We start from the raw sequence: 115,343 nt of genomic DNA, 5'->3' as shown, positions 1-115,343 counted from the left end.
GTGGCCCCCGCGTCGGCGTGGGCCCGGAAGAGTTCGGGGAAGCGCAGGTCGTAGCAGGTCGCCAGGCCCACCCGGACCCCGTCGACATCGATGGTCACCACGCGCTTACCGGGGGCGACCGCGTCGGACTCCCGGAACCCGAAGGCGTCATACAGATGGATCTTGTCGTAGAACTCCTCGACCCCGGGCCCGGTGGCCAGCAGGGTGTTGGTCACCCGCCCGTCGTCCGCCGGGGTGAACATGCCCGCCACCACGGTCACGCCGGTCTCCCGGGCCACCGCCCGCACCCCCTCCGCCCACGGCCCGTCCAGCGGCTCGGCCACCTGCCCGAGCGCCGCCCCGAACCGCACCATGGCCGCCTCCGGAAGAACTGCCAGCCGGGCCCCCTCGCGTGCCGCACGGCGGACCTGGTCCTGGACGATCGCGAGGTTCTCCTTCGGATCGTTCGTTGCCGTCATCTGGCACAGCGCGATACGCATGCGGATCTCTTCTCTCTCGTGCGGTGTCTTCAGGACCTGGTTCCGGCGCCCGGCCCGTCTCATCCGGCCGGGAGCGTCGGTGACCATCCTGCCTGCCGACCGCCCGGGGCCGGCCGTCAGACAGGTGCACTCCTCCTCATCGTGCGCCGGAACCCGCCCCGGGAGCACGTCCGGGAGCGGGCCACGGCGATTCCGGCCCCCTCCGGACGGCACCACGGGCGCCCTGCTCACGGTCGGTCACCGGTCGAGATCCTGTGTGACGTGGCCCCGGTGCCGGAACCGTTCGGCTGACCTGCTCCGGGTGGGGCGGATTCAGACCGTGCTCAAGTCACCGCCCGTACCGGCGATTTCCTCCGGGCGCAGCAGGGCCGCGAGCCGGTCGGCCGGGAGCAGCCCTTGTTCCAGGACGAGTTCGGCGACGCCGCGTCCGGTGGCGAGCGCCTCCTTGGCGATCGCGGTGGCGGCGGTGTAGCCGATGTGCGGGTTGAGGGCGGTGACCAGGCCGATGGAGTTCTGCACACTGGCCAAGAGCGTCTCGGTGTTGGCGGTGATGCCCGCCACGCAGCGCTCGGCGAGGGTGCGGCAGGCCGCCCCGAGATGGGTGATGCTCTCCGAGAGGGAGTGCAGGATGACCGGCTCGAAGGCATTGAGCTGGAGCTGGCCCGCCTCGGCCGCCATGGTGATGGTGACGTCGTTGCCGATGACCTCGAAGGCGACCTGGTTGACGACCTCGGGGATGACCGGGTTGACCTTGCCGGGCATGATGCTCGAACCGGCCTGTACCGGCGGCAGATTGATCTCCGCGAGCCCGGCGCGCGGGCCGGAGGACAGCAGCCGCAGATCGTTGCAGCTCTTCGAGAGCTTGACGGCGATGCGCTTGAGGACGCCCGACAGATGGACGAACGCCCCGCAGTCCTGGGTGGCCTCGACGAGGTTGGCGGCGGTGACCAGCGGCAGCCCGGTGAGGGCGGCCAGATGGGTGCGGGCCGCCTCGGCGTAGCCCTTGGGGGCGTTGAGGCCGGTGCCGATGGCGGTGGCACCGAGGTTGATCTCGTGGATGAGGAGGACCGCCTCCGCCAGCCGGCTCTGGTCCTCCTCCAGCATCACCGCGTACGCCGAGAACTCCTGGCCCAGGGTCATCGGCACCGCGTCCTGGAGCTGGGTGCGCCCCATCTTGAGGATGTCGCGGAACTCCTCGGCCTTGGCCGCGAACGCCGTACGCAGGACGGCCATCGAATCGAGCAGTTCCCGTACGGCGATGATCGTGGCGACGTTGACGGCCGTCGGGTAGACGTCGTTCGTCGACTGGCTCAGATTGACGTGCTCGTTGGGGTGCAGATGACGGTAGTCGCCCTTGTCATGGCCCAGGATCTCCAGCGCCCGGTTGGCGATCACCTCGTTGGCGTTCATGTTCGTCGAGGTCCCGGCGCCGCCCTGGATGACATCGACGACGAACTGGTCGTGCAGCTGCCCGCCGGACCGGATCTCCCGGCAGGCGGCGGCGATCGCGTCGGCCCGCTCGGTGTCGAGCAGCCCGAGGTCCTGGTTGGCCCGGGCCGCGGCCTCCTTGACGGCGGCGAGCGCGTTGATCAGGTGCGGGTAGGTGGCGATCGGCGTACCGGTGATGGGGAAGTTCTCCACGGCGCGCAGGGTGTGCACGCCCCAGTACGCCTCGGCGGGTATCTCCCGGTCGCCGAGCAGATCGTGTTCGCGGCGGTGGCCGGCGGAAGTCATGGTGCAGCGGGTCCTTTGTGAGGTGGAGCGGAGGGGGAGGAGGCCGGGCGGGTGTGCCCGGCGGGGAGGCGATGGCGCGTCAGATGGATTACGGGGCAAGGGTTTTCGTCGCCCGCAGGGCCCCGACCGGGGTGCCGCCCCCGATGACGGGTGTGGTGGCGAACGGGGCGAGGACGTCGGGATCGACGCCGCAGCGCGCCAGGGCCGCCGCCGTCACCGGCATCCGGGCGCGGTCACCGCCGTCGGCGATCTTCACGCCGACCGCCCGGCCGTCCGGCAGGGCCGCGATCTGCACGCCCTCGAAGCCGTCCTTGGCGAGCAGACCGGGCACCGCCCGCACCAGCCGGGCGACGTCCCGCCGGCTGCCGGACACCATCTCCGGATGCGTGCGCATGGCGTGGGCCACCCGGCCCTCCCCGGTGCCGGGGGCGGCGGTCGCCAGCCGGGCGGCGGCCCGGGTCAGCCCGTGGAGGGAGACGGAGAACAGCGGGGCGCCGCAGCCGTCGACCGTGACCCGGGCGATGCCCTGGCCGGTGAGGTCTTCGACCGCCGCGGCGAGTTCCCGCTGCAACGGGTGGCCGGGATCGAGATAGCTGTCCAGGTCCCAGCCCCGGGTGCGGCAGGTCAGCAGCATGGCGGCGTGCTTGCCCGAGCAGTTCTGCGCGAGCCGGGTGGGCCCCAGTCCGCGCCGGATCCACTCGTCCCGTACGGCGGGGTCGTACGGCAGGTCGGGGACGTTGCGCAGCTCGTCCTCGGTCAGGTCGCCGGCGGTCAGGATGCCCCGGGCCGCGGCCAGATGCTGCTGCTCGCCGGAGTGGCTGGCCGCGACCAGGGCCAGCGACGGATCATCCAGCGGCGGCAGGCCCGCGCGCAGCAGGCCGACCGCCTGGACGGGCTTGAGTGCCGAGCGCGGGTAGAACGCGGCCTCGATGTCGCCCGCCTGGAATGCCACGCTCCCGTCGGCCGCCAGCACTACGACGGAGCCGTGGTGGACGCCCTCGACGATGCCTGCGCGCATCACATCGGCGACGGGGACATGGGCCGGTTCGCGGACCGCGGGCGGGGCGCCCGCGGTGCGGTGCGGCGGCAGGGTGGTGCGCTGACTCATGATCAGTTCTCGGTGCTTTCGGTGCCGTGGGGGTTGTCTGTGGCGTGGGTGTTGTCGGTGCGCTGAGGAGGGAGTGCGGTGTCCGGGTGCTCGCCGCTCGCCTGTGCCGCCGCGGCGTCCTGGAGGGTGCCGACCCGGCCCCGTACCAGGAACCAGCCGCCGACCAGCGCGGCCACGATCAGCGGCAGCGACAGCACGGTGGTGCGGCCGGCTCCGCCGTCGGCCCACATCAGCACCAGGACCAGGGCCAGGAAGGCCAGCGTCACGCACTCGGTCCACGGCGAGCCGGGGAGCCGATAACTGGGGCGGACGAGCAGTCCGGCCCGGGTCTTCCGCCAGAAGAGCAGATGGCAGAGCATGATCATCGCCCAGGTGCTGAGGATGCCGATCGCCGCGAAGTTCAGCACGATCTCGAACGCCTCGCTCGGCACGACGTAGTTGAGGCCCACGCCCAGCACACAGATGCCCGAGGTGAGCAGAATGCCGCCGTACGGGACCTGGCTGCGGCTCATCACGCCGGTGAACCGCGGCGCGGAGCCGGACATCGCCATCGAGCGCAGAATGCGCCCGGTGGAGTAGAGGCCGGAGTTGAGGCTGGACATCGCGGCGGTCAGCACGACGAGGTTCATCACGCCGCCCGCGGCCGGTATCCCGATCTTGGACAGCACGGTGACGAAGGGGCTCTCACCGGCCGAATACGCGCTCCAGGGCAGCAGCATCGCCAGCAGGACCACCGAGCCTACGTAGAAGACGGCCACCCGCCACATGATGGAGTTGATCGCCTTCGGCATGACCTTCTCCGGCTCCGCGGTCTCGCCCGCCGTGACACCGACCAGCTCGACCGACGCATAGGCGAACACCACACCCTGGATGACCAGCAGCATCGCCAGGGTCCCGGTCGGGAAGATGCCGCCGTGGTCGGTGATCAGCGAGGGGCCGGGGGAGTGGCCGGCGACCGGGTGCTGGGTGACGAGCAGGAAGATGCCGATCAGCATGAAGACGACCAGCGCACCGACCTTGACGATCGCGAACCAGAACTCCAGCTCCCCGAAGATCTTCACGGAGATCAGATTCACGGTCAGCACGACCGCGAGCGCGATCAGCGCGATCACCCACTGCGGCACCTCGGAGAACATGCCCCAGTAGTGCGTGTACGTCGCCACCGCCGTGATGTCGGCGATTCCGGTGGTCGCCCAGTTCAGGAAGTACATCCAGCCCGCGACGAACGCGCCCTTCTCGCCGAGGAACTCCCGGGCGTAGGACACGAACGCGCCCGACGACGGCCGGTGCAGCACCAGCTCGCCCAGCGCCCGCACCACGAGGAAGGCGAACAGACCGCAGAGCGCGTACGCCACGGCCAGCGACGGTCCGGCACTGGCGAGCCGGCCGCCCGCGCCGAGGAAGAGCCCGGTGCCGATGGCCCCGCCGATCGCGATCATGTTGATGTGCCGGGAGGTGAGGGACTTCTGATAGCCGGCGTCACCGGCGTCCACATGCCCGCCCTGCTGCTGCCGGGTTCCCTGTTGTTGCTGCCGTTCCGCCTGCCGGAGGGATTGCTCGCTCACGCGTGATCCTCGTCTTCCGTGGAGGGGGCCGTACGGTGCTGCGACCGCACGATGGTGGTCAGCGTCGTCTCGACGCGGGCGAGGTGGTGCGCCATGGCTTCCACCGCGTCGTGTTCGGAGCGGTCGACGAGTGCCTCGACGATCGCGCGGTGTTCCCGGTTCGACTGCTCGCGCCGGCCACCGAGCTCATTGAGGAATGCCGACTGGCGTGCCAGCGCATCGCGGATCTCCTCGATGACCCGGCGGAAGACCGGATTGCCGGCGGCCTGGGCGATGGCGAGATGGAAGAGGCTGTCCATCGCCACCCACGCGGTGGTGTCGGTCTCCTGCTCCATCCGCTCCAGCAGATGGTTCAGCTGATCGAGATCCTCCGTCGTGTGGCGCACCGCCGCGTAGCCGGCCACCGGGATCTCCACATGGCGGCGGACCTCCAGCAGGTCGCTCGCCGCGTAGTCGCCGAAGGTCGGGTCCGCCACGGCGCCGTCGGAGATCACGAAGGTGCCCTTGCCGGTGCGCGAGACCGTCAGCCCCATGGTCTGGAGCGCCCGCAGCGCCTCCCGGAGCACGGGTCTGCTCACTTCCAGCCGCCGGCAGAGCTCGGCCTCGGAGGGGAGCTTGTCCCCGACCGCGTACTCGCCCCGCTCGATGGCACTGCGCAGATAGTTCAGGACCGCTTCCATCGCGCTGATCCGACGGGGCATCTCGCCAGCTGTCTGGCTGTCTGACAGGTTCACCCCGGAATCGTTGATTCCAGTCGGGGGAGCTGTCAAGGGGTGCGACGCAGATCATCCCCGGATCCGGGCCCGGATCCGGGGATTCCCGCGCTTCCCCTCCCGCTTTCGTGTCGCTCCGTGCCGCATCCGCTACTGCGGGTGCGGCCATTCCTCGTCGCGCCGTCCGTCGCCGCGGAAGTCCAGCATGTAGAAGACCTTGTCGTAGCGGCGTCCGCCCATCGCCACGAATTCGGGCAGCCGGCCGTACTCACGGAAGCCGAGCGACCGGTAGAGGGTCAGTGCCCTGGTGTTGTCGGCCCGCGCGTCCAGGGTGAGGACCTCGATCCCCGCAGCCCGCGCATCCTCGACCAAGGCGCTGGTCAGCGACCGGCCGAGGCCCTGGCCATGAGCCTCGGAGGCCACCGCGATCTTCTCCAGATCCGCATGCTGCCGATTGGTCGGACGGGCATAGCGCAGCCAGTACCCCAGCCCGACCAGCCGCGGGCCCGCATACGCCGCCCGTAGCGCCCCGTCGCCGGTGTGGGCGGCGCGTACGACACGGTCGACCAGCTCCGCCACCTCACCCCGTCCGGGCGGGTCGACCCAACCGAGCGGGGCGCCGCCGCTGACCAGGTCCGCCAGGATCCGGTGCGCCGCCTCGGGGAAGTCCGCCGCCCGGTCTGCGTCGGCGGCCAGCTGGCGGCCGTCCAGGATCTCGGGCTGGGACTCGGGGTCCGTTCCGTTGGTTGTCGTTGGTTTCATGATCGGCAGCCTAGGGGGCGGCCGGCGCCCGCTGCCACGAGCGGCGGAGGGAGCAACTCCGGCCGCGGTCAAGGGGTGTGGAGGCCCCGGGGGGCCCGAGCCGGCCGCGCGAGCGCCGGCTGTGCGGCGACGGCGGGACGGCGCGCGCCGGACCGGGGCGGTCAGTGGGTGCCGGTCCAGCGGTAGCGGTGTTCGGGGCGCCCGGTGTCGCCGTATTTCAGGGTGAGGATGATGTGGCCGCTGCGTTCGAGGTGCTTCAGATAGCGCTGGGCCGTGGAGCGGCTGACGCCGGCGCGTTCGGCGACCTCGTGGGCGGACAGCGGGTGTCCGGACGCGCCCAGTACCCGGCGGATCAGGTCGACGGTCGCGGCCGAGTGGCCCTTGGGGAGCTCGGTGTGCGGGGAGTCGGTGGTCCGGAAGGCGCCGAAGATCCGGTCCACCTGTTCCTGGCCGGCCTCGCCGCGGCCACCTATCCCCGCGACGGTCCGGCGGAGTGCCGCATAGCCGTCGAGCTTGGTGCGCAGACCGGAGTAGCCGAACGGCTTGACGAGATATTGCAGCGCCCCGGAGCGCATCGCGTCCTGGACCGTACCGACGTCCCGGGCCGCCGTCACCATGATCACGTCGGTGCGGTGGCCGAGCTGCCGCAGCCGCCGGACCAGGCTCAGGCCCGTCTCGTCGGGCAGATAGTGGTCGAGCAGCACCAGATCGACATGGGTGCGCTCCAGCGTGGCCAGTGCCTGGGCGGCGGTGTGCGCGCGGCCGGTGACCCGGAAGCCGGACACCTGGGACACATACGCGGCGTTGATCTCGGCGACGTGGAAGTCATCGTCCACGACCAGGACATCGATCATCGTGAGGCTCCGCTCCCCAAGGGTCTTCGCTTCCGTGGCTCCATGCGTTCCGGGCGTTCCGGGCGTTCCGGACTCCGGGGCGCGCCCCGCGCCGAGACGTCCTCCGGGGTGAGGGCCTCGGGCAGGACGACGGTGAAGACCGCGCCGCCGCCCGCGCGGGCGGTCACCCTGGCCATCCCGCCATAGCGTTCGGCGAGCCGGCGCACCAGCGCCAGGCCGATGCCCCGGCCCCGGTGGAAGGTCACCGGGCCCGCCGTCGCGCGCTCCCCGGCGACGGACCGCGCGGCCTTGGTGGACCAGCCCTCGGCGAAGATCCGCTCCCGTAGCTCCGGCGGCACCCCCGGCCCGGTGTCCGAGACCCGCAGTACGGCGGTGCTGCGCTCGGCCCGCAGCTCCACCTCGACGAACGGCTCGGCGCAGCGGCGCTCGGCGGCGGCGTCCAGCGCGTTGTCGAGGAGATTGCCCAGCACCGTCACCAGGTCGCGCGGGTCGACCACCGTGTCGGGCAGCAGCGTCGACGGCGACACCCGCAGGGACACCCCGCGTTCGGCCGCGATCGCCGCCTTGCCGACGAGCAGCGCGGACAGCAGCGGATCGGCCACCCGCTCCGCGATCTGCTCCGCGGACGCCCGCTGCGTACTGGCCACTTCGGTGACGAACTCCACCGCCTTCTCGTACCGGCCGAGCTCCAGCAGCCCGCGCACGGTGTGCAACTGATTGGCGTGCTCGTGGTCCTGGGCCCGCAGGGCGTCCAACAGCCCCTGCGTGCTGTCCAGTTCACGTCCCAGCAACTCCAGCTCGGTACGGTCCCGCAGCGTCACCACCGCCCCGCCGTCCTGGGTCGGCATACGGTTGGCGACCAGCACCCGGCCGCCGCTGACGGCCAGCAGATCCGGGCCGGCCACCCGCCCGGCCAGCACCTCCGTCGTACGGCCCGGCGGCAGCACCTCCTCCAGCGCCCGGCCGGCGGCCCGGCAGTCCAGCCCCAGCAGCCGTCCGGCCTCGTCATTGACCAGCCGGATCCGGCCGCGCCGGTCGACGGCGACCACGCCCTCGCGGATGCCGTGCAGCATCGCCTCCCGCTCTTCGAGCAGTGCGGAGATATCGGCGAACGCCACCCCGTGTGTACGGCGGCGCAGCCGGCGGGAGAGCACGATCGCGGCCAGCACCCCGACGGCCAGCGCGGCGCCCGCGTACCGCAGCAGCCCGGGGATGGTGCCGAGCAGCCGCTCCCGGACGCTGTCGTAGGCGATCCCGACCGACACCGCGCCGATGATCCGGCCGCGGCCGTCGCGCAGCGGCACCTTGGCGCGGGCGGAACGCCCCAGCGTGCCGGTGTCGATCTGCCGCACCTGCCGTCCGGCGAGGGTCCGGCTCGGGTCGGTGGAGACATGCCGGCCGATCTCCCCGGGGTGGGTGTGCGACCAGCGCACTCCGCGGGTGTCCATCACCACGATGTACAGCGCGCCGGTCGCGGTACGGATCCGCTCCGCGTCGGCCTGCACCGGACCGTGGGCGTCCGGCGCGGTGGTGACCAGCTCCCGGGCGAGGTTCGGGTCGGCGGCGGTGGTCTGGGCGATGGACAGTGCCCGGCGCATCGCCTGGTCGTCCAGCTCGGCGCCGAGCGGGGCGAGGAAGAGACTGGTGGCGAGCACCATGACCCCGGTGGTCAGGGCCACTTGCGCGGTCAGTACCTGCGCAAAGACCCGTCGGGGCCAGCGGATCCGCATGGAGTCTCCCTTGTCTCCGGCCCTCCGCACCCTTGCGGAACCGAATCTTCCTTTTTCTTGTGGGGTGCCGGCACCGTAAGCCGTGCGTGAGCACCTGTGTACCCCCTGGTAGCCCCTTAGTGGTTCTAGCGTGAGCAAAATGAGCACAACAGGGTTTGCGCGCAGAAAGGCGGCTTGCGCCCACAAGGCTGCCGCTGCGGCCCCTATCGCTCCTAGCCTCGCGGGCCATGAGCAGCCACACGAGCCCCGCGATCGAACTGCGGGGTACGAGCAAGGCATTCCGGACGCCCTCGGGGGCGCTGCACACCGCCGTCCGGGACCTGGATCTGGTCGTCGAGCGCGGTGAGTTCGTCGCGGTCGTCGGGCCCACCGGATGCGGTAAGTCCACCACGCTGACGCTGGTCAGCGGCCTGGAGGAGCCCACGGAAGGCGAGGTGCTGGTCGGCGGTGAGCCGGTCCGCGGCATCGGGGACAAGATCGGGTTCGTCTTCCAGCAGGACGCGGTCTTCCCCTGGCGCACCGTGCTGTCGAACGTGATGGCCGGTCCCCGCTTCCGCGGCGTGCCGAAGGCCGAGGCCCGGCAGCGGGCGCGGGACTGGCTGGCCCGGGTCGGGCTGGCCGCCTTCGAGGACCGCTATCCGCACCAGCTCTCCGGCGGGCAGCGCAAACGGGTCGCTCTCGCCGCGACCTTCGTCAACGACCCCGAACTCCTGCTCATGGACGAGCCGTTCTCCGCGCTCGACGTCCAGACCCGGGCGCTGATGTCGGACGAACTCCTGGAGCTGTGGTCAGGTACCGGCGCCTCCGTCGTCTTCGTCACCCACGACCTGGAGGAGTCCATCGCCCTCGCCGACAAGGTCGTGGTGATGACCGCCGGTCCGGCGACCGTGAAGGAGGTCTTCGAGATCGCTCTGCCGCGCCCCCGGAAGGTCGAATCGGTCCGGCTGGAGCCGCGCTTCCTGGAGATCTACCGGGAGATCTGGTCCTCGCTCGGCGAAGAGGTCCGGATCACTCGCGAGAGGGGTGCCGCAGATGTCGCCTGAGACCGTTTTCCCGGTCAAGTCCCCGGCGGGCTCTGGCCGTTCGGAGCGCTCCCGGACCAGGGAACGGGCCGCGCGCCGGCACAGATTCCTGGTCCACGGCACCCGGGTGCTGCTGCTCGTCGGGCTGCTCGGGCTGTGGGAGTGGCTGTCCCGGGCCGCCGTGATCGATGCGTTCAACTTCTCGATGCCCTCGAAGATCTGGGGCCAGATGAGCCAGTGGGCGCTGCACGGCACCCCGCAGGGCTCGCTGTGGGAGCAGATCTGGTACACGCTCTACGAGGCGCTGCTCGGCTGGGTGATCGGTGTCATCGGCGGTGTGGTGCTGGGGATCGCGCTCGGCCGTATCCGCTTCCTCGCCGATGTGCTCGGCCCGTACATCAAGGTGCTCAATGCCCTCCCGCGGATCGTCCTCGCCCCCATCTTCCTCATCTGGTTCGGCCTCGGACCGGCCTCCAAGGTCGCCTCCGCCGTCGTCCTCGTCTTCTTCCCGGTCTTCTTCAACGCCTTCCAGGGCGCACGGGAGGTCGACCGCGACCTGGTCGCCAACTCCCGGATCCTCGGCGCGAGCAACCGCCAGGTCACCCTGCAAGTGGTGATCCCCTCCGCCACCTCGTGGATCTTCACCAGCCTGCATGTCAGCTTCGGCTTCGCGCTGATCGGCGCGATCGTCGGCGAGTACATCGGCGCGACCAAGGGCCTCGGCCTGCTGGTCGCGGCGTCCCAGGGCACCTTCAACGCGGCCGGAGTGTACGCCGCCATGGTGATCCTCGCGGTGGTCGCGCTGCTCGCCGAAGGGCTGCTGGCCTTCCTCGAACGGCGGCTCTTCCGCTGGAAGCCGGCCGATGCCGCGGGCGGCCGCTGAGCCGATCCCGTGGGCGGCCGCTGAGCCGATCCCACCGACCCGTTCCCACCTCACAAGGACGTGACTCATGCGCACCGCACGGAAGTTCCCCGCCGCTCTGGCCGCCGCCGGCCTCGCCCTGACCACCCTCACCGCCTGCGGTGGCGGCGCGTCCGGGGCAGGAGCCTCGGACGACGCGAACGGCAAGATCAAGATCATGGTGGGCGGCCTCGACAAGGTCATCTATCTGCCCGCGAGACTCACCCAGCAACTCGGCTATTTCGAGGACGAAGGCGTCCACGTCACCCTGCTCACCGAACCGGCCGGGGTGCAGGCCACCACCTCGCTGGTCTCCGGTGACGTGCAGGGCGTCGTCGGCTTCTACGACCACACCCTCGATCTCCAGGTCAAGGGCAAGCAGGTCGAGTCGGTGGTGCAGCTCGCGCACGCCCCCGGCGAGGTCGAGGTCGTCTCGAACAAGGCGGCCGGCGAGCTCACCTCGCCCAAGGACTTCAAGGGCAAGAAGCTGGGCGTCACCGGCCTCGGCTCCTCCACCGACTTCCTGACCAAATACCTCGCGGTGAAGAACGGTGTGCAGACGCACGAGTTCACCCCGGTCGCGGTCGGCGCCGGCCAGACCTTCCTCTCCGCCCTCCAACAGGGCTCGATCCAGGGCGGGATGACGACGGACCCGACGGTCGCGCAGATCCTGGACAAGAACCTCGGCAAGGTCCTCCTCGACATGCGCACCCCCGAGGGCTCGCAGAAGGCGCTCGGCGGTCCGTACCCGTCGTCCAGCCTCTACATGAACACCGACTGGGTGAACAGCCACAAGGAGACCGTGCACAAGCTGGCCAATGCCTTGGTGAAGACCCTCAAGTGGATGTCCACGCACACCCCCGAGCAGATCGCCGCGAAGATGCCCGCCGACTACGCCCAGGGCGGCAAGAAGCTGTACGCCCGGGCGATCAAGGACACTCTGCCGATGTTCACCGAGGACGGGGTGATGCCGGCCGACGGACCCGCGACCGTCGAGCGGGTGCTGAAGGCCTTCAACCCCAACCTCAAGAACGCCACGGTGGATCTGAAGAAGACCTACACCACCGAGTTCGTCAAGAAGGCGGGCTGACCGGGCCGAACGGGCCGGGCCGGCCCGCGGACGCGCGGCGGCTCAGACAAAGTTGATGTCCGCCCGGCTCAACAGCGGATCCTCCACCAGCTGCCACAGCGGTACGGCGAAGTTGCCGAAGCCGTAGCGGCCGCCGAAATGCAGGCCCAGAACCCGGTGGTCGGTGAGGTCGATGACGGGGGAGCCGCTGTTGCCGCCGAGCGTGGAACAGTCGTGCTTGATGACGTTCCGGCCCGGCACCAGCTCCGTGGCGGTGCCGGGCTGAAGCCGTTTGACGTTGTAGATGTCCATGAAGATCCGGCGCATCGACTCCGGCTCGTTGCGCCGGCCGTCGTACGCCGGATAGCCGACGCAGTACACCGGACGGCCGGGCAGATCGGCGGGCGCGTCCGCGGCCACGGCCAGCGGCGCGGGCAGCGCCCCGCCACCGGCCGGCGGCGCGACCCGCAACAGGGCCAGGTCCACGTCCTCATGGATGCCCAGCACCTCGACGACGTCATAGGCGAGGCCGTCTTCCGCCTCCCCGCCGTACTCCTCGCCCATGTCGAGCCGGGCGCTGATGCCCTGCTGAAAGGTCCAGCCTGCGCCGTCGCCCCGGGCGAACTCCGCCGCCACATGACGGTTCGTCAGCACAACATCGGGGCCGACCAGGAACGCCGTACCCAGCCAGTCCAGGCTCAGATGCCCGGACAGCTCCACCCGGCCCACCCGCGCGAGCGACTCCCGGATCGCCGCCCGATGGCCGTCCAGCACCGCCCAGTCACCCTGCTGCGGTGCGAAGTCATGGTTCTGGACGAGGATGGCGGGGCGGCCTTCGAGCAGCACGATGGCTTCCACACCGAAGGACTCGTCGTCGTCGATCTCGTCCGCCCGCCCCTCGGCGAGCTTCTCCAGACCGCTGACGCCCGCCGACAGCACCCGGGCCCGCTCCTGCTGGGCGAACTGCGCGATCTGCCCGGCGGGCAGCTCCTCGGCGGGCAGTTCCTCCAGGGATTCCGGGATTTCCCAGGTCAGCCCCTCCTTCACCCGCGCGGCGACCTCCCGCAGATCCGAGAAGACCTGCTCCGGACCGGCCGCCACCGGTGATCTGCGCCGACTGTGCATCTCGCCTCCTCAGCCGCGCGGGGCGGCCTGTTGCGCCGTCTCGATCTCGGCATGGAGACCGGGGCTGCTGGTCTGCAGATGGCGCATGATGCTGCGCATCTGGGTGCCGACGTTGACGAAGGCCGTCGTCCTGCCCTGGAACTGCACGTTCTCCACCCGCCGCGTCCCCCGGTGGAGCGCCACCACCTGCCAGTCGTCCGTGAAGACCGGCGACCCCGAGGACCCGCCCCGGGTGTCGGTGAAGTAGCGGACATCGGTCTCGTCCGCCTCGTAGACGAGGTTGTTGCGCAGCGCGACCCGCTTCGGCCGGCCACCCGGGTGCTGGATGATGTTGACGGCCACATAGTCGCCGCCGGTGACCCGCAGCGGTTCCGCCGCCAGCCTCAGCACCGGCCGCGCGGGCTCGGCGGCCAGCCGCAGCACCGCGTAGTCCAGCTCCGCGTCCGCGGCGACGAGTGCGCTGACGGTGGCCTCCGCCGTCTCCACGTCCTCGGTGTCGAAGTCGAACCGGGCGAGGGTGTGCTGAGCCTGGAGGCCCAGATCCTCGGCGTCGGCCAGCGGCCGCCCCGCCCCGGTCCCGGCCCTGGCGTTGACCACATGGTGGTTGGTGACGAGCAGATCCGGCGCGATCAGCCACCCCGTACCGGAGTGCGGGAAACCGTTCGGCTGGAACGGAGCGCCCCCTTGGTACGGCGGCACCTTGAGACGGGCCACCGCGCCGCCCGCCCGCTCACCACCGCGGAGGAAGCCGATCGGCACCGTGTCGTCCCGGTGCACGATCTGTTCCTTGATCTCCGCAGTGGGGGAGGGCAGTCCGGCCAGCACATCCGGCTCACCGCCCGCCTGCCGCGCCACATCGTCCAGGGCCTTCTGGAAGACGGTGAGCGGTGCGGCCTCGGTGGTCTCGGCGACGGCGTTGCGCAGCCAGATCTCCAGCGGCACCGAGCCGTCCACCAGCCGCTCCACCCGGTTCATCTCGTTCAGGTCGGAGTGCGCCTGCCGTCCGGGCGCCGGGTGCAGCGGCAGCGTGCTGCGGTAGCGGGGCATGATGCCGTCGAGCAGCAGCGGCCGGACGGTGGGGTCGGCGAGCCCGGTCTCCACCGCGGCGTCCAGCACCCGGCGGATCTCGTCGGGCGAGAGATAGGCGGTCATCGGTCCTCAGGCCCCGCGGGGCCGCTCCCTTCGTCCTGGGGACGGCCCCCGTGCTCCGGCCCGGAGGCCGGATGGCCCGCCGTACGGGCACCGGTGCCCACACCCATGGCCGCGGCCACCCCGGCGACGATCTCCCCGCTCTTGTCGGGGACGGCCAGCAGCCGCCGGGCGAGCGTGTCGAGGGTGCCGCGGTCCCGGGCCAGCCGCAGGATCCCGGCGATACCGGTCGGCGCGCCGCCGGACGGCTGCCGGGACGGTCCCGCGGCCTCGTCGAGAATCCCCATCACCCGGCCCAGCAGCGCCGGTTGCCGACCGGTCGCGCGGCGCATCGCCGCGCCCAGCGCGGCCAGCGTCTCGTCGTCGGACGGAAGGCCCACCACCTCCAGCGCATGGTCGAGCGCGCCGGGCGCCCGGTCGTAGATCTGCGAGGCGACCGCGCGCACCAGCACCGGCCGGTCGGCGAGCACGGCATCGGGCAACTGCCGCAGCCGCTCGGCGAGTTCCCGGTCCGCCTCCGGGTCGGCGCCGTCCGCGCCCGCCGTCAGCCGGGCGCGGGCCAGCAGCGCGCCCATCGCTTCGAGGTCCTGCCCCAGACCGACCGCGACGTCCTCCGCGATCCGCAGCGCACGGCCCGCGCTCGCCAGGTCGCCGGCCTCCTCCGAGAGCCGGGCGGAGAGCAGCAGCAGCTCCAGCCGGCGTTCCCCGCAGCCCGCGTGCTCTGCCGCGTCGATGGCGTCCGCCGTGGCCCGGCGGGCCTCGTCCGGCCGGCCGAGTCGGTTGAGGGCCTCGGCGAGCAGCGCGTGCAGGGGGCTGCACGGTGTCCAGGGCTGCCGTCTGCCGAGCCGGTCGAAGGCCGCCTGGGCGTAGCCCTGCGCGAGCAGATCCTCCACCTCGCGGGCCGCGATCCGTTCCCAGTCCTCCTGGTCGGCGCCCGCCGCGACCTGATCGGGGGTGCCGCCGCCGAGCCGGGCGGTCAGCAGGCCCGCGGCTCTCGGCCCCATGTCCTGCTGCGCCCCGGCCAGGAACCGTTCGACGCCCGGCAGCCACCGCGCCTCCACCGAGCGGGGGTTCTCGTCGAGCCGCAGCCGGTGGTAGATCTCCTCGGCCCGCGCCTCCAGGCCGTCGCGCGCAGCGTAGTGCTCGACCGCGCGCCGTTCGACCTCGCGCATCACGGCGGTACGGTCGCCGCCCGGCAGCCGCAGCATGATGGCGCGGACATCGCTGCGGTAGCGCACGGCGTCCGGGCGGGCCGGCTCGACCAGGTCCAGACGGCTGAGTTCCGCGAAGAGCGCGCGGGCCGCGTCCGGGGTCGCCACCCGCAGCCCGCACGGTGGGGCGAGCACGTCCTTGATGATCTCCGGGGTGATGAATCGGAGCACCAGCCCGGGGTGGGCGAGCCGGCGGACACCCTCGTCGCTGATGTGGCTGAGGATGCGGTCGTAGAGAAGCCCCTGGACCAGCAGTTGGTCGACCCGGCGGAAGACCTGATGACGGCGTTCGGGCAGGCTGCGGATCAGCTCGCAGGTCCGCTCGGCCCCGGCGCCCGCGAGGGTGGCGGCGCGGGCGGCCAGCTTCAGACTGAGCGGATGGCCGCCCACCCGGTCCGCCAGCGCCCGCGCCACCTCCGGGTCCTTGACCCCGCAGGACGTCAGCAGGCCGACGGCCGCCTCCGGATCGAGTTCCCCGAGTTCGACGTCGAGCGAGGCGACGGGCTTCGCCGGATGCTCGACCGGCGCCCGCCCGGAGACGATGAGCCGCATCCGCGGATAGACGCTCTGGAACGAGAGATAGATCGCCACCATCCGGCCCACCACCGGCGATCCGCGGTACTGCGCCTCCTCGAACGAGTCGATGACCAGCGCGAACGGCGGGTCTTCCGGATGCTCCCCGTCCTTCCGCTCCGCCACCGCCCGCTTCAGCACCTCGGCGAGCCGGCGGATCAGATCGGTCTCCCGTCCGGCGGCCAGCGACTGGAACTCCTGCGAGGAGCGGCGCCCCAGCACGGCCCGGGTGGTGGCGAGTTCATGCAGCTGGCTCACCCGCTCCTGCCCCTCCCGCTGGCTGCGGGTGGCCTCCTGGCACTCGTGCGCCAGCGCGTCCAGCTCGGCGCGGTGGGCCGGGAACTGGATGCCGAGCTGCCGGGCCACCTCGGCGATCAGTGTGAGCGGTTCCTGGATGGAGAGGGTGGGCCGCTCGAAGTCGATATAGGCGAACGGCAAGCAGCCGGCCGGGTCGTGGAGGGTGTCGAGCACGAACTTGGCGAGGAGGGTGGTCTTGCCCATCCCGCCGGGGCCGTGCACGACCAGCGGAGGGACCGGGCCCGGGTGCTGCGGAGCACCGTCCGGCCGTGCGCCGGCCGCCGCGGTCCCGCCGGGCGGGACGACATAGTCCCGCAGCTCCGCGAGTTCGCGGGTACGCCCCTGGAACGGCGACCGTACGAGGCGCTTCAGGGGATCGAGCAGTCTGGCCCGCTCCAGGGTCAGCTGGAGCTCCGCGAGATCCGGCAGCCCGGTCGTGCCCGGGACCCGGGAGAGCCACAGCACCGCCTGGAGGGCATCGGCCAGCTCGTCGGTGGTCAGCCGGTCCGTCTCCGGCGGGTGGCCGGAGAGATAGGCCAGCGCGAAGCGTTCCGGACCGGGTTCGCCGGGGAGCTGGTCGAGATGGCACGCCAGGACGTGCCGGGCGGCCGCGGGCCCGGCCAGCCCCCGGAGAGTCCGGTCCCTGACATCGGACTTGAGGGACCACCCGGCCTGGTCCTGCATCCCCAGGGTCGTACAGTCGTCGACCAGCTCCAGGACCGCGCCGCCGGTGGCGGCCTCCTCGCCGGGCAGCCGCAGCTGCTGGGGATCGAAACGGCTCAGCAGACAGACCGCTTCCCGGTAGGCGCGCCGGGCATCGGACACCTCCTGGGGCCGCTCCTCGCCCGGGTGCAGCTCCGCGCGCAACCGGGCGACGAACAACTCCCGTGCCGCGGCAGGGTCCAGCGGGCGACCGTCAGAGGGACTGGTAGACACGGATCGCCCCCTCCGCTGCCGTGCAGAGCTTGCGCATATAGCTCTCGCGGTCCGCCCCGTTCGCCCCGGTGGCCTGGAGCACCTCGTGCACGGCCGCGTCCACGAGCGTGGCGATGGCGGACTCCCGGAGCTGACCCGTACCGAGCAGCTCCGGTGGCGACTCATGGAAGGCCTGGTCGAAGAAGGTGCGCAGATCGTCGGGTTCGGCGATCCGCGCAGTGTCCCAGGCCAGATTTCCCCGCAGGTCGTAGGGGAGTTGACGCATCGAGCGCCCGTATCCGAGGAGCACCAGCCGGGGTGCCTGGTCGCCGCGGACCGCGGCGTGTTCGTAGATGGCCATGCCGAGCTGTCCGATGAAGTCCCACACATCGGAGCTGGGATCGAGCTTGTCGCATTCGTCGAGGACCAGCCAGAGCCGCTCCTCGACGGCGGTGGCCCGGCCGGCCACCCAGTGCGCGGCCTCATCGACCGACGGCAGCGGGTCGTTGAGTTCGGTGGGATTCAGCGGTGCGGCGCCCTCCTGCGGATCGGCGACGAAATCGGCCAGCCGCCGTACGACCTTGGCGGCGGTGGCGGTGTGCGACAGCGTGACCCGCACCGGACGGAATCCGGCGTGCTGGCCGATATGGCGGAGAAAGTTGTAGGTGTACGACCTGCCGCTGCCCGGCTCGCCGTCGACCAGCAGAATGAACTTATGCGGGTCCGCGACGAACCGGCGCAGCGTCTCCCGCAGGTCCTGGCGGTCGATGAAGGCCTCGGCGCCGTTCTTCAGGACGCAGGTACGGAAGTTGTCCCGTGCGGCATGGGCACGGAAGTCCTCCCGCAGCCTGCCCAGGAACTCCTGCGCCTTCACGATGTCCGGAAGCACGGCCAGCCGGTCGATGGTGGTGAGGGCCTCGACGAGCCGCAGCTGCCGCTGGATGTCCGTGCGGGACTGGTGCACGAGGGTGCGGGCGTTGTCCGAGCTGATCTGCGTCAGCCGCAGCCCGCCGATGAATTCCGGCGGGAAGCCGTACTGGGCGAGCTGGGTATGCGGATCGGTGGTGTCGAGGAGATAGTTCCGCGCCCACGTGGTGACCAGGTCCCACTCCGTTTCGGTCAACGGCATACGCACCTACCCGGTACCGTCGAAGATCCGCTGAACCGGTGCCCTGACCTCGTGCTGCGAGAGATATTCGCTGATGCCGTGGTGATTGCCGCTGTCATTCGTGACCAGCAGATCGGTGACCCGTTCCTGCGGGGCGTACTCGGGCCGCAACGTGTGGTCGAGAGCCACCAGATCCCGCAGGTCCGAGGCGTTGTGCCAGGCCGCGACCCCGGCCGGGACCGCCGGCGGCCGGGCCAGATGGTCCTGCACCTCGGTGATCGCCAGCGGCGACCCGACGGTGACCAGCAGCTCCACCTCCCGCCCCAGCTCCATCAGCACCTCGTAGGCGAGGATCGTGCCCAGGCTGTGGCCGACCACCACCAGGGGGCCGCCGTCCACCCCCGCCAGCGTCTCCTTGACCACCTCACGCATGGCCGGCCCCGCCCCGCCGAAGAAATAGGCGTGCACGTCCTTGAAGGCGTGCTTGACCAGTAGCCGGAACACCGCCGTACGGCCGGACCGGCGCAACGGCAGCGCCTCCAGCGGCAGCTCCGCACCGGGCTCCTCGGGCTCGCCGGCCTGTGCCAGCGTGTCCGCGAGATAGGTCATCTTCCGCAGCCAGTCGACCAGCGCGCTCTCATCGGCCCCGGCCCGCCCCTCCAGCGCGATCTCCCCGGCGTCGAGCCGCGCTTCCCCCAGCGTGCGCGCCACGAAGTCCTCCGGCGGCTCCGTCGCGGCCCGGTCCACGGCGGCCGGGGACTCCTCGATCAGTTCCGTACGGCCGTCCAGCGGATCCGGCCGCAAGTCGGGAAGCGGCTCCGGATAGCGCACCGGGGCCCAGTACGCCATCCGCGACGCCTCGGCCATGTCCCGGCCGAACAGCGCCGTGTCCCATTGGGACTTGAGCAGTTCCGCACGGACCTTGTTCCCGTTCCCGTGGACATAGACGACCCTGGGTCGCATCGCTCCGCCTCCCGGCTCAGCCGCGCCGCAGCACGATGTCGTCGTGCGAGGCGAGCCGCTTCCAGCGCTCGGCCGGGGCACGGGTGACGGGCATCAGATCGGCGTCGGACAGCGGCCCCAGGTCCAGCGAGGTCAGCTCGGCGACATCCTTCACCGGCACCTGGTACGTCCGGAACGCGCCCAGCGGCGGCGGCGCGCCCGCCTGCGCCCCGGCCAGCGCCCGCTCGGCGTCCCGGGGCAGATCGGGGCTCTGGTCGAGGACGTACCCCGTCGCCGCCAGCGCGCCGTCCCGGAGGAACGCCGCCACTTTCCAGAAGCGCAGCGGCACTTGAACGCCCCGGTACGGCGGGTCGGAGTCATGCAGTACCGGCCCGGTCAGCACGGCGAGCTTGCGGTCGAAGCCGGCGGCGTGGTCGAGCAGATGGTTCTCCAGCTCCTGCCACAGCTGTTTGGCCTGGTTGAAGACATCCGCCTGCGGGGCCGCATTCGTGTAGTGAAAGGTGTCCTCGTTGGCCTGCTCCGCCTCCGCGGCCGCACCCCACACGGGGTCGAGCCGGCGCACCAGGTGGCCCTTGTCCAGCGAGTTGTCGCGGTAGAGGTCACTGCCCGCCTGGTGAGCCCGGTCCAGCCGTGGATCGAACTGCCAGCTGCTCTCCCGTGGCACATGATCCAGCAGACGCCGACCATCGATACAGACCGCGGTCGCCGCCGCCATCCGCCGGTCCGGCCGCAGCACCACCGTGAAGTGGGTGTACGGCAGCACCACCGTCGCCACCTCGGGGCGGCTGGGCATCGGCAGCGGCACCGGAACCCCGAGGAAGTGCTCGTCATAGCCCGCACGGTCCGCCAGCGGCGGCCGGAAGGCGGTCCCGGCCGCCGCGCCGGCGGCCCGCGGGGAGTCTGATGCGATCATGGAACTAGCGCTTCCCGGTGGTGCGGACCGCCGATCGGTGCCCACCTCGATGCCACTCGAACAGCCGGGCGCAGCGGCGCCGCGCCGGCCGCGGCGGCCGGACGGGGGGAGGCTGACGGGACGCGGCGGACGGGACGCGCTCTGGGGCGCATCCCGTCCGCCGTCGCTAGCTGTGCTGACGCCCTCGGGCGAGCACGCGGCCTCAGTCGGCGGGGTAGATGTCTCCGCTGGCCATACCGCTTTCCTGCTCGCTCTGGGACTTGAGCCTGCGTGCCTTCTCCCGGAGCCGCTTCTGCTCCTCCGGGTCGCCGGCCCGCTCCGCGGCCGCCTGGAGTTCCTGGGCCTTGTCTCGCATCTGCTGGATCCGTGCGCGTGATTCTCCTGATGCGCTCATGATCTGTCCTTGAACGGTGTAGGGAGAGCTGCATTTACCAGCTAATCAGGGTCGAGGGCCCTTGGCACCTCGGTGGTCACGCTCCGTACGGCCGGGTATCCGGGCGTAATTCCCGGAGCGGAACCGGCGCCGCGCAAGCCCTTTCCCGGCGTGCCCGGAACGGAAGCCAGCCTGGCCGGTACGTGACCGCCGACCGCGGCGCGCCCGGGTGTTCCGGCGTGTCTCCACCGGATGGCCTTCCTGAATGGCGAGAGCGGCCGGTAGGGACGTTGGCTGAAGCACAGCACGCTCACAGTCCGCCGAGTGTCAGCGCTTCTGGTGTTTGACGCTCCCCTCGTTCAGTGGAGTCCCTCCATGTCATCCGAACCAGCTCTTTGTGGGGGCGACGCCGAACTGTCCTCGACAGAAACCGGCGAGCACTTTCCGCCCATGACCCCTGAGAAAAACTCGGCCCGCACACTTCTGTGGGAGGCAGTCACCCATCGGCCCTTGGAGGAAGTCGCCGCCCTTGTCGAACGGCTCAAGCGCAGCGGCGACGTTCCCAACCCCGGCGACGAAGCCCTGCGTATGGCGGTCGTTTCCCGGCCGGTGAGCGAGGTCGCCGCGCTCTTCGACATGCTCAGAGCCACCCCGCACACCGCGGAATCGAGCCATGAGGCCCTGCGCGCGGTGGCCGTCGACCGATCCGTGGAGGAGGTCGCCCAGCTGATCGAGCTGTTCGACCGGTCGAAAGACGGCGGCGCCGATGTCCACGGCCTCGTCGAACAGTTCCCGCCCGGCCCCGGTGGCTTCGACGGCTTCGGTGGCCCAGGCGGTCCCGGTGGCCCCGGCGACCCCCTCGAACCGGAGCGCACCGCGTCCATGCACGTCCTCGACCCCGACGTCCGCCCCCTGGGCCGTGACGGGCAGCCGCTGTACGGCGCGCAGAGCGAATCCCCGATGAACCAGCCGCCCAGCCGTCCCCCGTGGGCCCAGCGGTCCGCGAGCCCTGTGCCGCAGGGCGGGCCGCGCTGGGCGCCCGCGGACGAGACGCCCCGCCAGCCGGGCTATGCGATGCCCGGTGTGCTGCGGTCCGTCCTGCGCTGGCCGGCGGCCCTGGCGCTGGCGCTGTGCGGGCTGAGCCATCTGCCCGTGAACTCGACGCATCTCCAGGGCGCCCAGGCGACCGCGGGGCTCTCGATGGCCATCGCCATCGTCTATCTGCTGCTGGCCGGCTGGCTGGCGATGCACGACACCGCCCTGGTCTGGACGGTGAGCGCCGCCGCGGCGATGATCATCATCGCCCTGCACGCCCTGTCCCGCGCCGGGGTCTTCGCCCCACTGGGCAGCGGGCTGGGCGACACCGGCATGTGGCCCGAACTGCTCGCGGTGGGGCTGGCGATCGTCAGCGCCGGGTTCGCGGGCGCGGCACTGCTCTACCGCCCGCGCCGTATGGGCGCGGCCGTCGCGGGCGTGTGACCGCCGGCCGCACACGGCCGCTCAGGGCGCGGGCCGGGACCCTCATATGGTCCCGGCCCGCGCCCTTGTCCGTGTCGCGGCAGCTCACTCCCGGCCCGAGTACCGGTGCAGCACCCAGGCGGGCAGCGCGAACCAGCAGAGCATGAACCAGGCGACGAGTCCGGTGACGATCCAGGGGACGGCGGTGTCGTCCATCGCGATGCGCAGGATCAGCAGCAGTGCGGAGGCGACCGTCGCCAGGAGCAGCACGATCCCGACCAGCGCCAGGCGCGCGGCCCAGAACACCGTCTCCGGCTTCAACCGGTGCCCGGTGACCAGCCGGTGGAAGGTCACCGTCCCGATCAGCGCGCCGGTCGTGGCCGCCCCCAGCAGGACCGTCACCACGTAGATGGTCCGGTCGGTATGGCTGAGGGTGGGGAAGCGCGACGTGAAGGCGACGGTGAGCAGAAACCCGAAGAGGATCTGCACCCCGGTCTGCAGGACCCGCACCTCTTGCAGCAGCTCGTTCCACCGCCGGTCGGCACGCTCCTCCGGCGACTCATGGCGTCCCTCGGACGTCTCCCGCGGGCCCAGTGGAGTCACCCGGACTCCTGCTCCCGCTTGCCGGTACGGAACGCCAGCTCATTGGCCTCGACTTCGATGCGCACCTCGTCCCCGTTCGCCAGGGCGCCGTCGAGCAGCAGCCGCGAGAGCACGTTGTCGACCTCGCGCTGGATGGTGCGCCGCAGTGGCCGGGCCCCGTATTCGGGCTGATGGCCGCGGTGGGTGAGCCAGTCCACGGAGCCGGGGGTGAACTCCACGGCGATGTCCTGGGAGTGCAGCCTGCGGCGGGTCCCGTCGAGCAGCAGCTCGGTGATCTGGCGCAGCTGATCGTCGGTGAGCCGGCGGAAGACGATGATCTCGTCGAGCCGGTTCAGGAACTCCGGGCGGAAGTGCTCGCGCAGGGAACTCAGCGCCCGTTCCCGCGCGCCGTCACCGGCCTCCGCCCCCGAGATGTCCGGACCGAAGCCGAGCACGCCGCGACCGCCGCTGAGCGCATCGGAGCCGAGGTTGCTGGTCATCACGATGACGGTGTTCTTGAAGTCGACCGTGCGGCCCTGGGAGTCGGTCAGATGCCCGTCGTCGAGGACCTGGAGCAGCATGTTGAAGACATCGGGGTGGGCCTTCTCCACCTCGTCGAGCAGCAGCAGCGAATAGGGGTGGTGGCGGACCGCCTCGGTCAGCTGGCCGGCGTCCTCATGGCCGACATATCCCGGGGGCGCGCCCACCAGCCGGCTCACGGTGTGCCGCTCCTGATACTCACTCATGTCCAGCCGCACCATGCGCTCCTCGCTGCCGAACAGCGCCTCGGCGAGCGCCCGGGCCAGTTCGGTCTTGCCCACGCCGGTGGGGCCGAGGAAGAGGAAACTGCCGATCGGGCGGTCCGGGTCGGCGAGTCCGGCCCGCGAGCGCAGGATCGCGTCGGAGACCGCCGTGACCGCGTCGTCCTGCCCGATCACCCGGGTGTGCAGCCGTTCCTCCAGCTTGAGCAGCCGCTCCTTCTCCTCCTGGGTCAGACTGCTCACGGGCACGCCGGTCTGCCGTGACACGATCTCGGCGATGTCCTCCGCGGTGACCTGCACGATGTGGCAGTCGCTCGGCGGCTCGGCCTGACCGGCCTCGATCCGCGCGGTGAGGTCGGCGATCCGGTCCCGCAGCTCGGTGGCCCGTTCGTACTGCTCGGCGGCGACCGCCTGGTCCTTGTCCCTGACCAGCTGCTCCACCTCGCGTTCCAGATCGCGCACATCGGTGGCCTTGGCGCCCGTACGGAGCCGGACCCGGGCGCCGGCCTGGTCGATCAGGTCGATCGCCTTGTCGGGGAGGAAACGGTGGGCGATGTAGCGGTCCGAGAGCTCGACCGCCGCCACCAGCGCCTCCTTCGTGTAGCGCACCTGGTGGTGGGCCTCGTAGCGGTCCTGAAGGCCGCGCAGGATCTCCACCGTGTCGGAGACGCTCGGCTCGGGCACGAGGATGGGCTGGAAGCGACGGGCCAGCGCGGCGTCCTTCTCGATGTGCCGGCGGTACTCCTCCAGCGTGGTGGCGCCGATGACATGCAGCTCCCCGCGCGCCAGGGCGGGCTTGAGCATATTGCTCGCTTCCAGGGAACCGCCGTCCCCGCTGCCGCCGCCGGCCCCGACGACCGTGTGCAGCTCGTCGATGAAGACGATCAGCGAGTCGGGGTGCGCCCGGACCTCCTCGATGATGCCGTTCATCCGCTCCTCGAAGTCACCGCGGTATCGGGTGCCGGCGAGCACCGCCGTCAGGTCCAGGGCGACGACACGACGCCCCGCCAGGGTCTCGGGGACGTCCCCGTCGGCGAGCCGCTGGGCCAGGCCCTCGACGATCGCCGTCTTGCCGACTCCGGCGTCGCCGACCAGCACCGGGTTGTTCTTCCCCCGGCGGGAGAGCACCTCGATGGTCTGCTCGATCTCCTCGCCGCGGCCGATGACCGGGTCGATCCGGCCCGCGCGGGCCAGGTCGGTCAGATCGCGGCTGTATTTGTCGAGCGTCGGGGTGTCGTGCTTCGGTGCGACGCCGTGCTCCGAGCCCGCGTGGGGGGCCCCGTGGCCACCCTGCGGGGCGCCCTGCGGCTCGAAGTGGGCGAGGTTGAGAATGCGCCCCGCCGCCGAGTCCGGATTGGCCGCCAGGGCGTCCAGCACATGCTCCGGGCCGATGTACGAGGCACCGTTGTCCCGTGCCAGCTCATGCGCGCTCAGCAGGGCCCGCTTGACCGCGGGCGTCACGGCGACGCTGGACTGTTTCGGGCCCGAACCGGCGGCGCGGTCGATCTCGGCCGCCAGCGCATCGGGGTCCGCCCCGGCGTGCTGGAGCATGCTGCGGGTCGGTTCGGACGCCAGGGCGGCGCGCAGCAGGTGCTCGGTGCCGAGCTCCGGACTACCGTGCTCGGCGGCGTAGGCGGCTGCGGAGGTCACCAGATCCCGGGCGGGGGCGCTCATCATCCGCGCGATGTCCGCCTGCCGGGGCATGGCCTTGCCCTGCTCACCGCCGGTGGACTGCGCGGAACCGAAGAAGCGCGCGAGGAAGTCACCGAACGGGTCCGGGCCGTAACCCTCCGGACCCATGAATCCATTGCTCATGTGCGTCCGTTCCGCTGTCACGGCGGTACCGCGACATGCTGCCTTGTCGGGTGCCTTGTGCTGTTGCCTCGTGCTTCTCGTCCTGCCGGGTGCCCGGGAGACGCGATGCGACACGTCGTACGCGGCCCCACTGCTTCAGGATCAGGGCCAGCAACTCCATCCGCACCCGGGCGACGCGAGCCGGGCCCGCGCCCGGTGTCATCCGTCCGGCCCGGCGCGCACCACGCCACGGCACGGCGAGCGGCCGCGGCGGCAATGCTCCCCGGGCCCGGCGGCAACGGCGTCACATCTCCTGGTGGAGACGGGTCAGATCGGCGGTCAGTGCGTCGAGCCAGATCACCGAGTCGAGCAGCAGCGCGGCGGAGACCGCGCGGGTCTCCGTGTCGGGGCTGTGGTGCGGGATGGCCGGAGCGACCGCCAACAGGGCGCGGATATCGAGCGGTTGCGGGCCGTCCCGGGGCGTGCTGCCGTCCGTGCAGAGGTGTTGGGCGAGGGACCGGTAGCCGTCCGCCGTCCGGTCGGCCGCCTGCCGCAGCCAGGCACCGACCTCCGGCGAGGTGATCCGGCCGGGGCGGCCGGGCAGCAGCCGCTCACCGCGCCGCGCGTCCTTCCCGGCGACCAGCAGCGCCGGCCAGTCCGGCTGCACCTCGTCCTGCCGCGGCTCGGACTGGTACTGGGCCAGGCTCTCCCGCGCGAGGACGAGAGCCCGGTTGAGGGCGAAGAGTTCGGTGCTGCCGGAGCGTTCAACGACCCGTGTCGTGGTGTGCCCGATGGTGTCGGCGATGGCCGAACACAGCGCTGCCATGCTGCGGCGCACCTCGCCGCTCGCGCCCCGTGGCCAGGCCACCAGCCCGCAGGCCAGCCCGATGAGGCTGCCGACCAGCACATCCACCAGCCGCACCGGCGCCAGCTGCCAGGTGACGGGGGAGACCTGCGCGAACAGCGTGGCGACAACCAGGGTGAAGCCGCCCTGCGCCCAGGCCAGCCCGCGCAACGGCCCCGCGGTGAACGCCACCAGCATGACCACGGGCAGGACGACGGCGTACACCGTGTCCCGGTCGTGCACCAGCGCCAGCATCCCGCCGGCCAGCACCGCGCCGACCAGCGTGCCGGTCAGCGCCTGCCGGACCGCGGACCAGGTCTCCAGGCTGGTGGTACGGGTCAGGGTGAGCGTGGCCAGCAGGACCCAGAAGCCGTGCTGGAGGTCGAGGAGCCCGGCGATGGCCCGCGCCGCGGCCAGCCCGAGCGCGAACCGGCAGGCGTTCTGGAAGATCACCGAGCGGGGCGTGAGGTGCATGGTCAGCCGTTGCCACCACAGCTCGACGGCACCGGCCCGCGCGTAGGCGAAGGTGTGCCCGGCAAGGTTCCGTTCGACGGAACGGTCACCGAGCATCAGCCGGGTGGCCAGGACGAGGACGACGGCACAGTCGGCGGCCTGCACCACCTGCGACCGGCGCCGCAGATAGACCAGCCGGTCATCGGTGCTGAGCCGTTCCAGGGTGTCCACGGCCCGGTGGGCCCGGACCGGGGCCAGCTCCTCCTGGAGGGTCGTGGCGGACGGTCCCTCGCCGGGCCGCAGCCGCCTGGTCCGCTGCCGCAGCGCGCCCGCCGCCTCGCGGGCGGAGACACTGATGCCCTCCAGCAGCGCCACCGTCTCCGGCTGGTACTCCCGCTGCGGCCCGGCCCCGGTGTGCAGGGCGTCCAGCCGTGCCAGCAGGGTGCGGACGGCCTCGGCGGCGTGCGCCATGGCCTTGTGGGCGACGCTGGGGGAGGCGGGCCGGTCGGCGGGCGGCACACCGGAGGGATGCAGCGCCTCCTCGGCCGTGCGCGCCTCGGCGAGCGCCTGTACGGGAGGCGGCCCGCCGTGGTGGTCCGCCAGCCGCGCGGCGGCGTCCGCGGCGTTGGCCAGCAGCCGGCGGAAGGACGGGGTCTCCGGGTCGGGCATCACGAAGCGCTCGCCCAGGGCGAGCAGGACCGCTCCCAGCAGGAAGCCGGACAACCGCTGCCCCAGGGTGTCCGGGGCGTACGGCGGGAAGCACGGCAGGATGTAGAGCAGCTGCATCCCCGGCGCCGCCCCGGCGATCCGCGGGCCGGTGGTGCCCGCGTACGCCACCATGAAGCCGATGACGAGCATGCCGACGACGGCTGCCCAGGTCCGGACGGCGAGCAGGGTGCCCAGCGTGATCAGTACGAGTCCGGCGGGGAGCGCGGTCAGGACGGTCGTGGCACGCTGCCGCCCCGAGCCCGGAATCCGGGCGAGCGCACCGAGCGACACCACGGTGAAGGTGGCGTAGACGGACATCACGTTCAGCCCGAGCCCGTAGCGGCAGACATAGAAGGCGGCACAGGAGGCGACTGTCACCCGGACCGCGTTGCCCACCACCGTGTGGTGCGCCTGCACTCCGTGTCTGCCGTGCTCCAGCAGGTAGCGCACCCTGCGCACCCCGGCGCTGACGGGCCCACTGGCCGAACGCCGCGGCCCGGACCCCGCAGAACCCACCTGCTGCGAACTCACCTCTCCACTATTGGCCAGCGCGTCCCGCTCCGCACCGCGTGACCCCCGCCACCCTCACCCCTCCCGCACCTCTCGCGCCACGGCGCCCGGTACCGCACCGAGCCCACCTCCCCACTGTGTTTCCAACCGGCATACCTCTAGCAGGAATGCCAAGAAGCGGAACGGGAGTTGGCGCTGAGCGGTCGGGCAGCGGACGGGCGCGGACCGTAGGATGCCGCACGTGACGGAGAAGAGGGCGGACGCCGCGGATACCGGCGATGCCGAGCGACCGGCGCTGCCGGCGACCAGTTGGGCGGTACTGGGCCTGCTCTCCTTCGGCGAGGAGCTGTCCGGCTACGACCTGAAGAAATGGTCCGACTGGTCGCTGCGCCTCTTCTACTGGAGCCCCTCCTTCAGCCAGATCTACGGTGAGCTGAAGCGCCTGGAGAAGGTCGGTTACGTCACCTCGCGGATGGTCGCCCAGGAAACCGGCAACCGCGACAAGCGCGTCTACGTGATCACCGACGCCGGAATGGCCGCAGCACGCCACTGGGCCCGCGAGGCACCCGTGGAGCCCCCGGTCCTCAAACACGGCGTGATGCTGCGCATGTGGCTCGGCCACCTCCTGGAGACCGACCGGATGCGCGACGTACTGGGACAACACCGCCAGTACGCGGAAACCATGCGCCAACGCGCCGAGGTGGACGCCGAGGACACCCGTGACGAGGAGCCGTGGACCTACCCCGCCCTCGTCCTGAAGTGGTCGGAACGCTACTACGCCGCCGAACGCGACCTGGCCGACGCGATGCTGGCCGATCTGGAGGAGCGGGAGCGGCGGCGGTTTTAGGCCTGCCCGGCTTCGGGGCGGAGCCGCGACGCCCGGCACGGTGCCACGTCGCGCGGTTCGCCGCCCACCGTGTGCGCGCCGCCGACAGTGCGGCCCGGATCTCTGCCGAACGGCAGATGTGCCCGGCGGCACGGACCACGAATCTGGATTGCACCACCTGATGACTTAATCGGAGGCAATCGTGGTTCCCCGCACTTGGTCACGGAACGTCATGGCAGGCGTCATCCTCGCCGCAGGCATCGGTCTCACCGGATGCGCCAACGTCGAAGAGGCAAAACCCGAGACGAAGACCTTCCCCTTCGACGGCAAGACCCTGAACGTCATGTCACACGACATTTCCACCGACCTCGTGGCCGCGGAGCGCGAGGACGTCAAGGTGACCCGCTGGTTCGACGTGGGCATCGGCGCCGACGAAGAGACCAGCTGGAGCCTGAAGAAGGGGATCCTCGGCCTCCAGGCCGCATGCGGCAAGATCGCCAACTGCGATGTGCGCTTCCGGGTGGAGGTGCCCAAGTCCGTGAAGGTACTGCGCAACGGCCGCGCGACGGATCTCAAGGGTGCGAAGACCAAAGCGGCGGGAGTCATGCGGTCCGCCACTGTCCCGGTCGACACGCCCTAGTGTCGACACGCCCTAGTGGGGTCCGCGTGCGGCGAACTGAGGGCGCGCCATGGCGGCCCACCGTGAGGGCCCTCGGCCACGCCCCCATCTCACCCCGTGAGGACGCGGGCGCGGCAGATGGCCGGGGTGCCCCAGGCGTCGCGCAGGGGGCGGGCCTTGCGTATCCAGAGGGAGAGGCCGAGCTCCTCGGTGTAGCCGATGGCGCCGTGGAGTTGGAGTGCTGTGCGTGCGGCGGCGTACCCGGCCTCGCCTGCCGCGACCTTTGCTGCCGCCACTTCCCGGCCTGCTGACGGGGCGCCGGCCTCCAGTGCCAGGGCCGCCGCATGGACCAGCGGCTGGGCGAATTCCAGCCCGATGAGGGTGTCCGCCAGCCGGTGTTTGACCGCTTGGAACGAGCCGATGGGCGAACCGAATTGGGTGCGCTGCCGGACGTAGGAGACCGTCGCCGCCAGCAGGGCGCGGCCGAGACCGAGGGACTGGGCGGCGGTGAGCAGCCGTGCGACCTCGACGGCGTGTACGGCGGCCGCGGTCACCGCGGGGCTCCGCGCCAGCACCGTGCCATCGAGCGGGCGGGCCAGTCGCCGGGCCGGGTCGAGGGAGGACTGGACCGGGCCGTGGGTGTCCGTACGGGACACCGTGTCGCCCCGTATGAGGAGGACGGCGTCGGCGGCGTCGGCGTCCAGGGCGTACGGTGCCCGGTCAGTGGCGTCGTCGTCCAGGGCGTACGGGGCCGGGTCGGCGGCGTCGGCGTCCCGAACGTACCCGGCCGGGTCGGGGGCTGCCTCCAGGGCGTCCGGGCCCGCCCCGGCGCACAGGCTGAGGACGGCGTCACCCGCGGCGATCCGCGGCAGCCATTCCCCGGCCTGCGCGTCCGCGCCGAGACGTCCCAGGAACGCGGCCGCCGCCACCGTCTCCACCAGCGGTCCCGGGGCGGCGTGCCGCCCCAACTCCTGGAAGGCAAGAGCCAGTTCAACCGGCAGCAGCCCCGACCCGCCGTGCTGCTCCGGAACGGCGAGCCCGAACACCCCCGTCCGCGCGATGCGCGTCCACAGTGCCCGGCCCGGCTGGTGGTCGCCGGCCGCCCAGGCCCGTGCCACGGCCGGGGTGCCGGACGCGCTCAGCATGCCGTCCAGGGCGTGCGCGAACTCCCGCTGCTCGTCGGTCAGGAGGAACCGCATCAACGGCGTCCCTTCGGCAGGCCGAGCAGCCGCTCGGCGATGATGTGGCGCTGGATCTCGTTGGTGCCGGCGTAGATCGGACCGGCGAGTGAGAAGGTGTAGCCCTCGGCCCAACTTCCGTGTGCGGGTGCCTCGTCGGCGTCGTCGGCGAGCATGCCGTACGGGCCGAGCAGGTCCAGGGCGGTCTCGTGCAGGGCGAGGTCCAGCTCGGACCAGAAGACCTTGTTCAGGCTCGACTCGGCGCCGAGGTCGCCCGTCTTCGGCTGGGCGCGATCGGGGGCGGCCCCCTCGTCGGCGGTGAGCCGGGAGGCATGGGCGTAGGTGAAGAGCTGGTAGGCGCGGGCGCCGATCAGGGCGTCGGCCACCCGGTCGCCGAGGGCCGGGGCGGTCCCCTCGGGGGCTTCGTGCCACAGTGCGGCCAGTCGCTCGGCGGCCGCGGTGAAGCGGCCCGGACTGCGCAGCGTCAGACCGCGTTCCTTGCCGGTGGTGCTCATCGCGATCCGCCAGCCCTGGCCCGGCTCGCCGATGACGTCCGCGTCGGGCACGAAGACCTCATCGAGGAAGAGTTCGGCGAAGGCGGGTTTGCCGTCGAGGCGGCCGATGGGGCGTACCGTCACGCCCGGTGCGTCCAGCGGGAACATCAGATAGGTGAGTCCCTGGTGCGGCCGGGCGGTGTCCGGGTCGCTGCGGAACAGCCCGAAGGCGCGGTCGGCGAACGCGGCCCGGGACGACCAGGTCTTCTGTCCGCTCAGCAGCCAGCCGCCGTCGGTCCGTACGGCGGCCGAGCGCAGCGATGCGAGATCCGACCCCGCCTCCGGCTCCGACCAGGCCTGCGCCCAGATGACCTCGCCACGAGCCATGGGGCCCAGCACCCGGGCGCGTTGCTCCTCGGTGCCGTGCTCGAACAGGGTCGGGGCGAGCAGGCTGATGCCGTTCTGGCTGACCCGTCCGGGGGCGCCCGCGCGGTAGTACTCCTCCTCGAAGAGCAGCCACTGCCAGAGCGAGGCGCCCCGGCCGCCGTACTTCTCGGGCCAGGAGACGACCGACCAGCGGTCCGCGGCGAGTTGGTGCTCCCATTCCCGGTGGGCGGCGAACCCTTCCGCGGTTTCCAGGGACGGCAGCGGCGTGGTGGGTACATGGCCGGCGAGCCAGATGCGGGCCTCGGCCCGGAACTCCTCTTCGGCGGCGGTGAATTGGAGGTCCATCAGGCGTCCGCCTCCGGTGGTGGCCAGGGGAGCGGCCCGGCGTGCGGGGGTGTCTTGTCGTGGGCAGCGGGCATCGCCATCGCGCTCCTTCTCTAACAAGTGTTTGGTAGGTTAACGTAGCGCCATGAGCAGCGTCGAGGCCCCACCGCTCGCGAGTGCCCGCCCTGCTCCGCGACCGGATCGCCCGGACCCGGACCGGCCTGGAGACCATCCGCTGGAGGCTCGCGTATGACACCGCCCCCGTACGTGCCCGGCCACCATCTGCTCGACGGCCGGACCGCCGTCATCACCGCGGCCGCCGGAGCCGGTATCGGCGGCGCCACCGCCCGCAGGTTCCTGGAGGAGGGCGCCCGCATCGTCATCGGTGACGCCCATGAGCGCCGGCTGAAGGAGAGCGCCGCGGCGCTGGCCGCGGAGTTCGGCGCGGGGAAAGTGGCCGCCCTGCCCTGCGATGTCACCGACGAAGGCCAGGTCAACGCCCTGCTGGAGCTGGCGGAAGAGCAACATGGGCGGCTCGACATCGTGGTCAACAACGCCGGGCTCGGCGGCACCGCCGACCTCGTCGAGATGACCGATGAGCAGTGGAGCAAGGTGCTCGATGTGACGCTGAACGGCACCTTCCGCTGCACCCGGGCCGCCCTGCGCCGGATGAAGGCCACCGGCAGCGGCGGCGTGATCGTCAACAACGCCTCCGTCGTCGGCTGGCGCGCACAGCGTGGCCAGGCCCACTACGCCGCGGCCAAGGCCGGGGTGATGGCGCTGACCCGGTGTGCCGCCATGGAGGCCGCGGAATTCGGTGTCCGCGTCAACGCGGTCTCGCCCAGCCTCGCCCTGCACCCGCATCTGGTGAAGGTGACCACCCCCGAGCTGCTCGCGGAGCTCACCGAGCGAGAGGCGTTCGGCCGCCATGCCGAACCCTGGGAGGTCGCCAATGTCATCGTCTTCCTGGCCGGCGACTACGCCTCGTACATGACCGGCGAAACGGTGTCCGTCAGCTCGCAGCATGCGTGAGCCACAGTGGGCGGGCCAGGCCCCGGTCCCTGACGAGCCACCGCCGGGTCCCCGGGCCCGGCGCTGCCCGGGCCCGCCGTACGGCCTCCAGGAGTTCGCCGCCCGCGCCCGCCGGCGGCACCGTCTTGCGGAATCCACCGGCACCTCCGCAGAATCTGACCAGGGAGACCACCATGTCCGAGGCCTACATCGTTGACGCGGTCCGCACCCCGGTCGGCAAGAAGGGCGGCGGGCTCTCCGCCGTCCACCCGGCCGATCTGGGCGCCCATGTACTGACGGCGCTGATGGCACGCACCGGCGCCGACCCCGCGGCCGTGGAGGACGTGGTCTTCGGCTGTCTGGACACGGTGGGACCGCAGGCCGGGGACATCGCCCGGACGTGCTGGCTGGCCGCCGGGCTGCCCGAGGAGGTGCCGGGCGTGACGGTGGACCGGCAGTGCGGCTCCTCCCAGCAGGCCGTCCATTTCGCGGCCCAGGGCGTGCTCTCCGGCACCCAGGACCTGGTGGTCGCGGGCGGCGTACAGAACATGTCGCAGATCCCGATCGCCTTCGCCAGCCGCCAGGCCGCCGCCCCGCTGGGACTGACCGACGGCCCGTTCGCCGGCTCGGAGGGCTGGCGGGCCCGCTACGGCGCGGCGCCCGTCAACCAGTTCCACGGCGCCGAACTCATCGCCGCCAAGTGGCAGATCTCCCGCGAGGAGATGGAGGAGTTCGCGCTCCGTTCGCACCGGCGGGCCGTCCGCGCCATCGACGAAGGCCGTTTCGGCCGTGAGGTCGTCGCCTACGGGGACGTCACCACCGACGAGGGGCCCCGGCGCACCACCTCGCTGGAGAAGATGGCCGGGCTGCCGCCGGTCGTCGAGGGCGGCCGGCTGACCGCGGCGGTCTCCTCGCAGGTCTCCGACGGCGCGGCCGCCATGCTGCTGGCCTCCGAGCGGGCGGTGGCCGACCACGGGCTCACCCCGCGCGCCCGTATCCACCATCTGTCGGTGCGTGGCGAGGACCCGATCCGGATGCTGTCCGCACCGATCCCGGCGACGGCGTACGCGCTGAAGAAGGCGGGCATGTCGATCGGCGACATCGATCTGACCGAGATCAATGAGGCGTTCGCGCCCGTGGTGCTGGCCTGGCTGAAGGAGACCGGCGCCGATCCGGAGCGGGTCAATGTCAACGGTGGTGCCATCGCCCTCGGCCATCCGCTCGGCGCGACCGGCGTCCGGCTGATGACGACGCTGCTGCACGAACTGGAGCGCACCGGCGGCCGGTTCGGGCTACAGACCATGTGCGAGGGCGGCGGCCAGGCCAATGTCACGATCATTGAGCGGCTCTGACGGTCCCCGTACGACGACCGCCGCCCCCGTACGACGACCCGCCGCGCCCGTTCGACGACCCGCCCCCCGTACGCGCTGCCCCCGGTGCCGTGGCCCGGCCGGAACCCGCTCCGGCCGGGCCACGGCCGCGGCCCGCTCAGCCCGCCGCGCCCGGCGGCAGCCCGGCCAGGGTCCGGCGCGCCTCGGCCATGATCCGGTCGACGAGCTCCGCGCAGGACGGCAGATCCTCGATCACCCCGGCGACCTGGCCGGACGCCATCACCCCGAGATCGGTGCGTCCCTCGACCATCGACGCCTTGAGCAGCATGGGCGTGTTGGCCGCGAGCAGGACCTGGCTCCAGGAGAGGGCCTTGCCGTGTTTCATCGCCAGGCCGTCGCGGACCATCTGGGCCCAGCTCAGCCCGGACAGCTTCCTGAACGACGCGGCATGGCGCACCGCCCGGAGCAGCGCGGTGCCGCGTCCGGACCGCTCCAGCGTCTCGACCAGCTCGCTGCGCAGCATCCGGTGCGGCAGCCCGTCCACCTTCGTGGTGACGGTGATGTCCTTGGCGGCCGCCGCCAGATAGCGGGCCTGGACGGCCGGCGGCACGGTGCTGTCGGACGTCAGCAGAAAGCGGGTGCCCATCGCGACCCCGGCGGCACCGTAGGCCAGCGCCGCGACCAGACCGCGGCCGTCGAAGAAGCCGCCGGCGGCGATCACCGGGATATCAACGGCGTCCACGACCTGCGGGAGCAGTACGGTCGTGGCGACGTTCCCGGTGTGCCCGCCGCCCTCCCCGCCCTGGACGACGACCGCGTCCGCGCCCCAGGACGCGACCTTCTCGGCATGGCGGCGGGCCCCGACGGACGGGATGACGACGACCCCCGCGTCCTTGAGCCGGGCGATCAGCTCACGGGAGGGGGCCAGGGCGAATGAGGCGACCCGTACGCCCTCCGCCACCACGAGCCGCACCCGCTCCACGGCGTCCCCCGCGTCCGCCCGCAGATTGACCCCGAAGGGCGCGTCCGTACGGGACTTGACCTCGCGGACCGCCGCCCGCAGCTGCTCGACGGTCATGGTGGCCGAGGCGAGGATGCCCAGGGCGCCCGCGTTGGCCGCGGCCGAGACCAGCCGGGGTCCGGCCACCCATCCCATGCCGGTCTGCACCAGGGGATGGCGCACCCCGACGAGCCTGGTCAGCGGCGTCTCGATGCCGGTGGTGGCCGTCATGCCGGCGGCACCTCGCGGTCGCGCAGCCCGTCCGGGTCGAGGACCGTACGGATCAGGCGCAGTTCGGTGGCGGTGGGCTCCCGGGTGTACGGCAGCTCGTCGGGCCGGGCGAGCGGGAACCCGGTGGCCGCCTCGACCTCCTCGGCCGTCACCCCGGGATGGACGGAGGCGAGCCGCATGGCACGGTCCAGGGTCTCGAAGTCGAGGACCGCGAGGTCGGAGACCACGCGCGGAATGCGGTGGTAGCGGGTCGCGGACGGGCCGGCGGCGGCCGCGCTGTCGTAACCGACCCCGCTGATCATGTCGACCTTCTCGACGAAGACCCGCCGGGAATGCTTCGGCACCCAGTAACTCACCGGATTGTTGAGGGTGTTGACGGGCGCGCCGCGTACCCCGAGGAGCTGGCGGGCGGGCTGCTGCCAGTCGCCGATGCAGGAGATGTTCTGGTTGCCGAAGCGGTCGAGCTGGCTCGCGCCCATCATCACGTGGCGTCTGCCGCCGGTGACCATGGTCAGATGCCGGCGGTACGGCAGCCAGCCCTCGGGCGTCCCGTCGAGGCCCACGAGCGTCGCCTCGCCGTCGGTGAGCAGCAGATCGGGCGCGAAGGTGTGCTTGGCGAGCCGGGCACCGATCGACGGGATCAGGCCCATCGGGCTGGCAAGCACCTCGCCGTTGTCGCGCCAGGCGTCGGCGCAGGCGATCACGCAGTACTCGGCGCGGGTCGTCGTGGTGATGGTCCGGCTCACGTCTGCTCCTCGTGCCAGGTCTCGACCGCGGACTGATAGCTCTTCTCGTCCCCGCGCAGGAACCGCTCGGCGAACTCCGGCCAGGGCGTGGTCGCATACAGCTTCTGGAAGGGCTCGTCCCGGCCGTAGTCGGGCACGCAGGAGGTGAAGTGCGCGCCGTAGGGGGCCTCGACGACCCCGGTGACCGTGTGCCGGTTCACCAGCAGGGTCTGCGGGGCCGCGGCGGCGAAGTCGTCCACCAGCCGCTCGCAGGAGAGATACGCGCGGTCCGCGGCCTCGCAGAACAGATCGTCGAAGTACGGGTCGGGGCCGAGGTACTGGCCGTTGCCGAGGCGGTCGGCGCGGTTCAGATGGACCAGTGCGGCGTCCATGCGCAGGGCCGGCACGGCGACCAGGGTTTCGCCGTCCTCGTACGGTGAAGTGATCGTCCGCAGGCCGGGGTTGACGCGCATTACATCCGAACCGAGACCGGCCCGTACGGGCAGGAACGGCAGCCGGTTGGCGGCCGCGTGCAGGCCCCACATGAACATCGCCTCGTCGATCTCCATCAGCTCGAACGCCCCGCGCTGCCGGGCCGCGCGGAAGTGCGGTTCGAGGGGGATCGAGTCCAGCGTCGCGAACGCCGCGACCAGTTTGCGGATCCGGCCCGCGGCGGCGAGCAGGCCGACATCGGGACCGCCGTACGAGATCACGGTGAGATCGGTGATGTCGGAGCGGAGCAGCGCCCGCACCAGCGCCATCGGCTTACGGCGCGACCCCCAGCCGCCGATACCGAGGGTCATCCCGCTGTGCAGCCGGGCGACGACGTCCTCGGGCGTCATGGTCTTGTCGGTCATCGCTCAGCCCTCCGTGTCCGGTGCGCCGTGCGGCGTACCGAAGGTGTCGCGGACGCGGTCGGCGACCCCGCCGAGGTTCGCCTCGAAGGTGAAGCCCTGCTCGAAGCGGTAACTGCGCCGCACGTCGACGGGGTCGATGCCGTTCAGGGCGGCCTTGGCGAGACGGAGGAGACTGCCGTCCTTCTGCGCGATCTCCTGCGCCAAGTCCCGTGCGGCGTCCAGTAGTTGGGCGCGCGGGACGACCTTCCAGACCGACCCGTGCGCATGCAGTTCGGCGGCGGTGGCGGTGCGCGAGGTGTAGTAGAGCGCGCGCATCAGATGCTGGGGGACCAGGCGCGCCAGATGGGTGGCCGCGCCGAGCGCCCCGCGGTCCAGCTCCGGCAGCCCGAAGGTGGCGTCCTCGCTCGCCACGATCGCGTCCGCGTTGCCGACCAGGCCGATGCCGCCACCCAGACAGAAGCCGTGCACCGCCGCGACCACGGGCACCTCGCAGCCGTATACCGCCGAAAAGGCTTCGGCGCAGCCGTGGTTGGCACCGATCAGGATGCCGTGGCCGCCGGCCGCGGTGTCCCGCTGCATCTCCTTGATGTCGACGCCCGCGTTGAAGCCGCGGCCCGTGGCCGTCAGGACGACACAGCGGATGCCGGGGTCGTGGCCGGCCGCGCGCACCGCGTCGGCGAGGTCGTACCAGCCCTGTACGGGAAGGGCGTTGACCGGAGGGAAGTCGACGGTGATGACGGCGACGCCCTTGTCCGGTGTGGAGGTGGAGACACCCATGAGGCGATCAGCTACCTTTCCACCAAGCGTTTGTTAGGTAGCGAAGCTAGCAGCGGATCGCGCGCTGCGGGAGGGGTGCCGAATGAGCCTGACCCTCGATCTGAGTGGACGGGTGGCCGTCGTCACCGGCGGCACCCGGGGCGTCGGCGCAGGCATCGCCCGGGCGTTCCTTCAGGCCGGCGCGGAGGTCGTGGTCTGCGCCCGCCGGCCACCGGACACCCCCGTCACCGCGGCCGGCCGCACCGCGCACTTCCGCCCTCTCGACCTGCGCGACCCGGCCGCCGTACGGGCCTTCTTCCTGCAGGTCGCGGCGGCGCACGGCGGGCTGGACTGCCTGGTCAACAACGCCGGGGGCACGCCGTACCGGCTGCTCGCGCAGACCGCCGCCGAACGGCACACCCGGGTTGTCGAACTGAACCTCCTCGCGCCGCTGACCGCCTCGCTCGCCGCGTACGAGGTGCTGCGTGACCGGCCGGGCGGCGGTTCGGTCATCATGATCGGCAGTGTCAGCGGCACCCGTCCCTCGCCCGGCACCGCCGCCTACGGCGCGGCCAAGGCCGGCCTGGACCACCTGGCCCGCTCCATGGCCGTCGAATGGGCCCCCGGGGTCCGGGTCAACACCCTCGTCCTCGGCATGGTGCGCACCGAACTCGCCGCGCTGCACTACGGAGACGAGGCCGGCATCGCCGCCGTCGGCGCCACCGTCCCGCTCGGCCGGCTCGCCGAACCCGCCGAGATCGGCGACGCCTGCGTCTTCCTCGCCTCCGACCGTGCCGCGTATCTGACCGGCGCCAGCCTGCTCGTCCACGGTGGCGGTGAGCGCCCCGCCTTCCTCGACGCCGCCACCGTCAACCACCCCACCTTGCCCGAAGTCCCCGAGGAGATCCGCCATGACGGAACAGGAGACCTGAGATGACCGGTAACGGAATCTGCACGGGACGCGTCGCCGTCGTCACCGGAGCGGGCCGCGGCCTGGGCCGCGCCCATGCCCTGGCCCTCGCCGCAGAAGGAGCGGAGGTCGTGGTGAACGACCTCGGGGTGGCTCCCGACGGAGCCGGCGCCTCGGCCGGACCGGCCCAGCAGGTCGCCGACGAGATCCGCGCACACGGCGGCCGGGCCGTCGCCCACACCGGCGACATCACCACCACCGACGGCGCCGCCTCGCTCGTCACCACCGCCCTGGACACCTTCGGCCGCCTCGACGCCCTCGTCAACAACGCCGGGTTCCTGCGCGACCGGATGCTCGTCAACCTCGACGAGGACGACTGGGACGCCGTCATCCGGGTCCATCTCAAGGGCCATTACCTGCCGTTGCGGCACGCCGCCGCGCACTGGCGCGCCGAGACCAAGGCCGGCCGGACGCCCGACGCCCGGATCATCAACACCGGTTCGGGCGCCGGGCTCCTCGGCAGCGTCGGCCAGGGCAACTACTCCGCCGCGAAGGCCGGCATCATCGGCCTCACCCTCGTCGCCGCCGCCGAGATGGCCCGCTACGGCGTACAGATCAACGCCATCGCACCGGCCGCCCGTACCCGGATGACCGAGCGGACCTTCGCCACGACGATGGCGGCGCCCGCCGACGGGGAGTTCGACGCGATGGCCCCGGAGAACGTCTCCCCGCTGGTGGTCTGGCTGGCGTCCGCCGGCAGCGCCGGGGTCACCGGCCGGGTCTTCGAGGCCGAGGCGGGCCGGATCACCGTGATGGAGGGCTGGCGCCCCGGCCCCACCGCGGACAAGGGCAGCCGCTGGACCCCAGCCGAGGCGGGCGAGACCGCCCGAAAGCTGCTGGCCGATGCCGAGACCCCGCAGTCGGTGTATGGCGCACGGTGACGACCAGGCTGGTCGCGAACTGCCTCAGGAGCAGGGGCCCGCCGAACCCGCTGCCACGCCCGCCGCCCCTCCGCCCTGCCCTGACCACCCGTCAGGCGGACTCCTCCGCTCCCACGGCCCGCGCCCGCAGTCGTGGCCGGCAGATGGCGAAGAGTCCGAAGGCGCCGAGGAAGGCCAGTACGGACGTGCCGCGCAGGACGGCCTCGATGGCGGGGCCGTCGGCGGCCGCGGTCGTGGGGGAGCCGCTGACGGCCTCCAGCACCGTCGCCGCGATCGTCACGCTCACCGCACCGAACAGCACCAGCGACGTCAGCACCAGGCCCGATGCCGCGCCGGTCCGCTCCGCGGGGACATGCGCCTGGGTCGCCACATTCGTCAGCGCCCAGCCCAGTCCGATGCCCACCCCGCAGATCACGAAGACCACCGCGTACCAGCCCAAGGGCCGCACCCAGGTCAGCGCCAGCAACCCGGCGCCGCTGGTGACCATGCCGCAGGCCATCAGGGTCTCGGCATGCCAGCGCAGCGCCAGGTGCCCGGCCCGGTAACTCGCCGCTCCGACGCCGCAGGAGAGGGCCAGGAAGATCACCCCTGCCTGGGTCGGCGTCAGCCCCCGTGCCTGCTGTAGATAGAGCGCCGAGAGCACCGCGATCAGGCAAGAGACCACATTCGACAGCGAGCCCGCGAGGGTGATCACATCGAACTTCACATTGCGGAACAGCGACAGCTCGATCAGCGGCTCCGGCGCCCGCCGCTCCACTGCCACGAACAGCGCGAGGAGGGCGACCCCCAGCGCGAAGGTGGCCAGTGTGGGTGCGGAGGCCCACCCCCAGCCCGGTCCCTGGTCGACGGCGAGCATCAGACACGCCAGACCGAGGGCAACGGTCGCCGCGCCGGGCAGGTCGAGACGGCGGGTCGCCTGCTCGTCGCGGCTCTCGGGGACGAAGCGCAGCACCAGCAGCGTGGCGGCCAGGCACACCGGCACATTCAGCAGGAACACCGCACGCCAGCTGACGTGTTCGGCGAAGACACCCCCCACGAACGGCCCGAGCGCGGTGCCGATGGAATGAACGCGAGCACCGTACCGACCGCGGGCCCCTGCTGCGCGTCCCGGAAGTAACTGGTCACCACCGCCACGGACACCGGGAAGATCAGCGCCGCACCGGTCCCCTGAAACGGCCTCCTCGACCTTGGTCGCCACACGCACTCCTCTGCGTTCCGCGGAAAGTGCCGAGCGGTCATGCGTCTGCGTCTGCGTCTGCTGCGTCTGCTGCGTCTGCGTTTTCGGCTGGGGCTGCGGCTGCCTGTGCGGCTGCGTCGTGGCTGGTCGCGGAGTTCCCCGCGCCCCTCCGGGAGCACCGCCCGCCGGGCCGTGCAGCGGTTCAGCTCCAAGGATAGAAGTGGGCGTCCGGGGCCGCACGGCGGCGGAGTGGTGGGTCGTCCGGCTCGACGGCGCCTGGTTCCGGCCTCCGGGGTCAGTCCGCTGACGGCGTCAGGCCCGCGGCCTCGGCGGCCTCGGCGAGCAGCTCGATGAGCATGTCGGAGGTGAGCCGGCCGGTGAACGTATTGCGCTGGCTGGGGTGGTAGCTCCCGAGCACCTGGAGTTCCCGCCGCTGTCCGGTGGCGGGCAGGGTCAGCCGCACCCCGTGGCCGAACGCGGGGCGGGGCCGGGGGAGCGGCCACCCCGTTTCGCCGAGTACGGGCAGCAGCGCCTGCCAGCCGACGGCGCCCAGGGCCACCACCGCGCGCAGGCTCGGGCCGAGGAGTTGCAGCTCCGCCGACAGCCATGGCCGGCAGGTACGGCGCTCGGCGGGCGTCGGCCGGTTCTCCGGCGGAGCGCAGTGCACCGGTGCGGTGACCCGTACCCCGTACAGCTCCAGTCCGTCGTCGCGGTCCGTCGCGGTGGGCCGGGAGGCGAGGCCGACCGCGTGGAGCGCGGCGAACAGGAAGTCGCCGGAGGCGTCCCCGGTGAACATCCGGCCGGTGCGATTGCCGCCGTGCGCGGCCGGCGCGAGCCCGACGATGGCCAGCGCCGCGTCCGCCGGCCCGAACCCCGGGACGGGGCGGGCCCAGTACTCCTGGCCCCGGAACGCCGCGCGCGGCTGTGCGGCGGTCTCCTCGCGCCAGGCCACCAGCCGTGGGCAGGCCCGGCAGCGGACCAGCTCCGTGTCCAGCTCGGCGAGCGAGCCGCAGCGCCCCGCGTGATAGGCGGGAAAGCCGCTCTCGTCGGTACCCGGAGGTGATCCCTCCGCCCCGGTGTCCTCCATCCCTCCACGCTAGAGGACCCGAGACCCGCATTCGGTGTCTCTGCGCCACGACTGCCCCGGCGGCACGGCGTCACCGGTCCATGGCGCTTCGGCGGAGGCGCGCTGCCAGAGAACTCCGCCGGATCGTAGAACGTGAAAGGGGAGCCCTCATGACCGGCCGCGGAAAGTGCGCTGTCCCCGGCCCCGTCAGGGCGCGTTACGGAGGTGGGTGGATGGCTGCCATCAGGCACTTGTCGCAACGTGACATTGTACGCTGGCAGTTCGCGGCAACTCGGCGGAGCACGAGAGGGGCAGGATGGGGGAACTCAAGCACCGCAGCCTGATCACCGCTCAGGAGCGGCTCCGTGATCAGGTCGCCCATCAGCTGCGCGCGGCCCTTGTCGCGGGGGAACTCCGCCCGGGATCGGTCTACTCGGCCCCGGGTCTCGCTGCGGACTTCGGGGTCTCCGCCACCCCGGTGCGCGAGGCGATGCTCGATCTGGCCCGGGAGGGGCTGGTCGAACCGGTCCGCAACAAGGGCTTCCGGATCACCGAGGTGAGCGAGCGCGACCTCGACCAGTACACCGAGATCCGGGCACTGATCGAGGTGCCGGTCGTCGGTCTGGTCACCCGCACCGCCGGCCGCGCACAGCTGGAGGCCCTCCGCCCGGCCGCGCTGGAGATCGTTGCGGCGGCCCGTGCGCATGACCTCATCGGCTATCTGGAGGCCGACCGCCGCTTCCATCTCGAACTGCTCGGCCTCGGCGGCAATGAGCGCCTCGTCGAGACCGTCGGTGATCTGCGCAAACGCTCCCGCCTCTACGGCCTCACCCGGCTCGACGAGCGCGATCAGCTGCTGCCCTCCGCCGAGGAGCACGGGGAGCTGCTCGATGTGATGCTGACGGGCGATGCCGCGGCCGCCGAGTCGTGTATGGCCCGCCACCTCGGTCATGTCCGCTCACTGTGGGCCGGGGACGGGGACGGGGACGAGCTGCTGGTGCTGCGGCCTCACCTGCCAGGCGCGCGGCGGGCCTGAGGTCCGGCCGGCTCAGGCGCATCAGCCTCAGACCCCTCAGCCTCAGACCCTCTGCCTCAGGCCCCGCCCGCGAGGAGTCCGGCCATCCACTCCTCTACGCCGTCGGCGCTGCGCGGCAGCGCCGAGGACATCAGCCGTGCCCCGTCCGCCGTGATCACCAGATCGTCCTCGATACGGATGCCCATACCGCGCAGTTCGCGTGGCAGGGTCTCGTCGTCGGGCTGGAGATAGAGCCCCGGTTCGACCGTGAGCACCTGGCCCTCCGTCAGCACACCGTCCAGATATTGCTCTGCGCGGGCCCGGCCGCAGTCGTGCACATCGAGCCCGAGCATATGTCCCGAACTGCACAGCGTGTAACGCCGATACAGACCGTTGTCGGGGGCGAGTGCCTCCGCCGCCGGGACGGGTAGCACACCCCAGTCGGCCAGGCCCTCGGCCAGGACGGTCGTACAGGCCCGGTGGAAGTCGCGGAAGCTCGCCCCCGGTTTGAGGGCGGCGATGCCCGCGTCCTGCGCGGCGAGCACCAGCTCGTAGACCCGGCGCTGGACCGGGGAGAAGCGCCCGGACAGTGGCAGGGTACGGGTGAGGTCGGCGGTGTAGAGCGAGTCGGTCTCCACGCCCGCGTCGAGCAGCAGCAACTGGTCCGGGTCGAGTGGACCGTCGTTGCGGATCCAGTGGAGCACACAGGCGTGGGCGCCGGCGGCGGCGATGGTCTCGTACCCGGTGCCGTTCCCTTCGGCGCGGGCGCGCAGCTGGAAGACCCCCTCGATCCAGCGTTCGCCGCGCGGGTGGCGCAGCGCGGCGGGGAGGGCCCGTACGACATCCTCGAAGCCGGTGACGGTGTGATCGACGGCCTGCTGGAGCTGCCCGACTTCCCAGGCGTCCTTCACCAGCCGCAACTCGCTGAGCGCACAGGCAAGTTCAGGATCACGGGAGGCGTCCCGGTCGGCCGTGTGGCGTATCAGGTCGTCCAGGTGGGCGCAGCGGATGCCGGTGAGCCGGGCGGCTTCGGCGAGATCGGGGCGGCGGCCCACCCAGAACTCGCCGTATTTGCGGTCCCGGTAGAACTCCCCGCCGCGGTCCCGGGGTGAGCGCGGCCGTATGTACAGCACCGCCTCGCCGTCCGGCTCCAGTACCAGCACATGTCCAGGCTGGTCCTCGCCGGTCAGTCCGGTCAGCCAGGCGTAGGCGCTGTGCGGCCGGAAGCGGTGATCGCAGTCGTGGGAGCGCACCGTCAACTCGCCTGCGGGGACAAGCAGTCGCTCGCCGGGGAAGCGGGCGGCGAGCCGGGACCGGCGGCCGGCGAAGAGCGCGAAGCCGGGAACGCGGGAGTCGGCGGGGAGCGGGGTGGCGGCCCACTGGCCGGTCATGAAGTCGGCGAGGGCGTCCGGGACCGGCAAGTCATGGCTCCCGGTGTGGAGTTGGGCGGTACGCGTGGTCATGTCGACGCCTCCGGGAAAGGTGGGTTCTGAAGCCTTGTCAGTGCAATTTCACATTACTATGTTATAGGTCACACCTCGTGGAGTGAAGGCCAACACCCCACCCCCCACACAACCCCCCACCCCCTCTCGGAGGTTCAGGTGTCACATTCGCCCACACCGCGCAGGATCCTGCTGGCCGCGACACTCGTCACGGCCCTCGCCCTGCCGGTCGTCCAGTCGGCCCAGGCCGCGCCCCAAGCGCCGGCCACCCCCGCACAGCGGCTCGGACAGCGGGCCGCCGCGCCCACCCCCAACCCCTTCGACCAGGTCCAACGCCGCGCCAGGACACCGAAGTTCACCCCGCAGCCGGCGCCGGCACCCCGCTCACTCACCGAGCGCGGCCGGATACCGGGCCCGCAGACCAGACCCACCGCCGTACCACCCGGCTCCAGACCCGCCGTCGCCCCCTGCACCCTCGACGGCATCACGGGGCTGAGTCCCGAACAGTTCGCGGACTTCCTCGCCGACCCGGCCGTCACCGCCGACGACTGTCTGCGCAAGCTCGTGTGGACGTGGGACGCCCGGCTCATCCCCGTCATGTCCGACGCCCATGTCCAGGCCGTGGCCCGTCGCATCACCGGGCTGGCCGCCGCCCACGACGGCAAGAACTCCAGCCATCTGTACGAGATGTTCACCTATCTGCACGCGGTGGCCTACCAGGACTTCTCGCACGGCGAGATCGACACCACCGACGGCCCGACCGTCGACGCCATCCGCCGCGCGGTCGACGCCTTCGCCGGCGCGGCCCGTACCTTCGACGTCACCCGGGCCAACGCCGACACCCTGCGCGAGGCCCTGAACGCCGCCAGCGCCCCCGGGCTGCGGCAGCATCAACTCGGCCTGATCCGCAAGGTCCTGGCGACCATGGACCCGTCCCACACCGCCACCCACAAGGACCCCGCGTGGGGGAACGCCGCGCTCGCCGCGCTCTCCGTCAACTACCTGGGCGTCTACCCCGGCAACAAGGACACCGCGTTCCAGGCCGCGGTCACCGCCGACCCCGGCTACCGCGCCGTCTTCAAGGGCTTCGTCGGGTACACCCACCTCAAGGGCACCCCCAACGCCTGGGTCGTCCGCGACGCCCTCAGTGAGTACGGTCGCTTCGGTGAGATCGCCTCGCTCAAGCAGGGCATCATCACCGACCTCGGCGCGCTGCTCCCGACCACCGTGCAGAACTACGGGGAGGGCAGCGAGCCCTGGGCCAAGATCGCCAGTTGGCTCAACTACTTCGAGGCCTGTGCCCCGTACGGGGTGTGCAAGGCGGACATCGAAAAGCGGATCTTCCCGCGCACGTACTCCTACGACAACGGCGCCATCAAGGTCCGCACCGCCCTCGACCGCGCCACCGTCGACCAGCTCTACTATGCGTCCAAGCAGGTCAGGGCGCAGTTCCACCGGGTGGTCGGCACCACCGAACCGCTCGCCGGCGACCCCAACACCACCCTGACCATCGTGCTGTACGCCTCGCGCGCCGACTACGAGATCTACCACCCGCTGCTCACCGGCATGGGCACCAACAACGGCGGCGTCTACATCGAGCGCGGCGCCACCTTCTACACCTACCAGCGCCGCGTCCCCCAGGACTCCAGCCTCACCCTCGAAGAGCTCTTCCGGCACGAGTACGTGCACTACCTCAACGGCCGCTTCGCCGTCCCCGGCTTCTTCGGTGAAGGCCCCTGGTACCAGGGCGACCGCACCACCGCGATGGACGAGGGCAGCGCCGAATTCTTCGACGGCTCGACCCGTGACGACGGGATCGCCGTACGCCGGTCCCTGGTCAAGGGCATCATCGCGGACACGGCGGGCGGCGGACCGCGGATGAGCATCAACCAGCTGCTCCACGCGACCTACGACGGTGACGGCTTCCGCTTCTACAACTACGCCGGGACGTTCTTCGAGTTCCTGTGGCGCGACTACCCGGGGAAGCTCCAGGAGATGTACCGGTATCTGCGCGCCGACGACCCGTCCGCGTTCGACTCCTGGCGCAACCGCATGGGGTCCGACCAGGGGCTCCAGCAGCAGTACGACGCCTTCCTCAACGCCCAGATCGCCATCGTCGACGACCTCTTCGTACCGAAGACGAGCTTCGTCCCCAACGGCTCGCTGAAACTGTCCCGCCCCGCCGACGTCCAGAGCGCCATCACGGCCGCCACCGCCAGCCGTCCCACCTGCAAGGACAGCGGCGACCCGGCGTACGGCCGGTTCATCTGCACCGGCCGGATCACCGCCAACCTCAGCAACTCCGGCAGCCCCGACCAGGTCTTCAAGGACATGGCCGAAACGGTCGACTACTTCATCCTCGACCGCGCCGAGCCCGCGGCGAACAACTTCGCCGATATGAACTGCTCCTTCGGCCCCACCGAGATCTGGTCCTCGGGCAAGGCCGGCACCGCGGACTTCAGCTGTGAGGGGCCGCTGCGGAGGTGATGGACTCGCCGCCTCCGGTGGTCCACGGCCCGTCGTCCGCCCGGCGGGCCGTGTCCGGAGCGGCACCGAGGATGTCGAAGCTGCCGGTGAGACCGACGGCGTCCAGCGTGCGCAGGAAGCGGGGGTCGGTGATCACCAGGGAGAGCCGGCCCGCGGTACGCCTCGCCGTGCAGACCCCGGGCCGGCACCCCGACATCCAGCTCGGCGGTGTGCGGCGAGAGGGTCTGGAGCACATGGAACAGGTGCAGCCGCAGGATCCGGCCCGACTCTCCGGGGACCTCCAACTTGGCCTGCCGCCACAGGTTCTCCCAGGCGCGGCGGTGGGCGGCGCGCAGCTGCCGGAAGTGCGGGGCGAGGGCCACCGCGTCCACGGCCGTGTGCCGCGGGCTCTCGATCGCCGGGTCGCGGGAGGTGTACAGCGCGACCGTTTTGTCGACGACCGCGGGGGAGTCGGGGGCGAGCGGCAGTACCAGGGTGTGGGACGCCCGCAGGGCGGTCAGCTGCGGCCGGGCCACCCCGTTGTGGCCGCCCGGGACCCGGGTCCGTGCGGCCAGCGCGAGACGGATGTCCGAGTCGAGGGTGCGGCAGCTCAGCCACACCGTGTCCGGCTGCTCGGCGCCGGTCTCCCAGCCCGTCAGATGCTGGTCCGCCAGACCGCGGTAGCGCGCGACGCCGGCGTTGCGGACCGCCCCGTCGATCCCGGACTCCACCTCCACCGCGCCCGTCCACCCGTCGCACGCGAAACAGGTGCGCAGCGCGGCCAGATGCGGCTCGCCCATGTGCACCAGGCGGCACTGCTCCACGGTCAGCCGCCGTCCGGCCTCGTCCTCGTAGACCGACCAGCGGGTCAGGGTGCCGTGCCGCAGGTCCAGCGTCTGCCGGTGCTCCGTCAGATACGGGTGGTCGGGGGAGAGCCAGGGGCCGGGGGCCGCTTCGGCGGGGCAGATCCGGTAGCGCAGCGGGAGCCAGTTGGGGAGGTTGACCATGTCCTCGTTCTCGACGGAGCGGCCCGCCACGGTGGACAGGAGCCGGTTGTAGCAGCCGGCGGCGTAGGTGCCCGGATAGTGCACGGGCCCGGCGGGCACCTCGGACGCCGCGCCGCGGGTGGCGAAGTAGCCGTTGCCGAGGGTGCACAGGGTTTCCCGCAGCCGCTCCGTATCCGGGTCGTACCCCTCGTACGACCAGGTCCAGGCGTGGGTCATCCGCCCGCTCCTGCCGTCAGCAGCTCGCCGGGGTCGGCCACGACGACATCGGCGCCGCGGCGGCGCAGGGCGGTGGCGCTGTACGGGCCGGCCGTCCGGTCCACGCCCACCACCAGGCCGAATCCGCCGCGGCGGCCGGCCTCGACCCCGGCCAGCGCGTCCTCCACGACGGCGGTGTCCGCGGGCGGGATCCCGAGCCGCCGGGCCGCTTCCACGAAGAGCGCCGGGTCCGGTTTCCCCGGCAGGTGCAGCCGGTTCGCCTCGTTGCCGTCCACCACTGCCTCGAAGAGCGGGCGTACCCCGGCCGCGGACAGCAGCTCGGTCGCATGGCGTGAGGCCGAGACGGCGGCACACGGCACGCCCTGGCGCCGCAGCTCCTCCAGCAGGCGCACGGTGCCGGGGAAGGGGGCGACGGGGTCGTTCCGCAGACGTGCGCTGAAGAGCTCTTCCTTGCGGGCCGCGACGGCGCCGACGGTGTCCGTGCCCGGTGCGTCGTCCGGGGCGCCGGGCGGCAGGTCAAGGCCCCGGGAGCGCAGGAAGGCGGCCGCGCCGTCCTGCCGGGACCGGCCGTCGACATGGCGCAGATAGTCGTCCACCGGGTCGAAGGGGCGCTGCCCGCCCACGGCCGCGAGGCAGGCGTCGAAGGCGTCTTTCCAGGCCGCGGCGTGTACCGCGGCGGAGTCGGTGATGACCCCGTCGGTGTCGAAGATGACGGCCCGCAGGGAGTGCAGGCACGCTGCCAGGGACGGCGCGCCGGTCATGGTGACGGTTCCGTTCGTCGGTGTCCCTTCCATGGCACCACGGCTGCCGTCCCCGGGCGCGCCGCACGGACCACCGCCCCGGCGGCAGCCCGCCGTGTCACGTCGCCCGCTGCCCCCAGCGGGGATCCTCCGCCGCCCACTCCCGCTCCCACTGGGCGTAGCGGTGGCGGTTCAGCAGGGCGCGGCCGGTGCGCTGGGCGCCGAGGAGCAGCAGGCCGGCCGAGGTGCCGGCCACGGTGCCGACGGCGATGCTCTCGCCGGTCGCCTGCCTGGGGGTGACCGGGTCGCGCACCAGCGCCCCGTGGCGGTCGAGCCAGGCGGTGGTGCGGTCACCGGCCCGCAGGTCCGGCGACACCGTCGTGACGCCCGTCCGGGCGGCGCCGTCGGCGGCCGTCCAGCGCACCGTCGCGTGCACCCGCGCGCCGACGCCACCGGAGACATCCACCCCGATCCGGGCCGGCGGGTTCTCGGTCAGTACGGCCGATACGCTCTGCCGGCCCTGCCGTTCCTGGCCGGTACCGTCGTCCACCGCATGCGCGGCGGCCAGCCCGGCGGCCGGTGCGCCCAGGGCGATCAGCACGGCGGTCACCAGCACCAGCCAGGCTTCCGCGACATCCGAACGCCGCCGGAGCGGGCTGTCCCGCCACGGCCGGAGGAACTCGCTGCGAGCCATCACGCACCCCCTGCGCCTGTGGACCCGACCGTCGCACGCGGCGCGAAGCCGGCAGGAGGGGCCGAACGGCCCTCGCGGGGGGCCGGTCGGGGTCGGCCCGGCGGGGGCGGCGGCCCCGTTCGGCCCTGGTGTGCGCACCGTGCCCGGGACGACGATGAGAAGCACCGCCGCACCGCACGAGGAGAGCGTGGAGGACGCCATGGGCGACGTACGCGAGTTCTCACCGCAGCGGCCGATCCGGGTCTTCCTGCTCGACGACCATGAAGTGGTGCGCCGTGGTGTGCGGGACCTGCTCGACGCGGAACCCGATATCGAGGTGGTCGGCGACGCCGGCACCGCCGAGCGGGCGCTGGCCCGCGGTCCGGCGCTCGGCCCGGATGTCGCCGTGCTCGATGTGCGGCTGCCGGACGGTGACGGGATCAGCGTCTGCCGGGAGTTGCGGTCGCGGCTGCCCGGACTCGGGTGTCTGATGCTGACTTCGTTCGACGACGACGAGGCGCTGCTGGACGCGATCATGGCGGGCGCGGCGGGCTACGTCCTCAAGGAGATCAAGGGTTCGGATCTGGTCGCCGCTGTCCGGACGGTCGCCGCCGGACGCTCGATGCTGGACCCGGCGACCACCGCGCGGCTGATGCACAGCCTGCGCGGCGTGGACACCGGCGAGGCGCCCGCGGCGGACGCGCTGTCCGGGCTGTCGCCGCGGGAGCGGGAGATCCTCGGGCTGATCGGAGCAGGGCTGACGAACCGTCAGATCGGGCAGCGGCTCTACCTCTCCGAGAAGACGGTCAAGAACCACATCTCGCGGCTGCTGGCCAAGCTCGGTGTGGAACGCCGTATCCAGGCGGCCGTCCTCGCCGCCCAGGGACCGCCGCCGGCCGCCGGGGACTCGGGACCGTACCGGCTCTGACCCCGGGAACGGCTCAGGCCGACGGGAGCGGCGCCTGCCACAGCAGGAGGGTGCCACCCTGCGACGGTGCCGCCAGCGTCAGCTCGCCGCCCACGCTCTCCGCCCGCTTGGCGAGGTTGCTCAGCCCGCTGCGCCGGCCGTCACGCGGCAGGCCCACCCCGTTGTCCGTGACGCTCAGGCTCAGCGCACCGCCGCCGACGGCCAGCGAGACCTCGACCGTGGTGGCGTGCGCATGCCGCGCGGCATTGCTCAGCGCCTCGCCCAGCACCGCCACCACATGCTCCGCGAGCTCGGCCGGCACATCGGTGTCGATGAGGCCCTGCATCCGGAGCGACGGGGTGAACCCCAGGGCGCGGGCAGCCTGTTCGACCACCGTGACGGTGCGGGCCCGCAGCCCGTGGCCGGCCCGGCCCGGCGTATGGGCGCGCAGCCCGAAGATGGTGGACCTGATGATTTTGATCGTCTCGTCCAGATCGTCCACCGCGCGCAGCAGCCGCTCGCTCGCCTCCGGATGGTCCACGAAACGGACCGCGCTCTGGAGCGTCATGCCCGTCGCGAACAGCCGCTGGATCGCCAGATCGTGCAGATCACGGGCGATCCGGTCGCGGTCCTGAAGGAGGGTGAGCTGCTCGGCGGACCGGCGCTGGTCGGCCAGTTCCATGGCGAGGGCCGCCTGCCCCGCGAAGGTCAGCAGCGGGCCGGTCTCCAGCTCGGTGAACGGGGGCCGCTCCAGCACTCGCGATACCAGCAGCACGCCACGCGGCCGGCCACCGGTGATCATCGGCACGGCGACCGCGGGGCCCAGCCCCATCCAGCGCGGCGGCCCCGCGGTGATCCGCGGATCCTGCTCGACATGGGTGCTGATCATCGGCTCCCGAAGGTCGAGTGCCGCTCCCATGAACGACCCCTGCCGGGGGAGGACCAGTCCGCGGTGCGCCTCGGCGTCGACCCCGGAGGCCAGGGCGACATGCAGCGCCCTGCCGTCCTGTTCGGGGAACGCGATCACACCGAGATCCGCGGTGAGAATCTCCCGGGCCTTGTCCACGATCAGCCCCAGGGCCGCCATCTCGTCCGTCCCCGGCAGCAGCAGCCTGGCGACGATCTCACCGTTGGCCTGCTGCCACCGCTGCCGGTAGCGGGCCTCCTCGTACAGCCGCGCGTTCTCGATGGCGACCCCCGCCGCCACCGCCAGCGTCGAGAGCACCGTCTCGTCCTCGGCGTCGAACCCGCCGCCGCCCCGCTTCTCGGTCAGATAGAGATTCCCGAACACCTCGTCGCCGACCCGGATGGGCACCCCGAGGAAGGAGTGCATGGGCGGGTGGTGCGGCGGAAAGCCGTACGACGACGGGTGCTCGGACAGCTCCGGGAGCCGCAGCGGGCGGGGATGACGGATCAGCTCACCCAGGATGCCGTGTCCCGCGGGCAGCCGGCCGATCGCCTGCTGCTCGGCGTCGGTGACCCCGACCGGCAGGAACTGGGTGAGCCGGGTGCCCTCCGACACCACGCCCAGCGCCCCGTACTCGGCGTCCACGACCACCACCGCCGCTTCCACGATGCGGCGCAGCACCTGCGGCAGCTCCAGCCCCCGGCCCACCGACAGCACGGCTTCCAGCAGCAGATTCGCCGGGTCACCGGGACCCTGCCGCAGGGCGTCGAGGCGCTGTTGCAGCTCGTCCGGCAGCGCATCGAGCCGGCGCCGGGCGGTGTCGCGCCGGCCGCTTCCGTGGTCGCCCACCATGGCCTCCGCTGGATGGCCCCGCACGCGGGCGGGGGCCGTACCTCCACGGTAGCCGCGGTGTCCCCGCGGGGCCTGGCGCGGCGGTGCGGGCCCGCCGCCGCGCCAACTCAGGACCGGGCGGCCCACCGCCCGGTGTCCGTCCGGACCTGCACGCCCCCCGGACCCGGTGCGACGGTGGCAGTAGGGACATGTCCGCGCCGATGCGAGGAAGGACGTGGGGGCGATGGAGCATCCGCTGGTCGTGGGGACCGATGGATCGGATTCCGCCTTCCGGGCGCTCGACTGGGCGGCGGACGAAGCGGCGCGCCACGGCCTTCCGCTGCGGGTCGTCTACGCCTCCCGATGGGAGCGCTTCGAGGGCGAGGTACCGCCGGACGGCGGGGCACGGCCCAGCGAGCAGGTCCTCGCCGAGTCCGTCGTCGCCTCCGCCGTGGACGTCGCCCGCCGCCGGCAGCCGGACGTCCAGGTCTCGGGCGAGGTGCTCGCCACCGACGCGGTCACCGCCCTGCTGAACGAGGGGCTCCATGCCACGGCGCTGATCCTGGGGTCCCGGGGGCGCGGCGAGATCGCCGGGCTGCTGATGGGCTCGGTCAGCCTGGCGGTGTCGGCCCGCGCCCGGTGCCCGGTCATCGTGGTGCGCGGTGACGTGGCCGGACTGGCGGGCACCCACGGCCGCATCCTCCTCGGCGTCGCCGACCCGGCCGGGGAGACGGCGGCCGTCCGCTTCGCCTTCCACGAGGCAGCGGCCCGCCAGTGCACGCTGGAGGCGGTATGCGCCTGGCCCCTCCCGGTACGCGACGCCACCGAGGCCCCGCTGCTCGCCGCGGACGCCCGGCGCTACCACGAGAAGCAGGCCTCCGCGCTGCTGGACGAGGCGCTGGACGAGGTGGCCAGGGCGAATCCGGCGGTGCGGGTGCGGCGGGTCACGGTCGAGGGGCCGGCCCACAAGGTCCTGGTGCACCGCACGGCCGCCGCGGATCTGCTGGTGACCGGCGCACAGCACCGCCAGGGCCACTTCGGCCTCCAGCTCGGGCGGGTGGCGCACACCGCGCTGTGCCACGCCACCTGCCCCGTGGCCGTGGTGCCGCAGCAGGTCTGAAACGGGGCCGCGGCCGCGCCGTCACTGCTCCAGCCCGGCCGCGTGATCGGGAACGTAGGTCTGAAGGTCCCGGGGCGGGCGCTGATAGCCGGTGGCGGACGGCCGCGGCGGGAGTTCCAGCGAGGGCGGGGCGATGTCGCGATAGGGGACCGTCGACAGCAGATGGGCGATCATGTTCAGCCGGGCCCGGCGTTTGTCATCGCTCTCGACGACGAACCACGGTGACTCCGCGATATCCGTGTGGACGAACATGTCGTCCTTCGCCCGCGAGTACTCCTCCCAGCGGGTCAGCGACTCAAGGTCCATGGGGGAGAGCTTCCAGCGCCGCGTCGGGTCCTTCATCCGGCGCCGGAACCGCTGCTCCTGCACCTCGTCACTCACCGAGAACCAGTATTTGCGCAGCAGGATCCCGTCCTCCACCAGCATCCGCTCGAAGACCGGGCACTGCCGCAGAAACCGCTGGTGCTCGGCCGGCGTGCAGAAGCCCATGACCCGCTCGACCCCGGCCCGGTTGTACCAACTGCGGTCGAACAGCACCATCTCGCCCGCCGCGGGAAGGTGCTCCGTATAGCGCTGGAAGTACCACTGGGTGCGCTCGCGCTCGGTGGGCCGGGGCAGTGCCACGATCCGCGCCACCCGGGGGTTGAGGTACTCGGTGACGCGTTTGATCGTGCTTCCCTTGCCGGCCGCGTCGCGCCCCTCGAAGACCACCACCAGCCGGGCGCCCTCGGCGCGTACCCACTCCTGGAGCTTGACCAGCTCCGTCTGGAGCCGGTACAGCTCCGGCTCGTACAGCGACCGCGGCAGCTTCCCGGTGCCGTTGCCGCCCTGTTTCTGCGCCATAGGACGACGGTACGGAGAAAAGCCCCGGCGGGCCTCCCGGCCTCAGGAGTGCGAGCCGAACGGGGCCAGGACCTCGCGCTCGATCCGCCGCCGGACCCGGTCGGTCAGGGCGGAAAGCCGCTTCGACACCCGCGGCCGCACCGCGTGCGGCGACCGGATGTACCGGGCCGTCGCGGGCAGCTCCGCGACATCCGCCACGACCCGCCGCCGGGCATCGGCGAGCCGGCCGCGCGGGGTGCTGCGCACGCCCCCGCTCATCAGCGTCTCCAGCAGCGGCGTACTGCCCGCCGGGAGCGGCTCGTCGGCCAGGCCGATCACATCGTGGCACCCGGGCCGGCGGAAGACCTGCTTACGCCCCGGGGCGGTCATCTTCGCCGACGACAGCTTCATCACGGGCCGGCCGTCGTAGGCGACGAGCTTGTACGCCGAGTCCAGGGAGGGCGCGTCGGCGCTCACCCCGACGCGGGTACCCACGGCGTAGACGTCGATCGGCGCGCCCGCCCGCGCCAGGTCGTGCACGGCGCACTCGTCCAGTCCGCCGCTGGCGACGATCCGCACCTGCGGCAGCCCCGCGTTGTCCAGGATCGCGCGGGCCCGTACGGCCAGTTCCGCCAGGTCACCGCTGTCCAGCCGGATGGCCGAACCGTCCCCGCGGCCCAGCCCGTTGAGCACCCGGGCCGCGGCCGCGACACCCGACTCGGTGTCGTAGGTGTCCACCAGCAAGGTCACCGGCCCGGGGTGGCAGAGCGCGAACGCGGTGAACGCCGCCTCCTCGTCCTCGAACGCCTCGATGTACGAGTGCGCCATCGTGCCGACGGCCGGCAGATCCTCGGCATGCGCGGCCGCCACATTGCTGGTGCCCGCGAAACCGGTCATGGCGCCGAGCCGGGCCACCTGGAGGGCGGCCGCGGTGCCGTGGGTGCGCCGCAGCGAGAAGTCCACGACGGAGCGGCCCCGCGCGGCGAGCACACAGCGGATGCACTTGGAGGCGATGGCCGTCTGATGGGTGAGGTGGTTGAGCACGAAGGACTCCACCAGCTGCGCCTGCGGCAGCGGCGCGGTGATCTCCAGCAGTGGCTCACCCGCCAGCACCACCCGCCCCTCCGGCACCGCCCGGACCTCGCCGGTGAACCGCATGCCCAGGAGCGGGGCCAGGTCGCGCGCGGGCCGCTGCAACGCCTCGGCGAACACCTCGACATCGTCGTGTCCGACCGTGAAACCGGACAGGAAATCGAGGACGGTTTCGGCTCCGGCGGCGATCAGGAAGCCCCGTTGCGGCGGCAGCTCCCGCACAAAGCAGCTGAAGGTCGCCGGTTGCGTCATGCCCTCGTGGAGATACGAGAGGGCCATGGTGACTTCGTACAGATCGGTGGTCGTCGCATCCGACATGGCCGACTCCTTCCACGGACGGCGAGGCCGCCGGCCGGCGCCGCCGCCCGCACCGGGCTCACGCCATGGCGTCCGTCCAGCCGTAGGCGACCCGATGCTCCCGCCGGGGCGGTGCGGCACCGACACCTTCGAGGTCGCTGTCGGCCACCCGCAGCAGCTGCCCGGCCAGATCCCGCACCGCACGCCCGGCCGCGATCTCGTCGCCGATCTCCGGTACATCCCGGTCCTCGGGGCTGCACCGTGCCGTGCCGTGCCCGGTGAGGGTGGTGGTTCCGGTACGCAGCTCCACGCGTGCCTTGGTCGTCCCGTCCTCCTCGACGAGGTACAGACGGACGGGCCACTCGACTGTCTTTGCCATGGCTTGCCTCCGCTTCCTTGCCGGGGGCCGCCGCAGGACACGACCCGGACGAACGACCGGGGCCGCGATCCGCCGGGCCGTCGGCGGCAGAACCCGCTGGATGAGCCCTTACCGTCATCATCCGCCTTCTGCCGTGGCACGTCCTGGCACGGTCGCCGCTGGGCCGTCACCGACCGTGGCGCGTGATGCCGTGCGGTCATTCATGGGGCACCACGGCCACCGGACACGGAGCGTGGTGGACGACCGCCTGCACGACATGGCCGATCTTGGGCCCCGGCAACCGGTGCCGGTCCCGGTGGCGGCGGCCGACGACGAGCAGCCCCGCGTCCGCGGCACTGTGCAGCAGCGCCGGCGCCGGACTCTCCAGCACCACCCGGTCGTCCACCCGCACGTCCGGGAACTTCTCGCGCCAGGTCTCCAGGGCTTCGGCCAGATCCTCCCGGGCGTCCTGCTCCGCCTGCTCGGCGGCGATCGGCTCCACACCGCCCCCGCGGTTGTAGGCGTACGAGGGAAGGTGCCTGCCATGGATGGCACGCAGGGTGACGCCCCGCCGGGCCGCGCTGGCGAAGGCGAAGGCGAGCAGCGCCTCACACGGCTCGTGGAGGCTCAGCGCCACCATCACCTCGCCGGCGCCCTCGTTCGCCGTGGAGTCCTGCCGGGCGCGTACCAGGACGGTGGGGGAGACGGCGTGCGCCACCAGTTGCAGACCGAGCTCACCGAGCACATAGCGGGACACCGGGCCCAGATCCCGTGAGCCGAGGACCAGCAGATCCGACTGTTCCGCGGCTTCGTGCAGGGCGTCCAGCGGGTCCTTGGCCACCAGCACCTCGTCCACCGGCAGGTCAGGGAAGCGCGCGCGGGCCGTCGTGGCGGCCTCGTCCATCACCCGGTGGGTCCAGTAGTTCTGGTCCTGTCCGGCCTCGGGGTGGGACGCGGGCTCCGGCGCGAGCAGCACCCAGGCGTGCAGCAGCCGCAGCCGCGCGTGACGCAGCTGCGCTTCCTCGGCCGCCCACCGGATCGCGGACAAGGACTCGGGCGTACCGTCCACACCGGCGGTGATGACATCCTTCATGGCTCGCTCCCGTTCCTCGCGCGCTCGGCGCGTTCGCGCCCACATCTCAAGGGTGCTCGGCCTGGTCCGCCGCGGCATGAGCCACTCGGCCCCCATCGCGCCGCCAGAGGTCCGGGTGGCCGCTGCCCGGCGCGCTCCGTTCCGTACCGCGGCCCGAACGCCCGCCGTCGCGGCCCGCGTCAGACCCGCCCGTGCGCCCGTTGAGCCCGCCGCGACAGCGAGTCGATGACCACGGCGATCAGCAGCACACCACCCGTGATCATGAACTGCACGGCCGTCTGGATGCCCATGAGGGCCACGCCGGAGGCGATCGACTGGATCACCAGCACGCCGAGCAGGGCCGACCAGGTCCGGCCCCGTCCGCCGAACAGACTGGTGCCGCCGATGACCGCCGCGGCGATGACGTCCATCAGCAGCAGGCCCGCCCCCGAGGTCTGGCTGGCCGAGGTGACGCGCGAGGCCAGGAAGAGACCGCCGACCGCCGCCATCGTGCCGGACATCATGAAGACCGAGATGCGGACCAGGTCCACGTTGAGGCCGGTGCGGCGGGACGCCTCGACGCTGCCGCCGAGCGCGAAGATCATGCGTCCGTAGCGCGTGCGGCGCAGCACACAGTCGAGGCCGACCAGCACCACAAGGAAGATCAACAGGGCCAGGGGGAGCCCCAGGAACTGGTTGAGGACGAACGCCGAGGCCATCGCGATCGCCGCCAGCACGCCGGTGCGCAGCAGGATCTCGCTCAGCGGCCGGGCGGGCACACCGGCGGCCCGGCGCCGCCACGCGTCATGGTACGAAGCGAGGAAGTACCCGGCGGTGCCCAGCGCCGCCAGGCCGTACGCGGCGGCCACATTGTGGAAGTAGTAGCCGGTCAGCATCGCGAGCAGGCCCTTGTCGTCGATGTTGATCGTGCCGTTGGCGCCCAGGATGTAGAGCATCAGGCCGTTCCAGCCCAGCAGGCCCGCGAGGGTGACCACGAACGCCGGGACCCCGACCTTGGCGAGGAAGAAGCCCTGCACGGCTCCGATCGCCGCGCCGCCGAGCACCGCGATCAGCAGCGCGAGCCCCTCCGGCACCCCGTGGCTCACGTTCAGCACCGCGAACGCGGCCGCCGCCAGACCGCTCACCGAGCCGACCGAGAGATCGATCTCGCCCAGCAGCAGCACGAAGACGACGCCCACCGAGATCATGCCGGTGCCGACGATGTCCACGCTCAGATTGGACAGGTTGCGCGGCGAGAGGAAGTTCTCGTTGAGGCTCTCGAAGATGATCCACACCACGATCAGGCCGAGGGCGACCGGGACCGAGCCGAGCTCACCGCTGTGGAATCTGCGCTTGAGGATCTCCAGGGGATTCTGTGCGCCGAACTCGGGCGTGAGCCGGCGGCGGTCGGCAGCGGTGACCGCTCCGCCGCCCGCCTTGTGCTTCCGGAGCGCCCAGGTCCGGCTCATGGCTCCGCGTCCCACTCCGGTGCCTTGCGGCGGGTCACGGCATTGTCCGTGGCGCCGGTGATCGAGGAGATGATCTGCTCGTGGGAGGTGGTCGTGACATCGAAGAACCCGTTGTTCCGGCCGAGCCGCAGCACCGCGATCCAGTCCGCGACGGCCTTGATGTCCCCCATGTTGTGGCTGATCAGGAGCACCCCGAGCCCGCGCTCACGCAGCTGGTCGACGAGGTCGAGGACCTGGGCGGTCTGTTCGATGCCCAGGGACGCGGTGGGCTCGTCGAGGAGGACGAGCCGGGGTTCGCCGAGGAGCGAGCGGGAGATCGCGACGGTCTGGCGCTGGCCGCCGGAGAGCGAGGCGACCGGGAGGCGGACGTCGGGCATCCGGATGGCCAGCATGTCCAGCAGGTCGAGGGTGAGGCGCTCCATCTCCACCTCGTCGAGGACACCGGCCCGGTGGATCTCGCGGCCGAGGAAGAGATTGCCGACCACGTCGAGGTTGTCGCACAGTGCGAGGTCCTGATAGACGGTGGCGATGCCCAGGTCCTGGGCGTCGTGTGGGCGGGTGATCGGGGCGGGCCGGCCGTCCCACTCGATCTCGCCGCCGTCGGCGGGGTCGACCCCGGCGATCACCTTGATCAGGGTGGACTTGCCGGCGCCGTTGTCGCCCACGAGAGCGACGACCTGACCGGCGCGGATCTCCAGATCGACATCGGCCAGGGCCTGGACGGCGCCGTACCGCTTGAAGATGCCGTGCAGTGCCAGCAGGGGCGGTGCCGGCTTCGGCCGCCGGAGGGTTGCGCCGGACTCCATGAATGCCTGCCTTACCTGAGGAGTCCCGCCTTCTTGCAGGCGGACTCGAACTTGGGGGTGCAGATCTGATCGATCGTGTACATACCGTCCTTGACCACGGTGTTCTTGATGTTGTGCACGTTCACGGAGATCGGGGTGAGCAGCACGGCCGGGATGCCGCGGTGGGTGGGGCTGTTGACCGTGTGCGTCGTGATGCCGTTGAGCTTCTCGCCGCGTCCCAGCGCGACGGCCATGGCGGCGGCGGTGCCGGCCTCGGGCGCGAAGGGCTTGTAGACGGTCATGATCTGGTCGCCCTTGACGAGGCGCTGGATGGCGGCGAGTTCGGCATCCTGGCCGGTGATGGGCGGCAGCGGAGAGACCTTGGCGGCCTGAAGGGCGGCGATGATGCCGGCGGCCAGCCCGTCATTGGCGGAGTAGACCCCGTCGATGCGGTCCGCGCCGAGGGCCGAAATGGCGGCGGCCATATTGCGGTTCGCGTTCTCCGGCCGCCAGTCGCCGGTCTCGTACGCCTTCCCGATCTTCACCTTGCCCTTGAGCGCGGCGAGCGCACCCTGCTTGAACCAGGCGGAGTTGGGGTCCGTCGCCGCGCCGTTCATCATGACGATCTGGGCGTCGCGCGCCTTGGGACCGAGCGCCTTGAGCAGCGCCTCCCCCTGAAGCCTGCCGACCGTCTTGCCGTTGAAGGAGACATACGCGGACACCGGCCCCTCGACGAGGCGGTCATAGGCGACCACCGGAATACCGGCCCGCCGCGCGCTCTCGACCGACGAACGGAGCGACTTGGAGTCGACGGCGTCCAGGATCAGCACCTGCACCCGCTTGGTGATCATCGCGTCCACCTGCTGCTGCTGAGTGGCCACATCGTGCTGCGCGCTGACGGTCTCCACCGTGCACTTGGGGCACAGCCGATGGATCTTCCGCTCGATCAGCGGCTTGTCGAAGTGGTAGAGGCGCGAGGTGTTGTCCGGGAGCAGCACCCCGATCTTCGGGGCACCGCCGGAGACGGACCCGTGCGGCTCCCGTGCCCCGCCGGCCTCTCCGCAGGCGACCGGCCCGGCCACCAGACACACCCCGACCAGGACGGCAGCGGCACCCCGCAGGCGAGCTCGCACCTCAGCGCACCTCCTCACCGTTCGGCCGGCCGTCCGCGGCGGCCGGGGCCGCCGCGCCGAGCCGCTCGCCCGGCTCCACGGCGATCTCGCTCCACACCTGCTTGCCGCCGCTCAGCGGCACCGAGCCCCAGGACGCCGACATCGCCTCGACGAGCAGCAGCCCGCGGCCACCGGTCGACTCCCAGTCCACGCTCGTCGGCTTCACGGGGGCCCGCGGCGAAGCATCGTTCACCCCGATCCGCAGCCGGTCCGCGGCCAGCGTCAGATCCAGCCGCACCTCGCCCTGGGTGTGTGCGATGGCATTGGTGACCAGCTCGGACACCACCAGCAGGGCCACATCCTGCTCCGCCGTCACACCCCAGGACCGCAGGGTGCGCCCGGTGAAGCGCCGGGCGTGCATGACGGCGTCCGGGAGCCGCCACACCGTCCAGCGGACCCGGGTCGGGCGCACCCGCATCCCGTCGTAGCGCAGCACCAGCAGGGCCACATCGTCGTCACGCCGCTTCGCGCCCCCCAGCAGCGCATCGGCGAGCTGCCCGGCATCGGCCGGATCGGCCGCGGCCAGCGCCGCACACACCCGGCGGATGCCGTCCTCCAGCGGGAGGGTGGCCGACTCGGCCAGGCCGTCGGTGAGCAGGGCGAGCACGGTGCCGGGGGCCAGGCCCACCTCGGTCAGCGGGAACTCCCCGTCCTCGGCCACCCCCAGCGGAGGGCCGCCCTCGACCGGCACCTCCTCGGTGCTGCCGTCGGGCAGCCGCAGCAGCGGCGGCAGATGCCCGGCCCGGACGAACCAGGCGATGCCCTCCTCCATGTCCAGGTCCACATAGCAGCAGGTGGCGAACAGATCGGTCTCCATACCCAGGAGCAGCCGGTTGGCATGGGCGATCACCACATCGGGCGGGTGGCCCTCCACCGCGTAGGCCCTGATGGCCGTGCGCATCTGCCCCATGATCGTGGCGGCGCCGGCGCTGTGCCCCTCCACATCGCCGATGACGAGCGCGACATGGCCGTCGGAGAGCGGAATGACGTCGTACCAGTCGCCGCCCACTTCGAGGCCCATCGTGGCGGGCAGATAGCGGGCGACGGCCACCCCGCCGGGCAGCGACGGCAGCTTGCGGGGCAGCAGACTGCGCTGGAGCATCGTGGCGAGCTCGTGCCCGGCGTCCAGCGCATGGGCACGCACCAGGGCCTGTCCCACCAGGCCCGCGGTCGCGGTCAGCAAGGACCGCTCCTCCGGCCCGAAGTGGTGCTCCGCGTCCCAGCCGATCAGGCACACCCCGACGATCCGGCCCTCGGCCGGCAGCGGCAGCACGGCGAGCCCACCGGGCCCGATGCCCGCAAGGTCGGCTTCGAGGGCCGCCCCCGGCGGCCACAGGGCGACATGCCCGGTGCGCAGCACGCTCTCCAGCGTGGGCATCGAGTGGCAGGCCGCATCGGGCCACTCGGACCGCCATTCGGACCGCCACGCGTCGGGCCAGGCCGCGGGCTCCGGCGGGTCGAGCACGGACACCACGAACCGGTCGGCCTCCAGCTCGGCCACCGCCACCCGGTCGGCCGCCAGCGGCGCCCGCAGCGCGGCGACCACCACCCGGCTGACGTCCCGGATCGTCGTGGCACCGGCCAGCGCGGCCGACAGCCGCTGCACGATGGAGACCTCGTCGGCGGTGGGCCGCAGATACGAGGCGTCGGCGACCACGCCCAGCATCCGCTCCGGGGTGCCGTCGGCGTCGACCAGCACCCGGCAGCGCAGGCTCAGCCAGTGCAGCTCGCCGTTGGGCCGCCGGATACGGATCGACAGCTGGTGGCCGGCCGCGGGCAGCCCGCCCGGCTCCACGATCGACATCAGCGCCGGCACATCGTCCGGCACGGTGCGCTCCAGCAGCGTCTCCACCCGCCGGTCGAACTCCTCCGGGCCGATGCCGAACAGCTCCAGCACCTGGGCGTCCGCGTCCATCCGCCCGGTGCGCAGCACCAGCGTGAAGGCGCCGCCCCGCAGGGTGTCCAGCCCGGGACCCAGCAGCGACCGCCGCTCCGTCTGCGCCATGGCTCGGGCCGCGACGGCCTCCAGCCCCGCGGCCACCTGGTCGGCGTGCAGCTCCAGGAGCTGGCGGCGGTCCGCGTCGAAGGCGTCGGTGGCCTTGTCCATCACCACCAGGCACCCCAGCCGCCGGACGGTTCCGCCCAGAGGCAGCACGCACAACGAGACATCCGCCGGGGGCTTCCCGGTACCGTCCCAGGCGTCCGCACCGGGGCTGTCCGCGGCCCCGCTGAGGTCGTACTCCGCGAGCTCCGCCGGGCCCAGCCACAACGGGTCGCCGCTGCGGAAGGCCGCGGCCACCGGAGAGTTGCCGGACAGCGGATAGCGCGTCGGCAACCCATAGGGGACGCCGGAGCCTCCGACCATCTCGGCCAGCTGAAGAACGCCGTCCCCTTCGGCCGGCACATAGACGGCGGTCAGCTCAGCCCCGGTAGACCCAAGGACTCGTGCGGTCACTGCCTGCACCGCCTCCGTACGCCGGAAGCCGTCGTCATAAGCCACGGTCGCCGTATCCGCCCTCGGGGGCCAGGGCGTCCGCCCCGCCACCGCCTCATCGGATATGTCGTGAATTACCGTCTTCCCTCCATGGTGCGGCACGCAGGGAGCCGGGAGCTAGTCGGCGCGGCGGTCACGGTGTGTGATCGGGGAAGTCCTCCGCCAGCAGCACGGCGAGATCGAGGAACGCGTCCTGCGTACGGGACCGCAGCCGGGCGAGATCGATGTCCCGCTGGCTGTCGAGGCGGTAGTCGAAGGGGATGAAGACCATCCCGCCCGGATGGCCGCGGAACTGTTCGGCGAAGTCGTCACGCCGGGCCGGCCGGTCAGGGCCGGGAAGGCCGGTGACCGCGAGGACGGCACGCTCCGCCAGCTCCGGGTAGCCGCGCCGCGCGAGACGGGTCAGCAGCGCCTGGGTCTGCCCCATGCCGCGCTCGGTCATCCGGGCCACCACGACCAGACGGTGCGTCATCGAAAGGGCGGTGTCGGTGACGCTCTCCGTCCGCAGATGCGCCCAGTCCGCGAGGACGACGGAGAAGTGCCGGCTCAGCAGCTCCATCAGCCGGCGGTACTCCTCCTCGTACACCGGAACCGGTGTGGTCCGGCCCAGGCCGTGGGTGAGCGCACGCAGCCCTGACGGGCCGTCCACAGTGTGGCGCAGCACCGCCTCGTAGGTGTCGACCGCGGGCAGCGTACGGAGCAGATTGTGGCGCAGACCGGCGGTGCCGCCGCGGTTCAGCCGGGCGGCCAGCTCACCGACCGCGTGGCCGGCGTCGAGCGCGATCACCCGCCCGCCGCGCGCCGCGGCCAGCAGCGAGCCCAGGGCGACCGTGACGGTGCTCCGGCCGACCTCGCCGTCGACGCCGAGGACGGTCGTCCGGTAGCTGAACCGCAGGCGGGCCCGGATCAGTTCCAGCTTCCGCTGCTGCTCCGGCCCCATCCGCCGCCGCCCCAGCCGGGGCGCCGGAGCACTGCCCCGCGACGGCCCGGCCGCCGCCGCGTCGGGCGCCGCGGTGCCGTCGTCGAGCGGGATCTGCGGCCCCGGACGGAACGAGTAGCGCGCGGCGCTCCGGGCGCCGTCCGTGCCACCGGGCTCGCCACCGCCCGTCCGCAGCTCCGTCACCATCGGCACGTAACGGGCGAACGCCTCGGCGACCTCACCGGCGGTCGGACGGCGGCCCGGGTCCTCGGAGAGACACGCCTTGACGATCTCGCGCAACGGCCGCCAGGTGTCGCCCTGCCACAGCGCCATGTCCCCGCTCTCCGCGGACACCGGGACATGGTGCTTGTCCCCGAGCCGGCGCAGGACCTGGCCCAGGGACTCGACGTTGTCCGCCATCGTGGGGACGGCCTCCGCCCCGCGGGCCCGGAACTCCCCGTCGATGCCGCACCGGCCGAGCCCGGTCAGCATCAGGGAGCGACCGACGACATGCACGCTCTGTGGTGTCAGTTCTGGCAGCACCAGCCCCTTGAGGTGGCAGAGGTTGACGGCGCTCGCCAGATGCCATCCGTAGGCGATGGACAGCAGGGTGTCGCGGCGCAGCTGGGAGCCGGTCGCGGCCCGCAGCAGGCTGCTGAGCTGCGGCGGCGGCCCGCCCTGGTCCTGCCCGGACGGCCGGTAGAGCTGCATGGCCAGCCACGGCGGCTCATCGCGCGGGCCGGTCGCCAGCAGCAGCGGCGCATACTGGCCGGCCATCCGCCCCAGCGCCTCCGCCTCGGTGGCGAGCATCGCCGCCGCCTCGTCCGGCGCGCCCGGCCTGATCACCCGGACCGCGGCCTCTTTGCCGTGCCGATCACGGCCCAGGTACACGAGCGAACGCGCGCCGGGCTGCCGGCCGTGCAGGGTGTACGGGCCCAGCCGGCGCGGATCGCGCGAGGTGAGGGGGCGCCAGCCGTCCGGGCCCGCGGGCTCCGTGTCGTCGTCCGGCGGCGCCACCTGCACGGAGGCGCCGAGCCGGGCCATCAGCCGCCGCTCCACGGAGGAGAAGGCGCGCGAGCCGGCCGGGAGGTGGTCCATCCCGTCCGGATGCGCGAGCCAGGCGGGGAAGTCGGGGGAGCGCCCGGCCAGTTGCTCCAGGCGGCGTCCGATGTGCCTGCCGGTGCGCAGGAGTTCGGGGGTGGACACCGCGTCCAGGAGCGCCGACTTGGCGGCCTCGGGGAAGTCGAAGATCCGGTGCTGGTCCCGCAGCGGGCCGGCAACCGGCGCCTCGACGGGGTGCATCAGCCCGCCCAGGAACACCTCGGCCAGATGGGCGGTGTCCGCGGACCACGGCACCGCGGACTGCACCAGCCGCATCACCGGCACGGAAGCGGGCGCCACCGCCGCGATATGCGCGGCGAGCCGGTACGCCTCGGGCGAGGCCGCCGCGCGGAAGTGCCGCACGGAGTCCGTGCCGTCGCCGGACGGGACGACGGAGCGCCCGGCCGGTGCGTGCAGCAGCGGGAGCTGGACCGTGCCGCCGGTCGAGGCGAGCAGCCGGGACCAGGCCGAGACGGGACCCGCTGAGGTCTCCAGCACCGGCACCGGCAGCCCGTGGAACGGCGCGAGGTCAGCGGGCAGAACGGGATCGCTGACGCTCCACGAGGCCCCGGCGGCGCCGCGCCGGCGCGTCGTCACCCGCCAGCGGCCGGCCTGGATGCCGGAGCCGCCCCACAGCCGCGGCGGCAGCGCGTGCAGCACCGCCACCGGCCCGTTCGCCGCCCAGCGCCCCAGCACCCGGTGCATCCGGCCGTCCCGCCAGGCGGCCCCCATCCCATCGCTCAGCAGCAGGATCAAGGTCTGGCCGGACGGGTCGGCCAGCACCGCCGGCGGCAGCGAGGTGGTGTCCGGGTCGAACGGGCGGCCGCGCAGCAGCGGGGCATCGGGCCCGCGGGTGTCCAGCCCGTGCACATGGACCATGCGGAACGCCCCGACCCGCTGCATCATCGTCCGCCACTCGACGGCGAGCCGCCGCCACAGCAGCATCGACATCCCGTCGTCCACCACGAGCGCGAGATCGAGCCAGCGTTCGTGCCCGGGCCGCAGCACGACATCGGGCAGCCCGCTCTCGGCCAGCGCGGCCGCCGTCGCCGCCTCGTCGAACTCCTGGATACGGGTGGTGGCCCGGCGCTGGCGCAGCGGGCGCAGGGCGCGGCCGATCCCCAGCTCGCCGAGGAGCGCCTTGTTCTCCGGGACCCGCAGCGGGATCGCCGCACTCGTCTTCGGCGGCAGCGGGAACTCCCGCCGGGGCGGCCGCGGCACCGTGCCGGTCTCCGGCGCGGCGTGCAGATCGCCGCCGAGGTCGTCCAGCGGCAGGACGTCCGGGGGTTCCGCTTCCGCCAGGGCACTGTCGTCCGGCGGGGGCGGCGGTGGTGGCTCCGGGCACGGCTCGCCGGCCGCCGACCGGTGCCCGGGGCCCAACGCCCGTGCGAGAGGCGCCGATTGCGGGCCGGTCGGCAGCCGTCCGGCCAGCCAGAGCGCGTCGAGCAGGGAGTGCCGGTCCAGCTCGACACCGGCCCCCGCGAAGACCGCGAGCACCTCCCGGAGCCGGTCCGTTCCTCCTGTCATCGCTCAGACGGTCCCGCCGAGTTGGTGGAGCACGGCGTCCAGCAGCCCGTCGGCGTCCAGATCGACGCCGCCGGCGCGCAGGAAGACGGCGTTGAGCAGCTGGTCGGTGGCGAGTTCGCCCGGGCCGCGGCGCTGGAGGAACGACCGGAGCAGATCCTCGACGCCGTCCAGCGAGCCGTCGCCGAGGTGGGCCGCCACGATGGCGCGCAGCCGCTCCTCGTCGGGAGTGGGCAGATCCAGCCGGATGCAGCGGCGCAGGAACGCCGGCGGGAAGTCCCGCTCCCCGTTGCTCGTGATCACCACGACCGGGAATTCGGTGCAGAGCACCTTGCCCCGCTCCACCGTGACCGGGTCCTGGGAGTCGGCCGCCAGCACCTGGATCACCGACTGCGCCTCGGGCAGCCTGGCCAGCTCCGGGATCTCGAAGACGCCCTCCTCGAACACGGTCAGCAGATCGTTGGGCAGATCGACGTCCCCCTTGTCGAGCTCGTCGACGAGCAGCACCCGCGGCCGCGGGCCCGGCACCAGCGCCGTCCCCAGCGGGCCGAGGCGGACGAAGCTGCCGATGGAGGGCTCGGCCTCCCCGCGGTCCCGGCTGAGGGTGGTCTCCCGCAGCCGCCCGATGGCGTCGTAGCGGTACAGGGCGTCCTGGACGTTGGCCCGGCTGTTCACCGGCCAGCGCAGCACCTCACCGAGGTCGAGCTCATGGGCGACCGCCCGGGCGAGCGAGGACTTGCCGGTGCCGGCCGGCCCGGTGACCAGGAGCGGTCTGCGCAGATGCAGCGCGGCATTGACCACATCGGCATGTTCCGGAGCGATCAGATACGGCAGCGGCCCGGGGGCGCCGCGCCGCGAGCCGCCGAACCTGCGCCAGGGCGGGGCCTGCGGCAGGGTGACCCGGCGCTGGGTGCCGTCTCCCTGGAACAGCCGCCAGTCGGCGGCCGGTTCGGCGTTCATAAGAGCTCCGTGGGTTCGGAAAGCTGGAGTTCGGGCAGCGCGCGGTCGGGGTCGGCCCAGGCGAGGACGGGCCGTCCCGGATGGTCGGCGGGACGGTGCAGGGTCTTGGCGCGGTAGGAACGGACCTGCTCGGGCAGCGCACGGGCCGGGGCGTCCGAGACCTGCTGGACGGCATGTGAGACCTCGTGCGCCGGACCGCGGTCCCACAGCACGACGGGAACGCCCATGGCCAGACACACCTGGATGATCTCCATACGGGCCCGTGCGGACACCTCGACCGACACCCGGGCGGCATCGCGCCGGTCGAGCAACTTGCCGTACACCTCGCGCACTCCGGTGGACGGACCGGTGATGCGAACGGGGCCGGAGGATTCCAGATGTTCCCAGCGGTGGCGCCAGTCGGTGAGAAAACGCTCATTGCGGCGCAGGAGTTCCGGGCAGTGCACCACCAGGGCGTACTCCGCGCCCAGCACCCCGGGGATCAGCCCGTCCGCATCCGCGAACTCCCACTCGTCCACGGGGAGTTCGAGGCAGTCACGATCGAGGAGGACCTCGACGACCGGCCGGACGCCCTCGGGAGCGGACCGGCAGAGCCGCTCCAGGAGCTCCAGCACCGCCCCGGCGGTCTCAGCCGCGCTGTACCGGCGGCCGGTCTCGGTCGGCGCCCGGTGCGGGCCCATTCCGTCATCGCTCCACAGGCGCAGATGGAAGGCGTCCGCACCGGCTTTGACCAGATGCACCAGCAGCCTCGGCGGGCGGGTGCGCCGGCGCCGCCCGAGAGCCCATTCGTCCGCGTCGGCACGGCGCTCCCGCAGTGAGGACGCGGGGAGGCCGAGCCGGGCGGCGACACCGTCGGCCCACAGCCGCAGCCGGGCCCGCTCCGGCGCGGGACACAGCACCGCCACATACTCGACCGCCCGCAGCAGGCCGGGCACCCGCAGTTCACCCGGCGCGGAACGGCTGTCGCCGGAGAGCTGCTCCAGCCTCCCCAGCAGCTCGGGAAACCCGGCGCCACAGGGGAGTTCGGCGACCAGCGGCAGCGCGGCCCGTACGGCCTCCGGCAGCAGATCCACCAGCTCGTCCGGCAGCCCGGTCAGCAGGGCCAGCAGCCGGTCGTGCTCCCGCGGCGACAGCAGCCGGGGCACCGCGGACAGCTTCCCCGCCGCGATCAGCGCGGTCACGGCTCCCGGGTCCCTGGAGCGCAGCGCTTCCGTCAGCGCGGCCAGCGCCCGCTCCTCGGTCACCAGGATCCGCGCGAACTCCTCCGGAGACGGGGCGGACCCGTCCGTGGGGTGCCCGAGACCGCAGCGTTCGGCGACCGCCCTGGCGTAGTCGGCCCGGGACATCGGCGCGGGCAGCACATTCGCCAGCAGATCGGCGAGGACGGCCTGCGCGGGATCGTCGTCGCACACCGGCCGGTCGAGCAGGGGTCCGGCGCCGGCCGCCCGCAGCTCCGCCTCGATCCGCTGCCACGGGATGCCCCAACTGCGGCGGGTGACATGCCGGGAGTCGTAGCCCTGCCCGACGGGCGGCAGCATGCAGGCGGCCACGAGTCCCACGACCGCGCCCTCGGCCTCCGACCACAGCGGGCCGCCGCTGTAGGCGGGCCCGATCGCCATCCCGGACAGCGCGCCGTCCAGGTAAGCGACCCGGCTGTCACAGGTCTTCACCCGGACATCGGCATACGAGCCGCTCAGCGCGCTGCCGTGCCAGGCACGCACGGACTGGCCCACCCGCATCCGCCGGAACTCCGGCGGAGCCGGGCAGCATAACGCGGCGCCGACCCGGAGGACCGCCAGATCGCCCGCCCACTCCAGCTCGCCGTGGCCCGGCGGACCGTCGCCTCCGTCGAGCCGCCGCGGCGGGATCCAGTGGACGGTCTGCGCTTCGTGCAGCTGCGCACCGGAGGGGCCGTGGGTCTGCACCCGCAGCGTGACCTCCTCCGGCCGGCTGTCGTCGAAGAGCTCCTTCCCGAGCGCGTCATTGACCACATGGGCGCAGGTGAGCAGGTGATGTGGCGTCAGCACCACGGCCGCGCCGGCCGCTTTGCCGTCCCCGGCATCCAGCACCGACGCCACCCGGAACCGGGGATCCGCCGGATCGTCGGTGCCCGATTCGGCGCGGAACCAGCCCATTACTCCGCCCGCTGGGGCTGCCAGGTCGCCGTGATCGTCAGGCTCGCATGGCCGTTGGCCCCGACGATGCCGAACTTGAGATCCTGGCCGACCTGCACCCCGAACTGCACCGACATCTCGCTCGGCGGGCGTTCGGAGGCGGTGACCGCGTCGTGGATCTCCTGGAGCAGGGGCCCGAGCGGACGCAGCGTCGTCCGCATCGCCGCGACGGCACCGGCTCCGGCCGCCGCACCGCCACGGGCCACCGGCACGGTCGGGCCCATACCGTCAGGCAGGTCGGCCTCCGGGGACTGCGCCGGGGGCGCGGCCGCGGCCGCCGGGGCCAGTTCGAGGCGGACCGACGTTCCGTCGGCGAGGCTGAATTCCGAGAATCGGGGCACGCCTCCATTGTGCCGATCGGCCGTGCTCACGGCAGCGGAACGGACGGATCATCCCGGCGGACCGCTGCGGTGCGGTCAGCGGGTGTACGGCTGAATGGACTGGGCGTGACGGAACACATTGCGCGGGTCCCAGTGCTCCTTGACCGCTTGTAGGCGCGCATAGTTGTCGCCGTAGTACAGGCGGTGCGAGGACTCGCCGGAACGGTTCCACTCGGGGTCGTCGAGGTCGGTGTCGGGGTAGTTGATGTAGCACCCGTCGGTCACCGGCTCCGGTTGTCCGCCCGCCGGGGCGTCGGTCGGCGCCAGGATCGGCACTCCGCCGGTGTCCTGGTAGACGTCGCGGTAGAACTCACGGATCCAGCGCAGATGCGGCGCCGCGATCGCGGGGTCGATCTCGGCGTCGAGATAGTCGGTGACCCCGTCGTGGTTGGCGTCCTGATCCCAGCTCCAGTACGTCTGGTACTGGAGCTTGAGTACGGAACTGCGTTGGTAGACCGCGGTGGCACCGCTCTCGGGGAGGTTGATCGCGCCGCCGTACGAGTCGACCTGGAGCAGCGCCTGCGGGTTGTCGTAGTCCTCGGTCGACAAGTGGCGGTAGATGGCGTCGAGTTGTGCTTCGGTGAAACCGCGCCGCATGTACGCCGACTTGTACTTGCCGCACTGGTTGTCGCCGGAGCCGTTGAGCGTCTGGGTGGCGGTGAGCCAGGGCAGCCGGGTCGGCACCACCAGGCCGCACATGGGGGCGTGCTCACCCATCCGCCGGTCCAAGGGGGTGGGCTCGACGTCCAGATCCTGGGTGATCCAGTCGAGGAAGGCGTTCAGCCGCTCCGCGCTGTCCGGCCTGGTGGCGTCGAGCTGGGTGATCAGACCGATCTTGCCGTTGGCGCGCTGGTTCAGCTTCAGCAGGCTGAACATATCGCTGTAGTCGCCGCGGAGGGAGGCCGGGAGCCGGGTGGTGTTCTCGTACTCGAAGAACAGCCCGTAGTTGCGCACCAGCGACTTCAGGCGCTCCGGGCGCTCCAGCAACTCCTCCCACGGCCACGCCACGGCGTGCAGCAGGACCTGGGAGGGGGGCTCGGGCAGGCCCTTGAACCAATACCGGGTGACCACCCCGAAGTTCCCGCCGCCCCCGCCGGTGTGGGCCCACCACAGCTCCCGCAGCTCGGGTTCGGGCGAGTCGCGGCGCGCGATCACGACCTCCGCATGCTGCCCGTCGCGGACCACGACGACCTCCACCGCGTAGAGATAGTCGACGGTCAGCCCGTGCTGCCGGGACAGCAGTCCGTAGCCCCCGCCGGCCACATGGCCGCCGGTGGCCACGGAGTAACAGGAGCCGCCGGGCAGGGCCACCCCGAACGGTGCGTAGAGGTGCGTGGCGACATGCCAGTTGTTCGCCCCCGACTCCACGCAGTACGCGCCCATTTCCTGGTCCAGGTAGGCCCGGTCCAGCTGCCCCATGTCGACGATCACGCCCACGTCGTTCCCGCAGACGAAGTTCTCGTAGCAGTGGCCGCCCGAGCGGACCGTGAGCCGCCGGTGGAGATCCTCGTCGGAACGGTGGTTCGCCAGATACTTGTTGACCGCGGCGACGACCTCACCTGTCGAGCTGACCACCGACACATAGTCAGGTGTCGCGATGAAGCGCTGGTTGAACCCTCTCCGCAGGGCCTCATAGCGGGCGTCGCCCCGGCCCACCTCGATCCCGCACTCGACTCCGGCCTGGATCTGCTCGACAGCCATGTGGCCCCTCTCGTCCTTACACGCGAATATGTGAACTAACAGCATTGCGTAACCCGTGACTACTATTCGTGACCGTTGCGAGCGGTGCGAGTACCCGAAAGGCGTCACCTCATGGGCCGGGGTTGACGCTCGCCGTATGTGCGCAGGGCCTGGTGGCCGCCTCGCCTCCGGTCAGCCGGGCGTCAGCACTGCTGCCCCGTGAACCCGGTCCGCGGCCAGATCGGCGAGCGCCTCCGGGGCGCGGCTCAGCGGGTAGCGGCTGACGGTGACCTGGATGCCGATCCGCGCCGCGGTCGCCAGGAACTCACGGCCGTCCTCCCGGGTATTGGAGGTCACGCTGCACAGATTCCGCTCGTAGAAGAGATGGCGTTGGTACGTGAGCGGCGGGATGTCGGTGAGATGGATCCCGGCCACGGCGAGAGTGCCGGAGCGGTCCAGTGCCTCCAGCGCCACCGGCACCAGGTCGCCCACCGGTGCGAAGAGAATCGCCGAGTCCAGCGGTTCGGGCGGCCGGTCGTAGGCGTCGCCGGCCGAGGACGCGCCCAGTTCCAGGGCGAGTTCACGGGCCTGCGCGGACCGGGTCAGCACATGGACGGTGGCCCCTTCGGCCAGGGCGACCTGCGCGGCCAGATGCGCCGAGGCGCCGAATCCGTAGATGCCGAGGCGGCCGCCGGCGGGCAGCGCACTACGGCGCAGCGCGCGGTAGCCGATGATCCCGGCGCACAACAGCGGCGCCAGCAGCGTGGCGTCCTCGGTGTCCGGGAGCGGGTAGGCGTAGTCCGCGGGCACGACGGCGGCTTCGGCGAAGCCGCCGTCGGCGTCCCACCCGGTGTACACGGAGGCCGGACAGAGGTTCTCGTGGCCCGCCCGGCAGTAGCGGCAGATTCCGCAGGTACCGCGCAGCCACGCCCCGCCCACACAGTCCCCGGCCCGGAACCGGGTCACCGCCGCGCCGGTGGTCGTCACCCGGCCGACGATCTCATGGCCCGGCACGGTCGACGGGCGGTGCGGGGGCAGGTCGCCCTCCGCCAGGTGCAGATCCGTACGGCAGACACCGCAGGCCTCCACCCTGAGCAACAGGTCATCGGGGCCCGGCTCGGGAGCCGGGCGGCGGACCGGCGTCAGCGGCCCGGAGGCAACCGGGCCGGGATGCCGGACGGCCCACCCGGACAGGATGTCCGGGCCTGAATCGGGGGCCATGACTCCAGGATGGCGCCCACCGGGGAGCCGGACAAACGGTGCGCCGCCGGGGCCTGCCGCCGCTCGGCCGGGTTCGCCGCGCGGTGTCGTCCACGGGTAACGGGCCGCCGGGGGCCCATCGCCCGGCTCAGCCGATGAGCGTGGTCAGCCTCCGCATCAGCCTGGCGAGCGGATGCCTCTTCTTGGCGGGGGGAGCGGGGGCGGCGGCGGTGTCCGGCGGTTCGACCGGCGGGGGTGCCGGGCTGTTCGAGCGCTGTGCCGGAGGCTGGTCCGTGGCGGGCTTCGCGGGCTTGGTGCGGGTGCGTGCGGCCTCGGCGCGGACGAGCGCGCCAAGAGCGGCAAAGACGTCGAGGGGCATGCCGGATCTCCTGCGGTGGTGGTCCCGAGAGCTGATGGCGGCAGGCCGCAGTCGCCCCGGGCCCCGGTGCGGGGAGGGGTGGGCGAGTACGGCCGGGCCCGCTCAGCAGCGCAGGATGGCCACGCGCTTCGGCGATGCGGGGGCGGCAGCGGTGCCGACAGCCGTGGCGGAGGCGTTCTCCGACGCGCCGATGGTCTCTTCGACGAGGGCGTCCCCGAGCGCCTTGCCTCCGGCGCCCGTGGGGATCTGATGGCGGAGGTGGCAGGCCGAGGCGTCGCACTTGTGCCGGACGCCGCTGCCCGGATGCTTCCCGCCGCCCTCGGTGGAGGCCAGCACCGGCCCCGCCGGAAGACAGGGCCGTGCGGCCGGGACGGTCACGGCGGGAGGGCCGCTCTGGAGACGGCAACCGGCCTCGGTCAGCAGGGCTTCGGGGCAGCCGGTGGTGAGTGCGGCGTGCAGCAGGGCCAGTAGCGCGAGCAACACCAGCACGCGCCGGCCGCCAGTTGCCGCAGGGCGGCCGGCGCTGACGGTGTGGCGCATGCGAATCTCCCAACCCTCTTCCAGGAGGGGATCCCCTGGAAGGGGTGAGGGCACGCCGGATACGCCGCAAGAACCGACAAAACCACCCGTTCCGGCTATCTGCCCGCAACATGCGCACCGTGCTTCGTACGCATGTCCGTTCCGCCCGCGGTGGGTTGCCGGTGTCGGTGCCGCCCCTCAGCGCCGTCGGCCCGTGGAACCGCCGTCGGGGTCGCCGGTCGCATAGCGGCCGTGGTAGTGCGAGAACCGCTCCAGCGCGTCCCCGTCCATGCTCCACGGCCACGGGGACACCACGCCTCCGGTGGCCCGCAGCACGGTCCCGGCCTCGGTCGTCCGGCCGGCCTTGATCAGGGCGTACGCCAGCAGGTTGAGATCGGCCAGGGCCGCCGCGTGGGTCAGGAAGCCCGGGCCCGGCCAGTAGTGCGCCGCATGGTCAAGGGCCTTGGCGGCCTCGGGCCGCCGCCAGATCTCCCCGGCGCCGACGGCCATCAGGCCGCCGCCGTCAACCGCCCGCTGGTGGCTGCTGATGAGCGCGGTGAGCTCCAGCCCGGCGGCGGGGGCGTCGGGCGGCATGGCGGCGCGGACGCCGTCGAGCAGATCCAGGACGAGTGCGCTGGAGCCGCACTCGTCCGGCGACAGATACCCCAGCGCCTGTAGATGCGCCTCGCGGTTCCACGGATCGCGGGCCTTGATCTCGCGCCAGATCGCCGACAGCTCCGTGGAAGGGCGCTGCTCCAGGCGGAGCGTGGCCAGGTGCAGGGTCCACGGTGTGGGGTCGGCGGGGAGCATTTCGGCCGCGAGCCGGCAGGTCTCCCGGGTCTCGTACAGATCGACGCCGGATCCCTCCTGGCGCGCCTGCATCAGATCCGACCAGGCGTGCAGCAGCAGTGCGTTCTGGTCCTGGGGGTTGTGCTGCCGCCAGATGCCGGGCAGTGACCGCCCCGCGGCCCGGGCGAGCACCGCCAGCCGGTGGGCCTTGCGGTCCCAGTCCTGGCCCGCCTCGTTGATCACGTCCGCCATCGAGGCCATCACGGCGGTGTCGAGCGAACCGCGGGACCAGCACGTCTCGACGCGGCGCCGGACCTGTCCCAGTGTGCGGTCGTCGAGCTCGGGGACCAGGCGGGGAAGGCTGCCTTTGCGGCGTCTGAAGACGGGCATGTGTTCGGGGGGCCTTCCGTTGGTGGGTCGGATACGGAGCTGAGCAGGGGAGTGGCGCTCAGGCGAGACTACGGGCAGGGGTATGCATAGGCATACCCCTGCCCGTATGGCAGACCGTTCGGTCAGCGGGAGGTGACGGCCTCCTTCTCGGAGGCGCCGCGGCCGAGCCGGTCGCGGACCAGGGAGACCGCGACGACCACGATGGCGAGCAGCACCGACAGCACGACCTGGATCCGGCCGCCGCCCTCACTGTCGTCGGTGAGCATGTAGACCAGCACGAACGAGATCATCGCGATCGTCGCCCAGGTCAGGTACGGGAAGAGCCACATCCGGACGACCAGCTTGTCGGGGTTCTCGCGCAGGATGATCCCGCGCATCCGCAGCTGGGAGAAGCAGATGACCAGCCAGACGAACAGCGCCACCGCGCCGGACGAGTTCAGCAGGAACTGGAAGACCGTGGTCGGCCACAGGTAGTTGAAGCCGACCGCGATGAAGCCGAAGATGACGGAGGCCAGGATCGCGGCCTGCGGGACGCCTCGGGAGTTCGTCCGGGCGAAGGCCTTCGGGGCGTCGCCGCGCTGACCGAGCGAGAAGGCCATCCGGGAGGCGGTGTAGAGGCCGGAGTTGAGGCAGGAGAGCACCGCGGTCAGCACGATGACGTTCATGATCTGACCGGCGTGCGGGATGCCTATGGAGTCCAGGGCCGCGACGTACGAGCCCTTCTTGGCGATCGACGGGTCGTTCCACGGCAGCAGGGAGACCACCACGAGGATCGAGCCGAGGTAGAAGATGCCGACTCGCCAGATGACGCTCTTGGTGGCCTTGGTGACCGCGCGCTGCGGGTCCTCGGACTCACCGGCGGCGAGGGTGACGATCTCGCTGCCCATGAAGGAGAAGACGACCATCAGCACACCGGTGAGGATCGCGCTGGGGCCGTTCGGCAGGAAGCCGCCATGGGAGGTGAGATTGGCGAAGCCGGTGGCCGCGTTGTCGGATCCGGGCAGCACCCCGAAGATCGCCAGACCGCCGATGACGATGAAGGCCGCGATGGCGACGACCTTGATGCCCGCGAACCAGAACTCGAACTCACCGAACGAGGCGACCGAGGCGAGGTTGGTGGCGGTGAGCACGACCATCACGATCAGCGCCCAGGCCCACTGCGGGACGGCCGGGACCCAGCTGGTGAGGATGGCGGCACCGGCGGTCGCCTCCACGGCGAGCACCACGACCCAGAAGAACCAGTACAGCCAGCCGATCGAGAATCCGGCCCAGCGGCCGAGCGCCCGGTCCGCGTAGGCGGAGAACGAGCCGGAGGTCGGGTTGGCGGCCGCCATCTCACCGAGCATCCGCATCACGAACACGACCAGCGCGCCGACCAGGGCGTACGACAGCAGGATGCCGGGGCCGGCCGCGGCGATGCCGGAGGCGGAACCCACGAAGAGGCCGGCGCCGATGACCCCACCCACGGCGATCATGGACAGATGGCGGTTCTTGAGGCCCGACTGAAGACCTGACTGCTGCGGAGACTGCCCGTGCCCCGGCGGAGCGGGCGGAGCGGCCACGGGGCTGGGGGGAGGTGTAGTCATCTTCGACATCCATTGAGGGTTGGAGGGGTCATGCATGTGGTGCCTGCTGGGATCGCCTCGGTATGAGGACGCACGAGAGGGCCGGGTGCAGGTGGTGGCGATCGTGGCCCTGACGATGTGCGAAGGCGCGCGAGTGGGCCATGGCCTTCGGATGCCTGCGCGGGTGGGGGAGCGCTTCTTTGCGCCGCCGCGCTACTGCTCGTCCTCCTCGTGAGAGGTGAGCCGCATCACGTCCGGATTGGGATTTGCGTAAGCGTATGTGGCGGTGCGCGGTGGCGTATTTGTGAGACCGGACAAATTCGCCCCCGATGGCTGTCCGTTCGGCTAATGCGGAGGGCCGGAACGGAGGGCTCGCGTCCGGGGCGCAGGGGGAGATCCGGATGCGCCGGCCGGCTCGCCGCGCCCGTCCCGGCGGCATCGGGCCGGTGCTGGTGCGGACGGACAACGCCGTCGGCGAAGCCTTGGCCGACGGAACAGATGCCCCGGACCGCCCGCGCCCTAGCGTGAGTTCGGCCCTGGGGCCTGGTGACCGGCCCCGCCGCCGGCCGACGAGCAAGGGGACTCCATGGCCACCCTTCCCTCCGCCCGACAGACCCGGACCGCTCCCGCGACCGCGCCCTCAGCCACATCATCAGGGGTGGGCGACCGCCGCGCGTCGGAGGACGGAATGTCATGTGAACGGCCCGATCAGCCTCCGGAGGTGGACCGGGCGCAATTGGCGGACGAAGTCGGGGGAATGGTGCCAAATCAGACAGAAGGGGGCGCCGGGATCCTGGTGATCGGCGCCACAACGCTGGCGAGACGGGTCTGTGCCTCCCTGGGGGAGAGCGGGCACCCCGTCGACCACCTTGCCGCGCCGGACGACCAGGACCTCCGCCGCGCCCTCGCCACACCGCCGGCCGCCATCGCGGTCCTGGTGGGCGACGATCTGTCCGCGCTGCGCTACGCCCTCGCCGTACGCCATGTCCGCGACTCCGTCCGGATCGTCGTCACCGTCTTCGACCGCACCGTGGCGCAGCAGCTCCGGCTGCTGCTGCCCGACTGTGTGCCGGTCTCGCCCGCCGACCTCCTGGCGCCGACGCTGGCCGGACTGTGCGTCGACCCCGACGCGCTGGCCGTGTGGCACGACGGGCGGGGCGCGGTGGCGGTCCGCCCGCAGGAGGAACGGCTGGTGGAGACGGCGTGGCGGGCGAGCCCGGCCGCCCGGCGGCAGGCGCTGCTGGGACGGCTGCGGGGACAGTTGCAGCCCCATGACGCGGATGCCCGCCTGCTGCTCATCGGGCTGCTGGGCATCGTGGCCGTACTGGTCCTGGACTGGATCTGGCTGGTGGGCGTCTTCCACAAGCCGGTCAGCACCGCGTTCCTGGAGGCCGCCCGGGTGGTGGCGGGCGTGGGTCCGGCCGCTCCGCACGCCGGTCATCCCGGGTACGAGGTGGTGTCCGGCGTGGCGATGCTGGTGACGGTGGGCTTCACCGCGCTGCTGACCGCGGGCATCGTCGACCGGCTGTTCGGCCCGCGGCTGGTCGGCGTCCTCGGACCGCGGGTGCTGCCGCGCTCCGGGCACGTCATCGTGGTGGGGCTGGGGCAGGTCGGCCTGCGGCTGTGCCAGACGCTGCGGCAGCTGGGGGTGCCGGTCGTCGGGGTCGAGCGCGAGCCCGCCGCCCCCAACCTGCGTCTCGCGCGGTCGATGGGGATACCCGTGGTGCTGGCGCACGGGGAGGACCGTGCGGTGCTGGCGCGGCTCGGTCTGGGGCGGGCCCGTGCGCTCGCCGCCGTCGGCTCCCATGAGCTGGACAACATCGCGGTGGCGGTCGCCGCCCACGGGGTGGCACCCGACGTCAGGGTGGTGCTGCGGGCCGGCGAGGACGAGGCGACCGCCGAGACCCGTGCGCTGCTTCCCCTCGGGCTGACCCGCGACATCGTCCGGACGAGTGCGGCCTTCGTCACCGCCCAGCTGGCCGCCGAGCGGGCCGACGCGGCGCCGCGGCGCGTGGTGGCCGGCACCGACCGCGACTATGTCGAGCTGCCCGGCCGCGGTCTCGTCAGCTGGTCCGTCCCGGCCGGGGACGACTGCGGCCATGTGCCGGGCGGCGGCGAGCGGGACAGCGTGCGGAGCGCTCTCGGGGCGGGGTGAGCGCGGTGCCCCGGGGTGGTGCTCCGGGGCGCCCTGGAGGGGGCCGCCCGCGAGCCCGCCTCAGTCCTCCTCGTCGGCGCCGCCCGCGTCGGACGGCAGGCTCTGCTCGGTCCAGATGACCTTGCCGTTCGGGGTGTAGCGGGTGCCCCACCGCCGGGTGAGCTGCGCGACGATGAACAGTCCGCGGCCGCCCTCGTCGGTGGTCCGGGCGTGGCGCAGGCGCGGCGAGGTGCTGCTGGCGTCGGAGACCTCGCAGATCAGGACGTCCTGCCGGATCAGGCGCAGGGTGATCGGCGCGGTGGCATGGCGGATGGCGTTGGTGACCAGTTCGCTGACGATCAGCTCCGTGGTGAACAGCAGGGCGTCCATGCCCCACTCGGTCAGCTGCCGGTCGGCGAGGCCACGGGCGGTGCCGACGACGGCCGGATCGCAGGTCAGCTCCCAGGAGGCGACCTGCTGCGCGTCCAGGGCGTGGGTCCGGGCGAGGAGCAGCGCGGCGTCGTCGGACGGCGGGCCGGTCAGCAGGGTCTTGATCACATTCCCGCCGAGCTCCTTCAGCGTCTCCCCGGGCACCGCCAGGGCACCGCTCAGCCGGGACAGCCCGACCTCGATGTCCTGGTCGCGGGTCTCGATCAGCCCGTTGGTGTAGAGCGCGATCAGGCTGCCCTCGGCGGGCTCCAGCTCGACCGCCTCAAAGGGCAGCGACCCGAGGCCGAGCGGCGGTCCGGCGGGCAGGTCCGGCCAGTCCACGGCGCCGTCGGGGCCGACGATCAGCGGCGGCAGATGCCCGGCCCGCGCCATGCTGCACCGCCTGCTGACCGGGTCGTAGACGGCGTACAGACAGGTGGCGCCCATGAACGTGGAGGCCACGCTCGGGTCCCCGGTGTCCGCCGCCTGGTCGGCACCCTGCGTCTTGACCAGCTCGATGACCAGGTCGTCCAGACGGGCCAGCAGTTCATCGGGCGGCAGATCCAGATTCGCCAGCGTACGCACGGCGGTCCGCAGCCGCCCCATGGTGGCCGCGGCGTTGATGCCGTGGCCGACCACGTCCCCGACGACCAGGGCGACCCGCGCCCCGGACAGCGGGATCACATCGAACCAGTCGCCGCCCACCCCGCTCGGCGCGTCCGCCGGGAAGTACCACGACGCCACCTCCAGCGCGGACCCGCCGGTCAGCTCGTGCGGCAGCAGATTCTGCTGCATCACCCGGGCCGCGGCCCGCTCGCGGGTGAAGCGGCGCGCGTTGTCGACACACACCGCGGCCCGCGCGACCAGCTCCTCGGCCAGCTGTACGTCGTCCGCCGCGAAGGGCCCCAGGCGCCGGGACCGGAAGAAGGTCGCCGCACCCAGGGTGATGCCACGGGCCTGCACCGGTGCCACCATCACCGAACGGAACCCGTATTCCCGGATGACGGCGGCCCGCGCCGGGTCCTCGGTGACCCAGGCGCTGGTGGTGAGGTCCAGGACCGGTTCCACCAGGGACGCGCCCTTGAGCAGACAGCGGGCGATCGGTGACGAGGGGGACCGCTGGACGGCTTCCCCCACGGCCAGCACGGCCTCCGGACAGCCTTCGTGGACCGACTGCTGACCGGAGCGGCGCAGGGTGGGGGTGCTGTCGACCGGCCCGGGCACCGGCTCCTCGCCCCGGAGAACCGAATCCAGCAGATCGACGGCGACGAAGTCGGCGAGCGCCGGCACGGCGACATCGGCCAGTTCCTGTGCGGTCCGGGTGACGTCGAGTGTGCTGCCGATCCGGACGCTGGCGTCGTTCAGCAGGGCCAGCCGCTCCTGCGCCCGCCAGCGCTCGGTGACATCGATGACCATGTACCAGAGGCCGATCCGCTGTCCCTGGGGGTCCGACAGCCCGAAGAAGGACGCCGAGTAGGCACGCTCCTGGTGGGGGTCGGCATAGGTGGGGCTGCGGAATTCGTAGTCCATCACGGGCGACCCGGTCCGCAGGACCCGCCGCATCCGCTCCTCGAACGCCGCGGCCTCCAGCCTCGGCAGTACCTCGTGCACCCGCTTCCCGAGCCGCTGGTCCAAGGGGATCAGGCGCTCCAGCACGTCGTTCACCCAGACGTACCGCAGCTCGGTGTCGAGCACGGCCATGCCGACCGGTGCGTGCGCCAGGAACGGTTCGAGCATCAGCTGGTTCACCCCGCCGCCCGGCACCCGCCACTCCTCCATGGCGAGGACGGACCACCGCTCGGGCCCTGCGCCGTCGAGCACCGGCGTGACCTGCACCGCCAGCTGCACCTCCCGGCCGTCCCGGTGGCGTGCCGCGACCGAGCCGCCCCAGCCGTCCCCGGCACGGCACCACCGCGCCACGGCTGCCACCCGCACCTCGTCGCCCGGTATCGCCAGCAGCTCCGCGGCGGGGTGGTGCAGGATCTCGGCGGCCGGATATCCGAGCAGCCGCTCCGCCGCCCGGGTCCAGGCCACGACCCGGCCGTGGCCGTCCAGTTCGGCGGTGGCCGCCTTCGCGATATCGCACGCGCGGTCCGAGCCACCCGGCAGGGCATTCTCCGCACTCATCATCGCCAGCCCGTCAGCTGAATGGAGCAGTATCGCCAGTTTAGGAGAACTGTTGACTATCGGCGGTGCGGAGGATTCGAGTGCCCGGATAGCGGATTCCGTGGCTCTACCGGGCCCGGGTACCGGACCCGGCGGCTCCGCCGCCCGACCGGCGTCCCCGGCCGGGCCTCGCGCCACGGCTTCCGGCCGGTCCGCTTCAGTCGGCGGGCGGCAGCCGCAGCTGGAGCATGGCCAGCAGCCGCTGATCCGGGCGGCTGAGGTCGAGACCGGTCAGGTCCTCGGCCCGGCGGATCCGGTAGCGCAGCGTGTTGGGGTGCACATGCAGCTCGGTGGCGGCGGCCCGTACGTCGCCGAAGGCGTTCAGATAGGCGAGCACGGTCTCGGCCAACTGCCCCTGGTTGCGGCTGTCGTGGGTGACCAGGGCGGTCAGCCGGGGGTCGCGCATCTCGGGGTGTGCCGACAGCAGCGCCAGCACCTCGCTGACGAGCACCTCCGCCTGGATGTCCGGCAGCGCGGCGACCGTGGTGGCGACCCCGACGCTCAGCATGGCGTCCAGGATCCGGTCCGCCTCCCGGCGCGATTCGGGGATCTCCCCGAGTCCCGGCACGATGCAGCCGACGGAGCCGCGCAGCGACAGGCCCAGGTGGCGGCCGGCCGCATCGGTGATCTCCTGGCCCCAGCCGCGCAGGGTGCCGGTGTCGATGCTGCGCGGCAGCTGCGGCAGCAGCACATAGAGCCGCGCATCGACCTGGGTGACCACGGCGCTGCGGTGCCGGGCGGCGGTGTGCACCGAGATCAGGTTGCTGACCTCGCCACGGGTCAGCTCCGGCGGGGTCGCCTCGGCCGTTCCGTACGAGAAGCCCAGGACGGCGGCCGGGCGGGCCGCGTCCAGGGCCAGGTGGCTCGCCAGCGGCTGCGGCCCGGTGCTGCCCTCCAGCAGTCCGGCCGCCAGCGTGCGGGTCAGCGTCAGATCGGCGGAGAGCTCGCGGCGGCGGCGCACCAGATGCAGCGCGGCGACCCGGGCCGCGCCCAGCAGCGCCTGGTCCGCGCGCTCGGACAGCGGCGAAGATCCCTCCTGCACCCAGATGACGCCCAGCTGCCGTTCCCCGGACCGGATGGCCACCGCGAGCCGCCGGCGGATGCCCAGCTCGGGGTGGGCATCGATGTTGATCACTTCGTCGGAGGTGCGCAGCCGCTGGAAGACGCCCCACTCGCGCAGCCTCGACAGATACGCCTCCGGGCCGTGCCAGCCCAGGATGGACCGCCGCCGCAGGTCATCGACCTCGTCGTCGTCGGCGGAGCGGGAGTAGGCCAGCACGCGGTTGGCGGTGTCCTCGATGCTGACGATGCCGCCGGTGAGGATGGCGGTGGTCTGCGCGAGCGCGAACAGATCGCCCTCCTCGACCCCCTCGCCGGGGCGCCCCTGCGGCGCACTCTCCAGCGCCGCGCGGGCCAGCGCGTCCACCTGTTCCCAGCGCGCCTCACTCCGTACGGACAGCAGCGCGATGCCCGCCTCGACGGCGGTCGCGCTGAGCGCCGCGGCCTGCCCGGGAGCGTCCAGCTTGACCGCCACCGCAGCGGCTCCGTCGCGTCCGCCGGCCCGCAGCGCGGGGAACGCCGCGCGACCCCGGGCGCCTATGGCGAGGATCAGCTCGCCGGGGTGGGCCATCGGCGGATCCTCGGGGTCGAGCAGGGCGACGCTGCGGATCTCGACGTCCAGTCCCTCGGGCGCGGCCTGGAGCTCCACCAGGGGCTCGCCCAGCGACATCAGCAACTGGCGCAGGGTGATGCCCGTACGGGGTGGCGGTGCCGCGGCAGCTGGATCCATGATCGGCGCCTCTGGAGGGTTCGGGTGGCCGGGGCTCACAGCACTGCTGGCGCTCCCCAGGACTTCCGATCAGGTGCTGTCACGTACTCGACCGGCCCACGAGGGAGCCACCACCGCAGGTATGGAGCCACGCCAACAGTACTGATGCTATCCGCCGGGGCGATCGTGGCCCTGGAGCAGACGAGGCACCGGCCACCTAGGGCGACGGTTGCTTCTCCGCCGTCCGCTTCCCGGCAGGGGCCGCCGCCGCACCGGTCCGGGGCTCCCGTCTGAACGCCCAGGTCATCTTCGGCTCCATCACGCAGCGGAAGACCCGCTGCACCGGCGGTGTGCACAGCAGCGTCACGACCGCTGCGGCGATGAAGGTGACGGCGATGGCGCCCCACGGGGTGCGGACCCAGCCGGCGTCGTACCAGTCCCACCAGCGGGAAGCCTTGGCGAGGAAGCCGTGCAGCAGATAGCCGTAGAGCGTGCCGGCGCCCAGCGCCGTGCACCACATCCGGCGGCCCGGCACCCAGGCCAGGAAGCACGCCGTCAGCACCAGCGAGCAGCCGAACATGGCGAGCTGCATCAGGGCACCGATCCACCACGGAGCGCCCAGGTTCTCGGCGCTGTCGGTGTGGTAGAACCAGGCGTCGTTCATCCGGGGCACGGCCCAGTACGCGAAGACCAGGGCCACCGCCAGGACGGGCACCGCGGCGATCCGCACCGGCCAGCGGCGCACCAGGCTGAAGTGCTCCGCCTTCAGGCACATACCGAGGACGAAGAACGGCAGGAATTGCAGCACCCGCTGGAGGTCCAGTCCGGTGCCGACGTCCGGGGAGGCGGAAGCCGCCATGGCGATCACGAGGGCCAGCGGCACCGGCCGGCGCACGATCCGCCACAACGGAGCGGTGAGCCGCCAGATGAACAGGGCCGCCAGGAACCAGGTGAGGAACCACGGATCCAGCAGGCTGACCGTGAAACTCGGGATGTCACCGGCCCAGTACCGAAAGAGCGCGAAGGCCGTCTGGAACACGACGAACGGGACGGCGACGCCGGTGACCAGCCGCTGGAGCCGGTCGCGGCGCATGTCGAAACTGCGCGAGAAATAGCCGGAGATGACCGTGAAGGCCGGCATGTGGAAGGCGTAGACGAAGAGATACAGCGACGCCGCGCTCCGGCTGCCGTGGTAATACGGCTCCCAGGCATGCCCGAGGGCTACCAGGACGATGGCCAGGTATTTGGCGTTGTCGAAGAACGCGTCGCGCTGTTTGGCCGGGGCGGGCGGCTCGGCGGGGGCGGACGGCGCCGGTTCGCCCGAGGCACCGGCGGTACGGCCCGCCGGGGTGGCGGGCGGCTCAGCGGAGGCGGTGCGACAGGTGCCCTGCCGGGCGGAGGACCGGGGAGCGGGGATCACGACACGGCCTCCCAGCAGTCCGTCGGCCGCCGTGGCTCTCTTGCCGCGCTGGTGGGGGCGATGGCCATGGCGATCACGGTGAGCGGCATACCGGCTCCTCGGGTGGACTGCGGGACGGGGAGGCGCCGGCGGGTGTGCCCTTCCTCCCCCTGGTCGTCTACAGTGCTGTAGACCGTCGGTGAACTGTAGGCGCCGGGACGCGGGGGACGCGCCCCGGCCCGGCACCGGAGCGGCGGCGACACGGCTCAATGCCCGGTCGTCCGCGCCCTGTTCACCCTTGGCCACGGCTGCTTCATGCGTAGCGGATACCGGTGGCCCGCCGCCACCCGATGCCGCAGTCGTGATCCTTCTCTCTCCTGTTGTGCCCGCCGTACGGGCCCGCACCGCCCCGTCGCGGCGGTCCGCTGAGCGACGCGCTTCGGCCGGATCGCGAGCGCGCCAGTACAGTCCTGTGTGCCGCGGCGCCCCCACGCCCACCGATCACCCTTCACCCGGAATGGATCCCATGAGCGCGATCAGCATCGGCCAAGCCGTCGTCCTCGGAGCTGTCGAGGGGGTGACGGAATTCCTGCCGGTCTCCTCCACCGGTCACCTCAAGATCGCCGAGGGGCTGATGGGTATCCCGGTCGGCGACAAGACCGTCGTCGCGTTCTCCGCGGTCATCCAGGTCGGCGCGATCGCCGCGGCACTCGCCTACTTCTTCAAGGACATCGTGCGCATCATGGGCGCCTGGTTCCGCGGGCTGCGCGACCGTGAGGAGCGGTACCACCACGACTACAAGTTCGCCTGGTGGGTGATCTACGCCACCCTCCCGATCGTCGTTGTCGGCCTGGCCGCCAAGCCGCTGATCGAAGGCCCGCTCGCCTCGCTCTGGGTGGTGGCCGGCTCGCTGATCGTCGGCAGCGGGGTGATGTGGGCGGCGGACCGGATGGGCCGCCACAAGCGCGGTGAGGACGACACCTCACTCAAGGACGCCATGCTGGTCGGCTGCTCACAGATCCTCGCGCTCCTCTTCCCCGGCTTCTCCCGCTCCGGCGCGACCATGTCCACCGCCCTGATGCTCGACCTGGAGCGGGTCGCCGCCACCCGGCTGTCCTTCTTCCTCGGCATCCCGGCCCTCACCGGCGCCGGGATCTACGAGCTGAAGGACGCCATCGGTACCGGCGCCGCCCTCGCCCCGCTGGCCATCGGCACCGTCGTCTCCTTCGGCGTCGCCTACGCCTCCATCGCCTGGCTGCTGAAGTTCGTGGCCAAGCACTCCTTCAACTCCTTTGTCCTCTACCGGATCCTCGTCGGCGGGCTGCTCTTCGGACTGCTGGGCGCGGGCGTCCTCAGCTGACGGTCGCCAGCGGCTCGGCCGGCCGTGGCTCAGCCGCACGGGGCACCGGCGCGGCCGCCGCGCCGGGCCGTGATGCCGGGTTGCTGGTGGTATGGGTGCATGAGGAGCGCCCCGCCCGCGGCGGGCCGCAGTGCCCTGGAGGTGGCCTTGTCGAACCGGGATGGCGCGGAGCCGGACCCGGATGCCGAGCACGCCGGCGTCCTGGCCCGTCTGCACACGGTGGAAGAGGCCGCCGAGCAGATCGGCACGACCCTGGACGAGCAGACCACCTGCGCCGAGCTGGCCCGCTTCCTGTGCCGGTACCTGTGTGACGCCGCGGCGGTGGACCTGCTCACCGAGCAGGGCACCGGCGCCCGGACTCCGTCTCCGGAGGGGTTCACCCGCGTCGCGACGGCCGGCCTGGTCAAGGTGCTGGAGGCGCGGTTCCCGGCCGAGGACGCGCCCTCGGCGCGGGCGCTGGACGAGGAGCGCCCGGTCACCGCGGCGGCGGTCCTGCCGGGCGGCCGCGCCGCCGAGGCCGTAGCCGCGCCGCTCCTGGCGTACGGCCGTCGCTACGGAGTGCTGCTCGCCCTGCGCGCGGGCGGCAGCTTTTCCGCGCAGGAGACCGCCACCGCCCATCACCTGGCGCGCCTCACCGCCACCCGGCTCGCCCACGCCCGCCGCCATGCCGCCGTGCAGCGCACCGCGATGGACCTTCAGCGGGCGCTCCTCGCGGAGCCGGGCCGACCGCACCCCAACCTGGAGCTGGGCACCCGCTATCTGCCGTCCGGCAGCAGCGCCCTGGTGGGCGGCGACTGGTTCGAGACGGTACGGCTCCACTACGGGCGCACCCTGCTCGTCATGGGCGATGTCATGGGGCACGGACTCGACGCGGCGGTCGATATGAACGCCTACCGCTCCCACCTGCGCTATGTCGCCTCCACCGATCTGCCGCCCCACCGGGTACTGCGGCAACTCGACGCCGCCGTGGCGGAGGAGGAGTCCCGCCGGCCGGCGACCTGCCTGCTGGCCAGGGTCGATCCGGCGCGCGGTATCGCCGCGTTCGCCAGCGCGGGCCATCTCCCCCCGGCGGTCATCGGCCCCGACGGCGCCGCCGGTCTGGTGGACGTCCCCGTCGGCCCGCCCCTGGGCACCGGCGTAGGGGGCTACGAACTCGTCACCCGCGCCCTCACCCCCACCGAAACCCTGCTGATGTTCACCGACGGGCTCATCGAGCGCCGCGGCGAGGACATCGACGCGTCCCTTTCCCGGCTGGCGCGGATGCGGCTGTCCGTCGGGGCCGGCGTGGAGCAGATGCTCGACGAGGCCCTGCTCCGCCTCGACGGACTGCACGCCGAGGACGATGTCGCCGTCCTCGCCGCCCGGATCCGCCACCATCCGGGCACGGAGGCGGCCGAGGCGGCCGGACCGGTGGAGGGTTGACGCCGACAGGGTCCCTAGGGGGCCCCGGCCGGGCGGATCAGGGTCGGGTCGGACACCCCTGAGCCCCTCGCTGTGACGAATCCGGAAGTCGGCTGAACGATCCCGCCGCGCGGTGCGTATCTCAGGGTGAGCCGAGGGATTTTCCCCGATTCCCGGCTCGGCCCTGGTTTTGCCTGTGAACCCGGGCCGCGCGGTCGCTCCGCCTCTGCTACCCCCTGGCAGAGGCGGAGCGACCGCCCTGTTTGTAGAGGCGGGCCGCCCGGTCCCATGACGGAGCATCACTCGGACCGAACCCGCATCAGGGCCAAGTGTCCAGGTCAGCGGCGCACTCGATACGCTTTTTCGGCGCTGCCGGTCGCGCTCTTCTCAGGCCGGCCCATGCCGACTTCTTACGGGGTTTCCATATGTTCGGAATCGTCAGGCCTTGCACCCATCGCCTGTCCCAGGGGCTCAAAGCGGAGTGGATGGCCCATCTGTGCGGCCTCTGTCTCGCACTGCGTGGCGATCACGGGCAGTTCGCCCGGGTCGTCACCAACTACGACGGGCTGATCGTCTCGGTGCTGACGGATGCTCAGTCGGGCCCTGCGGAGGCCGGCCGCCGTACCGCCGGACCCTGCCCGCTGCGGGGGATGCGGACCGCGTCGGTGGCGAAGGGCGAGGGCGCACGGCTGGCGGCCTCGGTGTCCCTCGTGCTCGCCTCGGCGAAGATACGTGACCATGTCGCCGACCGGAACGGCCTGTTGCGCCGCCGGCCGGTGGCCGCCGCCGCGCGCAAGGTCGCCGCGGGCTGGGACCGGGCCGGCGCGCGCACCGGCGCCACCCTCGGCTTTGACACCGCGGTGCTGGTCGACGCGGTCGACCGGCAGGTGGGCATCGAGGAACTGGCCGGTCCCGGCACGCCGTTGACGGTCATCACCGAACCGACCGAGACGGCGACCGCCGCGGCCTTCGCCCACACCGCCGTACTGGCGGGCCGGCCGGGCAACGCCGCACCCCTGGCCGAGGCCGGCCGGTTCTTCGGCCGGCTGGCCCATCTCCTCGATGCCGTGGAGGACCGCACCGCGGACGCCGCCGAGGGCGCCTGGAACCCGCTCACCGCCACCGGCGCCACCATGGCGCAGGCCCGCCGGCTGTGCGACGACGCTCTGCACGGCATCCGTCTCGCCCTGCGCGAGGTGGAGTTCGCCGACTCCACCCTGGTGCACGTCCTGTTGGTGCACGAGCTGCGCCGGTCGGTGGACCGGGCCTTCGGCACCGCCGCCTGCTCCCATCAGGGACACGGCGCGCCGGGCCCGTACGGCGGCCAGGGCGGCAACCCGTACGGGAACGGACCCGGTCAGCCCGCCCCGTACGGGCAGCCCCCGCAATACGGGCAGCCGTCGGCCGGTAACCCGTACGCCCAGGGCGGGCCGCATCTGAACGGGCCGCAGAGCCCTTACCACGGTGGCCAGCTGCCTCCGGGTGGCCCGGGCGGTGGCGACGGCGGCGGCTCGGGCGGTGGCGGTGGGATGCCGAAGTTCCCGCAGCAGCCGAAGAAGCCCCGTGGGTTCTTCGCCGGCTGCGCGGTCGCCATCGGGCTGTGCTGCACCTGTCAGCTCTGCTGTGCCGAGGAGTTCGAGGGGCCGTGGTCGCGCAAGAAGCGCGAGGGGTGCTGCCAGAACTGCGACTGCAACGGCTGCGGGTGTGAGTGCCTCGGCTGCTGTGAATGCCTCAGCTGCTGCAACTGCTGAGCGCTGACGGGGCCTTACCGGCCGCGGGTCACTGAGCGCTGAGGGCGACTTGCCGGCCGCGGCCGCTGAGTGCCGGCGGGGTGTCGCCGGCCGCCACCGGCTCCCCGCATCCGGAGAAAACCGGTGCGGGGCGGCCACGGCACGGTGCCCCGGCCGCCCCGGTCGGTCAGGCGCCCGGCGGCAGGTGGGACGGGCGGCCGGAGCCCCGGGTGAAGCGGTAGCCGGCGATCCCGGCGAGGGCCGCGAGCACCCCGCCCACCGCGGTCCAGATCCAGCGGTCGGACCACCAGCCCGAGGACCAGCCGCCGTCCGGTTCACCGAGGGCCGCGGCGGCCTCGGGTGCGCTGCTCTCCTCGGCCTGTGGTGTCGCGGTGGTGGCGCCGGGCACCAGGGGCGCGGCGAGGCTGCCGTCCACCGCGTGGGCACCGCCCATGTCGGCCGTGGTGGCGTCGATCTCGGCGCGTACCGGAAGGCCGAGGTCGTCCTTCGGCAGATCGACGACCGTCAGCCGGATGTAGTAGCTGCCCGGCAGCGGGTCGTTCGCCCACGGTTCCGCCCAGGCGCGGACCGTGCGCAGGGTGCAGGACAGTTCGACGGAACCGGCGTCCGGTGCCGCCTTCCTGGTCTGCGCGCCGTACATACATGACTGGCGGCGGCGCAGCCCGTCGTAGACATCGAGCTGCCAGGTGGCGGCGCCGTGCCGGGCGGCCTGCGGGAGCGTCACCTTGGCCTTCACGGTGGCGCGCTGTCCCGCGTCCACGGGCAGCGCCCAGTAGAGGTAGTCGCCGGTGGAGGCGCTGGCCGTGGCCCGCTGGTCCGGCTTGATGGCGGTCGCGGTACGGAAGGAGGTGCCGGCCTCGGTGGGAGCGGCTGCCTCCGCATCGGCGCTCGCACTCGTGCTGGGGGAGGGGCTGTCGGCGACGGCGGTGCCCGCCAGGCCGAGGAGCCCCGCGCTCGCCACCACGGCCGTCATCAGGGTGCGTAGGGTGCGCATCAGTTGGTCCTCCAGACGGTGACACGCCAACGGGAGATCCAGCCCCACAGCAGACCGGCCGCCAGGCCCGTGAGCACCAGGGCGATCAGGTACCACCAGCCGTGGCCGAGGCCGAAGAAGGCCGCGTCGGAGGCCTCGTCGGGGCCGTCCACCAGGTCGACGGTCAGCTCGACCGGCAGGCCCGGGTCGGTCTTGACCGAGGCGGGCGCCGAGAAGGAGTTGCTGACCTGGAGGCAGACGGTCTCCGTCGCCGGCTTGTCCGCATCGTCCGAGGACGCGAGCGGCGGCTTGGGATAGCGCAGCCCGGAAGAGATCACATCGGTACGGCCGTCGCCGGCCTCCGCACCGCGGACGATCTCCCGGCCGTGCACGGTCGAGGCGCGCAGCAGGACCCCGTAGTCGTTGTTGACCGCGCGGTCGGCGCCCACGCTCACCGAGGCCCGCAGTTCCTGGCCGGGCCGGACCGCCACCCGGTACCAGCGGTGCTCGGCGAACTTCTCCCGGTCGCTGTAGAGACCGGCCTTGAGCTCCGGGGCGTCGGCGCACTGCTGGGCACCCTCGGTCGGCTTCGGTGTGGCGACGGGACGGGCGGCGCGGTCCACCAACTGGTGTACGCGGTCCCGGAGTTCCTTGGTGTGCTGGACCGAGGTGTAGGTACCGCCGGTCGCCTCCGCGATACAGCTCAGCTGGTTGCGGGTCTTGGCGTCCGGCAGCAGGCCGAGGGTGTCGACGGTGAGGTGGATGCCCTTGGCCGCGATGTCCCGAGCCACCTGGCAGGGGTCGAGCGGGGCGCAGGTGTCCTCGCCGTCCGTGATGAGGACGATCCGGCGGGTCGCGTCGCCGCCCTTGAGGTCGTCGGCCGCGCCCAGCAGGGCGGGCCCGATGGGCGTCCAGCCGGTGGGCGCGAGGGTGGCCACCGCGGTCTTCGCCTCGGTCCGGTCGAGCGGTCCGACCGGGTAGAGCTGCCGGGTGTCCTTGCAGCCGACCTTCCGGTCCTCGCCACGGTAGTTGGCGCCGAGGGTGCGGATGCCGAGCTGGACATCGTCCGGCACGGCGTCCAGCACCTCGTTGAACGCCTGCTTCGCGGCGGCCATCCGGCTCTGCCCGTCGATGTCCCGGGCCCGCATCGAGCCGCTGACATCGAGCGTCAACTCGACCTTGGGGGAAGACTTCGCCGCCGGTTCACCGGCGACGGCAGGTGTGGGGAGCAGCCCGACGGCTATCGCGGCGAGCAGGCCGCACACCCCGGCCGCCAGCCGTTTTCTTGTGATCATTGCCGGATCGTATGGAGAAACGCCCCGCACGCCAAAACGGCCTCAAGGGTGCTGCGCGGAACGGCCGGTGACGGCCCCGGCCACCGGCGATGCCGAACGGTCCCGGACCTTGGCCCGCCCTCCGCCGTGGCGTCGTCCGGCCGCCGTGCCTTCCCCGCATTTCCAGGGGATCCGGTCGTTGCGGCCGACGGGTGGTCTCCCGTACGGTCAGCTCACTGCGTCTCACTGGATGGTGTCGAGTCCCAATTAATGGGATACGCCTTGTTGTTGAGGAGTAAATCATGTCACGGACCGCCCAGGGACGGGGCCGAGATGCGGATCCCGCTTTTCCGAACGCACGGTGCCCGGCCTCATAGGCGTGTACGGGGTGCTGCCCCACTCCGAACGCTTCCGCCACATCTGCCGAGTGCCCCGCCGCACCACCCGCGACGGGGCGCCGTACCGCCCTGGAGAGCCCCATGTATCTGGCCACCCTCATCCATCAGGGGCGCGACCGGCTCGCCGGCCGGCTGGCCCCGCAGGACCCCTGGCGGCTGGCACCGCCCTATATCTCCCTGGCGGAGGTCATCGCCGGCGGCACTCTGCCGTGGTCGTGGGGCCAACTGCCCACCGGGACCGACCTCGTGCCGGCCCTGCCGTACCGGCCGGGAGCGCTGTACGGAGTCGGGCTGAACTACCGGGACGCCCTCCAGGAGCGGGGCAGGGAACGCCCCGCCGAGCCCTGCCTCTTCCCCAAGCTCTCCTCCAGCGTCATCGGCAGTGGCGAGGCGGTCGTCATCGATCCGGATCTCACCCAACGTGTCGACTGGGAAACGGAGTTGGCGGTCATCATCGGCACCGAGGCCCGGCAGGTCTCCGAGGCGGACGCGCTGCGGTACGTCTTCGGCTACACCGTCGCCAACGACATCTCCGCCCGCGATCTGCAGGAGCGCGACGGACAGTGGCTGCGGGGCAAGGGTCTGGACACCTTCTGCCCCTTCGGGCCGGTGCTGGTCACGGCCGATGAGATACCGGACCCGCAGCGGCTGCGGATCCGCACCCGGGTCAACGGCGAGACGGTGCAGGACGGTTCGACGGCCGACATGGTCTTCGGCGTCCCGGCGCTGATCGCCTATCTCAGCCGGTTCTTCACCCTGCGGCCCGGTGATGTCGTGCTGACCGGGACCCCGGCGGGCAGCGGCGACTACATGCGGCCGCCGCGTGCCCTGCGGCCGGGCGATCTGCTGGAGTCGGAGGTGGAGGGAATCGGGCGGCTGACCAACCCGGTGCGCAGCACCGTGCCCGAGGGTGCCGGGGAGTGCGTCGCCGTGCCTTAGAGGGGGTCGTTCACCTCAGGGCGGGACGCTGCGGACGCGCCCTGGGCCCCGGGCGGCACGTAACCCAGCGCCGACGAGAGTTCCCGGCACACCTGCGCCACCACCGGTCCGTAGGTCGGCACCAGCGGCGCCATCCGTTCGGCCACACCGGCCACGCTGATGCAGGCGACCGGCATCCCGGTGTGGTCGTAGACGGCGGCGCCGCAGCAGCAGCTCGACTCGTCGAAGTCCCGCAGATCCTGGGCCCAGCCACGCTCCCGGGTGCGCTCGACCTCGGCATGCACCTCCGAGACGGTGGCCGCGGACACCGGGGACGTCGGGTCGCGGACCAGCTCGATCAGGGTGTCCTCCAGCTTCTGCGGCGGCAGCGCGGCCAGATAGGCGCGGCCCAGCGAGCTGGAGTGCAGGGGGCGGGAGGCGCCCGGCTCCGCGGTCACCACGGCCGGCCGGGTGCCGCGCTCGCGGTGGACGAACACCATGGTCAGGCCGTTGGGCACGCCGAGGCTGACGGTTTCCTGGGTGAGCTCGGCGAGCTTGCGCAGCGCGGGCGCCGCGGTGTCGCGCAGATTGGTCGAGGTCACCGCCGCGGACGCCAGCCGGACCGCCGTCGGCCCCAACTGCCATTGCCCCGCGGCCGGGGTGTGGGTCAGCCAGCCCTGCTCCTCCAGGCGGTCGACGAGACGGTAGGCCGTGCTCCGGGTCAGCCCCAGCGCCTGGGCGATCTCCGGAGTCGAGACACCGCGGTTCCCGGCCACATGGGTCAGGATCGCCAGCCCCCGGTCCAGTGCGCCCGCGGCCCGCTCGCCCGGACTCCCGCCCCCGGAGTTCCGGCCGGTGCCCGGCGCCACTGACTCGCTCATCGTCGTCCTCGGCCCTTCCGGTAACGCGCTTCGGATCCGACTGGTCGAGTGACCCTACCGACCCGATTCCGGCGCTGTCAGGGGGAGTTGCCCGTGCCGCACAGCCGTCGCCGCGCCCCGGATCCCCGCAATGAACGAGATCATGTCCTAATGAATGGGATTCCCGCAAGGTGTGACAGCGGGGGCGCGAGGGACGGGGCCGCCGGATCAGGGCGCTCGCCGGCCACCAGACGCGGGGCAGAGCGGACCGGGCGGCCCCCGCTCCTCGTCAGTCCACCGCCGCGGCCATCCGCCGTACCGCCTCGGTGAGCAGACCGGGTGAGGTCGCCAGGTTGAGCCGGACGTGGCCGGCGCCGCCGGTGCCGAAGCTCGTACCGGGACTGAGGGCCACCCGGCCGCGGGCGAGAAAGGCCGCCGCGGGGTCGTCACCAAGATTCAGCGGGCGGCAGTCGAGCCAGGCGAGATAGGTCCCGGCGGCGGGGCGGTAGCGGACCTGGGGGAGCCGGTCGGCCAGCAGCTCCGCGAGCAGCCGGCGGTTGTCGTCGATCCCGGCGCGCACCGCGTCGAGCCAGTCGCGGCCGTCCCGCAGGGCGGCGGTGTGGGCGATGATGCCGAGGTGGCTGGGGCCGTGGCTGACCTCCTCCGGGAGGCGGGCCAGATCGTCGGCCGCGGCGGGCCCGGCCACGGCGACCGCGGCCTTGAGACCGGCCAGATTCCACGCCTTGGAGGCCGACATCAGCGCAAGCCCGTTCTCCGCCCCGGGCACGCTCAGATAGGGCACGAAGGCGGTGTCGTGTGCCACCACGGGCGCATGGATCTCGTCGGCGACGACCCGGATGCCGTACCGGTCCGCCAGCGCCGCGACGGCGGTCAGCTCCTCGGCGCTGTGCACGGTGCCGGTGGGATTGTGCGGGCTGCACAGCAGGTACGCGGCCCGGCCGCCGCCCGTGGTGGCATGCCGGAACGCCTCCTCCAGCGCGGCGAAGTCGATCCGCAGATCACCGCCCAGCGGTGCCTCCACCACGCGCCGGTCCATATGCGTCACGAACTGGTAGAAGGGCGGGTAGACAGGGCAGTTGACGACCACCGGGGCGCCCGGCCCGGTGATCAGCTTAAGCATCTCGACGATGCCCAGCATCACGTCCGGCACGATCGCCGCGCGCTCCACGGCGAGCCCGTCCCAGCCCCACCGGGTGCGGGCGAAGTCGGCGAGCGCCCCGGCGTACGCGGTCCCCGTCGGATAACCGGTGTCGCCAAGCGCGACCGCGTCCGTGATCGCCCGGGCGACCGGCGCGGCCAGCGGCACGTCCATCTCCGCCACCCACAGCGGCAGCACATCCTCCGGGTAGGTCCGCCACTTCATGCTCGTACGCCGGCGCAGTGCGTCGAGGGAGAGCAGGTGCAGCGGGTTGCGGTCGTCGTCGGGGGTCTCACGCGGCGCGCTGTCCATGAGGCCAAAATAGGCAGGTTCACCGGAGAAGGGCAGGGGCGCGGGCGCATTGGGCGATCCCGTGTGCGCCGGACGGCGTTGCGTGCTCATCGTTCGGTGCCGGGTGTGCCGGAGCGGTCAGGTGGCGGTGAGGACCAGAGTGGCCTGGTCGTCGGGGGTGGACGGGCCCGCGAAGGCGGTCACCGCGGCATTGACGGACTCGACGAGAGCGGCGGCGCCGGCGGACGCGGTGCGCCGCGCGTGGAGGGCCGCGGCCAGGCGGTGCTCGTCGAAGAACTCGCCGGCGGCGGAGCGGGCCTCGGTGATGCCGTCGGTGACCAGGACCAGGCTGTCGCCCGGGAAGAGGTCGACCCGGCACACGCGGCCGTCGAAGGCGGGGGCCACACCCAGCAGCAGGCCCGACGGGGTGACCTGTTCGACCGCGCCGTCGGCGCGCCGGACGAGCGGGGGGACATGGCCGGCGCGGATCAGGTCCAGCGTGAGGTGCGAGGCGGTGTGCCGCAGCTCGCCGTAGACGAGCGAGACGAAGAAGTCCTCGCCGACGAGGCCTTCGGTCAGTGCGTCGTTGATGGCGGCGACCACGGCCACCGGGTCGTGCAGCAGCCGCGCCGCGGCGCGGGCGGTGTGGCGGACCATGCCGGTGGTGGTGGCGGCCAGGGCGCCGCGCCCGCACACATCGCCGATCATCAGCGCCCAGCGGTGGTTGGGGAGCGGGAAGACATCGTAGAAGTCGCCGCCGACGTCGAGCCCTTCACCGGCGGGGTGGTAGGACGCCGCCAGATCGGCGCCGGGAATCCTGGGCAGCTCGGGAGGCAGCAGACCGGCCTGGAGGTCGCGGGCCAGCCGGACGCGGTCGGTGAACTGGTGGGCGTTGTCCGCGCTGGACGCGGCCCGGCGGGCCAGCTCCTCGGCGAGGGCGATGGCATGGCCGTCCAGGGGCGGGCCGGTGGCCAGGAGGGTCAGGACGCCGAAGGTACGGCCGCGGGCGCCCAGCGGCACGGAGGCGTAATCGGTGACGCCGGGCAGCGCGGGGCGGCCGCCGCGTGCGACATCGGCGTGGTCCGTCTCCGTCATGCCGGACGCCAGGACCCGGCGCACCGCCCGGTCGACCTCCTCCTGCATGCCGGGCGCGGCGAGCAGCTCCTCGTCGGCCGGGGTGGCGGCGGCCACGGCGATCCGCCGGGTCCGGCCGTCCTCCAGCACATGGACCGTGCACAGCGGCGCCAGGGCCGGCACGGTCAGCCGGGCCAGGCATTGCAGACAGTCGCCGTAGTGCGGTTCACGGGTGATGGCCGTACTGGCCTCCAACACGAAGGCCAGGTCGTCCCGGACCGCCTTCTCCCGCTCCTGGGCGGCGCGCTCCGCCTCAAGGGCCTGGTGGCGCTCGATGGCCAGCGCGGCAATACGGGCGAACGCACCGCTGAGGGCCACGTCCTTGTCCGCGGGGGCCTTGGGGGCGCGGTGGTACATCGCGAAGGTGCCCAGCAGCCGGTCGTCCGTCCCCATGATCGGGGTGGACCAGCACGCCGCGACATCGGCCCGCGCGGCCAGGTCGCGGTAGTCCTTCCACCGGCTGTCGGTGGCGATATCGGTGACGATCACCGGCTCGCGGAGATAGGCGGCCGTCCCGCAGGAGCCGACATCCGGACCGATGGCGATGCCGTCGATGGCGTCGTTGTAGAAGGCGGGCAGGCTCGGGCCGGTGCCGTGCAGCAGATGGGTGCCGTCGGGATCGGTGAGCAGCACCGAGACGATCAGTTCCGGGGACAGCTCCTCGATCGCCCGCGCCATGCCGGTGAGGATCTCGCCCAGTGGGGCGTCGCTCGCGATCTGCTCCAGCAGGAGGCGCTGTTCCGCCGCGAGGAGCTGCGCGTGGTGGAAGGCGGTGGTCTCCACCGCGATCACGACCACCCCGTCGATCCGGCCGAGCGCGTCCCGGCGCGGCTCGTAGGTGAAGTCGAAGAACCCCTCCCGCTCCGCCCCTGGCGGCCCGAGCACCAGCCGCGCCGCGCGGGCCCGGTACGCGGTGCCGGTGCGGTACACCGCGTCGAGCCGGTCCAGGACGCCCTGCGGAGCCAGCTCGGGAATCAGCTCGCCGATCGGCACCTCGCCACGTCCGCGGTCGCCTCCGATGGCCTCGAAGAACGCCGGATTCGCCGCCTCCAGCAGATGGGCCGGGCCGCTCAGCGCAGCAAAGATCACCGGAGCCTGATCGAAGAGATCCTCGTACTCCTCGCTCCGGCGAGGCGGGGACCCGGGATGTGCGGCGACCGCGTCGAGGCGATCCGACTGAAGGGACATGACAGGCACTCTCCCTGCACGCACCGGTACCCGGTCCGTACCGATACGTCCTCCTCCACTCTGGCACACCACTCGACGGATTCCAGGCCGCGCCGGGAACGGTCGCGGAGCGGATGTGCCTGGTCACACGCTGCGCAGCGCGTCGGCGAGAGGGGAGGGGGCAAGAGGACAGCGAGGCGGCGACGCGGCGACACGGCCCGGCGGGGACTCGGCGCCCCGGCGACACGACGAGCGCCGAAGCGGATCACGCCCGACTTCAGATATTCCTCCCGTATCGTCCGGGCGGTCGATGTGCCTCAGGCGCCGAGCGGGTGGCCCCGGTTCCGCACGGGCCGGGCCGTCTCGCGATCACCTCAAGGGACCGCAGTGATCGAACTCGCCCCGGACCAACTCCCGCCGCTCGCCCGCTGGTTCGCCGCCGGGTCGCCGGGGACGGCGGCGCTGGCCGAACACGTACCGGCCGCCGGAACCGGCCGCTGGTGGGCCGACCGAGCCCATGCGCCACGCACGCTGGCCGTCGCCTGCGCCGGACATGTACTGCTCCGCGGCGACCCGAGCGCCCTGGCACCGGACGCCCTCGCCGTCTTCGACGCGCACTACGTGCAGGCCCCCAGCCGCTTCCTGCCGGCCCTGGGCAGCGCCTTCGACCGGATCGTGCCGTGGGAGCGGATGCTGTACGTGCACCAGGTGCCGGTGGCGGCGCCGTGCCCGCCGCGCGGGGTGACGGTGCGCCGACTGGTGCCGGCGGACGCCCCGGCGCTGGCCGCCCTCGCTCCGGACACGGCCTGGCTCCATGCCAGCTGGGGCGGCCCGGCCGGTCTCGCCGCCTCCGGACTCGGCTGGGCGGCCTTCGGGGCGGACGAGGTCCTCGCCGTCGCCTGCACGTACTTCCACGGCACCACGTACGAGGACATCGCCTGCTACACCGCGCCCGCACACCGTCGCCGGCGCCTCGCCCTGGCCTGTGTGACCGCCCTGTGCCAGGACATCGCGGGCCGCGGCCACACCCCCAGCTGGACCTGTTCCCGCGACAACCGCCCCAGCCGGCTCCTCGCCTGGACCGCCGGCTTCCGTCTGACGCAGGAGTATGTGCACTACCTCACCGGAAAACCGGCGCGGCGCGATGGCGGTGGCACGTCCGGCCGTCCCGGCCGCCCGGCCGCCGCTGCGGCCCGCGGAGACACGCCGGCGCCACAACGCTGAACACCACGGTCGCGGGGCCCGGACTCCGTACGCTGACCTGGCCGTCTCGTCGATGGCGGGATGCTTTCGCGGTACGACAGGAGCACACGATGGCCGCCTCCGCCCCTGCCGGTGCTTCCTCCGGGGCCACGGCGCGGCAGCGCCTGCACGCCTGGATGCTGGAAGGCCTGTCCGATATGGCCAAGCATCAGAAAGGGGCGCACGCCGGGCCGGTGAGCTCCCACCCGGGGCAGCGGTGGTGGCGGGTGATGTGCCTGACCGGTGTGGACTACTTCTCCACCCTCGGCTACCAGCCGGGCATCGCCGCCCTGGCCGCGGGCCTGCTGTCACCGATCGCCACCATCGTCCTGGTCCTCGTGACCCTCGCCGGCGCGCTGCCCGTCTACCGGCGGGTGGCGAAGGAGAGCCCGCACGGCCAGGGCTCGATCGCCATGCTGGAGCGGCTGCTGTCCTTCTGGAAGGGCAAGCTGTTCGTCCTGACCCTGCTGGGCTTCGCCGCCACCGACTTCCTCATCACCATCACCCTCTCGGCGGCCGACGCGGCGACCCACCTGGTGGAGAACCCACACCTCACCAGCGCCCTGCGCAACGGCCAGATGACCATCACCCTCCTCCTGATCGCGCTGCTCGGCGCGGTGTTCCTCAAGGGCTTCCTGGAGGCGATCGGGGTGGCGGTCGTCCTCGTGGGCCTCTACCTCACGCTGAACGTGGTCGTGGTCGTCGCCGGGCTGTGGCACCTGGCGACCGCGGCGCAGCTCGTCACCGACTGGTCCCATGCCCTGACCGCCGAGCACGGCAGCCCGCTGGCGATGGTCGGCGTGGCCCTGCTGGTCTTCCCCAAGCTGGCGCTGGGCCTGTCCGGCTTCGAAACCGGCGTGGCGGTGATGCCGCACATCGAAGGCGACCCCGGCGACACCGAGGAGCGCCCCACCGGACGGATCCGCGGCGCGAAGAAGCTGCTCACCACCTCTGCCGTGATCATGAGCGTCTTCCTCATCGTCACCAGCTTCATCACCACCGTGCTCATCCCGGAGCAGGCGTTCCAGCCCGGCGGCTCGGCCAACGGCCGCGCCCTCGCCTATCTGGCCCACGCGTACCTGGGCTCGGCCTTCGGCACGGTCTACGACATCTCGACCATCGCCATCCTCTGGTTCGCCGGCGCCTCGGCCATGGCCGGACTGCTGAACCTGATGCCGCAGTACCTGCCGCGCTACGGCATGGCGCCCCACTGGGCCCGCGCAGTGCGCCCGATGGTGCTGGTCTTCACCCTGATCGCCTTCCTGGTCACCTGGATCTTCAACGCCGACGTGGACGCCCAGGGCGGCGCCTATGCCACCGGCGTCCTGGTCCTGATCAGCTCCGCCGCGATCGCCGTGACCATCGCCGCCCGGCGGGCCCGGGAGCGCGGCTGGACGATCGGCTTCGCGGTGATCTCCCTCGTCTTCCTCTACACCACCATCGCGAACGTCATCGAGCGCCCCGACGGCGTCAAGATCGGTGCCTGCTTCATCGCCGGCATCATCCTGGTGTCGTTCCTCTCCCGCCTCGCCCGCGCCTTCGAGCTGCGCGTGACCAGCGTCGTACTCGACACCATGGCCGAGCGGTTCATCCGCGATATCGCCCATCGCAAGATCCGCTTCATCGCGAACGAGCCCGACCAGCGGGATCTGGCCGAGTACCGCGACAAGCTCGAACAGATCCGCACCGACAACGACCTCCCGGTCGACGACGACTTCATCTTCGTCGAGGTCACCGTCGGAGACCCCTCGGAGTTCGAGAGCGAACTACGGGTACGCGGCGAGGTCCTGCACGGCCGCTACCGCGTGCTCTGCCTGGAGAGCTCCACCATCTCCAACGCGCTGGCCGCCCTGCTGCTGCACGCCCGCGACATGACCGGACAGCGGCCGCACATCTACTTCGAGTGGACCGAAGGCAATCCCTTCGCCCAGTTCCTCCGGTTCTTCCTCTTCGGCCAGGGCGAGGTCGCCCCGGTCACCCGCGAAGTCCTCCGCGAGGCCGAACCGGACCGCGACCGCCGACCCCGCGTCCACGTGGGCTGAGCGGACCGGAATTCCGCCTGCTGCGCTGCCGCCGGCGCCCCGCATATCGCCGGGAAAGCGATACCTGAGGCGTAGGCCATCGGATAGATACGGCATTGCGCGGCACACTCCACGTGCTCGCCTCACGCCGATCTCTCTGCACAGTTGCGGTGTGCGGAGAATTTCCCCCATGGCGACCGGCGCCCCAACTCACGGAATCTCACGGAATCTCGCGGAATCCCACGGAAGTTACCGGGAAGTCCGGGGAACCCCTGCCGAGCGGCGGCGCTCTCCTTATATGCCGAAGCGAGGAAATCTCCTTACCGCAATCTTCGGCGAGTTCGGGAACAGGCTGACGTATCGGCCGCCCGCGCGCAAGGAAGGAAGAAGAGATGTCACACGACAGAACACCCTCCGCCCGCACATCCCGCCGCACGCCACCGACAGCGAGGGCCCGGCGCGCGGCCCTCGTCGTCGCGACCGCGCTCCTCGCGGCCCCGCTCGCCGGCTCTCCCGCCACGGCCTGGGCCGCCGACGAGAACAAGACCCCCTTCTACAAGAGCGACGAGGAGGTCATCGACTACATCAACTCGTTCGCGCCCCTCAAGGACGTGGCCGCCATCCAGGGCTACCCGGTCACCGGTCAGGACACCAAGGAGATCACGCTCGAAGCCGTGAAGAAGACGGGCTACTCACCTGACCAGGCGGTTCAGGATGCCCAGAAGATGCTGGAGGGCTTCGGCTCCACCCCGGGTTTCGAGAATTACGGCACGGAGGAACGCACAAGCAGCAAGGAGGACAAGGATCCCGGCTGGCTGGGCAACTGGGATGCGAAGTCCATATGCGGACAGCCCAGCGATGTGCTCGAGAAGCAAACCCGCAAGCTGACGTGTGGCTTTGTGGGAAAGATCGACAAGAAATACCCGGTGCTGCTGACCACGGACAGGGCCCCCGGCGGGACGCATCTCACCTACGTGACCGAGGCCGGCATCGGCACGGAAGAAAAGGAGGTCAAGGGCTGGAAGGTGGGCGGCAAGCTCACCATCAACGCCTCGCCGGACAACAAAGGGATCGCCCTGGAGGGCGGCGGCGAGTACAACCAGTCGACCGAAACCACGAAGAAGTGGACGAACATGTCCCAGCTGCGCCGGGACTTCGCCGTTCCGGAGGGAATGCCCGGTGCGACGTTCCAAGCGCACGCGAACGCCGGGTGGTACACCGGATACATCGTCCAGAAGATCGACAACACCGATGGAAAGGCGGAAAAGACCGTCGCGATTCCCGCACGCGTGCTCATCCAGGCGCCGACGGACGACGTTCCCCTCACCTGGGTCGGACGCCAGGTCTAGTAAGTCCACTGAACCCACCGATTCCACTAAGTCCACGGAAAGGCCGATGACTTGGGCTCGTGCGGAATTACTCGCCCAGGGGAGCCGCGCCTGGTGCCCCCGGTGCGGTGCCCGCGATGACCGTCGTCACGACCTTGTGGACGGCCTCCGCCTCCGGCGGGCTGCCTTCCCGGCCGGCGAACAGCAGATGCCCGGACCCGATCAGCGTGAGCGCGAGCGTGTCGACATCGGCATCCGCCGCGATGCGGCCCAGGTCGCGCTCCGCGGAGAGGTAGGAGGCCAGCATGGCCGTGGCTTCCGTCAGTACGGGGACACCGGCCGGCCTGACCTGGCGCAGCCGGGTGCGCAGGACGTCCCGGGAGGTGATCAGGCCGACGATGGCCACGGCGAGCGATCCGAACACGTCCCGCAGGGCGCCGGTGAGGTTGTCGGCGACGGTGCCGGTCCCGGCGGACTCGCGCAGGGCGGTGCTCTGTTGGTCGATCCGGCCGATGCGGTCCAGTACGAGCTCGGCGAGGAAGGCGTCGAAGTCGGCGAAGTGCCGGTGCAGGACCCCCTTGGCGCAGCCTGCTTCCGTGGTGACCGCGCGGCTGGTCAGGGCGTTCGGCCCGGCCCGGAGCAGAATGCGCTCCGCGGCGTCGAACAGCTGCCCGCGCGCGTCGCGCATGGCCACCCCTGTCGGCATACCGCGCCTTCCTCTTCCCTCGCCGGACCCGACCCGTTGACGAGTGGGCAGGTGCCCACCATAGTGGGCGCATGCCCACTTTACCTCCGGAGCCTGCCCCTCGCTCCGCGCGTGAGCCTCAGCTGCCCTGCCAGGCAGCGGCGTCGTTCGGCGCGGACGCCGCACGCTATGACCGGGCCCGGCCCCGCTATCCCGACGCCATGGTGCGCCGGATCGTCGCCGCCGGCCCCGGCCCCGAGGTCCTCGACGTCGGCTGCGGCACCGGTATCGCCGCCCGCCAATTCCAGGCGGCCGGCTGCCGGGTGCTCGGGGTCGACATCGACGCGCGAATGGCTGACCTGGCGCGGCGCAGCGGGGTCGAGGTGGAGGTGGCGGCATTCGAGGCCTGGGACCCGGCCGGGCGGGCGTTCGACGCGGTCATCGCCGGGCAGACCTGGCACTGGTTGGACGCGGTGGCGGGAGCGGCCAAGGCGGGCCGGGTGCTGCGGCCCGGTGGCCGATTGGCGGCGTTCTGGAACGTGTTCCAGCTCCCGCCCGAGGTGGCGGACGCCTCCGCCGCGGTCTGCCGCCGGGTGCTGCCGGACTCGCCGTTCAACCTCCAGGCGGTGACGCAGCAGACCCGGGACGGGTATCAGGTGGTGTGCACCCGGGTCGCCGACGGGATCAGGGAGGCGGGTGGCTTCAGCGAACCGGAGGAGTGGCGATTCGACTGGGAGTGGACCTACACCCGGGACGCCTGGCTGGACCAGCTGCCCACCCATGGCGCCTTCACCCAACTCCCGTCGCACCAGCTGGCAGAGGTGCTGGAGGCCGTCGGCGCCGCCATCGACGCGATGGGCGGCAGTTTCACGATGCGTTACGCGACGGTGGCGGTCACGGCGAGGCGAACTGACAACCCCTGAGGGGGAGTTGGACGGTGACCTGTCACCCCCGGGGTCACCGGGCCACGGACGCCGACACCCGCTCATCGCCCTCCCCGTCCGCGCCCGCCCCGCCCGTCGCCGACCCGTCCGCCACCGCCTCGACCGTGCAACAGCACGCAATCGCCGCACAGGGCGCCCGTGCTGCCCGGTGCGGCGCGGTAGATGAGGCAGCAACTTCGGCGGGTGAAGCGGGCGTTGTGGGGGTTCAGGGTGTGGGTGTCCCGTAGTTGCGGGTGCTGTAGGAAGGCCAGGGCTGCTGCGTGGGCGGGGTGTGCCAGGGCGGGGGCCGCCGCGGTGATGCCGGTGGCGGCGCCGTTCACGGCTGAGGCCACATTGCCCCACAGGATGTGCCGGGAGACCGAGAAGGGGGCGAAGGCGGCCACCAGGTCGTGGACCGGTCCGGCCAGCAGGTCTTCGGCGAGGGTGCTGACCGGGCGGGTGTCGCTGCCAGGGCCGTACCCATGCTGCACGCCCTCGGCCGCGGCCGGGGTCACCGCCTCCCGGGGCAGCGAGAGTCGGAACGCGCCGCCGAGGGATGACGCCCACCGCAGGTCGCCCAGGGTGAGCGCCCGCGACGGCAGGCCGTGCAGAGTGGCCAGGCCGAGGGCCGGTGCGATGACGCGTGCCATCAGGCCGAGATGGGCAACAGAGGCGGCCCCCCGGTACTCGACGGCTTCGGGCGGTCTGCCGTAGTTGGCGGCGAGGGAGGCCCGCACGGAGGCGACCCGCTCCCGCAGGACGCCGTTCCCCTCCTCCGTCAGCTCGCTCAACTGACGCCAGGGAGCAGTGAGTGCGGAGCCATCGGGGTGGGTCTCGAAGGCGCAGAAGGGGCCGAGTGCCGCCAGGTGTGGCGTCGGTGCGGCGGCGGGTTCCGTCATGGGCGCGGTCCGATTCGTCGAGAAGGGGCAGGCAGCGGCACCTCAGGAGCGAGGGGGAGGGTGCGGATGAGGTTGTCGGCCTCGGCCAGCACCTTCCGGGCGCGGGCCAGCACGTGGACGCCCGCGGTGGTGGGGCTGGCGCTCCTGCTGGTGCGGTGCAACAGCCGTACGCCCAAAAAGTCTTCGAGCGAACCGAGCGTCCGGGACACCGCGGCCTGCGAGAGCCCGAGATCGATGGCGGCGTCGGTGAAGCCACCGGCGTCGACGATCGCCACCAGGCAGCGCAGATGTCGCAGTTCCATCCTCAGATCCATAACCAGAACGTATTGATGCGTACGAGGAGGCATTTTAGGTATCGATGCCGGTGGACGGAGGCTGCCGGGTATGAGACGAAGCACGCAGGGCCTGCCGCATCCGGAAGCCGTCCGTGGGGGAAGGGCGGCGCGCTCGGGCGGACTGGCGGGCGCGGCGATGATGTGCGGCAGCGGACTCGCCAATCAGACCGGCGCCGCGACGGGAGCGCTGGCCTTTCCGGCGATCGGACCGGCCGGGGTGGTGGCCGTGCGGCAGTGGGTGGCCGGGCTCGTCCTCCTGGCCTGCTGGCCCTGCGCCGGGTTACCGCGCGGTTCTTCGGGATCTTCATGAGCGTCAACCCCGTCCTTGCGGCACTGGTCGGCCTGGTCGTCCTGAGACAGACGCTGCGCGGGATCGAGTGGCCGGCCGTCTTCGCGATCGTGGTGGCCAACGCCGTCAGCATCCTGGCCGCCGGTCGCCGTCCGGTGTCGCCGCCCGTGGCGCGCGGCGGCACCGCGCTCCCCGTGCCGGCGACGTCCCGGGCCCCCGCGGCGGGCCCCGCCGCATCGCACGGTCCGCAGGCCGGGGCGCCGGCGCGGTGTGACGCCTGCTGAGCCGCGGCACCGTGTACGTCGGGGATCGCCGCAGCTCAGGGGAGGGGGACGAAGCCGGGGCCGGGGAGGGGGCGGGTTCCAGGCTCCGGGGCGCCTTGGCGCGCGGCGCCCGCCCGCCACGAACCTCGTCCGCCCACCGCCATGAAACCTCGTCCGCCCGCCCGCCGCGAAACCTCGGCCGGCCGGTTCTAACCTGGGGGAATGGGCGGTGACTTGCTCACACTGTTCCTCTGCGGTGACGTCATGCTCGGCCGTGGGGTCGACCAGATCCTGCCGCACCCCGGAGACCCGGCGCTGCGGGAGGCGTACCTGCGGGACGCCCGCGCCTATGTCGAGCTGGCGGCGGCGAGAAACGGCCCCGTTCCGTGTCCGGCCGGCTTCGCCTGGCCATGGGGGGACGCACTGGAGGTGCTCGACGACGCGGCACCCGCCGCGCGGGTGCTCAACCTGGAAACCAGCGTCACACAGTACGCCGGATTTGCACCCGAGAAGGAAATCCACTACCGGATGAACCCGGCGAACGTGCCCTGTCTGGCCGCCGCCCGCCCCGACGTCTGCGTACTGGCCAACAACCACGTCCTGGACTTCGGCCGCCAGGGGCTGGCGGACACCCTCGGCACGCTCGCGGGCGCGGGCCTGCGGACGGCGGGGGCGGGCGCGGACCCTGACGCCGCGCAGCGCCCCGCGGTCGTCCCCGTCGCGGACGGCCGCCGGATCCTGGTCTTCTCCTTCGGGATGCCGTCCAGCGGTATCCCGCGGGCCTGGGCGGCAGCCGGCGGCCGCTCCGGGGTCGACTTCGTGGCCCGGCCCTCACCGGCCGCCGCGGGCGAGATCATCGGGCGGGTACGGCAGCTGAAGCGGCCGGGGGACATCGCGGTCGCCTCCGTCCACTGGGGCCCCAACTGGGGCTACCACGTGACCCGTAGCGAGGCCGCCTTCGCCCATGGGCTCCTGGAGGGCGGAGTGGATCTCGTCCACGGCCACTCCTCACACCACCCCCGCGCCCTGGAGGCGCATCGCGGAAAGCTCGTGATCCACGGGTGCGGCGACTTCATCGATGACTACGAGGGCATCACCGGCTACGAGGAGTACCGGGACGACCTGCGGCTGCTCTTCCTCGTCACGCTGGAACCGGACACCGGCCGGCTCCACGACGTGCGGATCGTCCCCCTACAGGCCCGTCGGATGCGGCTGCGGCACGCCTCGCGCCAGGACTCCCGGTGGCTGCAAGGGCTCCTCGACCGGATCAGCTCCGGCTTCCGGCCCTGCGCCGCCGACGAGCCGGAAGGCACGCTCACCCTCCGTCCGGCCTAGGGGGTGTCTTCAAATGATCTCGGGTGGTGGATCATGGTCGGGTGATACGTCGCCATGAACTGTCCGATGCTGAGTGGGAGTTCGTCCGGCCTCTGCTGCCTGAATCGTTGCGGGGGCGGAAGCGGTTGGACGACCGCACCGTGCTCAACGGGATCGTGTGGAAGTTCCGGACCGGCACGGCCTGGCGGGACGTGCCCGAGCGGTACGGCCCGTGGGCCACGCTGCACACCCGTTTCCGCCGGTGGGCCCTGGACGGCACCTTCGAGCGGATGCTGCAGGCCGCCCAGGCGAGGGCGGACGAGGCGGGGGACATCGACTGGCTCGTTTCCGTCGATTCCACCGTCGTCCGTGCCCACCAGCACGCCGCCGGGGCCCGAAAAGGGGGCTCCAAAGCTCCGGACTCGGACGCTCCCGAGGCGGTCTGACCAGCAAGATTCACCTCGCCTGTGACGCCGTGGGCCGCCCGCTCGCTTTCACCGTCACCGGCGGAAACAGCAACGACTGCACCCAGTTCACCGCTGTGATGGAGGCGATACGGGTGCCCCGCATCGGCCCAGGACGCCCGCGGGTCCGGCCCGCCCACGTACTGGGCGACAAGGGCTACAGCTCCAAGGCCATCCGCACCTGGCTGCGGCGACGGGGCATCGGCCACACCATTCCCGAACGGGCCGACCAGATCCGCAACCGGCTTCGCCGCGGCAGCTACGGCGGACGTCCGCCGGCCTTCGACAAGCAGCTCTACAAGCGGCGCAACGTGGTGGAGCGCTGCTTCAACCGTTTGAAACAGTGGCGCGGCATCGCCACCCGGTACGACAAGACTGCCGAGTCCTACCAAGCCGCCGTCACCCTCGCATCCCTGCTGATGTGGGCCTGACATTTGAAGACAACTCCTAGGGGAAGGGGCGGCGCTCCCGGCCGCCCCTTCACATCTCAGCAAATTCGCAGCAAACGTGCATTCCTCATGGGTTCTTCGTGACAGTCATGACTGTTTGCGGTCCCCGCGCCATGACAGCGTCATCCGTGTCACCAGCCGAGGGGGAGTGCGATGAACAAGGGTTACGCCGTCTTCTGCGACGCCGACCGACAGTTCTACGACGCTCCCCACCGGCTGCCCGCGAGCAGCACGGGCCGCGGCGCTCCGTACGCGACGCTGAGCCGGGAGCTGCCGGAGGGCTGGCAGCGCCACCGCTCCGGTGACTGGCTGGCGTTCCGCCCGCTGGACCGCGAACTCCCCAGCCAGGGCTGGAAGATCCACGTCTCCGCCTGCCTGGACAACGCCGAACGCGTGCTGGCCAAGGTCTGGGACTACTGCGTCCCGCGCTCGATCGCCTTCAAGTGCATGCCGACCCGGTACCTGCTGCACATCCGCAACGCCAAATACGCCGACCGCGGCGCCAGCGGAAAGTTCCTCACGGTCTACCCCGCCGACGAGGAGCAGTGCGGCCGCATCGCCGAGGAGCTGAACGAACTGCTCGCCGGCGAACAGGGACCGTACATCCTCAGCGATCTGCGCTGGGGCGCCGGTCCGGTGTATGTGCGCTACGGCAGCTTCACCGAACGGCACTGCTACGACGACAAGGGCGAACTCCGCCCCGCGATCGAGGACGGTCAGGGGCAGCTGGTCCCCGACCGCCGCGAGCCGGCGTTCCGCGTCCCTGAGTGGGTCACCCTCCCGGAGTTCCTCCAGCCGCATCTGGCCGCCCGCTCCGCCACCACCGTCACCGACCTCCCGTACAAGATCGAGCAGGCGCTGCACTTCTCCAACGGCGGTGGCGTCTACGTCGGCCGGGATCTGCGGACCGATCAGCGGGTGGTGCTGAAGGAGGCACGGCCGTACGCGGGGCTGGCCGCCGATGAAGCGGACGCCGTGACCCGGCTGGCGCGCGAGCGGGACGCGCTGAAAAGACTCTCCGGACTCGGCTGCGCCCCCGAGGTACACGACTGGTTCACGCTCGGCGAGCACACCTTCCTGGTGCTGGAGTTCATCGAAGGCCGGCCGCTGAACAGCTTCTTCGCGCACCGTCACCCGCTGATCGAGGCCGATCCGAGCCCCGAGCGGCTCGCGGAGTACACCGAGTGGGCCATGCGCGTCCACGGCCTGGTGGCCGACGCCGTCAAGGCGGTCCACTCCCGTGGCGTGGTCTTCAACGATCTCCACCTCTTCAACATCATGATGTCCGAGGACGAATCCGCCGTGGTGCTCCTGGACTTCGAGGCCGCGTCCGTCGACGACGAGTCCAGCCGTCAGGTGATCGCCAACCCGGGCTTCGTCGCCCCCGCGGACCGTCGGGGCTTCGACGTCGACCGCTACGCCCTGGCCTGTCTGCGACTTGCCCTGTTCCTCCCGCTCACCAGCCTGTTCGCGGTGGACCGCAACAAGGCGGCCCACCTCGCGGAGATCGCCGCCGCGCAGTTCCCGGTGCCCCGCGACTATCTCGACGAAGCGGTGGCGGAGATCCTGCGGGGGTATCAGCCCGCGCACGCCCCCGTCCGTACGGGCCGGACCGGGGGAGCGGACTACCTCCCCGTGGCCCTCGGCGACTGGCCGCACAGCCGCGACTCCATGGTCCGGGCCGTGCTCGCCTCGGCCACCCCCGACCGGGAGGACCGCTACTTCCCCGGCGACATCGCCCAGTTCTCCACCACGGGCGGGGGCACCTGCTTCGCCTACGGGGCGGCCGGAGTGCTGTACGCCCTGGACGAGACCGGCGCGGACCGCTGCCCGGAGGCGGAGGAGTGGCTGCTGCGGAGGACGAAGACCCCCGCGTCCGGCAGCCCGCTCGGCTTCTACGACGGCCTCTCCGGCGTCGCCTGGGTCCTGGACCGGCTCGGCCACCGGGATCGGGCCCTGGACCTCATCGACACCGTCGCCACACAGCGCTGGCAGGACATCGCCCCCGATCTGCACAGCGGACTGGCGGGCCTCGGCCTCGCCCTCGACTCCCTGGCCGGCACCACCGGCGAAACCGCCCTCGGCGAGCGGGCCTCGCACTGCGCCCAGCTCGTCGCCGACAAGCTCCGGACCGCCGCGCCACCCGCCGTGGGCGGCGCGACGCCCCGCGCCGGGCTGCTGTACGGCGACAGCGGAGCGGCCCTGCTCTTCCTGCGCCTGTACGAGCGCACCGACGACCCCGCGCTGCTCGATCTGGCCGCGGACGCCCTGCGCCGGGACCTGTCCCGTTGCGTCCGCGGCGCCGGGGGCGCCCTCCAGGTCAACGAGGGCTGGCGGACCATGCCGTACCTCGGCGCCGGCAGCGTCGGCATCGGCATGGTGCTCGACGACTTCCTCGCCCATCGTCCGGACGACGAGTTCGCCAGGGCGCGGAGCGAGATCGTGCAGGCCGCCCAGGCCAAGTTCTATGCCCAGCCCGGCCTGTTCCGGGGTGCGGCGGGCATGGTGCTGCACCTCGCCCGCACCACGGCCGGCGGCCCCGGCACCCACGCCACCGACCTCCGCCGTCAGATCGACTCCCTGGCCTGGGGCGCCGTGCCCTACCAAGGCCAACTGGCCTTCGCCGGGGAGCAGATGATGCGGCTCTCCATGGACCTGAGCACCGGCACCGCCGGATGCCTGCTCGCACTGGGCAGCGCGCTGCACGACACCCCCGTGCACCTGCCCTTCCTCCCGCCGCCCAGGCGGCCCTGAAGCCGGCCCCGTCCGGGGCCGATCAAGAAACACCGTCCCCATCAGAGAGGAACCACCATGTCCCTTCTTGACCTGCAGACGCTGGAGACCCCCAAGGCCGAGGCCACGGAGGAGCTGCACACCGGCAGCCGCGCGAGCCTGCTGCTCTGCGGTGACAGCAGCCTGAGCGTCACCACCTGTAACTGACTTCCCGCCGCTAGGGGACCTCGGCCCCCGAAGCGCGTAAGTCACGGCGAGCCCCGGGTGGCAACACCGCCCGGGGCCTGCCGCTGCCGCCCGTATCCGTCCCTTGGAGGCGAGGTCCACACCCGCATGCCCCGCACCCCCGGGCCCTCCTCGCCCTCTGCCGCCCGGCGCGGGCCGGACCCCGGCGTCCGCTCCGTCCTGACCGGGGCCTTCCGGCACAGCCCCGTACGCACCCTCGCCGTCTGCCTCTTCAGCGTGGCGTCCGCGGGTGCCGCCCTCGCGCTGCCCGCCGTGCTCGGCCACACCCTCGACCTCGTACTCGGCGCCCGTCCGGGCCTCCACGGGGCCCTGGTGCTCTGCGCCGTGCTGCTGAGCGCGGAAGTGCTGCTGGACGCGCTGGTGGCGCTGACCGGCGGCGTCACCACCGCGCGCAGCACCGCCTGGCTCCGCCGGCGCGGTATCGACCATCTGCTCTCGCTCGCCCCGCACCGGGTCGCCGACCGCTTCACCCCCGGCGACCTGGTGACCCGCCTCACCGGGAACGCCGCCGACGCCGGGACCGCCCCCACCGCCGCGGCCACCGGCCTCGCCGCCGTCATCACCCCGGTCGGCGCCCTCATCGCCCTGGCGCTCACCGACATCTGGCTGGCCGCCGTGTTCCTTGCCGGGCTGCCGCTGCTGACCCGGCTGCTGCGCCGCTTCGCCCGCGGCTCCTCCGACAGTGTCCGTCGCTATCAGCGCGTCCAGGCGGACCTCGCGACGCGGCTCGTCGAGGCGCTCGGCGGCGCCCGGACCATCGCCGCGGCGGGCACGGCAGGGCGTGAGCGGGCCCGGGTCCTCGCACCGCTTCCCGAACTGGGCGCGCAGGGACGGCAGATGTGGCAGATCTACGGCCGCGCCGTGGTCAGCAGCAGCATCCTGGTGCCGCTGCTGACCACCGCCGTCCTCGCCGTCGGCGGCATCCGGCTGGCGTACGGCAGCCTGTCCGTCGGTGAGCTGCTGGCTGCCTCCCGGTACGCCGCCCTCACCGCCGGGCTGGGCGGGGTCGTCGGGCAGCTCAACGCCCTGGTGCGCAGCCGCGCCGCGGCCCACCGCACCGGCGAGCTCCTCACCCTGCCCACGCCCGCGCAGGGCTCCCGGCCGCTGCCCGCCGACGGCCCCGGCCGGCTCGAACTGCGCGCGGTCACCGTCCTCCGCGGTGGCACCCCCGCGCTGCGCGACGTCGACCTGGTGGTGCCCGGCGGCACGACCGTGGCGGTCGTCGGGCACTCGGGGGCGGGCAAGTCGCTGCTCGCCGCCGTCGCGGGCCGGCTCACCGACCCCGACAGCGGACAGGTGCTGCTGGACGGGATACCCCTCGACGAGGCCGACCCAGCACAACTGCGCCGCGAGATCGGCTACGCCTTCGAGCGGCCCGCCCTGTTCGGCGCCACCGTAGGGGCCGCCATCGGCTTCGGCCCCTACGAGCCCCCGGACCGGGCCATCGAGGCCGCCGCCCGCGCGGCCGGTGCGGACTCGTTCGTCCGTCTCCTCCCCGGGGGATACGCCGCGCCGCTCACCGACGCCCCGCTGTCCGGCGGCGAGGTCCAACGGCTCGGCCTGGCACGGGCGTTCGCCCATGCGGGCCGGCTGCTCGTGCTCGACGACGCCACCTCCAGCCTGGACAGCGTCACCGAACTCCATGTCCGCCGGGCCCTGGTCCATGACGTACGGACCGGCAGCAGACTGCTGATCGCCCATCGCGTCTCCTCCGCCGCCCGCGCCGATCTGGTCGCCTGGCTGGAAAATGGCCGGCTTCGCGCCGTCGCCCCACACGACCGGCTCTGGGCCGACGCCGACTACCGCGCGGTGTTCGCCCATACCGACGACGAGGACACCCGGACCGCCTCATGACGACCGCGACCGCACGACTGCTGCCCCGGGCGAGGCGCTTTCTCCGCCGCCGGACCCGTGTACTACTGCTGCTGGCCGGCTGGTCACTGCTGGAGTCCGCCCACACCTTCCTCGGCGGCTACGGCCTGGCAAAGGCCCTGGACCAGGGCTTTCTGGCCGGCCACACCGGCGTCGGGCTGATCTGGCTGGGCGTCACCGCACTGGCCGTCGTGGTCGGCGGGCTGGCCGGCCGAGGGGTCTTCCGCGGACTGGCCGACCTCGTCGAGCCGCTGCGCGACGGCCTGGTCCGTCAGGTGGTGTCCCGGTCGCTGACGCACGCGGTGGCGCAGCCGGCCCGGGCGGCGGACAGCGCCGTGGTCTCCCGGCTGACCAACCAGACCGAGATCGCCCGGGACAGCTTCGCCGGACTGGTCCTGGTCGCCCGCTCCTTCGTGTTCACCGCGGCCGGAGCGGTGTTCGGACTCCTCTCCCTGGCACCCGAGTTGCTGCTGATCGTGGTGCCTCCGCTCGCGGCCGGGCTGCTGCTCTTCCTGGCCACCCTCCGGCCGATGGCGGCCAGCCAGCGCGCCTTTCTCCGGGCGGACGAGGATCTGGCCACACAGTTCGGCGCCGTCGCCGAGGGACTGCGTGACGTGGTGGCCTGCGGTGCGCAGCAGCGGACCGCGGACCGGGCGTACGGCGTGATCGAGGACGAGGCCCGCGCGGCACGGCAGCTGGCACGCTGGGCCGCCGTCCGCTGTCTCGCGCTCGGCCTGGCCGGCCAACTGCCCATCCTGTTGCTGCTGGTGACCGCGCCCTGGCTGCTGCGACAAGGGCTCACCCCCGGCGCCGTACTGGGCGCACTGGCCTATCTGACCCAGTCCCTGCTGCCCGCCCTGCACACCCTGATGAACGCGCTGGGCTCGGCCGGCACCCGGCTGCTCGTGGTCCTGGACCGGCTCACCACCGACGCCGCTACGGAGCCCCGCACCGCGCCGCCCCCCGCCACCGTGCAGGAGCCCGCGCCCCACGTCCCCGTCCCGCCCGACGACCCCCGCGTCGAACTGCGCGCGGTGACCTTCGCCTACGGGCCCGCCGCCCAGCCCGTGCTGCACGACCTCGACCTGACCGTCGAAGCGGGCGAACACCTCGTCGTGGTGGGCCCGAGCGGCATCGGAAAGTCGACCCTGACCGCTCTCGTCGCCGGTCTGCTCGAACCCGGCCACGGCGAGATACACGTGGCCGGCCGGCCGGTCCGCGCCCCCTCCGGAACCGACCCGTCCCTGCTGCGGGTGCTCATCCCGCAACAGGCCTACGTCTTCTCCGGAACCCTGCGCGAGAACCTGCTCTACCTCTGCCCGGACGGCGCCTCCCCGGCCGCCCTGGAGGCGGCGTCGGACGCCGTGGGCCTGGACGCGCTGGTGCACCGGCTGGGCGGCTTCGACGCACCGCTCGAGCCGGGCGCCCTGTCCCAGGGCGAGCGCCAGCTGATCGCACTGGGCCGGGCCTATCTGTCACCCGCCCCCCTCGTCCTCCTCGACGAGGCGACCTGCCACCTCGACCCGGCGGCGGAAATGCGGGCCGAGCGCGCCTTCGCGGAGCGCCCCGGAACGCTGATTGTCGTGGCCCACCGGATCACCTCGGCCCGCCGGGCCGACCGCATCCTGGTACTCGACGGCAACCGGGCCATCTGCGGCACCCATGACGAGCTGCTCGAACGCTCGCCCCTCTACCGGGATCTCGCGGGAAGCTGGCAGCCGGACGCACCGGAGCGCGCGGAGAACATCGCCGCGAAATCCCGCTCTCTCGGCTGATCGCGGGACTTCACGGACGCACCGGACAGGTCCGCCCTAAACCCAGCCCGCCCCCTGCGATATCCGTATCGCGTCCACCCGGTTCCGGGCGCCGGTTTTGCGATTGATCGCCGCCATGTAATTGCGCACCGTCCCACTGCTCAGATGCAGTTCACGGGCGATCTCGGAGACCGAGGCGCCGCCTGCGGCCAGCGAGAGCACGCTTAACTCACGCGGGGTCAGCGGCATGTCGGCGGCCTCCAGGAAATCCGGGCTGAGCGAATGGTCGACATAGCGCTTCCCGGCGGCGACCAGGTTTATCGCGTGCAACAGCCGGGCCGGTGGCGCGTCCTTGTCCACAAAGCCCCGCGCCCGGGCGGCGATGGCCCGGCGCAGGGTGCCGGGCCGGCAGGCGCTGGCGAGGACCAGCAGGGCGCATCCCGGGCCGCCTGGAGGGCCCGCCGAGGCCACCGAACCCGCACAGTCGCCATCGACGACGCACACCTGCGGCCGGAAGGAACGGGCTCGCCCGGGGGCACTTCTCCAGCAGGCGGCGACCGCGTCTATACCCTCCTCGTCGCGCAACAGCGCGGTGAGCGCCGAGCGCAGCAGCCGCGTTTCGTGCACCACCAAGACCCGGATCACGTTCGTCCCTTCGTTTTTGCTTCTGCGGTCTGCCCCCGTCATCGGACAGCCGCCCGGGGAACAACCGGCGATGTGGCGACAGTTACCCGACGAGCCTCTGCCGCAGCACACACTTTCGGCCCCGAACGCTGCCTTGCAGAATTGTTACGGCTGTCATTCCCGCCAGATGCATTTTCGCTGGAGATGACTGGAAACCGCGTCGTCGGACCCGGGTGTGGCCCCGTTCATTACCGCTCGGGATGGCAGGACTCCACAACACGCGGGACGGTCGGTGGGCCCTGGTGAACCCGCAGGCCGGGGCGCGGGCGGAGCTGTCGCGGCAGGGCAGTGGGCGGCCGGAGGCCGGCGGTGTTCGTAGGAACTTCACACATCAAGGGGGCGGATTCCGGAAAGCATCCAGCGCGTCAGGCGCAAAATTCCCGCCAACCTCGCGATGACCGCTTAGCGGGTTGTTTCCTGCACTTGTTACGGGTGTGACGGACGTGTCGGGTGTTTCGGTAGGGGGCGCGCGGAGTTTCCGCGCGCCCCCTGGGGGAGGTGACTCAGCACAGCAGGGTGTCGAGGAACGTATTGGAGAACACCCTTGCCGGGTCATAGGAGTTGAGGATGTCCCGGGCGGTGCGCCACTCGTCGAAGGCGGCAGGCACGCTGCCGTCCAGCGTGGCGGGGTCCCGCCACGGTCCGCTGTCCGTATAGGCCCAGCCCTTGGACCACTCGGGACGCACGGTCGCATACGACCCGGTGTAGGTCTGCCAGATCCACTGCTCCAGCTCACGGAAGAAGGGGGCGGCGCCCGGCGTACCGGGATAGGTGGCGAAGTCGAGCCACACCACCGTGTCCCACTCGGGATGGTCCCGACGGGCCCGGGCCGGGGAGAGCAGGGGACCGTCGAGCGGATCCGTACCGGTGATGCGCAGCTCGATCGGGCCGTTGACGGGATAGGAGCCGCGGGCCTGGTGAGCGGTGAGCACCTGCTGATAGCGGGAGTAGAAGTCATTCACCACCCGCTGCGCATTCGCCCGGGAGGTCAGTACCGCCCACCCCGCCTCGACGATCCGCAGCGTGGTGGGTTCGACGTACAGCAGGCTGTTCTTCGACCAGCCCCAGACGTCCCAGGTGCCGGTGACGATCAGCCCGGAGCCGACGATGGACATCGCCAGCTTGGTGAAGACGGGCGTCTTGTCGCCCCCGCCCGAGGCGATCTCTCCGAGCAGCCGCGACATCTCCTCGGTGACCCGGTTGGCGAAGGTGTAGGCGTACGGGGTGTCGATCTGCCGGGAGAGCAGCGGCTTGCTGGGCGCCAGGCTCCACACCTTCAGCCACGGCA

At 72.2% G+C, this 115,343-nt stretch carries 90 protein-coding genes and 3 pseudogenes (2 of these 93 running past the window's edge); 31 read left to right on the top strand and 62 right to left on the bottom strand.

Annotated features, from left to right (window positions below):
* From CP981_RS03485 to CP981_RS03450, 8 genes are all read right to left on the bottom strand, one after another.
* Positions 1–479, bottom strand: the 5' portion of a protein-coding gene (locus CP981_RS03485; RefSeq protein WP_085923648.1) for a carbon-nitrogen hydrolase family protein. It extends 316 nt beyond the left edge of the window; only the first 479 of its 795 coding nucleotides appear in the window; it begins with the start codon at positions 477–479; the stop codon falls past the left edge of the window.
* Between the two features lie 312 nt (positions 480–791).
* Entirely contained in the window at positions 792–2,213 is a 1,422-nt protein-coding gene (gene aspA, locus CP981_RS03480) for an aspartate ammonia-lyase (RefSeq protein WP_085923576.1), read from the bottom strand.
* Positions 2,214–2,301: 88 nt separating this feature from the next.
* On the bottom strand, positions 2,302–3,321 hold the full coding sequence (locus CP981_RS03475) for an asparaginase (RefSeq protein WP_085923575.1): 1,020 nt from the start codon (positions 3,319–3,321) through the stop codon (positions 2,302–2,304).
* Between the two features lie 2 nt (positions 3,322–3,323).
* Positions 3,324–4,886, bottom strand: a complete 1,563-nt coding sequence (locus tag CP981_RS03470) for an amino acid permease (RefSeq protein WP_244329530.1) — start codon at positions 4,884–4,886, stop codon at positions 3,324–3,326.
* Positions 4,883–5,620 (bottom strand): FadR/GntR family transcriptional regulator, encoded by a 738-nt coding sequence (locus CP981_RS03465; protein ID WP_085923574.1) that lies wholly within the window; start codon positions 5,618–5,620, stop codon positions 4,883–4,885. Before CP981_RS03465 ends, CP981_RS03470 begins: the two co-directional genes overlap by 4 nt.
* A 129-nt stretch (positions 5,621–5,749) precedes the next feature.
* Positions 5,750–6,361, bottom strand: a complete 612-nt coding sequence (locus tag CP981_RS03460; RefSeq protein WP_085923573.1) for a GNAT family N-acetyltransferase — start codon at positions 6,359–6,361, stop codon at positions 5,750–5,752.
* A gap of 161 nt (positions 6,362–6,522) precedes the next feature.
* Positions 6,523–7,215, bottom strand: a complete 693-nt coding sequence (locus CP981_RS03455) for a response regulator (RefSeq protein ID WP_085923572.1) — start codon at positions 7,213–7,215, stop codon at positions 6,523–6,525.
* On the bottom strand, positions 7,212–8,945 hold the full coding sequence (locus CP981_RS03450) for a sensor histidine kinase (protein ID WP_085923571.1): 1,734 nt from the start codon (positions 8,943–8,945) through the stop codon (positions 7,212–7,214). The genes CP981_RS03455 and CP981_RS03450 overlap by 4 nt, the downstream gene beginning before the upstream one ends.
* Before the next feature lie 227 nt (positions 8,946–9,172).
* Between CP981_RS03450 and CP981_RS03445 the strand changes: the two genes are divergently transcribed.
* From CP981_RS03445 to CP981_RS03435, 3 genes are all read left to right on the top strand, one after another.
* Complete coding sequence (locus CP981_RS03445) at positions 9,173–9,988, top strand: ABC transporter ATP-binding protein (protein WP_085923570.1); 816 nt, start codon at positions 9,173–9,175, stop codon at positions 9,986–9,988.
* Positions 9,978–10,850: an ABC transporter permease gene (locus CP981_RS03440; protein WP_085923647.1), complete on the top strand. Its 873-nt coding sequence runs from the start codon at positions 9,978–9,980 to the stop codon at positions 10,848–10,850. Before CP981_RS03445 ends, CP981_RS03440 begins: the two co-directional genes overlap by 11 nt.
* A 67-nt stretch (positions 10,851–10,917) precedes the next feature.
* Positions 10,918–11,958 carry an ABC transporter substrate-binding protein gene (locus CP981_RS03435; protein ID WP_085923569.1) on the top strand — a complete coding sequence of 347 codons (1,041 nt, stop codon included), beginning with the start codon at positions 10,918–10,920 and terminating at the stop codon, positions 11,956–11,958.
* Positions 11,959–12,000: 42 nt separating this feature from the next.
* Here the strand turns inward: CP981_RS03435 and CP981_RS03430 are convergent, their stop codons facing one another.
* From CP981_RS03430 to CP981_RS03405, 7 genes are all read right to left on the bottom strand, one after another.
* Complete coding sequence (locus CP981_RS03430) at positions 12,001–13,062, bottom strand: trypsin-like serine peptidase (RefSeq protein ID WP_085923568.1); 1,062 nt, start codon at positions 13,060–13,062, stop codon at positions 12,001–12,003.
* Positions 13,063–13,071: 9 nt separating this feature from the next.
* Complete coding sequence (locus CP981_RS03425; RefSeq protein ID WP_085923567.1) at positions 13,072–14,214, bottom strand: trypsin-like peptidase domain-containing protein; 1,143 nt, start codon at positions 14,212–14,214, stop codon at positions 13,072–13,074.
* Positions 14,211–17,228 (bottom strand): AAA family ATPase, encoded by a 3,018-nt coding sequence (locus tag CP981_RS03420; protein ID WP_244329529.1) that lies wholly within the window; start codon positions 17,226–17,228, stop codon positions 14,211–14,213. The genes CP981_RS03425 and CP981_RS03420 overlap by 4 nt, the downstream gene beginning before the upstream one ends.
* Complete coding sequence (locus tag CP981_RS38440; RefSeq protein ID WP_085923566.1) at positions 17,209–18,336, bottom strand: P-loop NTPase family protein; 1,128 nt, start codon at positions 18,334–18,336, stop codon at positions 17,209–17,211. Before CP981_RS38440 ends, CP981_RS03420 begins: the two co-directional genes overlap by 20 nt.
* Positions 18,337–18,342: 6 nt before the next feature.
* Complete coding sequence (locus tag CP981_RS03415; protein WP_085923565.1) at positions 18,343–19,278, bottom strand: alpha/beta hydrolase family protein; 936 nt, start codon at positions 19,276–19,278, stop codon at positions 18,343–18,345.
* Positions 19,279–19,294: 16 nt separating this feature from the next.
* Complete coding sequence (locus CP981_RS03410; protein ID WP_085923564.1) at positions 19,295–20,191, bottom strand: DNA/RNA non-specific endonuclease; 897 nt, start codon at positions 20,189–20,191, stop codon at positions 19,295–19,297.
* Positions 20,192–20,393: 202 nt separating this feature from the next.
* Positions 20,394–20,585, bottom strand: coding sequence for a DUF6381 family protein (locus CP981_RS03405; protein ID WP_085923563.1), 192 nt, complete (start codon positions 20,583–20,585; stop codon positions 20,394–20,396).
* A 429-nt stretch (positions 20,586–21,014) separates the two neighbouring features.
* Here CP981_RS03405 and CP981_RS03400 point away from each other — a divergent pair, with 429 nt between their 5' ends.
* Complete coding sequence (locus CP981_RS03400) at positions 21,015–22,043, top strand: hypothetical protein (protein WP_244329528.1); 1,029 nt, start codon at positions 21,015–21,017, stop codon at positions 22,041–22,043.
* 84 nt (positions 22,044–22,127) lie between these two features.
* Here the strand turns inward: CP981_RS03400 and CP981_RS03395 are convergent, their stop codons facing one another.
* From CP981_RS03395 to CP981_RS03385, 3 genes are all read right to left on the bottom strand, one after another.
* The gene (locus CP981_RS03395; RefSeq protein ID WP_085923561.1) at positions 22,128–22,625 is read right to left on the bottom strand and encodes a DUF6328 family protein; all 498 of its coding nucleotides are present in this window, start codon (positions 22,623–22,625) and stop codon (positions 22,128–22,130) included.
* A complete protein-coding gene (locus CP981_RS03390; protein ID WP_085923560.1) occupies positions 22,622–25,180 on the bottom strand; it encodes an ATP-dependent Clp protease ATP-binding subunit in 2,559 nt (852 codons plus the stop codon). The genes CP981_RS03395 and CP981_RS03390 overlap by 4 nt, the downstream gene beginning before the upstream one ends.
* Positions 25,181–25,463: 283 nt before the next feature.
* A complete protein-coding gene (locus tag CP981_RS03385; protein ID WP_143658839.1) occupies positions 25,464–27,695 on the bottom strand; it encodes an FUSC family protein in 2,232 nt (743 codons plus the stop codon).
* A 220-nt stretch (positions 27,696–27,915) separates the two neighbouring features.
* Between CP981_RS03385 and CP981_RS03380 the strand changes: the two genes are divergently transcribed.
* Together CP981_RS03380 and CP981_RS03375 are read left to right on the top strand one after the other, a co-directional pair.
* Entirely contained in the window at positions 27,916–28,521 is a 606-nt protein-coding gene (locus CP981_RS03380) for a PadR family transcriptional regulator (protein ID WP_371874079.1), read from the top strand.
* A 211-nt stretch (positions 28,522–28,732) separates the two neighbouring features.
* Positions 28,733–29,140, top strand: a complete 408-nt coding sequence (locus CP981_RS03375) for a hypothetical protein (RefSeq protein WP_085923557.1) — start codon at positions 28,733–28,735, stop codon at positions 29,138–29,140.
* Positions 29,141–29,229: 89 nt separating this feature from the next.
* Here CP981_RS03375 and CP981_RS03370 read toward each other — a convergent pair whose 3' ends face one another.
* Positions 29,230–30,318, bottom strand: coding sequence for an acyl-CoA dehydrogenase family protein (locus tag CP981_RS03370; RefSeq protein ID WP_085923556.1), 1,089 nt, complete (start codon positions 30,316–30,318; stop codon positions 29,230–29,232).
* On the bottom strand, positions 30,318–31,523 hold the full coding sequence (locus CP981_RS03365) for an acyl-CoA dehydrogenase family protein (RefSeq protein WP_085923555.1): 1,206 nt from the start codon (positions 31,521–31,523) through the stop codon (positions 30,318–30,320). The genes CP981_RS03370 and CP981_RS03365 overlap by 1 nt, the downstream gene beginning before the upstream one ends.
* Positions 31,524–31,751: 228 nt before the next feature.
* Here CP981_RS03365 and CP981_RS03360 point away from each other — a divergent pair, with 228 nt between their 5' ends.
* Both CP981_RS03360 and CP981_RS03355 read left to right on the top strand, forming a co-directional pair.
* On the top strand, positions 31,752–32,534 hold the full coding sequence (locus CP981_RS03360; RefSeq protein ID WP_085923554.1) for an SDR family oxidoreductase: 783 nt from the start codon (positions 31,752–31,754) through the stop codon (positions 32,532–32,534).
* Between the two features lie 173 nt (positions 32,535–32,707).
* Positions 32,708–33,865, top strand: a complete 1,158-nt coding sequence (locus tag CP981_RS03355; protein ID WP_085923553.1) for an acetyl-CoA C-acetyltransferase — start codon at positions 32,708–32,710, stop codon at positions 33,863–33,865.
* A gap of 136 nt (positions 33,866–34,001) precedes the next feature.
* On the opposite strand, the gene CP981_RS03350 is transcribed toward CP981_RS03355, so the two are convergent.
* From CP981_RS03350 to CP981_RS03335, 4 genes are read right to left on the bottom strand one after another with little or no spacing between them, the layout of a single operon-like run.
* On the bottom strand, positions 34,002–35,075 hold the full coding sequence (locus tag CP981_RS03350; protein WP_085923552.1) for an NAD(P)H-dependent flavin oxidoreductase: 1,074 nt from the start codon (positions 35,073–35,075) through the stop codon (positions 34,002–34,004).
* Positions 35,072–35,821, bottom strand: a complete 750-nt coding sequence (locus CP981_RS03345) for a CoA-transferase subunit beta (protein ID WP_085923551.1) — start codon at positions 35,819–35,821, stop codon at positions 35,072–35,074. Before CP981_RS03345 ends, CP981_RS03350 begins: the two co-directional genes overlap by 4 nt.
* Positions 35,818–36,657 carry a CoA transferase subunit A gene (locus CP981_RS03340; protein ID WP_085923550.1) on the bottom strand — a complete coding sequence of 280 codons (840 nt, stop codon included), beginning with the start codon at positions 36,655–36,657 and terminating at the stop codon, positions 35,818–35,820. Before CP981_RS03340 ends, CP981_RS03345 begins: the two co-directional genes overlap by 4 nt.
* A 3-nt stretch (positions 36,658–36,660) precedes the next feature.
* Entirely contained in the window at positions 36,661–37,434 is a 774-nt protein-coding gene (locus CP981_RS03335; protein ID WP_085923549.1) for an enoyl-CoA hydratase family protein, read from the bottom strand.
* An 82-nt stretch (positions 37,435–37,516) separates the two neighbouring features.
* Here CP981_RS03335 and CP981_RS03330 point away from each other — a divergent pair, with 82 nt between their 5' ends.
* Positions 37,517–38,350 carry an SDR family oxidoreductase gene (locus CP981_RS03330; RefSeq protein WP_085923548.1) on the top strand — a complete coding sequence of 278 codons (834 nt, stop codon included), beginning with the start codon at positions 37,517–37,519 and terminating at the stop codon, positions 38,348–38,350.
* Positions 38,347–39,264: an SDR family oxidoreductase gene (locus tag CP981_RS03325; protein ID WP_085923547.1), complete on the top strand. Its 918-nt coding sequence runs from the start codon at positions 38,347–38,349 to the stop codon at positions 39,262–39,264. Before CP981_RS03330 ends, CP981_RS03325 begins: the two co-directional genes overlap by 4 nt.
* A 91-nt stretch (positions 39,265–39,355) precedes the next feature.
* Here the strand turns inward: CP981_RS03325 and CP981_RS03320 are convergent, their stop codons facing one another.
* Together CP981_RS03320 and CP981_RS03315 are read right to left on the bottom strand one after the other, a co-directional pair.
* The gene (locus CP981_RS03320; RefSeq protein WP_280116690.1) at positions 39,356–40,462 is read right to left on the bottom strand and encodes an MFS transporter; all 1,107 of its coding nucleotides are present in this window, start codon (positions 40,460–40,462) and stop codon (positions 39,356–39,358) included.
* A 274-nt stretch (positions 40,463–40,736) separates the two neighbouring features.
* Complete coding sequence (locus CP981_RS03315) at positions 40,737–41,528, bottom strand: uracil-DNA glycosylase (RefSeq protein WP_085923545.1); 792 nt, start codon at positions 41,526–41,528, stop codon at positions 40,737–40,739.
* Between the two features lie 295 nt (positions 41,529–41,823).
* Here CP981_RS03315 and CP981_RS03310 point away from each other — a divergent pair, with 295 nt between their 5' ends.
* On the top strand, positions 41,824–42,543 hold the full coding sequence (locus CP981_RS03310; RefSeq protein ID WP_085923544.1) for a GntR family transcriptional regulator: 720 nt from the start codon (positions 41,824–41,826) through the stop codon (positions 42,541–42,543).
* Positions 42,544–42,599: 56 nt separating this feature from the next.
* Here the strand turns inward: CP981_RS03310 and CP981_RS03305 are convergent, their stop codons facing one another.
* Positions 42,600–43,985 carry an aminopeptidase P family protein gene (locus CP981_RS03305; protein WP_085923543.1) on the bottom strand — a complete coding sequence of 462 codons (1,386 nt, stop codon included), beginning with the start codon at positions 43,983–43,985 and terminating at the stop codon, positions 42,600–42,602.
* 138 nt (positions 43,986–44,123) lie between these two features.
* On the opposite strand from CP981_RS03305, the gene CP981_RS03300 reads away from it, so the two are divergent.
* The gene (locus CP981_RS03300; protein WP_085923542.1) at positions 44,124–46,451 is read left to right on the top strand and encodes a collagenase; all 2,328 of its coding nucleotides are present in this window, start codon (positions 44,124–44,126) and stop codon (positions 46,449–46,451) included.
* 149 nt (positions 46,452–46,600) lie between these two features.
* On the opposite strand, the pseudogene CP981_RS03295 reads toward CP981_RS03300, so the two are convergent.
* From CP981_RS03295 to CP981_RS03285, 3 genes and pseudogenes are all read right to left on the bottom strand, one after another.
* A pseudogene (locus CP981_RS03295) lies at positions 46,601–47,653 on the bottom strand (glycoside hydrolase family 65 protein); the annotation flags it as partial.
* The gene (locus CP981_RS03290; protein WP_085923541.1) at positions 47,650–48,414 is read right to left on the bottom strand and encodes an HAD family hydrolase; all 765 of its coding nucleotides are present in this window, start codon (positions 48,412–48,414) and stop codon (positions 47,650–47,652) included. The gene CP981_RS03290 and the pseudogene CP981_RS03295, both read right to left, overlap by 4 nt.
* A gap of 97 nt (positions 48,415–48,511) precedes the next feature.
* Positions 48,512–49,087, bottom strand: coding sequence for an Rv1733c family protein (locus tag CP981_RS03285; protein ID WP_085923540.1), 576 nt, complete (start codon positions 49,085–49,087; stop codon positions 48,512–48,514).
* A gap of 199 nt (positions 49,088–49,286) precedes the next feature.
* Between CP981_RS03285 and CP981_RS03280 the strand changes: the two genes are divergently transcribed.
* The gene (locus CP981_RS03280; RefSeq protein WP_085923646.1) at positions 49,287–49,994 is read left to right on the top strand and encodes a response regulator; all 708 of its coding nucleotides are present in this window, start codon (positions 49,287–49,289) and stop codon (positions 49,992–49,994) included.
* Positions 49,995–50,007: 13 nt separating this feature from the next.
* On the opposite strand, the gene CP981_RS03275 is transcribed toward CP981_RS03280, so the two are convergent.
* Positions 50,008–51,732 (bottom strand): sensor histidine kinase, encoded by a 1,725-nt coding sequence (locus CP981_RS03275; protein WP_085923539.1) that lies wholly within the window; start codon positions 51,730–51,732, stop codon positions 50,008–50,010.
* Between the two features lie 223 nt (positions 51,733–51,955).
* Here CP981_RS03275 and CP981_RS03270 point away from each other — a divergent pair, with 223 nt between their 5' ends.
* Positions 51,956–52,831 carry a universal stress protein gene (locus CP981_RS03270; RefSeq protein WP_085923538.1) on the top strand — a complete coding sequence of 292 codons (876 nt, stop codon included), beginning with the start codon at positions 51,956–51,958 and terminating at the stop codon, positions 52,829–52,831.
* Between the two features lie 21 nt (positions 52,832–52,852).
* Here CP981_RS03270 and ppk2 read toward each other — a convergent pair whose 3' ends face one another.
* The 18 genes from ppk2 to CP981_RS03180 all read right to left on the bottom strand — a co-directional run bounded on the left by ppk2 (position 52,853) and on the right by CP981_RS03180 (position 75,993).
* A complete protein-coding gene (gene ppk2, locus CP981_RS03265; RefSeq protein WP_085923537.1) occupies positions 52,853–53,674 on the bottom strand; it encodes a polyphosphate kinase 2 in 822 nt (273 codons plus the stop codon).
* 42 nt (positions 53,675–53,716) lie between these two features.
* A complete protein-coding gene (locus CP981_RS03260; RefSeq protein WP_085923536.1) occupies positions 53,717–55,063 on the bottom strand; it encodes a nicotinate phosphoribosyltransferase in 1,347 nt (448 codons plus the stop codon).
* A gap of 58 nt (positions 55,064–55,121) precedes the next feature.
* Entirely contained in the window at positions 55,122–55,421 is a 300-nt protein-coding gene (locus tag CP981_RS03255) for a dsRBD fold-containing protein (RefSeq protein WP_085923535.1), read from the bottom strand.
* A 196-nt stretch (positions 55,422–55,617) separates the two neighbouring features.
* Positions 55,618–56,493, bottom strand: a complete 876-nt coding sequence (locus tag CP981_RS03250; protein WP_085923534.1) for a universal stress protein — start codon at positions 56,491–56,493, stop codon at positions 55,618–55,620.
* Positions 56,494–56,672: 179 nt separating this feature from the next.
* The gene (locus CP981_RS03245) at positions 56,673–57,941 is read right to left on the bottom strand and encodes a sugar ABC transporter permease (protein ID WP_085923533.1); all 1,269 of its coding nucleotides are present in this window, start codon (positions 57,939–57,941) and stop codon (positions 56,673–56,675) included.
* Positions 57,938–58,747 carry an ATP-binding cassette domain-containing protein gene (locus CP981_RS03240; protein WP_085923532.1) on the bottom strand — a complete coding sequence of 270 codons (810 nt, stop codon included), beginning with the start codon at positions 58,745–58,747 and terminating at the stop codon, positions 57,938–57,940. The genes CP981_RS03245 and CP981_RS03240 overlap by 4 nt, the downstream gene beginning before the upstream one ends.
* Before the next feature lie 11 nt (positions 58,748–58,758).
* Positions 58,759–59,859 carry a substrate-binding domain-containing protein gene (locus CP981_RS03235; RefSeq protein ID WP_085923531.1) on the bottom strand — a complete coding sequence of 367 codons (1,101 nt, stop codon included), beginning with the start codon at positions 59,857–59,859 and terminating at the stop codon, positions 58,759–58,761.
* Position 59,860: 1 nt separating this feature from the next.
* Entirely contained in the window at positions 59,861–62,263 is a 2,403-nt protein-coding gene (locus CP981_RS03230) for a SpoIIE family protein phosphatase (RefSeq protein ID WP_244329998.1), read from the bottom strand.
* A 262-nt stretch (positions 62,264–62,525) separates the two neighbouring features.
* Positions 62,526–65,939 carry an SAV_2336 N-terminal domain-related protein gene (locus CP981_RS03225; protein ID WP_244329527.1) on the bottom strand — a complete coding sequence of 1,138 codons (3,414 nt, stop codon included), beginning with the start codon at positions 65,937–65,939 and terminating at the stop codon, positions 62,526–62,528.
* A gap of 3 nt (positions 65,940–65,942) precedes the next feature.
* Positions 65,943–66,896, bottom strand: a complete 954-nt coding sequence (locus CP981_RS03220; protein ID WP_085923528.1) for an AAA family ATPase — start codon at positions 66,894–66,896, stop codon at positions 65,943–65,945.
* Positions 66,893–69,031 carry a VMAP-C domain-containing protein gene (locus CP981_RS03215; RefSeq protein ID WP_085923527.1) on the bottom strand — a complete coding sequence of 713 codons (2,139 nt, stop codon included), beginning with the start codon at positions 69,029–69,031 and terminating at the stop codon, positions 66,893–66,895. The genes CP981_RS03220 and CP981_RS03215 overlap by 4 nt, the downstream gene beginning before the upstream one ends.
* Entirely contained in the window at positions 69,031–69,411 is a 381-nt protein-coding gene (locus CP981_RS03210; RefSeq protein WP_085923526.1) for a CU044_2847 family protein, read from the bottom strand. Before CP981_RS03210 ends, CP981_RS03215 begins: the two co-directional genes overlap by 1 nt.
* A 75-nt stretch (positions 69,412–69,486) precedes the next feature.
* The gene (locus CP981_RS03205) at positions 69,487–71,151 is read right to left on the bottom strand and encodes an FAD-binding oxidoreductase (RefSeq protein ID WP_085923525.1); all 1,665 of its coding nucleotides are present in this window, start codon (positions 71,149–71,151) and stop codon (positions 69,487–69,489) included.
* 171 nt (positions 71,152–71,322) lie between these two features.
* A complete protein-coding gene (locus CP981_RS03200; RefSeq protein WP_085923524.1) occupies positions 71,323–72,351 on the bottom strand; it encodes a zinc-dependent alcohol dehydrogenase family protein in 1,029 nt (342 codons plus the stop codon).
* 127 nt (positions 72,352–72,478) lie between these two features.
* Entirely contained in the window at positions 72,479–72,709 is a 231-nt protein-coding gene (locus CP981_RS03195; RefSeq protein WP_085923523.1) for a hypothetical protein, read from the bottom strand.
* A gap of 102 nt (positions 72,710–72,811) precedes the next feature.
* The gene (locus tag CP981_RS03190; protein WP_085923522.1) at positions 72,812–73,249 is read right to left on the bottom strand and encodes a hypothetical protein; all 438 of its coding nucleotides are present in this window, start codon (positions 73,247–73,249) and stop codon (positions 72,812–72,814) included.
* 177 nt (positions 73,250–73,426) lie between these two features.
* A complete protein-coding gene (locus tag CP981_RS03185) occupies positions 73,427–74,407 on the bottom strand; it encodes a hypothetical protein (RefSeq protein WP_085923521.1) in 981 nt (326 codons plus the stop codon).
* 122 nt (positions 74,408–74,529) lie between these two features.
* Positions 74,530–75,993 carry an amino acid permease gene (locus CP981_RS03180; protein ID WP_107429512.1) on the bottom strand — a complete coding sequence of 488 codons (1,464 nt, stop codon included), beginning with the start codon at positions 75,991–75,993 and terminating at the stop codon, positions 74,530–74,532.
* Between the two features lie 775 nt (positions 75,994–76,768).
* Here CP981_RS03180 and CP981_RS03175 point away from each other — a divergent pair.
* Positions 76,769–78,127 (top strand): NAD-binding protein, encoded by a 1,359-nt coding sequence (locus tag CP981_RS03175; protein ID WP_244329526.1) that lies wholly within the window; start codon positions 76,769–76,771, stop codon positions 78,125–78,127.
* A 60-nt stretch (positions 78,128–78,187) separates the two neighbouring features.
* Here the strand turns inward: CP981_RS03175 and CP981_RS03170 are convergent, their stop codons facing one another.
* From CP981_RS03170 to CP981_RS03160, 3 genes are all read right to left on the bottom strand, one after another.
* Positions 78,188–80,665: a SpoIIE family protein phosphatase gene (locus CP981_RS03170; protein ID WP_085923519.1), complete on the bottom strand. Its 2,478-nt coding sequence runs from the start codon at positions 80,663–80,665 to the stop codon at positions 78,188–78,190.
* A gap of 193 nt (positions 80,666–80,858) precedes the next feature.
* Positions 80,859–82,490, bottom strand: a complete 1,632-nt coding sequence (locus CP981_RS03165) for a helix-turn-helix domain-containing protein (protein WP_167536047.1) — start codon at positions 82,488–82,490, stop codon at positions 80,859–80,861.
* 196 nt (positions 82,491–82,686) lie between these two features.
* Complete coding sequence (locus tag CP981_RS03160; protein ID WP_085923518.1) at positions 82,687–83,889, bottom strand: acyltransferase family protein; 1,203 nt, start codon at positions 83,887–83,889, stop codon at positions 82,687–82,689.
* 505 nt (positions 83,890–84,394) lie between these two features.
* Here CP981_RS03160 and CP981_RS03155 point away from each other — a divergent pair.
* From CP981_RS03155 to CP981_RS03145, 3 genes are all read left to right on the top strand, one after another.
* Complete coding sequence (locus CP981_RS03155) at positions 84,395–85,228, top strand: undecaprenyl-diphosphate phosphatase (RefSeq protein WP_085923517.1); 834 nt, start codon at positions 84,395–84,397, stop codon at positions 85,226–85,228.
* Positions 85,229–85,369: 141 nt separating this feature from the next.
* Positions 85,370–86,650, top strand: coding sequence for a PP2C family protein-serine/threonine phosphatase (locus CP981_RS03150; RefSeq protein WP_425282203.1), 1,281 nt, complete (start codon positions 85,370–85,372; stop codon positions 86,648–86,650).
* Positions 86,651–87,054: 404 nt separating this feature from the next.
* A complete protein-coding gene (locus tag CP981_RS03145; protein WP_085923515.1) occupies positions 87,055–88,380 on the top strand; it encodes a DUF5685 family protein in 1,326 nt (441 codons plus the stop codon).
* Between the two features lie 166 nt (positions 88,381–88,546).
* On the opposite strand, the gene CP981_RS03140 is transcribed toward CP981_RS03145, so the two are convergent.
* Positions 88,547–89,374, bottom strand: coding sequence for a hypothetical protein (locus CP981_RS03140; protein WP_085923514.1), 828 nt, complete (start codon positions 89,372–89,374; stop codon positions 88,547–88,549).
* Complete coding sequence (locus CP981_RS03135; RefSeq protein ID WP_085923513.1) at positions 89,374–90,648, bottom strand: VWA domain-containing protein; 1,275 nt, start codon at positions 90,646–90,648, stop codon at positions 89,374–89,376. Before CP981_RS03135 ends, CP981_RS03140 begins: the two co-directional genes overlap by 1 nt.
* A 458-nt stretch (positions 90,649–91,106) precedes the next feature.
* Here CP981_RS03135 and CP981_RS03130 point away from each other — a divergent pair, with 458 nt between their 5' ends.
* Positions 91,107–91,964: a fumarylacetoacetate hydrolase family protein gene (locus CP981_RS03130; RefSeq protein ID WP_085923512.1), complete on the top strand. Its 858-nt coding sequence runs from the start codon at positions 91,107–91,109 to the stop codon at positions 91,962–91,964.
* Here CP981_RS03130 and CP981_RS03125 read toward each other — a convergent pair.
* From CP981_RS03125 to CP981_RS03115, 3 genes are all read right to left on the bottom strand, one after another.
* Positions 91,961–92,824 carry an IclR family transcriptional regulator gene (locus tag CP981_RS03125; RefSeq protein WP_085923511.1) on the bottom strand — a complete coding sequence of 288 codons (864 nt, stop codon included), beginning with the start codon at positions 92,822–92,824 and terminating at the stop codon, positions 91,961–91,963. The two genes, CP981_RS03130 and CP981_RS03125, sit on opposite strands and share 4 nt — an antisense overlap.
* Positions 92,825–93,092: 268 nt before the next feature.
* Complete coding sequence (locus tag CP981_RS03120; protein ID WP_085923510.1) at positions 93,093–94,274, bottom strand: MalY/PatB family protein; 1,182 nt, start codon at positions 94,272–94,274, stop codon at positions 93,093–93,095.
* Positions 94,275–94,391: 117 nt separating this feature from the next.
* The gene (locus tag CP981_RS03115) at positions 94,392–96,575 is read right to left on the bottom strand and encodes a SpoIIE family protein phosphatase (RefSeq protein ID WP_085923509.1); all 2,184 of its coding nucleotides are present in this window, start codon (positions 96,573–96,575) and stop codon (positions 94,392–94,394) included.
* Between the two features lie 366 nt (positions 96,576–96,941).
* Between CP981_RS03115 and CP981_RS03110 the strand changes: the two genes are divergently transcribed.
* The 3 genes from CP981_RS03110 (at position 96,942) to CP981_RS03100 (ending at position 101,166) form a co-directional block, all read left to right on the top strand.
* On the top strand, positions 96,942–97,778 hold the full coding sequence (locus tag CP981_RS03110) for a GNAT family N-acetyltransferase (protein ID WP_085923508.1): 837 nt from the start codon (positions 96,942–96,944) through the stop codon (positions 97,776–97,778).
* Between the two features lie 89 nt (positions 97,779–97,867).
* Positions 97,868–99,838: an APC family permease gene (locus tag CP981_RS03105; protein ID WP_085923507.1), complete on the top strand. Its 1,971-nt coding sequence runs from the start codon at positions 97,868–97,870 to the stop codon at positions 99,836–99,838.
* 371 nt (positions 99,839–100,209) lie between these two features.
* Entirely contained in the window at positions 100,210–101,166 is a 957-nt protein-coding gene (locus CP981_RS03100; protein ID WP_085923506.1) for a hypothetical protein, read from the top strand.
* A gap of 67 nt (positions 101,167–101,233) precedes the next feature.
* Here the strand turns inward: CP981_RS03100 and CP981_RS03095 are convergent, their stop codons facing one another.
* Complete coding sequence (locus CP981_RS03095) at positions 101,234–101,851, bottom strand: TetR/AcrR family transcriptional regulator (protein WP_085923505.1); 618 nt, start codon at positions 101,849–101,851, stop codon at positions 101,234–101,236.
* A 71-nt stretch (positions 101,852–101,922) separates the two neighbouring features.
* Between CP981_RS03095 and CP981_RS03090 the strand changes: the two genes are divergently transcribed.
* A complete protein-coding gene (locus tag CP981_RS03090) occupies positions 101,923–102,753 on the top strand; it encodes a class I SAM-dependent methyltransferase (protein ID WP_085923504.1) in 831 nt (276 codons plus the stop codon).
* Between the two features lie 62 nt (positions 102,754–102,815).
* Here the strand turns inward: CP981_RS03090 and CP981_RS03085 are convergent, their stop codons facing one another.
* Both CP981_RS03085 and CP981_RS03080 read right to left on the bottom strand, forming a co-directional pair.
* Positions 102,816–103,652 carry a (2Fe-2S)-binding protein gene (locus CP981_RS03085; RefSeq protein ID WP_085923503.1) on the bottom strand — a complete coding sequence of 279 codons (837 nt, stop codon included), beginning with the start codon at positions 103,650–103,652 and terminating at the stop codon, positions 102,816–102,818.
* A 65-nt stretch (positions 103,653–103,717) separates the two neighbouring features.
* Positions 103,718–103,966: pseudogene (locus CP981_RS03080) on the bottom strand (LysR family transcriptional regulator); the annotation flags it as partial.
* A gap of 70 nt (positions 103,967–104,036) precedes the next feature.
* Here CP981_RS03080 and CP981_RS39335 point away from each other — a divergent pair.
* The 8 genes and pseudogenes from CP981_RS39335 (at position 104,037) to CP981_RS03040 (ending at position 113,392) form a co-directional block, all read left to right on the top strand.
* Entirely contained in the window at positions 104,037–104,297 is a 261-nt protein-coding gene (locus CP981_RS39335; RefSeq protein ID WP_341873668.1) for a hypothetical protein, read from the top strand.
* Positions 104,294–104,560, top strand: coding sequence for a hypothetical protein (locus tag CP981_RS03070; protein ID WP_085923502.1), 267 nt, complete (start codon positions 104,294–104,296; stop codon positions 104,558–104,560). The genes CP981_RS39335 and CP981_RS03070 overlap by 4 nt, the downstream gene beginning before the upstream one ends.
* Before the next feature lie 201 nt (positions 104,561–104,761).
* A complete protein-coding gene (locus CP981_RS03065) occupies positions 104,762–105,874 on the top strand; it encodes a CapA family protein (RefSeq protein WP_085923501.1) in 1,113 nt (370 codons plus the stop codon).
* A 44-nt stretch (positions 105,875–105,918) separates the two neighbouring features.
* A pseudogene (locus CP981_RS03060) lies at positions 105,919–106,748 on the top strand (IS5 family transposase).
* A gap of 171 nt (positions 106,749–106,919) precedes the next feature.
* On the top strand, positions 106,920–109,520 hold the full coding sequence (lanKC, locus tag CP981_RS03055; protein WP_085925901.1) for a class III lanthionine synthetase LanKC: 2,601 nt from the start codon (positions 106,920–106,922) through the stop codon (positions 109,518–109,520).
* 57 nt (positions 109,521–109,577) lie between these two features.
* Positions 109,578–109,706 (top strand): SapB/AmfS family lanthipeptide, encoded by a 129-nt coding sequence (locus CP981_RS03050; protein ID WP_042152795.1) that lies wholly within the window; start codon positions 109,578–109,580, stop codon positions 109,704–109,706.
* 126 nt (positions 109,707–109,832) lie between these two features.
* Positions 109,833–111,599 (top strand): ABC transporter ATP-binding protein, encoded by a 1,767-nt coding sequence (locus tag CP981_RS03045; protein WP_085925900.1) that lies wholly within the window; start codon positions 109,833–109,835, stop codon positions 111,597–111,599.
* Positions 111,596–113,392: an ABC transporter ATP-binding protein gene (locus CP981_RS03040; protein ID WP_085925899.1), complete on the top strand. Its 1,797-nt coding sequence runs from the start codon at positions 111,596–111,598 to the stop codon at positions 113,390–113,392. The genes CP981_RS03045 and CP981_RS03040 overlap by 4 nt, the downstream gene beginning before the upstream one ends.
* 36 nt (positions 113,393–113,428) lie before the next feature.
* On the opposite strand, the gene CP981_RS03035 is transcribed toward CP981_RS03040, so the two are convergent.
* Together CP981_RS03035 and CP981_RS03030 are read right to left on the bottom strand one after the other, a co-directional pair.
* Positions 113,429–114,016 carry a response regulator transcription factor gene (locus CP981_RS03035; RefSeq protein ID WP_085925898.1) on the bottom strand — a complete coding sequence of 196 codons (588 nt, stop codon included), beginning with the start codon at positions 114,014–114,016 and terminating at the stop codon, positions 113,429–113,431.
* A gap of 542 nt (positions 114,017–114,558) precedes the next feature.
* A protein-coding gene (locus CP981_RS03030) for a cholesterol oxidase substrate-binding domain-containing protein (protein ID WP_085925897.1) crosses the window boundary here: on the bottom strand, positions 114,559–115,343 show its 3' portion. It continues 919 nt past the right edge of the window; 785 of the gene's 1,704 nt are visible here — the last part of the coding sequence; the start codon falls outside the window, past its right edge — the gene reads right to left on this strand; it ends in the stop codon at positions 114,559–114,561.

It is taken from the genome of Streptomyces platensis, assembly GCF_008704855.1.
Lineage (GTDB): Bacteria > Actinomycetota > Actinomycetes > Streptomycetales > Streptomycetaceae > Streptomyces > Streptomyces platensis.
This window is presented reverse-complemented; position numbering and strand designations above follow the sequence as displayed.

What these genes read in the sequence shown, in the direction of transcription:
- aspA (WP_085923576.1), bottom strand. Translation starts at nt 2,213, where the DNA reads ATGACTTCCGCCGGCCACCGCCGCGAACACGATCTGCTCGGCGACCGG.
- CP981_RS03475 (WP_085923575.1), bottom strand. Translation starts at nt 3,321, where the DNA reads ATGAGTCAGCGCACCACCCTGCCGCCGCACCGCACCGCGGGCGCCCCG.
- CP981_RS03460 (WP_085923573.1), bottom strand. Translation starts at nt 6,361, where the DNA reads ATGAAACCAACGACAACCAACGGAACGGACCCCGAGTCCCAGCCCGAG.
- CP981_RS03455 (WP_085923572.1), bottom strand. Translation starts at nt 7,215, where the DNA reads ATGATCGATGTCCTGGTCGTGGACGATGACTTCCACGTCGCCGAGATC.
- CP981_RS03450 (WP_085923571.1), bottom strand. Translation starts at nt 8,945, where the DNA reads ATGCGGATCCGCTGGCCCCGACGGGTCTTTGCGCAGGTACTGACCGCG.
- CP981_RS03445 (WP_085923570.1), top strand. Translation starts at nt 9,173, where the DNA reads ATGAGCAGCCACACGAGCCCCGCGATCGAACTGCGGGGTACGAGCAAG.
- CP981_RS03440 (WP_085923647.1), top strand. Translation starts at nt 9,978, where the DNA reads ATGTCGCCTGAGACCGTTTTCCCGGTCAAGTCCCCGGCGGGCTCTGGC.
- CP981_RS03435 (WP_085923569.1), top strand. Translation starts at nt 10,918, where the DNA reads ATGCGCACCGCACGGAAGTTCCCCGCCGCTCTGGCCGCCGCCGGCCTC.
- CP981_RS03430 (WP_085923568.1), bottom strand. Translation starts at nt 13,062, where the DNA reads ATGCACAGTCGGCGCAGATCACCGGTGGCGGCCGGTCCGGAGCAGGTC.
- CP981_RS03425 (WP_085923567.1), bottom strand. Translation starts at nt 14,214, where the DNA reads ATGACCGCCTATCTCTCGCCCGACGAGATCCGCCGGGTGCTGGACGCC.
- CP981_RS38440 (WP_085923566.1), bottom strand. Translation starts at nt 18,336, where the DNA reads ATGCCGTTGACCGAAACGGAGTGGGACCTGGTCACCACGTGGGCGCGG.
- CP981_RS03415 (WP_085923565.1), bottom strand. Translation starts at nt 19,278, where the DNA reads ATGCGACCCAGGGTCGTCTATGTCCACGGGAACGGGAACAAGGTCCGT.
- CP981_RS03410 (WP_085923564.1), bottom strand. Translation starts at nt 20,191, where the DNA reads ATGATCGCATCAGACTCCCCGCGGGCCGCCGGCGCGGCGGCCGGGACC.
- CP981_RS03405 (WP_085923563.1), bottom strand. Translation starts at nt 20,585, where the DNA reads ATGAGCGCATCAGGAGAATCACGCGCACGGATCCAGCAGATGCGAGAC.
- CP981_RS03400 (WP_244329528.1), top strand. Translation starts at nt 21,015, where the DNA reads ATGACCCCTGAGAAAAACTCGGCCCGCACACTTCTGTGGGAGGCAGTC.
- CP981_RS03390 (WP_085923560.1), bottom strand. Translation starts at nt 25,180, where the DNA reads ATGAGCAATGGATTCATGGGTCCGGAGGGTTACGGCCCGGACCCGTTC.
- CP981_RS03375 (WP_085923557.1), top strand. Translation starts at nt 28,733, where the DNA reads ATGGCAGGCGTCATCCTCGCCGCAGGCATCGGTCTCACCGGATGCGCC.
- CP981_RS03370 (WP_085923556.1), bottom strand. Translation starts at nt 30,318, where the DNA reads ATGCGGTTCCTCCTGACCGACGAGCAGCGGGAGTTCGCGCACGCCCTG.
- CP981_RS03365 (WP_085923555.1), bottom strand. Translation starts at nt 31,523, where the DNA reads ATGGACCTCCAATTCACCGCCGCCGAAGAGGAGTTCCGGGCCGAGGCC.
- CP981_RS03360 (WP_085923554.1), top strand. Translation starts at nt 31,752, where the DNA reads ATGACACCGCCCCCGTACGTGCCCGGCCACCATCTGCTCGACGGCCGG.
- CP981_RS03355 (WP_085923553.1), top strand. Translation starts at nt 32,708, where the DNA reads ATGTCCGAGGCCTACATCGTTGACGCGGTCCGCACCCCGGTCGGCAAG.
- CP981_RS03350 (WP_085923552.1), bottom strand. Translation starts at nt 35,075, where the DNA reads ATGACGGCCACCACCGGCATCGAGACGCCGCTGACCAGGCTCGTCGGG.
- CP981_RS03340 (WP_085923550.1), bottom strand. Translation starts at nt 36,657, where the DNA reads ATGACCGACAAGACCATGACGCCCGAGGACGTCGTCGCCCGGCTGCAC.
- CP981_RS03335 (WP_085923549.1), bottom strand. Translation starts at nt 37,434, where the DNA reads ATGGGTGTCTCCACCTCCACACCGGACAAGGGCGTCGCCGTCATCACC.
- CP981_RS03330 (WP_085923548.1), top strand. Translation starts at nt 37,517, where the DNA reads ATGAGCCTGACCCTCGATCTGAGTGGACGGGTGGCCGTCGTCACCGGC.
- CP981_RS03325 (WP_085923547.1), top strand. Translation starts at nt 38,347, where the DNA reads ATGACCGGTAACGGAATCTGCACGGGACGCGTCGCCGTCGTCACCGGA.
- CP981_RS03315 (WP_085923545.1), bottom strand. Translation starts at nt 41,528, where the DNA reads ATGGAGGACACCGGGGCGGAGGGATCACCTCCGGGTACCGACGAGAGC.
- CP981_RS03310 (WP_085923544.1), top strand. Translation starts at nt 41,824, where the DNA reads ATGGGGGAACTCAAGCACCGCAGCCTGATCACCGCTCAGGAGCGGCTC.
- CP981_RS03305 (WP_085923543.1), bottom strand. Translation starts at nt 43,985, where the DNA reads ATGACCACGCGTACCGCCCAACTCCACACCGGGAGCCATGACTTGCCG.
- CP981_RS03290 (WP_085923541.1), bottom strand. Translation starts at nt 48,414, where the DNA reads ATGACCGGCGCGCCGTCCCTGGCAGCGTGCCTGCACTCCCTGCGGGCC.
- CP981_RS03285 (WP_085923540.1), bottom strand. Translation starts at nt 49,087, where the DNA reads ATGGCTCGCAGCGAGTTCCTCCGGCCGTGGCGGGACAGCCCGCTCCGG.
- CP981_RS03280 (WP_085923646.1), top strand. Translation starts at nt 49,287, where the DNA reads ATGGGCGACGTACGCGAGTTCTCACCGCAGCGGCCGATCCGGGTCTTC.
- CP981_RS03275 (WP_085923539.1), bottom strand. Translation starts at nt 51,732, where the DNA reads ATGGTGGGCGACCACGGAAGCGGCCGGCGCGACACCGCCCGGCGCCGG.
- CP981_RS03270 (WP_085923538.1), top strand. Translation starts at nt 51,956, where the DNA reads ATGGAGCATCCGCTGGTCGTGGGGACCGATGGATCGGATTCCGCCTTC.
- ppk2 (WP_085923537.1), bottom strand. Translation starts at nt 53,674, where the DNA reads ATGGCGCAGAAACAGGGCGGCAACGGCACCGGGAAGCTGCCGCGGTCG.
- CP981_RS03260 (WP_085923536.1), bottom strand. Translation starts at nt 55,063, where the DNA reads ATGTCGGATGCGACGACCACCGATCTGTACGAAGTCACCATGGCCCTC.
- CP981_RS03255 (WP_085923535.1), bottom strand. Translation starts at nt 55,421, where the DNA reads ATGGCAAAGACAGTCGAGTGGCCCGTCCGTCTGTACCTCGTCGAGGAG.
- CP981_RS03250 (WP_085923534.1), bottom strand. Translation starts at nt 56,493, where the DNA reads ATGAAGGATGTCATCACCGCCGGTGTGGACGGTACGCCCGAGTCCTTG.
- CP981_RS03245 (WP_085923533.1), bottom strand. Translation starts at nt 57,941, where the DNA reads ATGAGCCGGACCTGGGCGCTCCGGAAGCACAAGGCGGGCGGCGGAGCG.
- CP981_RS03240 (WP_085923532.1), bottom strand. Translation starts at nt 58,747, where the DNA reads ATGGAGTCCGGCGCAACCCTCCGGCGGCCGAAGCCGGCACCGCCCCTG.
- CP981_RS03230 (WP_244329998.1), bottom strand. Translation starts at nt 62,263, where the DNA reads ATGGTCGGAGGCTCCGGCGTCCCCTATGGGTTGCCGACGCGCTATCCG.
- CP981_RS03225 (WP_244329527.1), bottom strand. Translation starts at nt 65,939, where the DNA reads ATGACAGGAGGAACGGACCGGCTCCGGGAGGTGCTCGCGGTCTTCGCG.
- CP981_RS03220 (WP_085923528.1), bottom strand. Translation starts at nt 66,896, where the DNA reads ATGAACGCCGAACCGGCCGCCGACTGGCGGCTGTTCCAGGGAGACGGC.
- CP981_RS03215 (WP_085923527.1), bottom strand. Translation starts at nt 69,031, where the DNA reads ATGGGCTGGTTCCGCGCCGAATCGGGCACCGACGATCCGGCGGATCCC.
- CP981_RS03205 (WP_085923525.1), bottom strand. Translation starts at nt 71,151, where the DNA reads ATGGCTGTCGAGCAGATCCAGGCCGGAGTCGAGTGCGGGATCGAGGTG.
- CP981_RS03200 (WP_085923524.1), bottom strand. Translation starts at nt 72,351, where the DNA reads ATGGCCCCCGATTCAGGCCCGGACATCCTGTCCGGGTGGGCCGTCCGG.
- CP981_RS03195 (WP_085923523.1), bottom strand. Translation starts at nt 72,709, where the DNA reads ATGCCCCTCGACGTCTTTGCCGCTCTTGGCGCGCTCGTCCGCGCCGAG.
- CP981_RS03190 (WP_085923522.1), bottom strand. Translation starts at nt 73,249, where the DNA reads ATGCGCCACACCGTCAGCGCCGGCCGCCCTGCGGCAACTGGCGGCCGG.
- CP981_RS03185 (WP_085923521.1), bottom strand. Translation starts at nt 74,407, where the DNA reads ATGCCCGTCTTCAGACGCCGCAAAGGCAGCCTTCCCCGCCTGGTCCCC.
- CP981_RS03180 (WP_107429512.1), bottom strand. Translation starts at nt 75,993, where the DNA reads ATGACTACACCTCCCCCCAGCCCCGTGGCCGCTCCGCCCGCTCCGCCG.
- CP981_RS03170 (WP_085923519.1), bottom strand. Translation starts at nt 80,665, where the DNA reads ATGATGAGTGCGGAGAATGCCCTGCCGGGTGGCTCGGACCGCGCGTGC.
- CP981_RS03165 (WP_167536047.1), bottom strand. Translation starts at nt 82,490, where the DNA reads ATGGATCCAGCTGCCGCGGCACCGCCACCCCGTACGGGCATCACCCTG.
- CP981_RS03155 (WP_085923517.1), top strand. Translation starts at nt 84,395, where the DNA reads ATGAGCGCGATCAGCATCGGCCAAGCCGTCGTCCTCGGAGCTGTCGAG.
- CP981_RS03145 (WP_085923515.1), top strand. Translation starts at nt 87,055, where the DNA reads ATGTTCGGAATCGTCAGGCCTTGCACCCATCGCCTGTCCCAGGGGCTC.
- CP981_RS03140 (WP_085923514.1), bottom strand. Translation starts at nt 89,374, where the DNA reads ATGCGCACCCTACGCACCCTGATGACGGCCGTGGTGGCGAGCGCGGGG.
- CP981_RS03135 (WP_085923513.1), bottom strand. Translation starts at nt 90,648, where the DNA reads ATGATCACAAGAAAACGGCTGGCGGCCGGGGTGTGCGGCCTGCTCGCC.
- CP981_RS03130 (WP_085923512.1), top strand. Translation starts at nt 91,107, where the DNA reads ATGTATCTGGCCACCCTCATCCATCAGGGGCGCGACCGGCTCGCCGGC.
- CP981_RS03125 (WP_085923511.1), bottom strand. Translation starts at nt 92,824, where the DNA reads ATGAGCGAGTCAGTGGCGCCGGGCACCGGCCGGAACTCCGGGGGCGGG.
- CP981_RS03120 (WP_085923510.1), bottom strand. Translation starts at nt 94,274, where the DNA reads ATGGACAGCGCGCCGCGTGAGACCCCCGACGACGACCGCAACCCGCTG.
- CP981_RS03115 (WP_085923509.1), bottom strand. Translation starts at nt 96,575, where the DNA reads ATGTCCCTTCAGTCGGATCGCCTCGACGCGGTCGCCGCACATCCCGGG.
- CP981_RS03105 (WP_085923507.1), top strand. Translation starts at nt 97,868, where the DNA reads ATGGCCGCCTCCGCCCCTGCCGGTGCTTCCTCCGGGGCCACGGCGCGG.
- CP981_RS03100 (WP_085923506.1), top strand. Translation starts at nt 100,210, where the DNA reads ATGTCACACGACAGAACACCCTCCGCCCGCACATCCCGCCGCACGCCA.
- CP981_RS03095 (WP_085923505.1), bottom strand. Translation starts at nt 101,851, where the DNA reads ATGCCGACAGGGGTGGCCATGCGCGACGCGCGCGGGCAGCTGTTCGAC.
- CP981_RS03090 (WP_085923504.1), top strand. Translation starts at nt 101,923, where the DNA reads ATGCCCACTTTACCTCCGGAGCCTGCCCCTCGCTCCGCGCGTGAGCCT.
- CP981_RS03085 (WP_085923503.1), bottom strand. Translation starts at nt 103,652, where the DNA reads ATGACGGAACCCGCCGCCGCACCGACGCCACACCTGGCGGCACTCGGC.
- CP981_RS39335 (WP_341873668.1), top strand. Translation starts at nt 104,037, where the DNA reads ATGAGACGAAGCACGCAGGGCCTGCCGCATCCGGAAGCCGTCCGTGGG.
- CP981_RS03070 (WP_085923502.1), top strand. Translation starts at nt 104,294, where the DNA reads ATGAGCGTCAACCCCGTCCTTGCGGCACTGGTCGGCCTGGTCGTCCTG.
- CP981_RS03065 (WP_085923501.1), top strand. Translation starts at nt 104,762, where the DNA reads ATGGGCGGTGACTTGCTCACACTGTTCCTCTGCGGTGACGTCATGCTC.
- lanKC (WP_085925901.1), top strand. Translation starts at nt 106,920, where the DNA reads ATGAACAAGGGTTACGCCGTCTTCTGCGACGCCGACCGACAGTTCTAC.
- CP981_RS03050 (WP_042152795.1), top strand. Translation starts at nt 109,578, where the DNA reads ATGTCCCTTCTTGACCTGCAGACGCTGGAGACCCCCAAGGCCGAGGCC.
- CP981_RS03045 (WP_085925900.1), top strand. Translation starts at nt 109,833, where the DNA reads ATGCCCCGCACCCCCGGGCCCTCCTCGCCCTCTGCCGCCCGGCGCGGG.
- CP981_RS03040 (WP_085925899.1), top strand. Translation starts at nt 111,596, where the DNA reads ATGACGACCGCGACCGCACGACTGCTGCCCCGGGCGAGGCGCTTTCTC.